Here is a 114,088-nt window from a genome sequence, read left to right on the forward strand (position 1 = left end):
CGCGTCGGGATCGATGATTCCTTCTTCGACCTCGGCGGCGACTCACTCTCGGCGATGCGTGCGATCGCGGCGATCAACAGCGCCCTGGACGCCGGCGTCGCGGTGCGTTCCCTGTTCGAGGCGCCCACGGTGGCCCAGTTGGCGCCCCGCATCGGTGGCACGTCGGGCGGACTGGAGCCACTGGTAGCGACACAGCGGCCCCCGGTGGTTCCGCTGTCGTTCGCGCAATCCAGGCTGTGGTTCCTCGATCAGTTGCAGGGGCCCTCGCCCGTCTACAACATTGCGGTGGCGCTGCGGCTGGACGGCAGGCTGGATACCGAGGCCTTGGGCCAGGCGCTGGCCGACGTGGTCGCCCGCCACGAAAGCCTGCGCACGTTGTTTCCCGCGGCCGACGGGATCCCCCGGCAGCTGGTGATACCGGCCGAAGAAGCCGGCTCCGGTTGGCAGGTCATCGATGCCGGTGGCTGGCCGGAGAGCCGGCTGGGTGAGGCTGTCGGCGCGGCAGCCCGCTGCAGTTTCGATCTTGCCTCCGAAATCCCGTTGCGCGCAAGGCTTTTCCGCGTCTCCGACGACGAGCATGTGCTGGTGGCCGCGGTGCATCACATCGCGGCGGATGGATCGTCGATCACCCCGCTGGCGCGGGATCTGAGCGTGGCTTATGCGAGCCGGTGCGTGGGGCAAGCCCCCGGCTGGGTGCCGCTGGCGGTGCAGTATGTGGATTACACGCTGTGGCAGCGCACGCAGCTGGGCGATCTCGCCGACCCCGACAGTCGCATCGCCGCGCAGCTGGCCTACTGGCAGCAGGCCCTGGCCGGCATGCCCGAACGCCTCGCCCTGCCCACCGATCGGCCCTACCCACAAATCGCGGATCAGCGCGGTGCCAGTGTGGTCGTGGACTGGCCGGCGCAGTTGCAGCAGCGGGTGCGCCGGGTGGCCGGCGAGCACAACGCGACCACCTTCATGGTGATCCAGACCGCGATGGCGGTGTTGTTGGCCGAGCTCAGCGCCAGCACGGATGTGGCGGTGGGGTTCCCGATCGCCGGACGCCGCGACCCGGCGCTGGATGAGTTGGTGGGCTTTTTCGTCAACACCTTGGTGCTGCGGGTCGATCTGGCCGGAAATCCCACCGCGGCGCAGTTGCTGGCTCAGGTCCGCGAGCGCAGCCTGGCCGCCTACGAGCATCAAGACGTGCCCTTCGAGGTGCTGGTGGAGCGGCTCAACCCCGCCCGTTCGCTCGCGCACCACCCGCTGGTCCAGGTGGTGATGGCCTGGCAGAACTTTGGCGGGCAGCACACAACGTTGGGTGATCTGCAGGTCACCCCGCTGCCGGCGGACACCCAGAGCGCCCGGATGGACCTGGTTTTCTACCTTGCGGAGCGGTGGACCGAGGCCGGTGAACAGGCGGGGATTTCCGGCGAGGTGGAATTTCGCACCGATGTGTTCGACCCGGACACCATTCAGGCGCTGATCGACCGGTTGGAGCGGGTGTTGGTGGCGATCACCGACGAGCCGACCCGGCTGCTCTCGTCGGTGGACCTGCTCGACGAGCCCGAGCAGGCCCGGCTGGAGGCGTGGGGCCATAAGGCGGTGCTGGCCCGGCCGATCACCCCGCCGGAGTCGATTCCGGAGCTGTTCGCCGTGCAGGCAGCCCGCACTCCGGCAGCCGTGGCGCTGACCTGCCAAGGCCGGTCGATGACCTATCGCGAGCTCGATGATGCCGCCAACCGGTTGGCGAACCTGCTGGTCGGCCAGGGCGCGCGCCCGGGTGCGTGCGTGGCGCTGCTGTTCGAGCGTTCCGCCGAGGCGATCGTCGCGATTGTGGCGGTCCTCAAGACGGGGGCGGCATATCTGCCCATCGACCCGATGTACCCGTCGGCGCGGATCGAGGCCATCCTCGCCGACGCTGCACCGGTGGCGGCGATCACCACCGCTGGGCTGTCCCCGCGACTGGACGGGCGGGATCTTGCGGTCATCGATGTCGCGGATCCGAAAATCGGGGCGTATTCCGGCACCGCACCGCCGGCCCCCGCCGCGGACGACATCGCCTACCTCATCTACACCTCGGGTACCACCGGCGTGCCAAAGGGAGTCGCCATCACCCACCACAACGTCACCCAGCTGATGGCGTCTCTGGATGTGGGCTTGCCGCAGGAGGGAGTGTGGACGCAATGGCATTCCTATGGCTTCGACGTCTCAGGCTGGGAGATCTGGGGCGCGCTGCTAGCTGGCGGACGACTGGTCGTGGTGCCCGAATCGGTCGCGCACTCGCCGCAAGACTTCCATGACCTGCTGGTAACCGAGCAGGTCGATGTGCTCACCCAAACCCCCTCCGCTGCGGGCGTGCTGTCGGCGGAGGGGCTGGGACCAGTGGCGTTGGTGGTCGGCGGTGAAGCCTGCCCGGCCGAGCTGGTGGATCGGTGGGCGCCCGGGCGGGTGATGCTCAACGTCTACGCCCCGACCGAGACACCGATGTGGGCGTCGATGAGTGCGCCGTTAGTGGCGGGTGGGGGCGTGGTGCCGATCGGTTCACCGGTGGCGGGGGCCGCCTTTTTTGTCCTCGACAGGTGGCTGCGTCCCGTGCCCGCGGGTGTGGTCGGTGACCTGTATGTGGCCGGTGTCGGGGTGGCGTGCGGGTATTGGCGACGGGCGGGGTTGACCGGTTCGCGGTTTGTCGCGTGCCCGTTCGGGGCGCGGGGGATGCGGATGTATCGCACCGGGGATCTGGTGTGTTGGGGCCTCGACGGACAACTGCGGTATCTGGGCCGCTCCGATGAGCAGGTCAAGATCCGCGGCTATCGCATCGAACTCGGTGAGGTGCAGGCCGCCCTGGCCGAACTAAACGGGGTCGAGCAGGCAGCGGTGATCGCTCGCGAGGACCGCCCCGGCGATAAGCGCCTCGTCGCCTACATCACCGGCACGGCGGAACCGGCCGCCGCGCGAAGCGCATTGGCCGAGCGACTGCCGGTCTACATGGTGCCCAGCGCGGTAGTGGTGGTGGCGGAACTGCCGTTGACGGTCAACGGCAAACTCGACAAACGGGCACTGCCCGCACCGGACTATCCCGATGCGAATCGTTACCACGCCCCGGCCGACCCAACCGAGGAGATTCTGGCCGACATCTACGCCCAGGTACTCGGGCTCGAACGCGTCGGGGTCGAGGACTCGTTCTTCGATTTGGGTGGGGATTCCCTGTCGGCGATGCGGGTGATCGCCGCGATCAACAAATCGCTAAACGCCCACCTGGTGGTGCGCACCATGTTCACTGCGCCGTCGGTGCGAACCCTGAGCCGGCAGGTGGGTGTGCAGTCCAGCGCGGTGGAGGTCGTCCCCGTCGAGGTCCTGAAGCAGGGTACGGGGGTTGCGCTGTGCTGTATCCATCACGGCCTCGGGCTCAGCTGGCCGTATCGATTACTGGGTAAATATTTGGAGTGCCCAATTGTCGGAATCAACCAAGTCCCGCTTGATAAGGAAGAGGAACCTGAATCGATCCGCATCATGGCGGCACGCTACGCAGACAGGCTCCAAGCCGTTTATCCGGACGGGCCGTATAACCTTCTCGGCTGGTCTTTCGGAGGCGTCGTGGCTCACGAGGTCGCCGTTGAGCTGCAGCGCCGCGGATTCATAGTGCAGCACCTGGTGATGTTGGACGGAAAACTCAACACCGACCGGATCCCCACACCTCAACCGGTGAGCGAAGGCCAGGTCCTGGATTTCATCCTGCGAAGCAATCGCTTAGATATTCCGGTGCAGTCGGAACCTCTTACCCGCCCTCAGGTGGAGGAATTAATACTCCGGCGAGGAGCATTGAAGTCTGATCTTCCGACGCAATGGCTGGTGGATTTCATGGTTACTACCCGTAATCGCAACGGATGGTACCTGGCAGAACACGTGCCCAGTATTTTCCACGGAAATATGACTATTTTCTCTGCCACACAAGATCCGCATCACCGTTCATCGCTGCGCCGGATTTGGCGCCCCTACGTTACCGGCGATGTCACAGAGTATTCGGTCGACTGTACACATTTTGAAATGCTGAGCGCAGAATCGGTTGATCTCTATGGCGGACAGCTCAAGCTGCTATTAGATGATTAGCTTCGATCGCCCTCGCTGTCGTCGAAGAAATGCCAGTCGCCGTCGTCCTCGACCTCCATGCGCCAGCCGAGCTCGCTGTTGTCGGCCTTGTTGTCGACGAACCACGCGTGCGCGTCGTTCGCGCTTTCGATGTCCTTGGTAGCGACGACGTCGCCCTTAGGGTCGAGCACTCGATAGGTAGCCATGAGTGGCCGGGTTCCCATCCCCCGACGGCTCAACCGCTCGGGATCTCGGCGGTGATGGTGTCCATCAGGGCGGTATACCGTCGGGCCTCGGGATCGCGCCCCGGCTTGCCGCTGCTGACCACTCCGGCCGACAATCCGCGGGCGGGGTCGGCCCAGATCGCGATGTTGACCAGGCCCAGGTTGCCGAACGCGTGCGGCGCGTTGCGCCCGAACGGCCCCCACCGGTCGGTGCCGAGGATGTACCCGGTTCCCCAGCGGGCGGGCTGCAGCCCGACCGCGAAATCCGGTCTCAGCCTTCGGCATTCGGCCACCGCGCGGTACATGGTCTCCGGGCTAAACACCCGCACGCCGTCGAGTTCGCCTCCGCGGCGCCAGATTTCGGCGAATCGGGACATCTCGTCAGCGGTCGACACCGTGTTGGACGACGGAATGATGGTGGTCAAGAACATCGGGGAGTTGGTGTACGGGATCATCTCGTGCACCGTTCCGCCGATCGCCTTGCGGAAGATCTGCGCGACCACCGGCGGCAGCGTCCGCCCGGTGGCGTGGCTCGGCGCGACCAGCGGGACATCACTCTTCGCGACGCCGAAGTTGGTCCAGCGGAAGTCGAGCGGGTCGAGGATCTCGGTGGCCAGGATTTCGCGAATCTCCTTGCCGGTGGCCGCGTAGACGATCTCGCGCACCAGCGGACCCCAGGTCAGCGCGTGGTACATGTGGAACAGCCCGGGACGGTAGAGGGGCCGCAACTCACCCAGCTTCTGCTGCGCGTATTCGTGGTCGTCGGCGCGGTTGACGTCCGGTCTGGGTCCGGTGGGGAACGGCAGCCCCGCGCTGTGGGTCATCACGTGCCGGATGGTGATCCGGTGCTTGCCGTGACTGGTGAACGTGGGGATGTATTCGCACACCCGGTCATCGAGGGAGAAGACGCCGCGCTCGACGAGCATGTGCACCACGGTCGCCGCGATCCCTTTGGCCGCCGAGTACACGCAGAACGGTGTATCGGGCGTGACGACGACCTTCTCCGCGTCGGGCGGATCGCTGGGGGCGTTGCCCCAGCCGTGGCCGATCGCGCGGTTGAGCACCACGCGGCCGTTCCGCCGGATGCACAGCTGGATCGCGGGATGGAAGCCGGCCCGGTACCAATGTCGGGCGGCCTGCCAGATCCGGTCGACGGCGGCGCCGTCGATCTCGGAATGGTCTTCGGCGCCAATCGTCGTCACCGAGTCCAGGTCGGCCGGGATGCGGACCGTGCCGTCGGATGTCATAGTCGCCATCCCCGCGAGGGTACCGAGCGTCACGCCAGCGTGGCTGTGGCCATCTAGCGCCACCCTCGCGTGACGCTCGGGGCAGGTGGCGCGTCCGGTCATTCCCCGGTGAACTGCGGCGGGCGCTTGGCGAACGTCGCCGAGATGCCCTCGGTCAGGTCCTTGGACGGCAGGAAGGCCGCGTTCCAGGCGGCGACATAGCGCAGGCTTTCCGAAACCGCCGCGGTGCGCTGCTGGTCGAGCACGTCCTTGATGCCGTGCACGGTCAGCGGTGGGTTGGCGGCGATCTCGGCGGCGGTTGCGTGCGCCGCGGCCAGAGTGGCGTCGGCGTCGTCGTACACGTCGTTGACCAGACCGATCTTCTCGGCGCGGGCAGCGTCGATGTCCTTGCCCGTCAGCGCGAGCTCGCGCAGGTGCCCGTCGTTCAGGATCAGCGGCAGGCGGGCCAGGCTGCCGACGTCGGCGACGATGGCCAGCTTGACCTCCCGCACCGAGAACTTGGCGTCGGCGCTCGCGTAGCGGATGTCCACCGCCGAGATCAGGTCGACGCCACCGCCGATGCACCAGCCGTGCACGGCGGCGATGGTGGGGGTGCGGCAGTCAGCGACCGCGGTGATGGCGCCCTGCATGCGCTTGACTTCGCGGTGGAACACCGCGCGCGGGCCGGCCAGCGCGTCGCCGGACAGCAGCGGTGTGAACGAACCGCCCATCGCCGGCACGTCCAGGCCGTAGCTGAAGTTCCTGCCCGAGCCGGTCAGCACGATGGCCCGAACCTCGGGGTCGGCGTCCAGCGCCGCGAACAGTTCGGGCATTTCGGACCAGAAGGCAGGCCCCATCGCATTGCCCTTGCCGGGTCCGATCAGCGTCACTTGGGCGACGTGGCCTTTCGTCTCGACGGTGACGGATTCGTATGCTTGCGCCATGTCGAGACCGTAGCGTGGCGAACATGCCTCCCGATTTGCGACCCGGACCGGATTCCCCGCCGACCGACGAGTTGCACAGCGCGGAGGACACCCTGGCGGTCCTGCAGCAGGTGCTGCACACCATCGCCTCCGACGACCTGACGCGGCGCACCCCGTGCGCGCAGTTCGACGTGTCGCAGCTGACCGGGCACCTGCTGAACTCGATCTCGGCGCTGGGCGACATGGTGGGCGCGGAACTACCGGAGCCCGATGCGAGCGAGTCGGTGGAGCGTCAGGTCATCGCGGCGGCCCGCCCCGCGTTGGACGCCTGGCATCGGCACGGTCTGGACGGCAGCGTGCCGTTCGGCAAAGCCGAGATGCCCGCCAAGAGCGCGTGCGGGGTCCTGTCGATCGAATTCCTGGTGCACGCCTGGGATTACGCGAAGGCCGTCGGACGCGACGTCGATGCCCCCGAACCGCTGTGCGAGTACGTGCTCGGCCTCGCGCGCAACATCATCAGGCCGGAGTTCCGCGACGGCGGGGGGTTCGACTATCCGGTCGACGTGTCGGGCGAGGCCGAGGCCCTGGACCAGCTCGTCGCGTTCACCGGCCGCAACCCGGCCGGCTAGCACGTGCTGCGGGCGTTACACCCGCTCGAGGTAGAAGTAGTAGTAGCGGCCCACCCCGTCTTGCAGGTCCAGCACGCCCTTGCCGTTCATGATGCCCATCACGGCGTCGTCGTCGATCCTCTTGAAGTGGTCGTGGACGGGCTGGCCGTCGTAGACCATCGTCGCGGTGACCTCGCCGCGGAACTCCTCCAGCCACAGGCTGGCCTCGCCCTTGCCCATCTCCTTGTTGGAGTACTTGTTGCCGTCGGCGTCGAGGCAGACCAGCGGCTGCACGTCGCTGGTCGACGTGAAGGTCTTGCCGAACCAGCCGACCTTCTCCAGTTGGCCGTTCATCTTGTGGCCGGTGACGAATTCGCCGCCCTTCCATTCGCCGATCATCTCGTCGAGGGTCGCGGGCGCCAGCGTCGCCCAGAAGTCGTCGAGCTCGGCGTCGGGGATGCTGTCGCCGCGCTCCTTGAATTCGGTGAAGTGCTTGCGGGCCAGGCTCATTCGTCAGTCCTCCGGGTTGTCCAATCGCGGGCGAATTTCAGCAGCGCGTCGTTTTCGTCGGGTGCCCCGATGCTGACCCGCGCGCCGTCGGTGCCATAGGGGCGAACCACGATTCCGGCAGCTGCGGCCGCGGCCACGAAATCCGGTGTGCGGGGTCCCAGCGGCAGCCAGACGAAGTTGGCCTGCGTCGGTGGCAGTTCGAAACCCACAGCACGCAGCTCGGCGCCCACCCGGTCGCGTTCGGCGACCAGCGCGTCGGTGCGCACCAATAGTTCGTCGGCGGCGGCCAGCGACGCGATCGCGGCGGCCTGCGCCAGGCTCGACACGGTGAAGGGCACGTAGACCTGATCGAGCGCCGTGATCAAATCGGGGTGACCTATCGCGTAGCCGATGCGCAGGCCGGCCAGGCCGTAGGCCTTCGAAAACGTCCGCAGCACAACGACATTGGGGTTCGTTCGGGTAAGGCCCAGGCTGTCGGGGGCCATGCCGTCGCGGATGTACTCGACGTAGGCCTCGTCGATGGCGATCACGATGTCCGACGGAACGGCCTGGATGAAGCGGGATAAGGCGTCCGGGTCGACGACGGTCGAGGTCGGGTTGTTCGGGTTGCAGACGAAGATCAGCCGGGTCCGTTCGGTGACGGCGGCCAGCATCGCAGGCAGGTCGAAAGTGTGGTCGGTCAGCGGCACCTTGATCGCGGTCGCGCCCGAGACCTGCGTCAGGGGCGGATACAACTCGAAGCTGCGCCACCCGAAGATCACCTCGTCGCCCGGCGATGAGGTGATCTGGATGAGCTGCTGGCACAGGCTGACCGACCCGCATCCGACCGCGACGTTCTCGGGGGCGAAGTCCGAACCAAGGTGTTTGGCGAGCGCCGCCTTGAGCTCCACGCAGCCGTTGTCGGGATAGCGGTTGACCACGTCGGTGGCGCGCTCGATGGCCGTGCGAACGCTGGGCAGCGGGCCGAATACCGTTTCGTTGCTGGCCAGTTTGATCGCGCCGGGCACCGTCTTACCGGGGACGTAAACTGGCAGCCCGGCCAGCTCCGGCCGTAGGCGGGCAGTCACTTCGACAGCATATGCCGTCGGTGTGTACGCTATGCCTCCGGCGGTTCCAGGGCGCCCGTCAAGCGTCCGGTACCCTCAGGAAGTCCAAGGGAGGCGTGCCAGAGCGGCCGAATGGGGCTCACTGCTAATGAGTTGTCCCCCTCAAAGGGGACCGGAGGTTCAAATCCTCTCGCCTCCGCAGGATCCTTTGGCGTGAACACCGAACGACAACTGAAGAACAGGCGCCCGTAGCTCAACGGATAGAGCATCTGACTACGGATCAGAAGGTTAGGGGTTCGAATCCCTTCGGGCGCGCTCACGTGACGCGACCCGATTGCCACGAATTCCGGCCGGGGTTATCCCGCCGCACGCACGTCGCTGATCCACACAGACGAGGCCGGCATAACGCGCGGCACCGGTTCACCACCCAGTGCGAGGACTTCGTCGTAAGCCTTCAATAGGCAGTCGGAAAACAATTCCGGATCTTGGACCGCGGCCCTGTTGTAGCGGACCGTGACTGTGCACCACTCGCCCGTGGACAACAGGTTGACCACCATCGCCACTCCAGGCAGCGCACCAAAGCCATACTGCCGCAGCACCTTCGCGCCGGCGACGTGGGCGTCGCCCGGGTAGGACGGCACGTTGCTGGCAATCACATCCCATGGGGCGACCGGTCGGGTCACGGCCTCCAGCAGGGCTGCCGGCAGCACACTCAGCACGGGCCGAACAAAAGCGAGGATGTCCCGGGCGGGCTCTTCGCGGCGCTGCTTCATCTGCGCGCGGATCTTCCGCATGCGGTCGACCGGGTCGGCCTCCCCGACCGGCGCCGACAAGCCGACCACGGTGATGCGATTGCCGGCGGCGGGGTCATCTTCCGTGCGCAAGCTCACCGGGACCACCATCGACAGTGTCTCGATCGGCGCGCCGAGCGCCCGGTGATAGCGCCCCAACGCGCCGCACAGTCCGGCCAGGTAGGCGTCGTTGATGCTGCCCCCGCCGGCTTTAGCTGCCTTGTGCAGATCGGAGAGCCGAATCTCGAGCGCTTCGGTGCGGCTGGCCACGCTGCGCTGGCGCAGCAGCGGCGACGGCTGCGCGGCCCGGCTCAGTGTCCGAGCACCCGAGCGGGCGTAGCCGATGGCGCGCGTCAGCGCCGATGGCAGTTGGAGCACCACTCGGCTGACCATCGACCATGCGCCCCACAGCCCTTCCAGGACGGCGCCGCGCAGCTGTTTGGTGCCCCGTCTCAGCTGGTCGTCGGGGGACATATCCCGCGGAACCGGCCGCTTGGCCAGCGGAACACGCTCCAGGCCGTAGAGCTGGGCGAACAGCTCGACACCTCCGACCCCGTCAACGAGCGAATGGCTCATGTGCAAAAGCATCGCTGCCCGACCCTCGGCCAGGCCTTCGACCAGTGTCACCGTCCACAGCGGCCGCGCCGTGTCGATCGGTGACTGCAGCAAAACCTCGGCCAAATCGAAAACCTCGCGCAGCGTGGCGGGTCCGGGCACGCGCACCCTGCGCACGTGGAAGTCCAGGTCGAAGTCGGGATCGTCCACCCATCGCGGTGCAGCCGTCGGCAGGGCGGGCACCACGACCTTTTGCCGCAGCCGCGGTACCCGTCGCGAGGTCTCTGCCAAGTGGGCGCGGAAGGCGTCCCAGTCCGGGGTGGTGTCGAGAAGGTTCACCCCCATGCCTGCCGAGCGGGTACGGGGATTGCCTTCCCCCCGAAACATCAGGTAGTCGCCCGGTTCCAGCTTGGTGGGCAGTCCGGCGGCATCGACGGGCTCAACCACCGTCGCACCCCCTGTATCCGGGCAGGTGGGCAGCCCTCAGCGGCGTCGCGCGGGTGGTCACGAACGGCATGTCGCTCCTCCTAACGGAACCGGCTCAGTCCGGAGGCGGGCCACGGTCGAGGGCGTTTACACACTGGATGGCGCATACCGGTGACCCAACTGTCAAGGACAATACATGCAGATAGATTAGTTTGCAGGATTTAACAAACTAGCAGTCATTGCGTCGAGGGGGCCAGGCTTTCCGCAGACTGGGAAAAGCCGAAATAGCTGACCATTGGAATCGAAGCAGGCAACGCCGCTGGTGGGCGCGCCGCACAGTTCGCTCGGCCCTATGTCGCGTACGACAAAAGCCGCGGGACGGCGCGTGCTCCGTGGTCACCGGAGGAGCCGCGAGGAGGTCAGCCCTCGGCGGAGATCAGGCCCAGCGCCCGCTCGAACAGGTGCACCGTGGCCGCATGCAACTGGTCGCCGACTTCCTTTTCCGCCTTGCCCGCGCAGGCGCGCGCCAGCGTCCCCTCGATTACGATCCCGAGCTTGAAGCAGGCCAGCACGGTGTACCAGGTGATGTGGGACAGGTCGCGGGTGGTGTTGGCGGCGTAGCGCTCGAGGAGTTCCCCGGTGCTGGCCAGCCCGTCCTGCCCGCCCAGGGCGTGGCTGAACACGCTGGAGCCGTCGGGCTGGCGCCAGGTGGCCAGCAGCCACCCCAGGTCCAGCAGCGGATCGCCGATCGTGCACATCTCCCAGTCCACGATCGCGACCACGTCCGGCCCCGTGTGGGAGAACATCACGTTGGCGGCGTGGTAGTCGCCGTGCATGATGCCCGGCGTCCAGCGGGCCGGCCGGTGCCGGTCCAGCCAGGCGGACACCTCGTCGATGCCGGGGATGTCGGGCCCGGGGTAGCCGTCGTACTCGTTGTAGGACTCCAGCTCCGAAAGCCAGCGCGGCACCTGGCGTTCCAGAAAGCCCTCCGGCCTGCCGAAGTCGGCGAGACCGACGGCGACGTGGTCGACGGCGCCCAGCTTGGCCAGCGCGTCGGCCATCGACAGGCCCATGCCGTGGCGGACCCGGGCGTCGCCGGCATGCAGCGGTGGCAGGCCCTCGCCCGCGTTGAAACCGTCGACGGGGTCCATCAGGTAGAAGACGGCGTCGCCGAGCACCCCCGGGTCTTCGCAGGCGGCGATCAAGTGTGGGTGTGGAACGTCGGAACCGGCAAGTGCAGCAAGGACTTTCGTCTCCCGCAGGATCACGCTGTTGCTGCGCGGGCGCAGGTGTCGTGGACCGCGCCGCAGCACGTAGGGACGACCTGCCCTGGTGAACCGCAGCATGACGTTCTGGGTTCCACCGGTGACGTTGCCGACGTCCTGTAGCGGCCCCTCGCCGAGTCCCTGCCGGTGCATCCAGTCCGCGACGGCGTCAAGATTCACTGACTCCGGTTTCAAGTCCACCCTTCAGCCCTTCGGATGCGGCGTGTATCGGACGGTCTGCGCCCGGATCATGCCGTCGCGGAACACGAAGGTGTCAACGCCGTCGTCAACCCGGTTGACGGCCGAGTCGGCGGACCACTCGAGGAACAGCACATCCTCGTCGAAAAGCTGAGTTCGCAAGTCCCAGTGCGCATCCGGCAGATCGGCGAGCAGTGTCGCGAAGACTCGGCGAATGGCGTCCTTGCCGCGGGCGACGCCGGCGGGGCTGAGCAGCACGGAATCCTCGGCGTAGTCGACGACGATTTCGTCGAGGTCGCCGGCGGCCAACGCGGCGCCGTGGTGGGCGAATACCTCCTGCGGCGTGCGCGACGGGGTGGGTGTCATGGCGCTCCCTCGCAACCTGTGGACCGTCTGGGAAAAAGACTAGGGCAGGCGCGATGGGCGCCCTCGGCGGGCGGCGACTGGAAGAATAGTGTGCATAACTTACTTTCTGGGGAAGGGAACGGGCGATGCCGCGGACAGACAACGACTCCTGGGAGATCACTCAAAGCGTGGGCGCCACCGCGCTGGGTGTCGCGGCGGCTCGTGCGGCCGAAACCGAGAGCGAAAACCCGCTGATCAAAGATCCTTTCGCGCGCGTGTTCGTCGAGGCGGCCGGCGAGGGGATGTGGAGCATTTACGCCGACCCGGCGTTGCTGGCCAAGGCGGGCGACATCGAGCCGGACCTGCGGGATCGGCTACAGCTGATGGTGGACTTCATGGCCACCCGGACGGCGTTCTTCGACGAGTTCTTCCTCCATGCCGCGGACGCCGGCGTTCGGCAGGTGGTGATCCTGGCGGCCGGCCTGGACGCGCGCAGCTGGCGGCTGCCGTGGCCCGAGGGCACCGTCGTCTACGAGCTCGACCAGCCCAAGGTGCTGGAATTCAAGTCGAACACTCTGCGCGAGCACGGGGCCAAGCCCACGGCGCAGCTGGTCAACGTCGCGATCGATCTGCGTCAAGATTGGCCAAAGGCCCTGCAGGAAGCGGGGTTTGACGCGTCCAGGCCCGCCGTCTGGTCGGCCGAGGGCCTGGTTCGTTACCTGCCCGCGCAGGCCCAGGACCTGTTGTTCGAGCGGATCGATTCGCTGAGTGCCGAGGGCAGTCGGCTGGCGTCCAACGTGCCCGCCCCGGGTTTCACCGACCCCGACCGGGTGCGGCGCCAACGCGACGAGATGCGACGGCTGCGGGCCGCGGCCGCCGAAATCGTCAACGCCGAGATCACCGACTTCGACGATCTCTGGTACGCGGAGGAGCGCACGCCCGTCGACGACTGGCTGCGTGACCGTGGCTGGGACGTCACCACCGCATCGTTCGCAGAGTTGATGGCGCGGTACGGCCGGGGCGTTCCGCGGGGCGCCGAGGACTCCATGCCGCCCACCCTCTATGTGTCCGCCCGGCGGACAGCGGGCTCCTAGGGGGTGAGCACCACACGCCGGCGGCCGGCGGTGTCGGCCCAGGCGTTCTCGACGTCGGTGAGCGGTACGGCCCGAACGTCGATATCGAAAGTGCCGCTGCTGATTTCGTGAATCAGTGCGGGCATTTCGGCCAGGATGTCACCGGCGCGGACGGACCCCTGACCGCTCCCCACGAGGTTCAGGCGGATGGCGCGCAGCGCCGCTGACGGGATGTCGGCCGAGGCGCCGGCGACCGAGCCGATCTCGATCCAGTTCAGCGGCTTGCCCGGGTCGGAGCGCGCGCCGGCGATGCCGGCCATCAGCCGGGCCGTAATGGGACCCCACAGGTAGTCGAGCACCACGTCGACGTCGCGGGCGGCGTGCGCGAGATCGCTTGTCGCGGAGGCGCCGTCGAGCGTGATCGTGGAGTCCGCTCCCAGAGCGGCCAAGGCCGCGAGTCGCGTGGTGTCGCGGCCGGCTCCGATGACATGTCCGGCACCGAAGTGTTTGGCGACCTGGACCGCCAGCTGGCCCGCGCTGCCCGTGGCGCCGAGGACGAGAACCGTCTGACCGGCCTCGAACTGGATGCGCTGCCGAAGCGCGACCCACGACGACATCACCGGATTCGCCGCTGCGGCAACCAGAATGGGATCGGTACCGTCGGGCAGGACCACGCTGCGCCGCCGGTCGATCACGGTCTGCTGGGCCATCGCCCCCATGGTGGTGTCCGGCAGTACGAAGTAGCGCACGGTGCCGTCGGAGGCGCGTCCCACCCCGTCGATGCCCGGCACCAGCGGTAGTTCACCGGAGCTGGTGTAGTGCGATCCGGCGGCCTGCGACCGGACCCGCGGGTGCAGACCGGAGGCGATCACGTCAACCAGGATCTCGTCGGGTGCCTGCGGAGCCGGGCGGGGGAACTCGCGGTAGGCCGGGGGCGTATCGAAGGCGGTGACGACGGCTGCGTACACGAGCGGTCTCCTCTAGAAATATAGATGGTAATACGAACTAAAATAGATGGCATCACGAACCAATGCAAGCTATCGTTGGCGCATGAGCGACGACCTCAGGGACGGCTTGGTTCGCATGTCATTCGCGGTGATCGCGGCGTTGAGCCGAGTCGCCGCCCAGCACGATTTGTCCCTCACTCAACTTCGGGTGCTGGGGATCCTGCGCGACCGGGAACCGACCATGGCCGAGCTCGCGACGTTCCTGGGACTCGAACGGTCGACGATCAGTGGCCTGATCGATCGCGCGGACCGGCGCGGCCTGGTCAGCAAGACCACCGACGCCGACGACGGCCGATCCGTTCGGGTCGGCCTCACCGCGCAGGCGCGACGGTTGGCGACCGGGATCATCGCCGAGATCGGTGAACTCATGGCGCCGCTGACCGATCGTCTGACCCCCGGCGAGCAGAGACGCCTCGCCGACTTGCTGGAAAAGGCCCTGGACCATTCCTGACGACCTGCCGCACCGCCACTCTCGAACGTGGGCGTGCGGCAGCGCGTGTCGCCGCCGCACCCTCAGTGGGTAGCAGGGCCGCGCGGGACCGATCGGCCCGCGAAACAGGCAGGCCGAATTAGCTGAGCCGATCGAGGACGCCTGGCTTGTCCCGGGCGTCCAGGGGCGCTGCGCCCCCTGGCTCGCCGGGCACCTCTGGCATCGCGAGCTGCACCGACAAGCCCTGCCGCATAACCAATTGCATGTTTAGACACGAGTTGAATGGGTAACATCACGTCCACGAGAAAACTTCTTCTCGACCATATTGGAGGTCACGATGCGTGGCAGCGGGATCATCGGAACGGTTGCTTTGGTGTGGTTGCTGATCGGAGTCATCGCGGCGTGGCAGCGCGACTACTTCAAAAACGACAACTCATCATGCTCCTCGGCGGGCACGGTGGCTGTCACCGTGATCGCGGGACCTTTGAATTACTTCGGTGTCAATCCAAAAGTAACGGATTGCCATCTGCCGCAACCAAGTTCAATGCAATCGATCAACCTCTAACCGCTCACTCAAAGGAAGTCGACATGGTTATCTTAGGGATTGTCCTGCTTGTTCTCGGCTATTTCTTCCACGTGCCCATCCTGACCACGCTCGGCATCGTGCTGTTGGTCATCGGCGCGATCCTGTGGATTCTGGGGTCGGTCGGCCGCCCGGTCGCCGGCCGCCGCTACTGGTATTAACGGCTTCGACGGGTGACGAATCGCGCGGCTGCTCAGCAGTCGCGCGATTCGTTTCACAGGACACGCATAGGCCGGGCATAGCTTCGGCTCAGTCCGCGGCGGATACTGGAACTTGTGTCACAGCCCCGAGCCGCAGTAGAGCGGGTTGTCATGTGTCGTGCAGACGGCAACCCCATCAACGTTTTGGTCGTAGACGACGAGTCTGTCCTGGCCGACATGGTGTCGATGGCACTGCGGTACGAGGGCTGGAATATCTCCACCGCCGGTGACGGTGCATCGGCGATCGCGGCCGCCCGCTCCCAGCGGCCCGACGTGGTGGTGCTGGACGTGATGCTGCCCGACATGAGCGGCCTTGATGTCCTGCACAAACTTCGGGAGGAGAACCCGCAACTGCCGGTGCTGCTGCTGACGGCCAAGGACGCCATTGAAGACCGCATCGCGGGCCTGACGGCCGGCGGCGACGACTATGTCACCAAACCGTTCAGCATCGAAGAGGTCGTGCTGCGCCTGCGAGCGTTGTTGCGCCGCACCGGCGTGACGACGATGGACAGCGGCGCGCAATTGGTGGTCGGGGATTTGGTGCTCGACGAGGACAGCCATGAGGTCACCCGCGCGGGTGAGCCAATCTCGTTGACTTCCACTGAGTTTGAGCTGTTGCGGTTCATGATGCGCAACGCCAAGCGGGTGCTGAGCAAAGCTCAGATCCTAGACAGGGTATGGAGCTACGACTTCGGTGGCCGGTCCAACATCGTCGAGCTCTACATTTCCTACCTGCGCAAGAAGATCGACAACGGCCGGGAGCCGATGATCCACACGCTGCGCGGCGCGGGTTATGTCCTCAAGCCGGCCCACTGACACGCGGAGGGTCTGGTCCCTTCGGCTGCGGCTACTGGTCGGGCAGATCGTCGTGTTGGCGATCGTCTGCGTCGGCATCACCGCGGCGACCGAACTGGCGCTGCTTCACCACCTGGTGGCACAGCTCGACGGGCAGCTCGCCGGCACCTCATACCGCTCGGCGCAGATGTATCCCGAGCCGCCGCATCCGGGGTGGCACCATCAGCACGTCTACCCGCGGCCGGGTCCCGGCCCGCGATTCTTGGATGCCCCGGGCCAGCCTGCGGGCATGGTGGCGGCGGTGGTCAGCCACGGGAACACGGTGGACGCCGGCTACACGACGAGCAGCGGTGATCGGGCCGAGCTGACCCCGGCCGCCCAGCTGCAGCTGTCCGCGATCGCCGACAGCCGCAAGCCGGTGACTCTCGACCTTGACGGGCTGGGGCGCTACCGGGTGGTCGCGGCGCCGAGCCGAAGCGGCGGCGACGCCATCGTCACCGGGCTGTCGATGGCCAACATCGACGCCACCATGATGCGGATGCTGGTGATCTTCGGGATCGTCACGATCATCGCGCTGGTCGCGGCGACCACGGCCGGCGTGATCATCATCAGGCGAGCGCTGGCGCCGCTGCGTCGCGTCGCGCAAACCGCGAGCGAGGTGGCCGGCTTACCGCTGGCGCGCGGCGAGGTCGAACTCCCGGTGCGCGTGCGCGAGTCCGACGCGAACCCCGCCACCGAAGTGGGGCAGCTCGGCGCTGCCCTGAACCAGATGCTCGACCACATCGCCGCCGCACTGTCGGCGCGGCAGGCCAGCGAAACGCGGGTTCGCCAGTTCGTCGCCGACGCCAGCCACGAACTGCGCACGCCGCTGGCGGCGATCCGTGGCTACACCGAACTGACCCAGCGGATGGGTGACGACCGCGAGGCGGTGGCGCAGGCGATGAGCCGGGTGGCATCCGAGACCGAGCGGATGACGCGCCTTGTCGAGGACCTGCTGCTGCTGGCCCGGCTGGACTCCGGCCGGCCGCTGGAGCGCGAGCCGGTGGATCTGTCGCGGTTGGCGGTGGACGCGGTCAACGACGCTCACGTCGCCGGACCCGACCATCAATGGGAACTCGACCTCCCCGAAGAACCGGTGGTCGTCGCCGGGGACGCGGCGCGGCTGCATCAGGTGCTGACGAACCTGCTTGCCAACGCCCGCGTCCACACCGGCCCGGGCACCGTCGTGACGACGCGGTTGTGCACCGAGCCGTCGCACACCGTGCTGCAGGTCGTCGACAACGGTCCGGGAATTCCGGCGGCGCTGCAATCCGAGGTTTTCGAACGGTTCGCCCGCGGCGACTCGTCGCGCTCTCGCAAGGGCGGCAGCACCGGGCTCGGTTTGGCGATCGTCTCCGCGGTTGTCAAGGCGCACAACGGAACTATCACGGTGGACAGCGCGCCCGGCCGTACCGAGTTCACGGTGCGGTTGCCCCTCAACGGATGGCAACCGCCCGCGTCCAATTCACAAGGCGCACAAGGCGCCTGGCCCGGCTAGCCCGTGCAGGTCACGTTGATTTCGAATGCCTTGTTGACGGGCTGCGCCGGGTTGGCCATGTCCACCCCGGTGGCGGTGCCGCTGATCTTGTAGGTGTTGCCGTCCTTGGTGGCGGAGGCATTGCCCTGGCCGGTACCGGCGGTGTAGCTCAGGCTCACGCCGTTTTGGTTGCCCAACCCCACCGACTTCACCTCCGGCGGGTTACCGTCGCTGAGCACGGCGGCGATCCCGGACGCCGCGCCGCCGATCGCGATGTCGATGGTGCCGCCCGCGCTCGTGCACACGACCGAGCCGGTGACGTTCTGGTCCTTGCCGTCGATGGTGACTTTCGTGCCGGCGGCCGCACCGGAACTTGCCGACGCGCTGCTGCTCGAGCTGCTCGCGGAACTGCCCGTGGTCGACTTGTTACTCGAACAGCCGGAAATGCCCGCGGCCAGAATTGCCGCACCGGCCACCGCGACCGTCAGTTGACGCTTCACCTGTTCTCCTTTGCCCGATCGTTGCGGTCCTCGGCGTTGAGGGCCGTTCGGGCAGTATGCGGGTTAACTGGGTCGCGATCCAGAACCCGAAGAAATTGTTGCTGTGTTCACCGGTCGGTCCGCGAAAAGCGGCCAGAACCGCCCTGTCGACGGCGCATTGGTGGCACGGTAGGACCGTGGACCACAAGCCTCCCAGCGCTGTCATCGAATCGGCCAATCGCGACGTCGCCCTGCCATTTCACGATGAGACGGATTTCGCCGACGCCGACCGCGGATTCATCGCCGCGGAATCGCCGTGCGTGATCAAGGCGGCCGACGGGCGGGTGGTGTGGGACAACGACGCCTACTCGTTCCTCGGCGGTCGCGCTCCCACGTCGGTTCACCCCAGCCTCTGGCGACAGTCGACGCTGGCGGCCAGGCAAGGCCTCTACGAGGTGGTGCCCGGCATCTATCAGGTTCGCGGCTTTGACATCTCGAACGTCACCTTCGTGGAATCCGACAACGGCATCATCGTCATCGACCCGCTGGTATGCACCGAGACCGCAGCCGCCGCGCTGCGGCTGTACCGCGCCCACCGGGGCGGCGAGCGGCCCGTCGTCGCGGTGATCTACACCCACAGCCATGTCGACCACTTCGGCGGCGTACTCGGCGTCACCTCGCAGGCCGACGTCGACGCAGGCACGGTGACCATCCTGGCGCCGGAAGGCTTCACCGCGCACGCCGTTCAGGAGAACGTCTACGCCGGGCCGGCGATGACGCGCCGCGCCACCTACATGTACGGGCCGCTGCTGGACCGCGGCCCGCAGGGGCAGGTGGGCTGTGGGCTCGGTCAGGTCGCGTCGACCGGCGAGGTGGCCCTGATCGTCCCGACGGTCGATATCCGGACGACGGGGGAAACGCACACCATCGACGGAGTGCGCATCGAGTTCCAGATGGCCCCGGGCACCGAGGCGCCAGCCGAAATGCATTTCTATTTCCCGCAATTCCGCGCGTTGTGCATGGCCGAGAACGCCACCCACAACCTGCACAACCTGCTGACGCTGCGCGGTGCGCTGGTGCGCGACCCCCATGCCTGGGCGGGTTATCTCACCGAGGCGATAGACACCTTCGCCGACCGCGCCGACGTGGTGTTCGCCTCCCACCACTGGCCGACGTGGGGCCGCGACCGCATCGTCGAATACCTCTCGCTGCAGCGCGACCTCTACGCATACTTGCACGACCAGACACTGCGGCTGCTGAACCAGGGCTACACGGGTGTCGAGATCGCCGAGATGTTCCAGATGCCACCGGCTTTGGAGCAGGCGTGGCACACCCGCGGCTATTACGGTTCGGTCAGCCACAACGTCAAGGCCGTCTACCAGCGCTACATGGGCTGGTTCGACGGCAATCCGGGTCGGCTGTGGCCGCATCCGCCCGAGGCGCTCGGTCCCCGGTACGTCGAGGCCATCGGCGGCATCGACAGGGTGGTCGAGATCGCCCGGGCTGCGTTTGACGGGGGCGATTATCGTTGGGCGGCAACACTACTCGACCACGCGATCTTTACCGACGAGCATCATTCCGGGGTGCGCGAGCTGTACGCCGACACGCTGGAACAGCTGGGCTATGGCGCCGAGAACGCGACCTGGCGCAACTTCTTCCTCAGCGGGGCCGCCGAATTGCGGTCGGGAAGCCTCGGGACGGCCACACAGGTCACGTCGCCGACGTTACTGTCGCAGTTGACACCCGAGCAGGTTTTCGACGGCCTGGCCCTCCGGGTGAACGGACCGCGCAGCTGGGATCTGGACCTCACCATCGACGTCACGTTCGCCGATGCGGACGCCAACTACCGCCTGGCCCTGCGCAACGGCGTGCTGGTACACCGCCGCGTCCCCGCCGACCCGGCTACGGCCACAGTTACGGTGAAGCTGGCCAACAAGTCTCGGTTGCTGCTCGTCGCGGCCGGCGACTTCGCCTCACCGGGGCTGGAGCTGTCGGGCGACCAGGCGGCGCTGAAGTCGCTGATCGCGGTGCTCGATGCGCCGGACCCGGGCTTCAGCATCGTCACGCCGTGACGTCGATGATGACCTTGCCCAGCACCTTACGGTCGGCAACATAGCGCAACCCGGCAGCCGTCTCGGCCAACGGGAACCGGGCGCCGATGTAGGGGCGAATCTTGCCTTCGGCGAACAGCTTTGACAGCTCTGCCAGGTCGCGGGCGCATTCCTCGGGGTAGTCACCGAGGAAGGTGCGGATCTCCATGCCGCGGACCGTGACGTCCTTGAGCATCACCAGATTCAGCGGGATGGAGGGGATGGATCCCGCGGCGTAGCCGAGCGTGACGAACATGCCCCCGCGGGCCAGCCCGCGCAGCGCCGGCTCGGCGTACGCGCCGCCGACGGGGTCGAGGACCACCCGCGCGCTGTCGCCGGTGAGTTCCCGGATGCGCAGTTTGAGGTCTTCGCGGTCGTAGTCCACGGTGGCCCGCGCGCCGCGCTCCCGGCACAGCCGCAGCTTCTCCGGGCTGGACGCCGCGGCCAACACGTTCGCGCCCATCGCGACGGCCAGGTCCACCGCGGCCAGGCCCACTCCGCCTGCCGCGCCGAGCACCACCACCCAGTCGCCGGCTCTGACCCCGGCCACCGAGCGCAGCGCGTGATAGGCGGTGCGGTAGGTCACGCCGAACGCTGCCGCAGAACCGAAGTCGACGCCTTCGGGCACCACGTCCCCGACGGAGGCGTCGAGCAGCGCGAGTTCGGCGAACGCGCCGAACGTGGTGCCGAACACCCGTTGGCCCACCCCGAACGGCGTCCCCTCGCCGACGGCGACCACCTCGCCGGCGATCTCGTTGCCGGGGATGAACGGCGGGGGGATCTTGACCTGGTACTTGCCGGCGACGAACAGCACGTCGGGAAAGTTGACGGCCGCGGCGTGCACCCGCACCAGCGCCTGCCCCGGCGCCGGCACCGGGTCGGCCACCTCGCTGAGTGTCAGATCCTCCGGCGGGCCGTAGGCATTGCAGACGATCGCGCGCATCAGTCGACCCCCAGGCCGAGGAGGCAGAACCGCACCAGATGCCCGATGTCCTTCCGGCCGGGCCGGTCACCCGAGCCCACGTAACGCCGCATCATCGCCACCGTGCAACCGTAGACGGCCTCGACGTCGCGCTCGACGTCGGCGCTGCCCAGTTCGCTCACCGGTCCGACCAGCAGTGCCCGCAGCGAGCGCATCATTTCCTGGTCGGCGACATGCCAATTCGACAGCTGCCCGGCGGCGGCGCGACTCATGCTGATCAGGTGCGGGTCGGCCACCTGAGCCAGCGCGCCCTCGATCCAGCGGGCGATCTGGTCCCGCGGCCGGGTTTCCTTGGCCATCTGGTGCTCCAAGTAGGACACCACAATTCCGACCCCGCGTTCCATCACGGCCAGGATCAGATCGTCCTTGCCGGCGAAGTACCGGTAGAACGCCTTGTTCGACGAACCGGCCTCGGCCACGATGTCGCTGACCCGCGGCGGCTCCGGGGCGACCCGCTCCATCACCCGCACCGCGGCGGCCAGGATGCGCTCCACCTCCTCGGTGGCGCCGCGCTGCCGGTCGTCGAGGGCCCGTTCGACGGCCGCGGCGACCCTGCTGGTCACGGCGAATCGGGCAGCGCCGGAACACGATCGACCAGTCCGGCGTACTTCTTGCGGGCAGCTTCGCGGCGGACGTCCAGCATCTCGCTGGGCCACTCGCCTTCCTCGGCCTGGTAACCCTTGAGCAGCATCCGGGCCAGGTTCACCTTGTGCGCCTCCGTCGGTCCGTCGGCCAGGCCCAGCGCGATGCCGCCCAACAGCGCGTTGACCAGCGGCAGCTGGTCGCTGAGCCCGAGCGCGCCGTGTACCTGGATAGCGCGCATGCCAATCGATTTCAGCACCTGGGACGCCAGGATCTTGCAGGTGGCGATCTCGGCGCGGGCGGCGCGTTCGTCGCCGCTGTCGATCAGCCACGCGGCGTGCAGCACGGTCAGCCGGAACGGCGTCAACTCGGTGTAGGAGTCGGCGATGAACTCCTGCACCAGCTGCTTCTCGGCCAGCAAACCGCCTTGGGTGAAGCGGCTTTTCGCGCGTCGCGACATCATCTCCACCGCGCGTTGCGCCACCCCGAGCGAGCGCATCGCGTGGTGCAGCCGCCCGCCTGCCAGTCGGGTCTGCAGGATCAGGAACCCCTGGCCCGCCTCGCCCAGCAGCGCGTCCGGGCCCACCCGGACGTCGTCGTAGCGGACCAGCGAGTGGCCCGGCTCGTGGGGATCCGCCCCGACCAGGTGGTGGTTGGCCTCGATCGTCAAACCGGGCGTCCCGGCCGGGATCAGGAACGTCGAGGCACCGTGGTGCACCGGCACGTCGGGATCGGTGATCGCCACCACGATGAAGAACGACGCGACGGAGGCGTTGGAGGAGAAGAACTTTCGACCACTGATCACCCAGTCGTCACCGTCGCGGACGGCCCGCGTGGTGAAGACCCGCGGGTCGGCCCCGCCCTGCGGCTCGGTCATCGAGAAGCAGGAGAAGATCTCACCGGACAGCAGACCGTCCAGGTAGCGGTCCTTCTGTTGTTGGGTGCCGAAGCGGGCGATGATCTCGGCGTTGCCGGTGTCGGGCGCCTGGGTACCGAATACGATCGGCGCCCAGGGGCTGCGGCCCAGGATCTCGTTGATCAGCGTCAGCCTCACCGCGCCGAAGCCCTGCCCGCCGAGTTCGGGCCCCAGATGCGGTGCCCACAAACCCTGTTCGCGCACCTGCTGTTTGAGAGGGTCGACGATGCGACGGCGTTCGTCGTTCAGCGGCAGGAACTCGCAGCCGGGGAACAGCACCTCCAGCGGCTCGACCTCGTCGCGGACGAACTGGCGCACCCACTCCAGCTTCTTCTCGAACTCCGGTTCGGTGGAAAAGTCCCACGCCATTGATCGTTCCTCTCGTCAGGGGATGCCGCCGTCGGCCCGCAGGATGGAGCCGGTGGTGAAGCTGGATGCGTCGGACGCTAAAAACAGTGCGGCGCCGATGATTTCGGAGGGATCGCCGGCGCGCTTGAGTGACAGGTGTTCGAACGGATTGCGGGTGGCCGCATCGAGGTTCCAGGCCTTGCTCACGTCGGTGAGAAACGGCCCGGCCATCAACGTGTTGACCCGCACCGCCGGCCCGAACGCCTTCGCCAGCGCCTCGGTCATCGCGTTTAGTCCGGCCTTGGCGCAGGCATACGGAATGATGTCGGGAGTCGGGCGCAGTGATCCTGCGGTGCTCACGTTGATGATCGAACCGCGCCCCGCGGCTACCATTCGCTCGCCCACCAGCGCCGAAAGCCGAAATGGCCCTTTGAGATTGAGGTTGACCACCGAGTCGAACAGCTTCTCGGTGACGTCGGTGAGCTTGTCGTACAGCGGCGACATGCCGGCATTGTTGATCAAGGTGTCGACCTTGCCGAACCGCGTGTAGGTCGCCTCGACCAGGCCGTCGAGCTGATCCCACCGGCCCACGTGCACCTGGTAGGGCATTGCGCTGCGGCCGGTTTCGGCCTCGATCTCTTTGGCGACCGCCACGCAGTTGTCCAGGTTGCGGCTGGCGATCACCACGTCGGCGCCGTGGCGGGCGGCGCCGAACGCCATCTCTCGGCCCAGACCGCGGCTGCCACCGGTGATCAGTACCACCCGGTCGGTGAGATCGAAAAGCTGTTCGGCATAACCCATTTCAACGCGCCTTGGCCGGCAGCGAGCGGGCGAGCTCGGCCGCCGTCGCGATGAGCTGCAGAATCATCGGGCCGAACGCGTCTTTGATCTTCGGATCGACCTTTCCGGTGCGTTCCCCATGCGCATAGGTTTTCTCCAGCACGATGCCCAGCTTCCAGTTGGCCAGCACCAGGTAATAGTCGATGTTCTCGGTCGACAAGCCGCTGACGGTTTCGTAGTGCTCCAGCAGCTCGCTGCGCGTGGGCATGCCGCGCATGTCGAGATAGAACCCGTCCTCGCGCGGTTTTTCACCGTCGTAGCCCAGCAGGCACCACGCCAGGTCGAGCAGCGGATCGCCGACGGTGGTCATCTCCCAGTCCACGATCGCGGCCAGCCGCGCCGGCCCACCGTGCGCGAACATCACGTTGGCGAACTGGTAGTCGCCGTGCATGATGCCCGCCCGGTAATGCGCCGGGCGGTTGCGGCGCAGCCAGTCGGACGCCTCGTCCAGACCCGGCAGCTCGCGGAGCTTGTAGGCGTCGAGAAACGACAGCCAGCGATCGACCTGCCGCTCGTGGAATCCGTCGGGGCGGCCGAAGCCCTCGAGGCCTTGCTCGCGCCAGTTCACTCGGCCCAGCCTGGCCGCGCCGTCGATCAGTTGGAAGGCCAGGCCGCGCCGGGCCTCGAAGTCCGTGTCGAACGGCGGCTGCCATCCGCCGTCCATCGGGCTCCACCCGTCGATCGCCTGCATGACGTAGAACGGCATCCCCAGCACGGCGCCGGTGTCGTCGGCCGCGATGAGCGCCGCGTGCGGGACGTCGGTGCCGGACAGTGCGCGAACCAGGCGGATCTCCCGCAGCAGCCCGTCGATGCGGGCGGCGTCGGCCCGGGCGCCGGGCATGCGCAACACCATCTTCGCCGGCGCCTCCGAGGGGCCGCGCTCGATGAGATACAGGGTGTTCTGCGAGCCGCCCTTCAGCTGGGTCAGCCGTGGCACTTCGCCGCCACCCGGCGCGTCGTGGGCATCCAGCCACCGGGCGAGTACGCCCGCGTCGAGTCCCGTTTCACCCACGTGAGTCACCGTCCGGCAGCATCGCACACCCCAATCTCCGCATGGAGAATAGCATTCTCCATGCGGAGAGGGAATCGATTCAGCCCTCTTTGTGCGCGCTCAGCAGGAATCCGGGCGCCATGAAGTGGCCCTGGTCGTCGTGCTCCAAGTGGGCAAGCGGGCTGTCCGGCGACGCGGCCGCGTCGTCGGTGCCGTACACCTTCGCCGCGCGTATGTCGTCCACCCGCCACCGCGCGGCGACGGCGTCGTGCAGCTCGGTCTCGGTGAATCCGGTCGGGCCGGGCCGGGCTGAGTGGGCATCGTCCAGTGCGCCGGCGGCGAAGGCGAGGATATACAGCGCCGCGCCCGGCGCCGCGGCGCGGAAGATGGACCGGATGTAGCCCTGGCGCCGGTCCGGGGGCACCGCGTGAAACAGCCCGCTGTCGAAGATGGTGGAGAATCGGCCGTCATAGCCACCGAAGCTGGTCATGTCGGCCTGCGCGAACGTGGCCGTGGTCAGGCTCCGCTCGGCGGCCGCGGCGGTGGCCGCCTCGATCGCGGTCGCGCTGACGTCCAGTCCGACGACGGTGTGGCCGAGCGCGGCGACGGTCAGCGCGAGCGCGGCGTGGCCACAGCCGGAGTCCAGCACTTCGCCGCGGACCTTGCCTTCCTCGATGATCCGCGCCAGCTCCGGTTGGGGCCGGCCGATGCTCCACGGGGGCGGGGCGGGCTGCCGGTAGGCGGCGTCCCAGTCGCGGTCGGGTTCGGTCATCCGTTCTCCTCGGTATCAAGCGCTGTTGGGCCAGGCACGGCGATGCCATTGTGCACGCCCTGAACGACGCGCACGAGGCGATGAGAGACTTCGAATCCGGCACAACCTTTCGACGAGACGGGATACCTATGCAAGTGCTTCTGGTCAGGCACGCGCTGCCGCTGCGCAGTGAGCACGGCCAAGGTTCGGACCCGGACCTGTCGGAGGAGGGGTTCGCCCAGATCGAGCGACTACCCAAGGCGCTCGCCAGGTTTCCGATCGCGCGGGTGGTGAGCAGCCCGCAGCGCCGGGCCATCCAGACCGCCGAACCGGTCGCGGCGGACCGTGGGCTGGCCGTCGAGATCGACGATCGCTTCGCCGAGTACGACCGCGACCTCACGGTGTACATCCCCGTCGAGCAGATCCGCGCGGAGATGCCCGAGGAATGGGCCCGGCTGGCGCAGGGGCACCTGCCCAGCGCGGTCGACGAGGACGCTTTTCGCGCCCGGGTGCGCGCCGCGGTCGACGACCTCGTGGCCGCCGCCGCGCCCGAGGACACCGTCGCGGTGTTCAGCCATGGCGGGGTCATCAACGTCCTCCTGCACGAAATTCTCGGCACCGCCCGGTTGCTGTCCTTTCCCGTCGACTACGCGTCGGTCACCCGGCTGTTGTTCTCCCGGTCCGGCCAGGCGACGGTCGCTGCGGTCAACACCACCGAACACGTCTGGGACCTGTTGCCGCGAAACCAGCGGCTGCTCGACGACGACGCGGGCTGAGCGAAAAGCAGATCGCGGTTGCCGCGTCGGAGCGAGGTGGGCGATGGTAGACAAGTTCGGTGACTTCAGCTGACCAACTCGAGGGGCTCGACCTGGCCTCGCTGGACCGGTACCTGCGTTCACTCGGAATCGGGCGCGATGGCGAGTTGCGTGCGGACTTCATCTCCGGTGGCCGCTCCAATCTGACGTTCCGTGTCTACGACGACAGCACCAGTTGGCTGGTGCGGCGGCCCCCGCTGCACGGGTTGACCCCGTCGGCGCACGACATGGCCCGCGAGTACCGCGTCGTCGCGGCGCTGCAGGACACTCCGGTTCCGGTGGCGCGCACGATCGGGCTCTGCGAGGACGATTCGGTGCTGGGCGCCCCCTTCCAGATCGTCGAGTTCGTCGCCGGCCAGGTGGTACGCCGTCGCGCGCAACTCGAATCGTTCAGCCACACAGTCATCGGGGGCTGCGTCGACTCGTTGATCCGGGTACTCGTCGACCTGCACAACGTCGACCCGGGCGCGGTCGGTCTGGCCGATTTCGGCAAGCCCAGCGGCTATCTGGAGCGTCAGGTGCGGCGCTGGGGCTCGCAATGGTCGCTGGTGCGATTGCCGCAGGATCGGCGCGATGCGGACGTAGAGCGACTGCATTCCGGTCTGGGCGAGGCGATTCCGCAGCAGAGCCGGACGTCGATCGTGCACGGCGATTACCGGATCGACAACACAATCCTGGACGCCGACGACCCGACCAAGGTTCGTGCGGTCGTCGACTGGGAGCTGTCCACCCTGGGGGATCCGCTGTCCGACGCGGCACTGATGTGCGTGTACCGCGACCCCGCCCTGGATTTGATCGTCAACGCGCAAGCCGCGTGGACGTCACCTTTGCTGCCGACGGCCGACGAGCTGGCCGACCGGTATTCGCTGGTGGCCGGGATACCGCTGGCGCATTGGGAGTTCTACATGGCGCTGGCGTATTTCAAGCTCGCGATCATCGCCGCGGGCATCGACTTCCGCCGGCGGATGTCGGATCAGGCCCGCGGCGCGGGCGACGCATCGGAGCACGCCCCCGAGGTGGTGGCGCCGTTGATCTCCCGCGGTCTGGCCGAACTGGCCAAGCTGCCCGGCTAGCGCCCGGCGGCCGCGTGGTGCTTCTTCGCCGCGCGGCGAAGCTGCAAAATCCGTGCGGTGCCGACGGCCACGGTGATCAGTCCGCCCACTACGGCAGCCAGCAGGATCGCCACCCCCTTGGGCAGGCTCCAGTGCCACCCCAGGAACTGAAAGTCCGCGGGTGTCGTGTTCTGGGTGATGAAAATCAGCAACACGATGAGGATTACGAATCCGGCGAACAGCGAGGACCAGAGCGCGCCGGCGCGGGTGAACCCGATCGCCGGTTCCGTGGCGGGGGGGCCGGCCTTGGACGCGGGAGTGGGCTTGGGGGGCTGCTGCCCGGGCGAGGCAGGGGTTTGGCTGCTCATAGTGCCATCTTTGCCCTATCCGGAGCAGAATGAAACCGATTCGGCGGAACCGTTGCTGGCAGGCCCGCATGCGCGCCGTCCGGGGGTTAGGGTCGGCGATATGACGGCAACGTCGCGGCTGCGGGGGCTGACGATGCGCCCGGCGGCGCTGATCATCGCGATGTCCGTCGTTGCGGCGTGCAGCAATTCCGATCCGTTGGGGGTACAGGTCCGCAGCCCCAACTCGATCGTCATCGGCTCGGGCAACTTCCCGGAATCACAAATCATCGCCGAGATCTACGCACAAGCATTGCGGGCCAATGGTTTCGAAGTCGGCAAGCGAATGGGGATCGGCAGCCGCGAAACGTATATCCCTGCGCTCAAAGACCATTCCATCGACCTGGTGCCCGAGTACATCGGCAATCTGCTGCTCTATCTCGCACCGCAGTCCGATGCCACCACGTTGCCCGATGTCGAGCGGGAGCTCTCCCGACGGCTGCCCGCCGACCTGTCCATCCTGACGCCCGCGCCGGCCGCCGACACCGACACGGTCAGCGTGACCGGCCAAACGGCGAACTCCTGGAACCTCAAGGCGATCGCCGACCTGGCCGCCCATTCGGCCGATGTGCGATTCGGGGCGCCCTCGGCCTTCGCGACTCGGCCGAGCGGGCTGCCGGGGCTGCGGCAGAAGTACGGACTCGACATCAGGCCGGGCAACTTCGTGGCCATCGACGACGGTGGCGGTGCGGTCACCGCGCGCGCCCTGGTCGGGGGGAGGGTCAATGCCGCCAACATCTTCGCCACGTCACCGGCCATACCGCAGGACCACCTGGTGGTACTCGACGACCCAGAACACAACTTCGTGGTCGGAAACATTGTGCCGCTGCTTAATTCGCAGAAGAAGTCCGACCGCCTCAAAGACGTGCTCGATGCCGTGTCCGCGAAGCTGACCACGTCCGGTGTCGCCGGCCTCAACGCCGCGGTGTCGGGGAACGCCGGTGTCGATCCCGACGTGGCCGCGCGAAACTGGGTACGCGACAACGGCTTTAGTCATCCGATCGGAGGATGACGTGATCGTCTTCGACAACGTCAGCAAGGCCTTCGCCGACGGGAACACCGTCGTCGACCGGCTCAGCCTGAGCATCCCCGACGGCAAGCTCACCGTGTTCGTCGGGTCCTCCGGCAGCGGCAAGACCACCGCGCTGCGGATGATCAACCGGATGATCGAGCCCACCTCGGGCAACATCACCATCGACGGCGTCGACATTTCCACCCAGGACCCGGTCAAGCTGCGGCTCGGGATGGGATACGTCATACAGCAAGCGGGCTTAATGCCCCACCAGCGCGTAATCGACAACGTTGCAACGGTTCCCGTCCTGCGTGGCCAGTCCCGCCGTGCCGCGCGCAAGGCCGCGTACGCGGTGCTGGAACGGGTGGGCCTGGACGCCGGGCTCGCGACCCGCTACCCCGCGCAGCTCTCCGGGGGCGAGCAGCAGCGCGTCGGCGTGGCGCGAGCGCTGGCCGCCGACCCGCCGATCCTGTTGATGGATGAGCCGTTCTCCGCCGTCGATCCGGTGGTTCGCCACGACCTGCAGAACGAAATACTGCGCCTGCAAAGCGAATTGCACAAAACGATCGTTTTCGTCACCCACGACATAGATGAAGCGCTGCGGCTCGGTGAACGGGTGGCGGTGTTCAAGGGCGGTTCGCTGCAGCAGTACGACGACCCGGGCCGGCTGTTGTCACGACCGGCCAATGACTTCGTATCGCGGTTCATCGGGCTGGGCCGCGGCTATCGATGGCTGCAACTGATCGACGCGACCGGGCTGACACTGTGCGATCTCGAACAAGTAACGGCCGCAACGCTATCCGGGGAAAGCCTGTCCGGCGGCTGGGCGTTGGTCATCGACGATTCCGGTGCGCCGCTCGGCTGGATCGACGGCGCGGGAATGCGTCGGCACCGCGACGGTGCCGCGTTGGCGGACACCATCAGTGGCGTCGGATCCCTGTTTCGGCCCGGGGGCAATCTGAGTCACGCGCTGGACGCGGCGCTGTCGTCGCCGTCGGGCATCGGCGTCGCCGTCGACGACGGCGGCGAGGTGATCGGCGGTGTGCTGGCTGCCGACGTGTTGGCCGCGGTCCAGGCCCGGCGGCTGGGCTCGACGGAACCTTGGGGGAGCTAGCCGATGCGCTATCTGCTCACCCATCTCCACGAGGCCTGGGGACTGACCGTCATACATCTGCGGCTGTCGTTGGTGCCCGTGCTGATCGGGCTGGCGATCGCGCTGCCGCTGGGCATGCTGGTGCAGCGCAGGCGGATCGCCCGCCGCTTGACGACGGCGGCCGCCGGCGTCGTGTTCACCGTTCCGTCGCTGGCGCTGTTCGTGGCGTTGCCGATGCTGATCGGGACCCGCATCCTCGACGAGGCCAACGTGGTGGTGGCATTGACCGCCTACTCCGCCGCGCTGCTGGTGCGGGGGGTGCTCGAGGCGCTGGACGCGGTCCCCACCCAGGTGCGTGACGCCGCCACCGCGGTCGGCTACCCGCCCATCACGCGGATGATGAAGGTGGAACTGCCGCTTGCGGTTCCGGTGCTCGTCGCCGGGCTCAGGGTGGTCGTGGTCACCAATATCGCGATGGTTTCGGTCGGCTCGGTGATCGGCATCGGCGGGCTGGGAAGCTGGTTCACCCAGGGATACCAGACCGACAAGAGCGATCAGATCCTGGCCGGCATCATCGCGCTGTTCGGGCTGGCGGTGGTCATCGACGTGCTCATCATGTTGGCCGGGCGGCTGGCCACACCGTGGGCACACGCCACCCGCGGCAGCGGCCGCCGCTCGGTCGTGGCCCCCGTGGTGGGCGGTGCGCGGTGAACTTCGTCGGGCGGGCGATCTCCTATGTGCTGACCGCCGACAACTGGACCGGCCCGGTCGGGCTTGCGGCCCGCATCCTCGAGCACCTCGAGTACACCGCTTTGGCGGTGGGCGCCTCGGCGCTCGTCGCGATACCCGTCGGGATGATCATCGGTCACACCGGCCGCGGCACCCTGCTGGTGGTGGGCGCCGTCAACAGCCTGCGCTCCCTGCCCACGCTGGGCGTGCTGCTGTTCGGGACGCTGCTGTTCGGGTTGGGCCTGGGTCCGTCGTTGGTGGCGCTGATGCTGCTGGGTGTGCCGGCATTGCTGGCCGGCACCTATGCCGGGATCGCCAACGTCGAGCCGACGGTGGTCGATGCCGCCCGGGCCGTGGGCATGACGGAGGCCCAGGTGTTGTTGCGCGTCGAGATGCCCAATGCGCTGCCGTTGATCCTGGGCGGGCTGCGGAATGCGACGCTGCAGGTGGTCGCCACCGCGACCGTGGCCGCCTACGCCAGCCTCGGTGGTCTGGGCCGGTACCTGATCGACGGGATCGAGGAACGTGAGTTTCATCTCGCCCTGGTAGGGGCGCTGATGGTGGCCGCGTTGGCGCTGGCGCTAGACGGGCTGCTGGCGCTGGCGGTGTGGTTTTCGGTGCCGGGCACCGGGCGGCTGCGGCGGACATACCGGGCACTTCCGCACCGGTTGGCGGGCACGCCTTACGGTAGGTGAGTGAACGCAGCCCCCTCCGAACCGTCTCGCCGCGTATGGCAGGCGATGCTCACTTGGCGCGCACAGGATTCCCTGCGGATGGAATCGGTACGAATCCAGGTGTCCGGCAACAGGATCAAGGCCAATGGCCGCATCGTTTCCGCCGCCACCGCCACGAACCCGGCATTCGGCGCCTATTACGACCTGCAGACCGATGAGGCCGGGGCCACCAAACGACTCGGGATGACGGTGACCCTGGCCGAGCGGGAGCGCGTCTTCTCCTTCGCCCGCGACGAAGAGAACATGTGGCTGGTCACCGACCATCAGGGCGAGCACCGCGCGGCCTACAACGGTGCGCTCGACGTCGATGTCGTGTTCAGCCCGTTTTTCAATGCGCTGCCCGTCCGACGGCTCGGGTTGCACGAGCAGGCGGCGTCGGTCACGCTGCCCGTGGTCTACGTGCACCTGCCGGAGATGTCCATCACCGCGGACACGGTGAGCTACAGCAGCATCGGCAGCCTGGACCAGATCAAGCTGCGATCCCCGATCTCCGACACCACGCTGAGCGTCGACGAAGACGGATTCATCGTCGACTATCCAGGCTTGGCAGAGCGGATCTGATCACCCCGCCGGCCCGGCCCGCGGCGGCCAGTTCTTGTCGCCAGTCCTCCGCGCCGACGACGACGTGGAAGATTTCGGTGCGCGGGAAGCTGTCGTAACGCGTTCGTGCGGCATGCCCGGCCTCGATGAGGTCGGCGACGGAGTGATGGGAAGCCAGCGATTCGCGGGTACGAGTCAACAGCTCGATGGCGCGATCGGCGACGGGCACCAGCTGATCGGAATTGCCTTCGCACATCGCCCGGACCAGGTCCGGGGCGGTGGCCGCCACCCGGGTCCCGTCGCGAAACGAGCCGGCGGCCAAGGCGAAGGCCAGCGGGACGTCTCCGGCCACGACGGCCAGCGCCTCGGCGAGCACGTGGGGCAGGTGCGAGATGGCCGCCGCGGCGGCGTCGTGTTCGTCGGACCTGGCCGGCACGACCACCGCGCCGCAGTCCAGCGCCAGCGTCATCACCATCGACCAGACCGCCGGATCGACGTGATCGTCGACACTGACCACCCACGGGGCTCGGGTGAACAATCCGGCGTAGCCGGCGGCCCATCCCGAATGCGCCGTGCCCGCCATCGGGTGGCCCCCGACGAACCGTTCCTGCAGGCCGGCCGCGACGACCTGCTCGAGCACCGCTTGCTTGACGCTGGTCACGTCGGTCAACGGACACCGCGGAGCCGTCGCTTTGATGTGGGCGAGCATGCCCGGCATCGCCGGCATAGGCACGGCCAGCACGATCAGCGCCCGGGCGTCGGCGGCGCGAGACAAAGTGGCCGTCAGGTCGGTGGCCGCGTCGAAGCCGTCGGCGGTCGCGGCCTGCGCGCCCTCCACCGAGCGGTTGTAGCCGAACACTTCACGGCCGGCTGCCGTGGCGGCCCGCATAATCGATCCGCCGACCAGCCCCAGCCCGAGTACGCATACCGGTGTTTTAGAAGGAGGGCTTGCCACATTTAAAGGTTGGCACATCCGGTCGGGAACGGCGCCGTCAGATGTCGCGGCTGCCGTGAGCCATCTGGCCAGGGACCTGGTCAGGGACTACCGTAAGCGGCCATGGGAGCACAACGGGCCTCTGCCCAGGGCCTGTCCGCGGACACGCCGGACGGGTTCGGCGTCGCGGTGGTGCGCGAAGAGGGGCAGTGGCGCTGTGCTCCGATGGCGCGCAAGTCGCTGGCGAGCTTGTCGGCAGCGGAGACCGAGTTGCGCGAATTGCGCAGTTCCGGGGCGGTCTTCGGGCTGCTGGACGTGGATGACGAATTCTTCGTCATCGTGCGCCCGGCCCCGTCCGGGACGCGGTTGTTGCTTTCCGACGCCACCGCCGCGCTGGACTACGACATCGCCGCCGAAGTGCTCGACAAGTTGGACGCCGACATCGATCCCGAGGACCTCGAGGACTCGGATCCCTTCGAGGAGGGCGACTTAGGGCTGTTGTCCGACGTCGGATTGCCCGAGGCGGTGCTGGGGGTCATCCTCGACGAGACCGACCTGTACGCCGACGAGCAGTTGGGGCGTATCGCCCGCGAGATGGGGTTCGCCGATCAGCTTTCGGCGGTGATCGACCGCCTCGGTCGGTGATCGCTGACGCGCGGCGGAGCCGGGCGCAGCGGGTCGCCACCATCAGGGTCGGTCGGTGATCGCTGACGAAGATCTGATCCGTTCCGCGCTGGCGGTCGCCGCGACGGCCGGCCCCCGCGACGTGCCCATCGGTGCGGTGGTGATCGGCACCGACGGAACGGAACTGGCGCGGGCGGTCAACGCCCGCGAGGCGCGGGCAGACCCGACCGCCCACGCCGAGATCCTGGCACTGCGAGCGGCGGCCGAAGTCCTTGGAGACGGGTGGCGGCTGGAAGGCGCCACGCTGGCGGTCACCGTCGAACCGTGCACCATGTGCGCGGGCGCGCTGGTGCTGGCCCGCGTCGCCCGGCTGGTGTTCGGCGCGTGGGAGCCCAAGACCGGCGCGGTCGGATCGCTATGGGACGTGGTCCGCGACCGTCGCCTCAATCACCGGCCGGAAGTGCGCGGTGGCGTGTTGGCGCAGGAGTGCGCCGCGCCCCTGGAGGCCTTCTTCGCCCGCCAGCGATTGGGGTGACGGGCCTTCGGTTGGGTAAGCTGCTCGGCGGTGGCGTGTCCGAGCGGCCTAAGGAGCACGCCTCGAAAGCGTGTGACGGCTAAAACCGTCCGAGGGTTCAAATCCCTCCGCCACCGCCAAAGCCCAGGTCCCTGCGCTGCCGTGGTTTCCCGCCCGGTGAACCCGGGTAGAAGTCACACCGTGACCACCGCCGAACAGCCCCCGCCGGAAGGCGACGAACAACCCCCTCAGGCCACCGAGGGTGAAAACGGCCCCGACGCGCAGCCCCCTGGCGCCGACGACTCGGAAAGCTGACCCGGGACTAACTGGCCGAAGCGCCATCGCCGATCGTCGGCGATTGGCGTTCGACGCGTGCGAACCACTAATTTCCCTGGGGTGAAGTTCTCAGCCGCCGGTGCAGCCGCGCGATGGATCGTTCCGCTGCTCACGATCGCGGCCGTGGCCGCCATGGCTCCGAATACCGGCCCGCCGCAGGCCCGTTCCGCCCAGCAGGTGCGCCTGGTCGCCGACGGCGACCCGTTGGCCGGCGCGCCGTTCTACGTCAACCCGATGTCGGCCGCCATGCGCGCCGCGCAGAGCGCCGATCCGCCGAGCCCCGAGTTGACCGCGATCGCCAACACCCCGCAGGCGTACTGGATCGTCCCGGGCGGCTCGGCGGGAACGGTCGGCAAGTATGTCGGCGACGCGAACGCGGCGGGCGCCATCCCGGTGCTGGCGGTGTACGGAATCCCGCACCGTGACTGTGGCAGCTTCGCTGCGGGTGGCATGGGATCGGCCGACGACTACCGTGGGTGGATCGACGGCATCGCAAACGGCGTGGGCGCCTCCCGGGTGGCGATCGTCGTCGAACCCGACGCGCTGGCCATGGCCGACTGCCTGTCGGGTGATGCGCGCCAGGAGCGCTTCGACCTGATTCGCTACGCCGTCGACACGTTGACCCGCGATCCGAACGCGGCGGTCTACGTGGACGCGGGTCACCTGCGCTGGCACAGCGCCGACGACATGGCCGCCCGGCTCAATCAGGCGGGCGTCGGGCACGCGCGTGGCTTCAGCATCAACACCGCGAACTTTTTCACCACCGAGGACGAAATCGGTTACGGCGAAGCGATTTCCGGGCTCACGAATGGTTCGCACTACGTGATCGACACATCGCGCAATGGCGCCGGTCCCGCACCCGACTCCAACCTCAACTGGTGCAACCCCGCCGGCCGGGCTTTGGGCACACCGCCCACCGCGGCCACCGCGGGAGCGCACGCCGACGCGTACCTGTGGATCAAACGTCCCGGTGAATCCGACGGAACGTGCGGCAAAGGTGATCCTCCGGCCGGCCACTTCGTCAGCCAGTACGCGATCGACTTGGCGCGCAATGCCGGCCACTAGCAGCGGTGCGCCACAAATTTGCGATTCGCGACCACCGTTGGTTGAAAATCGATAACATTTGGGTACCAAAAGCAGCAACGCGAGCGCGCGGCAAGAGGCACCATGGCCAAAAAGGTCGAGATCATCGCCGTTTTCGCGATCTGCACTGCCTTCATCACGACGGCTCCCGGCGCGGTGTCCGGTTTCATCGCGCGCGCAGACGATTCGGGCGTAGCGCTGTACAACGGAATCAACCAGCTTCGCCCAGGATGCGGGCCGATCAGCGACGACCCGCGCCTGACCGAAGCGGCCCAGCGCCATGCCGACGACATGCTGCGCAGCGGGATAAGCGGACACGTCGGCTCGGACGGCTCGTCGCCGCAGGCGCGGATCACCGCTGCGGGCTATCGGAGCAGGTATTCGGGTGAGATCGTCTTCTGGGGCACCGGATCCGCTGCGACTGCCAAGGAAGCCCTCGACATGTGGATGCAGAGTCCGCCTCACCGCGACATCATTTTGAACTGTGCATATAACGCAGGCGGCTTCGCCACAGCCTGGGACGGCACCAAGATGACCGCCGTCGGTGACTTCGCCGCGTCGTAAAACCCTTTGGGCAAAGCTCTTTCGGATTGTGCGTGTGGCTTACCCCGCCGGCATTCACACGTGAGGCAGCCAGCCGGAGCCGTGCGGCGACAGCACGAAGCCACGACCTTGCGGATCTTTGCACGCGGTCGTGCCGGCGTTGTCGACGCCGCAGATGATCCCGTTGACGGTGATGGAGTGCGACGGCGGAAGTGTTCTGATGGGTTGTCCGTCGATCACACGTGATTGCTCGCCCTCATTCGTCTGCTTTATCCCCGTCGTTGTTCCTATCCAGTTAACCCCGGTGATTCCGGCATTGGGATTTGACGGCGCGGGAGGTATCGCGGGCAGGTTGTTTCCCCTGCACTCGGCTTCGCCGGAAATGAAACTGCAGATTACGCCATCCGGGGTGAGGAAATAGACCGTCTGGTCAGGCGGCTGTCCGGGGTTGGGAACCGAAATATCGTAATCTTTGACATTCACAGGTGCATAGCCGCTCAAGTCGGGGAATTTGAGTGGGTCGGCATGCGCGGCGCACGCCCCTGAAAGGGCAGCGCCGGCAAGCACGGTGATGCTGGCGAACACCTTGACCAACATTGCTTTCCAATCGGTTCAGGCGGGCGATGAGGTTGTGCAATCAATGATAGGGGCTGACTTGAAGCTCTCGAGTGTTGTACGGCGTACCGAACGGGACACCGTTGGGATCGTTAGCCGTATTCCATTGACTGGCAAATATTTTCAAATCGTCCAATGTCGAGCCGGGCAAGATGTATCCTCCGTACGGTTGCGGTATGAACTTCGGCGCGCCTGGGTCGCCGTTCTGTACGACGACGGTGGTGCGTGCGTCTGAGCCGAACATATCGGTGGGGCTGGCTCCGACCCGTACTTCGACCCGCCCCCCATCTGCATCTCGGTTGAAGCCAGAGAGGACGGGCTTGCCACCGATTTCCCGGAAGCTGAGCTCGCCGTAGCGATCATTACTCACCGTCGTGGGGTGTTCCCATGGCTGCCCCCAATCCTTTCCGGTCCAGGGCTGCCACTTGGCACGATTGAACACGTCGGCAGGATCCGCCCGGTACATGGTGACCCTGCCGTTGCGGTCGAAGGAATCGGCGGCGATATAGACCTTGCCGTCTGAGCCTCTGTAGCCGCTGACCTGGGTGGGTGCTTCGGCGGCGGTCCGATACGAACCCGGCACCATCGCCCACCCCTTGCCCGGATCACCGTTCACTTCGACCAGCCACGAAGCCGCTGGCTTGAGGTTTCCCGTGGTGCCGGTCACCATCATGTAGGTTTTGTCTCCCAGCGCGATCGTCCCAGAGGGCAGCGTGTCGCTGATCCCTGCCTTGATCGCCTCAGCCGGCATGGGGAACAGCTCGGTCCCGCTGTCTTTTGGCCCCGTCAACGGCGCCCCGAAATGTGGGTGTCCTTCGGCGTCGAAGGTCACCGGCACGGCCACGGATCGATAGTGGTCGCCCTCGCCAACCTTATTGCCAGAGAACGAATCTCCGAAAATGGCGAGGTACTTCCCGGGCTGTCCGGGTATCTCGACAACTTCCCCTAAGTCCGCCGCCCCGATCCCCGGGATGCCCGGAATGCCACCGGTGCCGGCGATCGGCCCGAGGTCCCTTACCTCACCGAGTCTCAACGGACTTTCCATCCAGGTGTCCACGGTGGTCGGGGGGTCGTATCCGTCGGCATGCAGAGAGTCCATTGATTTACGCAAAGTCTCCGAGTAGGCGTTGCGAATAGAAGTCATTTGCTTGACCGCATCGCGGACGTCGTCCACCGCGTCCGCGTGCGCAGCCTTCTTCAGTGCCTCTAGTTTCTCGCGTTCCTTCGCGGAAAGGTCGAGCTTCAGATCGTCATTTATCGCACCGATGAGTCTGTCGAGCCCTCGCAGCTCACTATCCAGGGTGGCGATCTCGCGAGCCCCTTGTTTTTGGGCGTCGGCCAGCGCGGCGGCGATGTTTTCCAGGTCGGCACCGATCTTGGGCAACTTCTCGGACTGCGCACCAAGCGATTTGGTCACCCGCTGCACTTCATCGGAGTCGTTGATCGGGTGGTCACCGTTCTGGTGGTTCCAGGCGGACTCGAAGCGTTTGCGTGCCTGCGCGAACTCCTCGCTGGCCGCAGCGGTGCACCGGCCGGCGTTGTGAAAGGCCTCCGCCAAGCGGTCGATCTGAAACGGGCTGCCGGCCTGCAAGCTCTGGTTGATCGCCCACGGATCGCCGCCGGCCGACGCAATCAGTTCTGGCTCGCTCAGGTTTTGTAGCGTCATGGTGCCGTCAGCGGTCGACCAACACCGACAAGCATCGCCGCCCCCTTCTGAACTGGCACAACCCTACTACCGGGAGGGCTACGGCGTGTTCACGTCGTTAGACGACCGAATCAGGTTTGGCTACCGGCCAGCTTTCGAACCGTCAGAGCTTCGAGGTCTTGGAACGGTCGTCCCTCGGGCCGAATCAGGTCGTGGAACCACACTTTGGGGACCGAGGTGTACGGGTGATCCCATGAATCCCAGGGGAAGTAGGTCTGCGTCTTGCCGGCGACCAGGCCCCAGTTGATGGCGCCGACGTTGTGACGCTTCGCAATCGGCAGAATCGATTCGACGGTACTGCCCTGGGGCCGCGCCATGTATTCCGTACACAGGATCGGTCGGCCCAGCGGCGTGAGCTCGTTGATCCGGTTCTCGAACGCGCCCGGGCCCGCGTAGGAGTGGAAGGTGATCACGTCGGCGTTGGCGAGCTGTATGTCGCTGATCGCGCTGCGGCCCCGCGGCTGTCCCCAATTCCCCTGCCACACACCACTTGTCAGCGGCTGGCTGGCGTCCACCGCGCGGGCCCAGCGGAAGACCTGCGGGAGCAGGTTGGCCACCAGTTGCTCCTTGTCGCTTCGCTCGGCGTTGCGGTACTGGCGTGCGGGGTTGTCGGGCTCGTTCCACAGGTCCCAGCCCAAAACCCGGTTGTCGTTGCGGAATTGGGTCATCACCGCCGTGACGTAGTCATGCATGACCGGCACGTACTTCGGATCACCGAGTCGTTCGGCTCCCGGGCTCTGCGCCCAGCCCGAGTTGTGCACGCCGGGCCTCGGCGCGTGCTGGCGCCCCGCGCGGGGCTGGGGATCCCAACAGGAGTCGAAGAAAACGAACAGTGGCTTGATGCGGTGGCGCGCCGCGATGTCGACGAATTGCCCGAGGCGCGTTTGAAAGCCGCGCTGATCGGCCGCCCACAACTGATCATGAAGGAACACGCGTGCGGTGTTGTGGCCGTAGAACTGCGCCCAGCCGAGCTCGGTGTCGATGCGCCGCGGATCGAAGGTGTCGGGCTGGAACATCTCGAGCTGGTTGATGGCGTTCGCCGGAATGTAGTTCGCCCCGACGAGCCAGCCCTGCGCCTGATACCAACGGTTGGCCCGCTCGGGTGACCACCGGCCCGCTTCCTCCGCGGAAGCCCGGGGCATCCGGGCTACCGCGGCGCCCGCCGCCAGCAGCAGGGGAAGTTTGAGGGCCGTACGTCGTTCCACGATGTGACGATAAGTTTTCGGGACGATTTCCCCGGGATTTACTCAGCGCGTCGCGACGACTTCAGGTAACGATTGCCACGCCGTCAGCGGGCGTCGGTGAGGGACACCGCCGCCCGTCATCGTGACCAATCCGTGACCGTCGGCCATCGGCGAGCCCACACCGTCATGCATGCCGGTCAGGTAGAATGAGCCCCGCTTCGCGCCAAAAGCGTTGTCGGACAACCGGTAAGGGCCGTTCTGCGAATGCAGACCCTGGGAACGCCTACCGCAGCTTGCGACCGTGGTCGTCTTTGACGCTGCCGGTGAACATCAAGATCGCGTCGACGATGGCCCACACGACGCTGCCGAGCAGGACTGGGACACCGAAAAAACAGAACAGGCTGAAGAGAACTCCGAACAGACCGACGCACAGCTGCGCCACCGCAATTTGAGTCGAGTCGATGTAGAAGCGGCCGATTCCGAACACGCCGAGGAACAGCTGAAGCAAACCGGCGGTCGTGGCGGACTTGTCCGATAGCGGCAGACCGGTGGTGTGATCGCGGCCGAAGGGCGCCTGCGGATCAACGTGACCCGGGTACCCGGCGTAGCCCGGATAGCCGGAGTAGCCGGGGTAGGCCGGCGGGGGCGGATACCCGGGCGGCTGCGACCACCAGGGCGGCTCACCGGACGGATCTCCGGGTTGGTTGGGCGGTGTCGACACCGGTTCGAGTTAACACGCCCGATCTCGGCGCGTCCACTTCGGCGGGCGCGGCCTCCGCGCGCGAAAACCGAAGGGCGGAATCGCTCAAACTTCACCGCCGGGGGCGCAATACTGAACGGGTGCCTGATCGAAATGTGCTCGGCGGTCCGCTGGAACCGTGCGGCGCTGACCCGGTGACCGGTTTCTACCGCGACGGCTGTTGCTCGACCGGTCCTCAGGACCAAGGACGGCACACGATCTGCGCGGTGATGACCGCCGAATTCCTGGAGCACCAGCGTTCCATCGGCAATGACCTGGTGACGCCGGTCCCGGAGTACCGCTTCCCCGGCCTGCTGCCGGGCGACCGCTGGTGCGTGACCGCGCTCAACTGGCTGCGTGCACACCACGACGGTCGTGCCGCGCCGGTGGTATTGGCGGCAACCCACCAGAGCACCCTCGAGGTGGTCCCCCTGGAGGCGCTGCAAGCACACCAGGTCGACGTTCCCGACGATCTGGCCAACCTGTAGGGCCGGGCAGACCGTCAGTGGGTTCGGCGGTGGACGACATCGACTTCGATGACCTGACCGCGCCCCGGCTGACCGACGTGCAGCGTCAGATCCTCGAGTTCACCGAAGCCAAGCCCGTCGACCTCGGCATCGACCGGATGCTCGCGGAGGCCATCGAGCAGGCCGGCCCAGGGGCCGCGGCCGCCGATCTCGAGGGCACCGACGGCCTCGCCGATCGCCTGCGGGCGCACGTCGCCGCGATCGAAGCTGACGAAGGCCTGCGCCAACTGACCCGCGGTTCGTTGCGCCAACGCATCGTGCGCCTGCTGCGCAACCGGTTGTCGCTCACCGAGCTCGTCCGACGGTACCCCGAGATAGAATCCATCCCGATCGACAAGCCCCTCATCGTGGTTGGGATGCCCCGCTCGGGCACCACGCATCTGGTGAATCTCATTGCCGCCGACCCACGCCGGCGCGCCCTGCCGTATTGGGAAAGCCAGGATCCCATCCCCGCTCGTGGGCAGGGCCCCGACATCTACGGTGTCGATCCGCGCTACGCCCGCGCCAAGTCTGAACACGATGCGCTGATGGCGAGCGCGCCGGTGGTGGCCGCCATGCACGACCGGTATCCCGAGGCGATCGAGGAAGAGGTGGAGCTTCTCGACCTCGATCTGGCCTCATACGTACTGGAATGGCATGCGCGCGTGCCCGACTGGCGCGACTATTACCTGGGTCTCGACCAGATTCGGCACTACGCCTACATGAAGAAAGTGTTGCAGGCGCTGACCTTCCTGCGTGGGCCGCGCACCTGGGTGCTCAAGAGTCCGCAGCACTGCGAGCAACTCGGCCCGCTGATGGCGACGTTTCCCGATGCGACTGTGGCCTTCACCCACCGCGATCCCGTCGCGGTGATCCAGTCGGCGATAACCATGATGGCGTACTCGGACCGGTTGCGCCGCAACAGCATCGATCCGCAGTGGCTGCTGGACTATTGGAGCGATCGCGTGCAGCGGCTGCTGGGTGCGTGCGTACGTGACCGCGGCCTGGTGGCACCGGAGCGCAGCATCGACGTCAACTTCCATCAACTGGGCGGCAACGAAATGCGAGTGCTCGAAAGCCTTTACCGGCGCGCAGACGTCGACCTGCCGCCCAAGGTGCGGCAACGCTTCCAGCGATACCTGGACGGCAATCCGCGGGGCAAGCACGGCCGGATCCGCTATGAACTGCAGCGGCATTTTGGCGTCTCCGCCGACGAACTGCGCTCTCGATTCGGCTTCTACTTCGACAAGTTCGACGTCCGTCCCGAGTGAAGGAGTCACCAGCGATGTTCGAACCTGTGTACCGCGATAGGCCGGGTGCCGACGCGATGCGTCCGGCATCCGCCGAGCGGGCCGAGCAGATAGCCCCGGGATTGTGGTGCTCGCCGGGCTTGTCCAACTCGTATCTGCTTACCACCACCGAGGGACGGGTGATCGTCAACACCGGCATGGGCTTCGAGGGGCCGGTGCATCGCGCCAACTTCGACGCCGTGGACTCGTCACCGGTGCGCTACATCATCTTCACGCAGGGGCACGTGGATCATGTCGGCGGCCTGGACAGCGTGCGTGATCCCGAGACGATCGTTGTCGCACAGGCGAATTGGACGGCCTGGCGAGACGACAACGATCGGCTGATCCCCTACCGGGCCAACCGTAGCGCGTTCGCCTTCAAGGACACCCTCGCCGACGGTATTCGCGCCATCCAGCGGCGCCTGGGTACCACGCGGCTGCCCGGCCAGAGCGTGCCCGTCGTCGACCTCGACTTCGAGGACACCCTCTGCCTCCAGGTCGGTGGCCGGCGCCTGGAGCTGATCTCCGTGCCCGGCGGCGAGACCACCGACTCCCTGGTGATCTGGCTGCCGGACGAACGAATATGTCTGTGCGGAAACACCTTCGGACCGCTGTTCGGCCACATTCCCAATCTTGTCACCATGCGCGGCGACCGCTATCGGGACGCGTTGACGGCCATCGCGTCGGTGGACAGGGTCCGCGATCTGCGGGCCGACCTGATGGTGACCGGCCACTTCGAGCCGATCAAGGGCGCCGAACGCATCGATGCGGAGTTGGCTCGGTTGCGCGAGGCGATTGCGCACATCCACGATCAGACCGTCGCCGGGATGAACGCCGGCAAAGACGTCCGCACCTTGATGCGGGAGATCGCCCTGCCCGCGGAATGCGAAGTGGGCCAGGGTTACGGCAAGGTGGCCTGGGATGTGCGGGCCGTCTGGGAGAACTATTCGGGGTGGTTCCGTCACGAATCGACCACCGAGCTGTACTCGGTCGGATTCGATTCCGTCGCCGCTGATGTGGTCGAGCTCGCCGGTGCCGAGGCGCTGGTGGAGCGGGCCCGGGCACATCTGGCCGCCGACCGCGCACTGCACGCCATCCACCTTGCCGAGCTTGTTCCCGCGGACCACCCGGGGGTCCGTGACGTGCTGCGGGAAGCCCATGAAAAGCTTCTCGCCGGCAGCACGAACTTCTGGGAAAGTGCTTGGCTCCGCAGCCAGATAGCGAGGAACACATGACGTCGTTCGCACTACGGCCCGAGGACTTCTACCACACCGGCATCATCGTGCCGGACCTCGACGCGGCGATGGCCCGGCTGAGCGCGCTGGCCGGGTACCGCTGGATCACCCCGGTGAGCTACACCCTGCCGTTTCGCACGACGAGCGGAACCCAAGAGGTGACTTCGACTTTCGTCTACTCGCTGCAGGCACCGCACGTTGAACTGATCAAGGAGGTACCGGGGACGGCCTGGACGGCGGCACCCGGCAACGCGATCCATCACCTCGGCTACTGGACCGATAACCTGGCCGAGACCGCGAAGATGTTGGAAGACAACGGCTTCGCCTTCGAGGCGACCGCCGACACCGCCCCGCCGGATCTGGCGCTCTTCGCCTACTACGTCGACTCGGCGGGCACCCGCATCGAGATCGTCGACCGCGCGCTGTTCCCGGACTTTCCAGCCTTCCTGCAGGCGGCGGCCGGGCCGGAAGCGTAGTGGGGCCGGGCCGCAAATGCTCTTGACGGTGCTGCGCTTCAACTTCGCCTCCCCGCACGGTGATCCATGCACCCAGGCCACGCTCTTGTCCGCGGCGCTGGAACTCGCGCAATGGGGTGAGTCCCACGGCATCACCTCCATCAGCGTCGACGAACATCACGCGACCGGACACGGGTGGAGCTGCAATCCGATCATGGCCGCGGCGATGTTCTTGGCGCGGACGTCGACGCTGATCGCCAGCGTCGACTGCGCGCTGGGCCCGCTGTGGAACCCGGTGCGGCTCGCCGAAGACATCGCGCTCGTCGACAACATGAGCCGCGGCCGCCTGCACACCACCGTGGGACTCGGCTATCGCACAGTCGAATATGATGCTCTGCAAGCTGATTTCGGCCGGCGCGGTGAGCTGATGGACAGCCTGCTCACAAGGATGCTGGAGGTCTGGTCCGGCGGCGAACAGGAGAACGAAATCTGCACCGGCACCTGGACGCGGCCCCACCCACCGCTGTACGTCGGCGGCGGCGCTCGTGCCACGGCGCGCCGCGCGGTACGGTTCCGGCTGCCGCTCAGCCTGGCCGATCACCTGCCCGGCATCGCCTCGTACTACAGTGACCTGTGCGCCGAGGCAGGGATGTCGCCGTTCATCCTCATGCCGGGGCCGATCAACCGCGGCATGATCTACCTGCACGAGGATCCGGACCGGGCATGGGCGGAGCTCGGGAAACATATCCTTTGGGAGGCAGTCACTTACGGCCAATGGTCGACCGATCAGCGTTCGCTCATGCACTTGCCGGGAGTTCAGACGCTCGACGAGGTCAAAGCATCGGGACGATACCGTTTCCTGACTCCCGAGCAGCTGATCGCCGAAGTGCGTGACGCCGAGAACTACGGTCCGCTCGTGCTGCACCCCCTGGTGGGCGGCATGCCCGTCGACGCAGCATGGAAGTCGGTGCAATTGCTCACCGAGCGCGTGCTGCCCGCATTGACCTGACCGCTAAGCATCGAAAGCGATCGGCAGCGAGGCCGGGCCGCTGATTCCCGCGGGAGGCTTCCACGGCGCCGGGCCGATACGCCGGACATTCGCCATCCGTTGCGTGACCACCCGCAACGCTTCGGCGAGTTCGATGCGCGCGAGGTGCACACCGAGGCAGTAATGCGCGCCACCGCCGAATGTGAGGATCGGCGTGGCGCCTTCCCGCGTGATGTCGAGACGATCGGGATCCGCGTAGACCGACGGATCACGGTTGGCCGCCGCGGTGTTGACCATGACGTATGTCCCTGCGGGCACCTGAACACCACCCAGGTCGACGTCGCAGGTGGCGACACGCAGCGTGGCGAAGACGATCGGTGAATGACGAATGAGCTCCTCGACCGCATTCGGTGCCAGTTCGGGATGGCCGGCCAGCAACGTCCATTGGTCCGGATGGTCGCAGAGCGCCTGCACCGCCGCGGCCAACTGGTTTCGCGTGGTGTCGGTGCCCGCGTTGAGCAGGATCGCAACCAGATTGACCAGCTCGTCGTGGCTGAGGCGGTCGCCGTCCTCTTCGACACGCAGCAGGTCGGAGATCAGATCGTCGCCGAGCGACTGGCGGCGGCGTGAGATCAGGTCCACGAGGTAGACGTCGAGTTCCCGCCAGGCCCGCAGAATGGCGGACTCCTCGGCCGCAACGTTGCCCCCGAACGCCTTACTGAGGTCGTCGGCCCAGCGGGCGAACAGTTGCCAATCCTCGGCCGGTGCGCCCACCAACGCGCAGATGATTGGAACCGGGTACTGCCTGGCAATGTCGCGGACCATGTCGCAACGGCCTGCGGCGCGGTGCCGGTCGACCAACTCGCCGATCACCTCGGTACACGCCGCGCGCATCCGCTCGGCCGCCCGGGGAGTGAAAGCCCCTGCCACCAAACGGCGTAGCCGGCGATGCTGAGTCGGGTCGACCGACATGATGGTCTGGCAAACCCTGTCCCAAACCGGACCCGAACTGATGCCCTGCACCATCAGGCTGATGCCGCGCGGCATGGCGAAGCGCGAATCACGTAGCACGGTGCGGGCCATTCGGTAGTCGAGAATTTCGGGACCGAACTTGCCGAGCGCGACCGGCGCCTGCCGGTGCGCTTGCCGGATGATGCGGTGTGCCTCGTCGGGGTCGGTCGCGTCGTGATACGCGAAGGTGGGCCAACTGATGTCGAAGATGGTCGGCGCGTGAGCGGTGGTTGTCATGATGTCGACTATCGGTCGGCGCCGCCGCGACACCATCGGGCGAAATACCTAACTGTCCGGTGGTCCGACGCCCTAGCCAGGTACGGCCGGCGGTGAACTATCAGCAATTTTGCTGATGTTCTGTGATCTGAGTCGCCGCATGCTGGCTAGCATGAGCGAAACTGACTGGAGCGACCTGGCCGTGAGCGAACTGCCGACCGGAACCGTGACGTTGCTGCTGGCCGACGTCGAGGGCTCCACGCGCCTGTGGGAGACCCAGCCCGACGAGATGTCCGTTGCTGTGGCACGGCTGGACCAGACGCTGGCGGAGGTGGTCGCCGCCCACGGCGGGGTCCGGCCCGTCGAGCAGGGTGAGGGCGACAGCTTCGTCATCGCGTTTGCCCGCGCGACTGAGGCGGTGGCCTGCGCCCTCGATCTGCAGCGGGCGCCGCTGGCGCCGATCCGGTTGCGGATCGGGATCAACACCGGCGAGGTGCGGCTGCGCGATGAGGGCAACTACATCGGCCCGGCGATCAATCGCACCGCCCGGCTGCGCGATCTGGCTCATGGTGGGCAGACCGTGCTGTCGGGCGCGACCGAACTCTTGATTGTCGATCAACTTCCGCCTCATGTCTCGCTGACCGACCTGGGCACGCATCCGCTGCGGGACCTGCCGCGGCCCGAGCGGGTGATACAGCTCTGCCACCCTGACCTGCCCCACGATTTCCCACCGCTGCGTACAACCAAAGACGTTGTCACCCATAACCTTCCGGTGGAACTCACGAATTTCATCGGGCGCCGATCCGAAATCACCAGCCTGCGCGAGGCACTGGCGGGCAACCGGTTGGTCACCCTGACCGGCGCCGGTGGCGCGGGCAAGACACGCCTGGCCGTGCACGTCGCGGCCGAACTGGGGGACGACTTCAGCGACGGCGTCGGCTATATAGATCTGGCGCCGATCGCTCATCCGGACGTGGTGCCGGTTACCGCGGCCCGCGCGCTGGGACTGTACGACCAACCGGATCGCTCGACGATCGATACGCTGCTGCGGTTCCTTCGCGACCGCCAGATGCTGCTGGTACTCGACAACTGCGAGCATCTGCTCGATGCGAGCGCAGGATTGGTCGCCGCCCTGCTGGCCGCCGCGCCAAAGCTGACGGTGCTCGCGACGAGCCGGGAGCCGCTCGGGGTGTCCGGTGAAGCGATCTGGCAGGTGCCTTCGCTCTCGCTGGCCGACGATGCGATGGAGCTGTTCGCCGACCGCGCTCGGCTGGCGAAGGCCGAGTTCAGCATCGCCGACGACAACGCGCCCGCGGTGGCCGAGATCTGCAGGCGCCTCGACGGCATGCCGTTGGCTATTGAGCTGGCCGCGGCGCGGGTGCGCTCGCTGTCGCTGGACGAGATCGTCGACAGCCTGCACGATCGCTTCCGGCTGTTGACCGGTGGTTCACGCACGGCGGTGCGCCGCCAGCAGACGCTACGCGCCTCGGTGGATTGGTCGCATGCCCTGCTGACCGACACCGAACGAATCCTGTTCCGCCGGCTTGCGGTGTTCCTCGGTGGCTTCGACCTCGACGCGGCGCAGGCGGTCACCGGTGCCGACGGGGTGCAGCGCCACCAGGTGCTGGACCAGCTGAGCCTGTTGGTCGACAAGTCTCTGGTGATCGCCGAAAATACCAGCGGCACAACGCGATATCGGCTCTTGGAAACCGTGCGCCAGTACGCGCTGGAGAAGCTGGGCGAGTCCGGCGAAGCCGATGCGGTGCGGTGTCGACATTGCGACTACTACGCGTCGATGGCAGCCCTGCTCGACGTGCATTCCGCCAACGATCATGAACGGCGACTCCAACAGGCCGAAACCGAAATGGACAATCTGCGCGGCGCATTCGGTTGGAGCCTGGACAACTCCGACATCGACCGGGCGCTGGCCTTCGCCTCGTCCCTGCAGCCGGTGTGGCTCGCGCGGGGGCGTATTCGCGAAGGATGGGCGTGGTTCGAGGCCGCCCTCGGCTGCCTCGGTCCGAACAATGAAGACGTACCGGTTGGAGTCCAGGCGCGAGCGTTCGCCGACAAAGCCTTGTTATCCATCTGGATGGGCACACCTGACATCAAAGATGAGGCCGATCGTGCGTTGGCGCTGACCCGCCAAACCGGTGATCCGGCGCTGCTGGCTCGAGCGTTGACTGCCTGCGGCTTCGCCGCCGCGCAAAATGGTGAGCCGGCCGCGTCATACTTCGCGGAGGCGGGCGATCTCGCGAGGGAAATCGGCGATCAGTGGCTGCTCTGCCAGATCTTGGCCTGGCACGCATATGCGGCCACAAGCGTAGGTGAGCCCAACGCTGCGCGTCCGATCGCCGAAGAAGGGCGCGATCTCGCCGACGCAATTGGTGATCGGCTCGATGCGCGCCAGTGCCGGTATTGGCTCGCAATGACGCAGTTATACCAGGGCGATTCGGCGGGGGCTGCCCCGCACTTCCGGGCGATTGCCGAAGAGGCCGCCGAGGCTTGCGACCTGATCTACAAGGTCTACGGCCTGGCGGGCCAAAGCTACGCGCTGGCCTGGCACGGTGAGGTGCAAGCAGCCCGGTCCGTAATCGATGGGGCCATCGTTCCCGCGTCGGAGCTGCGCGGGTTCATTGAGGGCCTCGCATATTCAGCGTCGGGCCTCACGGCGCTGGCGGCGGGGGATGTCGAGACCGCTCAAGACGCCTGCGCGGCTGCCTGGAAGCAATTGAGCACGACAACTGGGAACGCCGTGGTGCAGCGTGCTTACAACGCGCAGGCCGCGTTCGCGGCAGGGGAACTGGTTGCCGCTCGCCGCTGGGCCGATGAGGCCGTTTCGACGACCGCGGGTTGGCACCGGATGGTGGCTCTCACGGCGCGCGCCCGGATCGTGATGGCACAAGGGGACACAGAGCAGGCTGAACGGGATGCCCAAGATGCCTTGGCGCACAGCGCCGAAGTGCAGGCCTATCTGGGAATCTCGGACACCCTGGAGTGCCTTGCGGTGCTTGCCGCCGGCGCCGACCGGCAACGGGCGGCGCGGCTCTTCGGTGCGGCAGCCGCCATCCGCCGGCGCATGGGTATGGCGCGATTCAAGATCTACGAGTCCGACTACGAGTCGTGGGTGAACACGCTCCGAGAATCCTTGGACGAGACGGACTTTGACGCCGCCTGGGCCGAGGGCGCGGCGTTGTCCGTCGAAGAAGCGATCGCCTACGCCAGGCGCGGCCGTGGCGAGCGCAAACGGCCGGCCAGCGGGTGGGAGTCCCTGACGCCCGCGGAGCTCGATGTCGTGCGCCTGGTCTGTGAAGGGTTGGGCAACAAGGACATCGCCGCGCGACTGTTCGTCTCACCCAAGACGGTGCAAGCCCACCTGACGCACGTCTATACGAAGCTCGGGCTTACGTCGCGCGTTCAGCTGGTTCAGGAGGCGGCTCGTCGGACGTGACCGAGCGCCGCTCGAGCCAGTCGGCCAGCGAACGCCCGGCGTCCAGGACGTGGCGTTCGGCGATGGTGCGCGCCCGCTCAACGTCTTTGTCGCCGAGCGCATCAAGTAGCTCCTGATGTTCGTCGAGTGAACTTCTCGTGCCCGGGGGACAGGGTCGTGAACCACCGGTCAACAGCCGGAGGCGATCGTGCGGGCTGTCGACGGCGAGTCCGGCGAAGCCGATGCGATGCGGTCCCGATATTGCGACTACTACGCGTCGATGGCAGCCCTGCTTGACGTGCATTCCGCCAACGATCATGAACGGCGACTCCAACAGGCCGAAATCGAAATGGACAATCTGCGCGGCGCATTCGGTTGGAGCCTGGACAACTCTGACATCGAAGCCACCATCGAGCCCGCCAACCGTGAACCCGCCGCCTCGGCGGTCAGAGCCGACGCGCGACATTCGCAGCACTATGTCCAGTCGATGCCCCCGCGGTGTCTGGCGTTCGCTCGGACAGGCGCGGCGCGAATCGGGTTCCCCACAGAGGACACATCGCCGAATCACACCGTTGACGAGGGCACACAGCCCGGCCCTATGACTAGACGTATATGACAAAACGTATAGTGAATTCATTGACAGGTGTGCGCGGCGAAGGTTTCATAGTCATATGTCCTATGGCACGATCCTGCGTAATGGCCGGTGGTTCGATGGCACCGGTGCGCCGTCGGCGATACGAAACATCGGTATCCGCGACGGGCACGTCGCCGCTATCTCGGCCGACGAACTCGATGCCACCGGCTGCTCGAACGTGATCGACGCCACGGGTAAATGGGTTCAGCCCGGCATGATCGATATTCACACCCACTACGACGTCGAGGTGCTTGACGCCCGGCGCTCTCGGAGTCGTTGCGACACGGCGTGACCACGGTGCTCATCGGTTCGTGTTCGATCTCGACGGTGCATGTCGGCGGTGTTGACGCCGGCGACCTGTTCGGACGCGTCGAGGCCATTCCGCGCAAGTACGTGATCGAGGCGGTCGACCGCAACAAGAGCTGGTCGAGCGCCCAGGAGTACATCGATGCGTTGGAGGCCCGGCCGTTAGGAGCCAACCTCGCCGCGTTCATCGGCCATTCAGACATGCGCACCGCAGTCATGGGTCTGGATCGCGCGACGCGCGACGACGTTCGCCCCACTGCCGCCGAACTCCGGCAGATCGACACGTGGCTGAATGACGCCCTCGACGCCGGCTTCATCGGGCTGTCCTCACAACAGTTGAAGTTCGACAAGCTCGACGGGGAGCCTTGTCGCTCACGCACCTTGCCGTCGACCTACGCACCCGTGCGCGAACTGCGCCGCCTCAAGGGCATCGTGCGCCGCCGCGGTCGGGTACTGCAATCCGGCCCCGACTTCGAGAACCCGTTCAATGTGGTGTCGCAGATGCTGCAGTCGTTGGGGATTTTCCGTAAGCGCCTCAAGACCACTCTGCTGTCCGCCGCCGACGTCAAGTCGAATCCTTTGTCGCCGTACATCATGGGCCCGCCGGCGCGGATGGTGAATCGCCTCGGCGCTGACTTCCGCTGGCAACATCTTCCGGTGCCGTTCGAGGTGTACGCGGACGGGATCGACTCCGTCATCTTCGAGGAGTTCGGCAGTGGTTGCCTGGCTCAGCATGTCGCGGACAGTCCCGAGCGCGACGAGATGATGCGTGACGAAGAGTACCGCGCACGGTTCCGTAAAGACTACGAAGACAAGTGGGGGATCCGCGTTTGGCAACGAGACTTCTTTGATGCCGAAATCGTCTCCTGCCCAGATGAATCCGTGATCGGTAAGTCGTTCGGTCAGATCGGGATTGAGCGTGGAGGGCTGCATCCGGTCGACGCCTTCCTTGACTTGATTCTCGAGCACGGCAAGGCGGTGCGTTGGCGTACGGTGATCTCCAACCACAGGCCAGAAGTGCTCAAGAAGTTCGCGCAACACCCGTCGATTCAGATGGGCTTCTCGGACGCCGGCGCGCACTTGCGCAATATGGCGTACTACAACAGTGGGCTGCGCCTGTTCCGCCACGTGCGCGATTGCGAGTTGGCAGGTAAGCCGTTCATGAGCATCGAGCAGGCAGTGCACAAGATGACCGGTGACCTCGGAGACTGGTATGACATCGACGCTGGACATCTGCGCCTCGGTGATCGTGCCGACCTGCTGGTAGTTGATCCGGAAAAGCTCGATGCACGGCTTGACGCCTACGCCGAGGACACGATCGAGCACTTTGGTGGCATGTCGCGCATGGTCAACCGCAACGACGAGACCGTGACCGCCGTAATGGTCAGTGGCCGCTTGGTATTCGCCGAGGGGAAGCCCACCGACATTGTCGGCAACGAACGCACGGGAAGCGTGTTGCGTGCGGGCCAGAAGATGCCGGCGGTCGCGCCGGCGCGGCCCACCCTCGTCGACGCCAAGTAGACAGATGACACGGGATGCGACGGGCCGAGGCATAAGTGATGGCCCCGACCGGGAGCCGGCTACCGGGCTAAGTTGATCAGCGCGAGAGCCGGATCAGGCGTCTAAGCGGCGATCATTCGCTGGCTGGGATGACTCAACGAGTGCGGCACGCAAGTGAGCGCACTGGCTGGCGAAGAACGCGACGGAGATCGGCGCGTTCGCTGCCAGTTGATCAAACGCGTGAAAGGCTCCCGAGGCCACCTCTTCGTGCACCGAGACACCTGCGTCACGATCTGCGATGTTAGCCCCGCGTCGCACGGGTGTCGCCCCAGGCGAGAACGAGAGCGCGCGTGCCGCACAGATACGGAGGGCACGCACCAGAGTGCGAGATGTAGTGCGGCCGGCGGAAACGGCGAATGGCTTGGCGGAGTGGGCCTCTGTTGTGTCCGTGGCCCGTCGGCCGACCTCCGAGCCATCACGAACCGGACAGCGTGCCCTCCAGTGCGGCCAGCATCCCGTCGACAGCGGCCGTACCACTCGATTCGTTGCAGGCCGCCACACCTTCACTAGACGAACTCAACATTGCGGATGCTGCGGGACTTACTCCGGGACGGACGCGCGAGCCTCGGCGGCACTGCCTGCGCCGACTGTTCTGGCGCAACCGCATCCGTACCGCCGAAGACGGGTCAGCGCACTCTTGCGCGGCGGCGCGGTGTTGGCCGGGGCGACAGAAGGCGAAGCGCCTCCAGCGCGGCGGCTTGCTGGGGATAGGCGATCGCCGGGCCTACCCAACGCGTCAGGAAGCGGCGCAATTCTGCTCCCTTGCGCACGGGTCGACCGGGATCTACCAGAAACGAGTTCAGGGTCCGCAAACAGAACTCGTTCAGCTCATCGAGCTCGGGATCGGTGAAACCATGCTGCTGCCAATCGACATCGAGGGTATGCAGCATCGAGCGGCCAAAGGTGATCGCCGCCTCAGTCATGATCGACCCGGTGTTTGCTTGATGGCGCTCATTGAGCACCAACCCGACCTGGCGGTCATCGGCCAGGCTCTCGATGGCGAACGCCATCCCCTCGACGAGCGCGGTGACGGGGTCGGTCTCGGGTTGCATCCGCGAGGACAATTGACCGAGGAAGCCGTTGGCCGATCGCATCGCAGTGGCGACCATCAGCGCGGCGGTGCCGGGAAAATACCGGTAGACGGTCTGCCGGGTGACACCGATGTCGCGGGCCACGTCGGCCAGGCGCATGGAGGATCCGCGTTCCTCGATGATCCGCTCCGCCGAATCGAGGATGCGGTCGATGGCCTCTTCATCGGACGCCGGGGCGTTACCGGACCAGCCATGACTGCGCACCACTAGCGTCGCCCCTGGCTGTCCAGCATCGTCATAGCCCGACAGTATCGCCCGCCACTCGGGCCACCAGCGATAACCCAGTCGCGTCGGCGCACAGGATGAGATCATCAAGCGCTCGCGGGAACAAGTCGGCGAGACTCCACAGATCCGGCAGCAGATCCGGGCAGGAGACCAAGCCCACACCAGCTCGCCGTCGAGGGACATGACCGTGACGGTCAGACCCGCCGCGGTCAAGATGGGTCCCATGGGATATAGGGCCCTGATGCGGCCGTACCAAGTCCGGGTCCTCCACCCACACGGGTGGTCGAGGTTCAGGCGAGAATCGGCCAGTTTCAGACGGAACTCGGCGACGTGTCGACGCGCGCCGACAGCATCGCACGAAGCGTGTCGAACTGGTGGCCGCCCGGCATCGTCGCTGTGTCCAGAACGACGATGAAACACACATTGAGCGGCCGCGTCGGGGTCTCGAGATGAAGAAAGAACGCATCCGGCCCACTGAGCCGCTCCATACCCAGGACTGTGGCGATCGATCGACTAATAGTCATATTTGATTCAAGGCGCTTCGCGCGGCTACTGACGACCGGCGTCACCAATCGACGCCTGATCGTAGTCACTCCGCGGGTCGCGCCGAAGGCGCTAAATATGCCGGTGAAATGGCCGTATTCATTACTGAGCATGCGCGGTCCACTCAGCCGCCAGGGCATACATCGGCATCGGCCGGTGACCGAAACCGCGTTGACAGCGTGATCTACATCATTGTCTAATAGACATATACCTGCTCGGTTATGGGCAGGAGCTCTGCATTGGGCGAAACCGACGCGGTCCCGTCAGTGGCGGGCGCGGGAGGAGGCACGGTGAACAAGGACGATCTGATCTTGATCAGCGTCGACGATCACATCGCCGAGCCGGCGGACATGTTCGACGCGCACGTCCCAGACAGGTACAAACAGTACGCACCTCGGGTCGTGATCGAGCCCGATGGAATCCATCAGTGGTACTACGGCAAGGTTCGCGGCCGGAACATGGGATTGAACGCGGTCGCGGGCAAGCCCCGGGAGATGTACAACGTCGATGCCTCGCGCTACGACGAGATGCGGCCAGGCTGCTTCAACGTCGACGAACGCGTGAGAGACATGAACGCCGGAGGCCAACTCGCCGGCCTGAACTTTCCTAACTTCACCGGCTTCTCGGGCCAGGTGCTCAACCAGGGGCCTGACCGCGACGTCAACCTGGTGATGATCAAGGCGTACAACGATTGGCACGTCGACGAGTGGTGTGGGGCCTATCCCGGTCGATTCATTCCATGCGGCATCCTGCCGTTGTTCGACGTCGAGGAGGCCGCAAAAGAGGTGAAGCGCCTGGCGGACAAGGGCTGTCACGCGGTGACGTTCTCGGAGAATCCCGAGGCACTGCAGATGCCCAGCATCCACACCAAGTACTGGTATCCGCTGTTCGAGGCGGTTTGCGAGAGCAAGACCGTGCTGTGCACCCATGTCGGGTCGTCGTCGAGATCGCCGATGGTGTCTCTGGACGCGCCCGCCAGCGTGATGATGACCGCGTCATCGATGATGAGCATGTTCACCTTCGTCGAACTCATCTGGGCCGAGTTCTGGGCCGACTTCCCAGAACTCAAGTTCTCGCTGACCGAAGGTGATGTCGGTTGGATTCCCTACTTCCTCTGGCGCTCTGAGCATGTCTTCAACCGGCACTCCGGCTGGACGCTTGCCGAGTTCCCAAAGGGATACGACGGACCCGCCGACGTCTTCAAGCGTCACTTCTACACGTGCTTTATCAGTGACAAGGTCGGCGTGAAGAACATGGACTGGTTCAACGAGGACATGTTGTGTTGGGAGTCGGATTTCCCGCATTCGGACAGCAATTGGCCGTTTGCGCCCGAGGACGTCGTGGAGACGATGGGCCACCTCGATGACGAGGTGATTAACAAGATCACACACGAGAACGCGATGGCCGCCTACTCATTCGAGCCGTTCAAATTCGTCCCCAGGGACCATGCCCGCGCCGGGTATCTGCGGTCACAAGCCACCGACGTGGACGTGGTAACCCATGTCGGGCACAAAGCCAGCCAGCGTGACCGGGATGCGTGGGCTCGGATGGCTGAGTTCGCCCTTCAGGCACAGCTGACCGCCGAGACACCCGGAATCGCTGGGCGCGCTACGCGTCTCGGCGACTGAGCGCGCCCGGCAACGTGGCTACGGATATGCTCGGTGAACCGCCGTTAGCCGACTGGCGGGTGCTGGAATTCTCCACTGGCATCGCCGTCTCGTACTGCGGAAAACTCTTCGCCGATGCCGGAGCCGAGGTCGTCAAGGTCGAAAAGCCGGATGGCGATCCGATGCGATATTGGCAGAGCCACGACACCGACGGAAACATCGGGTCGCCGGGCGTGCTTTTTGGCTACCTCGCCGAGTCGAAGAAATCCGTTGTCGCAGAACGAGGTTCGCTAGCAAATGACCTCATCGGCGGTGCGGACCTCGTGCTGAGCGACCTGACCACGGGGCCGACGCTGGACGAACTCGCCCGCGCCGCCCCCCATGCCGTCGTCGTGGTGGTGACGCCATTCGGCACCCACGGGCCGTACGTCGACGAGGGCATCGAGGTAAACGAATTCATCCTGCAGGCGATGTGCGGATCGACATGGGGCCGTGGCTGGCCGGGCAGCGAGCCGTTGCAAGCCGGCGGCCGCATCGGTGAGTGGCTGGCCGGCGCGTTCGCAGCGACTATCGCGGCGGCCACAGTCCGCCAGAAGCGAGCCACCGCGTCGGGGGCGGTCATCGACTTCTCGGTGTACGAGGCGATGGTGATCGGATTCGGCGGGCTGGCCGCGATGTCGACCAGTGTCCTCGCCGGAGATTCGCCGTTGCCTCCGCGAACACTGGAGCTACCGTCGATCGTGCCGACAGCCGATGGCTTGGTCGGCTTCTGTACCATCACTGCACAGCAGTTCCAGGACTTCCTGGTCTTGATCGAGCGCCCCGACCTCCTCGACGACGACGATCTCGCCTCTCTGGGTGGCCGGGTCCGTCGCCGCGATGAATTCCTCGAGATGGTGCATAACTGGGCGCAGTCCAAGACAACCGACGAGATTATCGACACCGCCGTCGCGCTGCGAATTCCCGTTGCACCCATCGCTACTCCGGGCAGCGTGACGTCGATTGACCATTTCGTGCAACGGGGTGTGTTCGTCAAATCTGTGCGCGGAGCTCTGCAACCTCGGGTGCCGTATCGCAGCAGCGCATTCGGCGCACGAACGGGTGTCGTCCCACCCGACGTCGGAGCTGATACCGGCGCGGTGCACTGGCCGGCGCGAACGGCCAGTGCTGTCGTCGATGACGTCAACGACCTTCCGCTGCAGGGAATCCGGGTGGCCGACTTCACCGCGTTCTGGGCGGGGCCGCTCGCTACGCAGGTGTTGGCAGGTTTGGGTGCAGACGTCATCAAGGTGGAAGGGGTGCGCCGCCCCGATGGCATGCGTTTCTCCGGTACGCGCCCGCCGAACTGGGACCAATGGTGGGAATGGGGCCCCACATACCAATGCACGAATACCAACAAGCGAAGTCTGACACTTGAGCTGAGCGACCCTAGGGGACATGCAGCGGCGTTGGAGCTGATCAAGCACAGCGATCTGGTGATCGAGAACTTCTCGCCGCGGGTGATGACGAATCTCGGACTCGAATGGGCCGCGGTGCAGTCGGCCAATCCGCGCGCGGTCATGGTCCGGATGCCGGCGTTCGGTTTGGATGGACCGTGGCGTGATCGGGTCGGTTTCGCTCAAACGATGGAACAGGCCACCGGCATGGCCTGGATGACCGGCGAAGCCGACGGACCACCTGTGTTGCCCCGTGGTGTGTGCGACCCGATCGCCGGATTGCACGCAGCTTTCGCGGCTATCGCTGCGATCGTAGTTCGCGACAGAACCGATGCCGGGATGCAGGTCGAGGCGACGATGGTGGAATCCGCCTTGAACATTGCCGCCGAGATGGTGCTCGAATACTCCGAAGACGGAATTGAGCTGCGACGGGATGGCAATCGTGGACCCGACGCGAGCCCGCAGGGCGTCTACCGGTGTGCGGGCGATGATGCGTGGGTAGCGATCTCGGTCTCCGACGAACTGTGGCCGTCGTTCACCCAAGCTATCGGCGCGCCCGAGCTGTCAGCCGACACCACGCTTAATCGACAGCAAGAGCGGCGCCGCCGCGCCGACTACCTGGACAAGGTCATCTCGGACTGGACGATGCAACGCACCCCAGCCGACGTCGTCGCACGGCTTCGCGCTCGTGGGGTCGCCGCCGCGCAGGTGACCGTGCAATCAGCCCTGCTCGACGATGAGCAGTTGCTGGCGCGTGGGTTCTGGGAGACGGTCGACCACCCAGTCGCCGGAACGTTCAAGTGCCTGGGGCTGCCTTTCACTGTCGACAACAAACCCCGCAATTGGGTGCGAACGCCCGCGCCGCTGTTCGGCCAACACAACGAAGAAGTCCTCTCGCGCTTGCTCGGCATCGCCGACGCTGAGCTCAAAGCCTTGGCGGAGTCCGGTGTGATCAGCGACCGGCCCGCAGGGTTGTGAGGCGGACATGGCGGTCTCGTTGTGCGTTCCCCCCCGGGCCGGCGAACTGTGCGCCCCCATCCGGTTCCTTCTGCGCCGAGAGTCGACGGTGATGGAGCTGACCTCGCGACACCGCATCACCGATGTCGAATGGGACGGCGACGAGCGTGCAGTGGTGCTGCGGATCGAGATCACCGATCCGCAGACCGCGCGGCCCGTCGACGTCCGATTCGACATCGTGGCCGCTGACACCGAGCGCCTCGACGACCGGAGCAAGAAGGTCGGCACCATCGTGCGCGACGGTCAAGCCTTCGATGTCCTGGGCACCTACCTGGGTGTGGTCGCCGACGAGAACTGAACGCCCGCAAGATATTCAGCACCGAAAGGACACCGTGGTCAGCGCCAAACCCACCGCAGCCATTGTCGGGGTGTACAACACCCGGCAAGGTCGCAGGCTGGACGGTGCGACGTCGCGGGCGCTGATGATCGAGGCGGTGCAGGGTGCGCTGAAGGACGGCGGTCTGCACGTCAGCGACGTCGACGGGATCAGCGCGGGTGCCGAGTCGTCTGCGCTGATCTACGATCTGCGCATCGGGCCGGCCTGGCAGGGATTCAGCTTCGGGTTGGGCATGGTCACCGAGGCTGCGGCCGCAATCGAGAACGGCCTCGCCGAGGTCGTCGTCCTCGTGTCTGCGCAAGCCGGCGACTATCGCGACCACGCGGCCACCGCGCCGTGGACTCGCCCGGAAAACGAGTTCGTCGTGCCCTGGGGGATGTTCACCGCCGCCGAGTTCGCGCTTATCGCGCGTCGCCACATGGAGGTGTACGGCACGACGCGCGAGCAGATGTCGATGGTTGCGGCGACCATTCGCAACAACGGCTCGGCCAATCCCGAAGCCGTGTACTACCGACGCGGTCCCTTCACCCCTGCTGACATCACCGCCTCGCGTATGATCGCTGACCCGTTCCATCTGCTGGACTGCGCGATGACCTCCGAAGGAGGCTGCGCGCTGGTGCTAGCCAACGTCGAACGATTCGACGGGGCACGGGGACCCATCTACATATTGGGCAGCGGAGCAGACTTTTACGGTCCGTCCTACAAGCATCCGCCGGCGTGGGACCTGACAGGTCACCGGGCGTCGCACCTCAATGGCTACGTCGGTCGACGCGCGGCCGACCTCGCCTTCGAGCAAGCGGGCCTTGATCGTGACGACGTCGACGTACTTGAGCTCTACGATCCGTTCTCCTTCGAGATCATCCGTCAGCTCGAGGCGTTTCGGTTCTGTCCGGATGGCGAAGGCGGCCCGTTTGTTGCCGACGGCCATATTGCCATCGACGGCAGCCATCCGGTCACGACCGACGGCGGGACGATGTCGTTCAGTCACGCCGGGGAGAACCCTCAAATGATGCAGCGCGCCATCCGTGCGGTCGAGCAGCTGCGCGGCCAAGCCGGGCCGCTGCAAGTTCCCGACGCGCGGGTTGCCTTGTGCAGCAACGGCGGAGCAGGGGCCTTGTTCATGACCGTTTTGCTGTTGGGAGCCCAACCGCGATGACCGCCAACGACGTGTTGTCACCGCAGACCGGGCCGGTACCACACAGCAGCACTCCGACGAGCAGGCCGTTCTGGGATGGATGCCGCGAAGCCAAGCTGCGTTACCAGCGGTGCGCGGAATGTGGCGAGGCCAATTTCCCCCCGGTGGACAATTGCCGGAACTGCATGTCGGACAAGCTGGGGTGGCGCACCAGCCGCGGGCGCGGCGAGGTCTACAGCTGGACGGTTGTGTATCGGCCGGTCACCGCAGAGTTCGCGGCGCCGTATGCGCCCGCGATCGTCACCCTGCGTGAGGGATACCAGATGCTGACCAACATCGTTGGCCTCAAGCCCGAGGCGCTGCGTGTCGGGCTGCGGGTGCGAGTCGAATTCTTTCCGCTGCAAGACGATCTGGTCTTGCCGTATTTCACCGCGGCCCACCGCGAACCAACCCGACGCACATCAACCAAGGAGACACGATGACCGACCGCACCACACCACCGGTCGCATTGAGGATCGGCGAGGCGAAACTGACCGAGGGCACTGGCGGTACCCATGGTCATGTCAGCCCGGTGAGCGGCAAAGTGGACGCCACGATTCCTCTCGCCGGTGCTCACGAGGTCGACCTCGCGGTGACCGCGGCGCGCGAGGCCTTCGCCGGCTGGCGGCGGACGCCGGCTCCCCAACGTGCTCGCGTCCTCTCGCGCCTGGCCGATCTGGTCGAGGAGAACACTGCGGAGTTCTGCCGGTTGGGCGCCCTGGACAACGGCACCCCGGTGTCTTTGGTCCCTGTCGCGTTGGCCGCGGACTGGATCCGGTATTACGCGGGCTACGCCGACAAGCCGCATTCGGAGATGACCGGATCGTTCACCGACGGTGGCGAACTCAGCTACAGCCTCGCCCAGCCGTACGGCGTGGTTGGGGCGATCATCACATGGAACGCACCGCTGATGTCGTTGAGCATGAAGCTTCCCGCAGCGCTCGCCGCTGGAAACACCGTGGTGGTCAAGCCATCTGAGCTGACACCTTTCAGCAGCCAACTGTTCGCCGACCTGGCGCTGCAGGCGGGATTGCCTCCCGGCGTCCTCAACGTGCTGCCTGGATGTGCGGACGCCGGAGTGGCGCTGATCGATCATCCGGGCGTGGACAAGATCTCGTTCACCGGCGGGGGTAAGACGGCCACCGCGATCCTGCAACGGTGCGCCGAGACGTTCAAACCCGTCGTACTCGAACTCGGCGGAAAATCGGCGAACATCTTTCTCGAGGATGCGAGCCTGGACATGGCGTGCATGATGGGAACCTTCTCAGCGGTCGGCATTCTCAGTGGGCAGGGATGCGCGCTCCCGACCAGGATGCTTGTCCACGAAGCGATCTATGACGACGTGCTTGCCCGCGTCGTCGGAACAGCAGAAGGCCTCGTGGTGGGGGATCCGTTCGCCGCCGAAACCGTATCTGGTCCCGTTGTCAGCGCTGAAGCGATGGAGCGCATCATCGCAGTGATCCGCCGCGCCGAAGCCGACGGTGCCAAGCTGCTCACCGGCGGCCATCAGCTGCGCGGCGAATTCCCCGACGGGTTCTTCCTTGCCCCAACGGTCTTCGCTGACGTCGATCCGCAATCTGATCTCGCGCAGAACGAGGTGTTCGGACCCGTGCTGGCGGTCACCAAGTTCAGCAGTGACGACGAGGCCATCGCCATCGCGAACGGCACAAGGTACGGGCTCTCCGGATATGTGCAATCGGCGAATCTCAAGCGGGCGTTGATGATCGCCGAGGAGTTGGTCACCGGTGAGGTGCTCATCAACGGGGCGCTCAATGCCAACGTGCGTCGGCCGTTCGGAGGTATCGGCGCCAGCGGCTACGGGAAGGAAGGCGGCCGCCAGGGCATCGAGGAATTCCTTCGTATCAAGAACATCGCGGTCGCGTAGTCATCAAAAAGGAGTACAGATGATCAAGAACGGCGCCCGGCTCAAAAGCCAGGTTTGCGATACCCAGGTGATCGTGGTGCGCGCCGCGGACTCCCTTGACGATCTGCGCGCCGGGGGAGCCGCAATGGTCAGTATCGACATCGCCGCGGGCCCAGGCCTAGCCATTGATCCCGCGTTCGCCGGAGGCAACACGCTGGGCAAGCGCTATATCAGTGATGACGGTGCCGAGGTGCTGGTGACGAAAGCGGGCGATGGCACACTCAGCGTGGCCAAGAAAGTCCTCACGCTCAAAGAGGCAAAACCGTTGCCGGCCAGCGATTAACACACACCGGACATAGAAGATGACATCGACGATGGATGCTCAGCACCCGATGCGGGGTGCTCGTCAGTTAGGTGACCACCACGGTTGAGTTCGACCGCGCCACTGGGGTAAGCGGCATCGGTGTGTGCGCGGCCGTACCATATCGCGGGCGTCGGTGCCGTGCTGTCGAACATGTATGCCGGCCGAAAAATCGTGTGTCTCAAGCAGTTCGAGCCGGCGTCCTGGCTGAGGCTTGTCACCGATTAGAGAATCAGCTCGGCGATGGTCCTCGCCGCGATGCTCGACCGGACCATCTGCGCACGTTGATTTCGTCAACGCCTACCGCTTGACCGGGGTTGCGCCATGAGTGCTGATCATACAGGTCAACTCAGCTGTATGATCTACTTATTACGGCCTCTTACGGCTTCAGTGGCACCGTGCAGTTCAACACCACGGCTTCGGAGCGACCCTTGATCCTGATTGTGTAGCCCTCGTCGACCATCACGTAAATCGCGTCACCGCGCTTGAGCACACAAGTCTCGTCCGGAAATTCGAACTCCACCATACCGGCCAACACGTACATGAACTGCTCGGCCTGCGTTCCGGCGACATACTCTTCGAATCCAGGCCGCATGACGGTCCGAATCGGCCGAATCGCCAAATGGCCGTCAGGTGCCAGCAACGACATCGCGGCCTGGTTGCCTGACTCGCGCAGCGCCGGAAGACGGTCGCCTCGTACAACACGGCTGCGCCCGGCCGGCGACGGCGGATTCTGCGGGATGAGGTCGTGGATCGAGCCGCCGTAGACCTCGACCAGGCGCGCGAGCTTGAGGAACGTGATGTCGCCCTTGCCGTTCTCGACATGGGACAGAAAAGAGGGCGATATACCGGCGGCTTCACTGGCTGTGGCCAGCGAAAAGCCGCACTGCTGACGCATGGCCTGCAGCTTGCGGCCGAGGCTGATGAGCTCCTGCGGCGAGGGATCGGCCGGCGCGTTGGGCGCCTGCTCGGCCCGGCGCCCGCCGCGACGGCCGCCAACGATATCTCGCACATTGGCATCTTGCATATCGAATGCGGCCTCCGTCATACTGTAACTGTATTCGAAATATCGAAGGCCGTGCAGCCCACACCCGTGCGCCGCGACCGCTTCTGGCCCATCGTAGAGGGAGCCACAACCATGACTCAGGCACAATTGGTGTCCCGCCCCCTGCCGGGTACCCGAGCCGGGCTACCTGTGATCGATGTCGACACGCATGCGGGCGTCTCCTATCTGCACCTGTTCAAGTACCTGTCTCAACGGTGGCGGGAATGGCTCAGTCAAGTCGGCATGCGCGCCGGGACGTCGGTCGCGGGCCAGTTGCCCAGGCAGCGGGCTTTCGCGCACCGGCTGGACACGGTACCGCCCAACGGTATGCCGCCGGGAAGCGACGAGGAATTCGCTCGCGAGCAGCACCTGGATTTCTACGACCTGACCGCGGCGATGCTCAATCCGTTGTCGGTCGACCTGGGCGGCTGGGAACCTGCCGAGCTGGGCCGCGAGTACCAGCGTGCGGTCAACGAGCAGATGCGCGATCACTGGCTCGCCGTCGACAAACGCTGGCACGGCGCAGTCTCGGTCCCCGTCGAACAGCCAGAGCACGCCGCCGCCGAGATTGCGCGGTGCGCTGGAGAGAAGGCCGACGGCGTGCAGTGGGCCCACATCGGACTCCCGTCCCGCACGGATCGACCGATCGGCAACCCTCGTTACTGGCCGATCTTCGAGGCCGCTGAGCACTTCGACATCCCGGTGGCGTTTCACGTCGGCGCCACGCGCAGTAGCCAGGTGACCGCATGCGGGTGGCCCAGCTACTACTTCGAGGATCATGTGGGATTCGCCCAACAGAACTTCAGCCTCGTGCCCAGCATGATCTTCGAGGGTGTCTTCGAGCGGTTCCCGAAGCTCAAGGTGGTGCTCATCGAACTCGGATGGTCATGGGTGCCTGCATTCGCGTGGCGGTTGGACGCCTCCTACCGGGTGATGCACAAAGAGGTGCCGCATCTGACGAAGCTGCCCTCGGAGTATCTGCAAGAGCATTTCTGGTACTCCACCCAGCCGATGGAGGAACCGGAGGATCCGCGCTGGTTCGACGACGTCTTGGCGTACTGCGATCGTTTCGGCATCGGCGACCGGCTGATGTTCTCCTCGGACTATCCGCACTGGGATTTCGATTCGCCTCAAGAAGCCGTGCCCGCCAGCGTGCCGCACGAGACGAAAGCCAAGATTCTCGCCGGAATCGCCAGTGAGCTCTACAACATCCCGCTGCCCAGCGCAGTGGGCTCGTCACCGGTCGCCGAGTCCGCCCGATGACCAGCGCGCTACTGGAAGGCATGACCCGGAACGAGATCTGGCCCGGGCGAATCATCGACGCCGACGTGCACGCCAACGTCGGCTCTGTCGACACCTTGATGCCCTATCTGTCACCGATCTGGCGGCAGTACATCCGTGACCGCGGCTGGTCACAACCCGCCGTACAGCAGACGGTGTACGCCCCCGGATTGCCCATTTCGGCGCGGCCGCAGTGGAAACCCGACGACGGGCGCAAACCCGCCTCGGATCTAAGTCTGGTGCGGGAGCACATCCTGGAACCGTGGGACGTCACGGCAGCGGTTCTGACGTGCTATTACGGTGTCGACTCGATCCGACATCCCGATTTCGCCGCGGCGCTGGCATCGGCGGTCAACGACTGGCTCATCGCCGAGTGGCTGGAGAAGGATTCGCGGCTGCGTGCCTCCATCGTCGTACCGGCCCGCTACCCCGATGACATGGCCCGCGAGATCGACCGCGTCGGCGACCATCCCGGCTTCGTTCAGGTGAACATGCCGGTGCGCAGCGATCGCCTCTACGGCCAGCGGGTCTTCCATCCCGTATTCGACGCGATGGTGCGACACGACCTTGTGATGGGCCTGCACTGGGGCGGCATCACCAACGGCGCGCCCTCGCCGACTGGCTGGCCGTCGTATTACGTCGAAGAGCACGCTGCCGAGATGCAGGTGTACACCGCGCAGATCACCAGCCTGATCGGCGAGGGCGTATTCCAGTCCTTCCCCGACCTCCGGGTAGCGGTCATGGAAGCGGGATTTGCTTTCGTGCCGATCTGGTCCTGGCGGATGGACAAGGAGTGGAAGGGTTTGCGCCGCGAAATCCCCTGGCTGACAAAGTCACCAACGTCTCTGGTGCGTGAGCACATGCGGTTCTCCATCGCACCGTTGGATCTGGGTCCGCTCGAAGAACTGCCGTTCCTGCTGCAGTGGCTGGGCTCAGAGGACCTTCTGATGTTCGGCACCGACTATCCGCACACGCACGACGGGGACCTCGGCGCATTCATCACGGCACTTCCGGAGTCGATGCGCGCCAAGGTCATGTACGACTCGGCGCGCGAATGGTATCGGATCTGAGCACGCGTGTGGATCTCACTCTCGAGTCGGTGCCACGAATTCAATCGCGCCTGTTGCGACCCGGAGCGGAACGTGAGTCCCTGGACCAATACGTTGCGGCGGAAGGTTTGTCGGACGGCCTGAGGGGCGCTGACCTGCTTGCTGCCATCGACAGTGCGGGGTTGGTCGGGCGTGGGGGCGCGGCATTTCCGTTGGCGCGCAAGATCAATGCCGTGAGCGGGTCGGGCAACCCTTGTGTGGTCGTCGCCAACGGTGAGGAGGGGGAGCCGGCGTCGGTGAAGGATCGCTGGCTGCTGCGCCGTCGCCCCCATCTGGTGCTTGACGGATTGTTACGTGTAGCGGATGCGATGTCCGCCGAACGTAGCGTGGTCTACGTCTCCGACGGCGAGGCGGCCCAAAGCATCCGCACAGCGCTGGCTGAGCTGGGCGATAAAGCTTGTAGCACAGAGCTATTCATTGTGGATGCCAGCTATGTCGCCGGCGAGGAGACCTCGGCGGTCCGCGCCATCAACGGTGGCCCCGCGCTGCCCGTCGACAAACCACCGAGGCCGTTCGAATCCGGCGTCGACGATCGGCCGACGTTGGTGTCCAACGTCGAGACGCTGGCGCACGTGTCCTGGATCGCACGCCACGGCGCCGATATGTTCCGCGCGGTGGGGACCCCCAGTTCACCGGGGACCTTCCTGATGACGGTGTCGGGGGCGTGTCGAAGACCGGGTCTTTACGAAGTCCCGCTGGGCATTTCGCTGGGTGAAGCGCTCGATCAGGCCGGCGGCGCCGACGGTGAGCCGCGCGCGTTTCTGATGGGCGGATTCTTCGCCGGAGCCCTCGGCCCGCACGCACTGGACACGCAACTGTGCTACGACGAGCTGCGCGCGCTTGGCAGCGGCTTGGGTTGCGGGGCCGTGGTGGTCATCGGCCCCGATGATTGTGTCGTCGCCGCGATCGCCGATGTCATGGCCTACCTCGCCGGCTCGAGCGCCCAACAATGCGGCGCCTGCATCAGGGGAACGGCGGCGATGAGCGACGTGGCCGCGGCCCTGGGCCGCGGCGAGGCCACCGATGAGCAGCTGGACAAGCTGAGCAACTGGTCGACTCGTCTGCTGCGCCGTGGAGCATGCGGACTGCTGGACGGCGCAGCCTACGTCGCCGCCAGTCTTCTTCGCGAATTTCCTGACACTGTCGATGAGCATCGCCGCGGACCGTGCGCACGCTGCGCGGTCTTGATGCCCGACGTAAAGGCGGGGTTCACCCGCTTCCGGGTGGACGCCAATGAGATGACGAAGGAAGCACTGTGATGAAACTTCACGTCGATGCCACTAAATGCGACGGATACGGAACCTGTGCCGGGATAGCGCCCAAGCTGTTCGAGCTCGACGAATGGGGATTCGCCGTTGTGGTGCCCGACGATATTCCCGAAGACCAAGTCGATCTGGCACGCGAATCTGTGGCGGCATGTCCACGCGTCGCCATCACCATTACCGGCGGAACGGAGTGAATACCATGGCAGAGAACCGCTTCAAGAAACTTCTCGATGAACGCCAATTCCCGACCCAGGTGTGGATGGGGTCGAACAGCGCACTGTTCGCCGAACTTTTCGGCTCGGTCGGGTTTGATTCGGTGGTCATCGACCTTCAGCACGGCGTGTCGGATTACCAGACGATGTACGGCCAGTTCACGGCGTTGTCGGGCACCGGCGCGACTCCGATGGTGCGGGTTCCCTCCGCTGATCCCGCCGGCGTGATGAAGGCGCTGGACGCCGGCTGCTACGGCGTGGTCTGCCCGATGATCGACACCGCCGAGGACACTGCGGACTTCGTTGCTGCGTGCCGCTATCCGCCCGCCGGCATCCGCAGCATGGGACCCGTGCGCGCGGGTCTCACGTCGGGCTATATCGGCGCTGCGAACAACGTCGCCATGACCATCGTCCAGATTGAAACAGTCGCCGGCTACGAAAACGTCGAGGAGATCGCCGCGGTACCGGGTCTCGACGCCATCTACCCGGGACCGGCGGACCTTGCGTTCGCGTTCGGCGAGATTCCGTCGATGGACTTCTCGGATCCAGTCGCCGAAAAACGCCACCGCCGCATCATCGAAGTTGCCCACGACCATGGCGTCAAGGTGGGCTATCCGGCGCAGGTCGGTTTGCCCGGTGGTGAGGCGTCCGCCGAGCGTCTACTGGATTGGGGTGTCGACTGGTTCAGCGTGGGACCGGAGTGGGTGTGGATGAGCGCCGCCGCGCACAAAGCCCGCCAGAGTTGCGTCGATCTGGCCAAATCTCGCCGGGCAGTAGGAGATGGATGATGAGCACTCCCAAGGCGCAGCAGCCGGCCCCGGTCGCCAAGCCGTTGGAGCGCGCCGTGGTGGCGCGGGTGTCCGACGTGCCGCCCGGCAGCCGCATCCTCGTCGAGGTGAACGGCCGCGAGATCGGAATCTTCAATGAAAATGGTCGGTTTCACGCCCTTCTGAACCACTGTCCACACTTGGGCGGTGATCTCTGTCGGGGCGAGATTCTGTCGCTGCTAGAGTCCGACCGCCCCGGTGAGTATCGGCTCGATGAGAGCCGCAAGTTCATAGCCTGCCCGTGGCATGGCTGGGAATTCGACTTGGCGACAGGCCAGTCCTATCTCGACCCGCAGCGCACGCGTACCCGCGTTATTCCGACCGAAGTCGAGCGCGGCACCCAGGTACAAGAGGAACTCGACGCCGGAGTCTCCGCGACGATCCAGGGAAGCTACGGCGGCCCGGGACTGGTGAAGGGCCCCTTCATCGCCGAGGTGGTCAAGGTCGAAATCGACGACGAGTACTTGGTCGTCGTAATGCGCCGGCGCTGAGAAATCTTACCTCTCAACCTAAACAGGAGAAGAAAATGACCGACGACAACATGGGGGTCCGATGACCGTCGCGAGCCTAACGCTGGTCGAGCCCGACAAGCTCAGAGATTTCGCGGTGTCTGTGCTCACCGATCTCGGCTGTCCACCCGAGCACGCGCAGATCGCCGCGGAGGCGATGGTGCGCACCGACCTCCGTGGCACACATACACACGGGATCTACTATCTGCCGACGTACGCCAAGATGCTGCAGGCCGGGGGCATCAACCCGACACCGAATCTTCAGGTGGTGCAAGAGACCACGGCGAGCGCGGTGCTTGATGCTGACGCGGCGCTCGGATCGGTGGCGACGGTGCGCGCATGTGACATCGCTGCGGAAAAGGCCCGCGCCAACGGCGTGGCGTTGGTGCTGATCCGCAACACCAACCACTTCGGAGCTGCGGGGTATTACACGCTCCGGCTGGCCGAGCAGGGCTTCGTCGCCCTTGCCGCGGCAAACGGCGGACCGATCATGGCGCCACCGGGTGCCGGGGCTCGGCTCATCTCCAACCAGCCGACGTCGTGGGCGGCCCCGGATCCCGACGGCAGGGGTCCCGTCGTGCTTGATATGGCGCTCAGCCGCGGAGCGGGCACCAAGATCATGCAGCTGGCGACCCGCGGCGAGCCGATCCCGGGCAACTGGATGGTCGGTCCGGACGGGAATCCGACCAGTGACCCCAGCGTGCTGGCCACCGGTGGCGCGCTGCTGCCGATCGGCGACCATAAGGGCTGGGGGCTGGCGGTCCTCGTCGAGGTCCTGGCGGGGGTTCTCGCAGGCGCGGGCATCACACAGGAATGCCGGATCCACAACTTCGATCCAGACAAGCCAAGTGGCGCAGGAGCCTGGGTGCTGGCGATCGACATCGCTTCGTTCCTTTCGGTGGAGACGTTCCGCGAACGGCTGAGTCAGCTGCGCCGCGAGGTCGACGACGCACCCACTGCGCCTGGGGCGAGTGTGATGTTGCCGGGCGACATCGAGGCACGACGGGAACGGGAAGCCGCCGAGAACGGGTTGGCGTTGGATCCCAGCATCTGGGAGCCGCTGGCGACGTTCGCTGAAAGTGTGGGCCGGCGAGACGATTTGGAGAGGGCGGTGCGCTCATGACCCGCGCTGACGTGGGGACGACGCCCGCATGGGCGGAACTTCCGAACGGGAATGCGGCCGGGGTGTTCGGTGACGACGACCTGCTCGGCAGGCTGAACACGCTCACCCCGGAACGGGTCTTGGCCGCCGCCCGGCTGGTGCAGACCGGTCGCGTGATCAACCTCAACGGCTCGATCCTGGACTGGCCGAATCCAAGTCCGTTCGGCCTGGAGGCGCGGAAACCGCCACAGCATCATGTGACGAAGTACGCCGAGGTGATTCGCGACGAGTACTACGACGGGTTCTACCCGCAAGGCGGATCGCAATGGGACGGCTTCCTGCACGGTGGTGACCCAATGACCAATAAGTTCTACAACAACATCGGCGACGACGTCGGCATCGCCGCCTGGGCCGAGCGCGGGATCGTCGGACGCGGTGTGTTGCTCGACGTGGCGCGGTATCGCGAGAAGGTCGGCGCGCCGAACGTGTGGTGCGAGACCAACGAGATTTCGGTCGACGAGCTGGAGCGGTGCGCTGCCGATCAGGGCGTCACTCCCGATGAGGGCACCATCCTGGCTGTGCGCACCGGCTGGCAAACCGGCTACAAGGCGCTCGACAAGCAGGGCCGCATCGAGCTGGCAAAGGTGGAGAAGGGCCCGCACTGCGTCGGGCTGGAGGCGTCGGCGGAGATGGCGGCACGCATCTGGGACTGGGGTGTGGCCGCCGTCGGAAGCGACAATCCGACGGTGGAGGCCTGGCCGCCGAAGACGATGGATATGCTGCATTTCCATCTGCTGGGCCGTCTCGGGATCCCCTTGGGTGAGTATTGGCTCGTCGATGAACTCGCCGAGGCGTGCGCGGCAGAGCAGCGCTACGAATTCCTTTTCGTCGCAGCGCCGTTGAATGCGCCGGGCGCCGTCGGCTCCACCGCGAACGCGTTGGCGATCTTGTGAGGAGCCGGCGTGGCTGAGGCGGTCGTTGTCGAGGCCGTGCGGTCGCCGATCGGTTAGCGCAATAGTGGGCTCGCGGGTATGCATCCGGGCTCGTTGTCCGCGCAGGTGCGCAACGGATTGGTCCAGCGCACGGGCATCGACCCCGGGATCGTCGACGATGTGATCTGGGGTTGCGTCACTCAGGCCAACGATCAGTCGATGGACATCGCGCGCACCGCTGTGTTGGCTGCGGGCTGGCCGGAAAGCGTCGCCGGTGTGACCGTCGACCGGCGGTGCGGGTCGAGTCAGCAGTCGATTCATTTCGCGGTGGCCGGCGTGGTGGCCGGGCACTACGACGTGGTCGTGGCAGGCGGCGTCGAGTCGATTGACCACGATGCTCTACCCCATGCGCGACAAGGGAATTCAGTACGGTCTGCAGACGATGCGGGAGGGTGGCGGCCAGGCCAACGCCACGATCATTGAGCTGCTGTAGCACTCTTCGGGATGACGAATACGCCGTCGGCTTGCACCGTAGTGGCGTTGTCGCGGTCCGAGATGAGTCCGACGACGAACATCTTCGCCCCGTCGATGCGGTCGACGTGAGCCTCGGCGTGCAACATCCCAAGCCGGGTCGGGCGCACGTAACGCACGGTCAGGGTGCCGGTGACGGCGGGCTGTCCGGACTGCCGCGCCGCCGAGCCGAGAAGGTGGTCGAGGATCAGAGCGCAAACGCCGCCGTGTACCAGACCGGTGGAACCTTCGTACGCCGCGCCCAGTTCGACATCAGCCCAGACTCGGCTGTCAGCGCCACTGCGGATGACAATGGGTGGGGCGATCGGGTTGCGTTCACCGATCACAGCGTTGGTCCACGCCACCAGTTCGCCGTCTAGCGTGCGACGAAGTCCGAAGGTCTGGGGCATCGTGTGCGCACGCAGGCGTGCTGTGGCTGAGTCGAGCGCATCCGTGACTGTCGCGGCGGTGGCGGCGTCGACTTCCGTCCACACGATCGCATCGATCAGCCGCCGCGCCGCATCGGCCATTGATGCGTAGGCCGGCTCGACAGCCTCCCAATCGGGCTGGAGACAGTCGTTATCCGGCACGTGATTCCGCGTTCGTCTCGGGGGCGAGGGCACCACACTCGGTCATACGGGAGAATTTGACCGTATGATCGGCTCGGACCGGTTGTCAAGGCATGCTCGCCGCTACCGACGCGTTGCCCTGCTTGTGTCCGGGCGGTTGCCGAGCCGTCGGAAGAGAAAGTGTCATCGTGAGCAACGGTCGGGCCGTGAATGGTCTACCCATCACCGCGTATCTGGTGCTCGGGGTGCTTGCGACCAACGACGAACAGCTCACCGCCGGCGAAATCAAACTCCGTGCGGAGTTGTCCGTCGGGCATTTTTACTGGTCGCCGTCGGTCAGCCATGTCCGGCGTGAACTGACACGGCTCTTGGCCCGCGATATGGTCACCGAAACGACCGCGCAGTCTGGCAAGCGCACAATGACGCTCTACGAGGCCACCGAGGCTGGCCTTGAAGCGCTCAAGCGTTGGGTGCAGCAGTTGCCCGGATCCGATCAGGTCGTCATCAAGCATCCCGTGATTCTGCGCACCTTCTTGGCCCAGGGGGGCGAGCCCGACCGCATCCTCGAGGCCCTCGATGCCCACCTCGAGGCAACTCGCGCACGTCTCGACGAAGCGTTGTGGACACGTCAACGATCGCGTGACGTGGGTATCGCATCGAACACGAACCTCCGGTTCTCGTTTGCAGTGCTGGACTATTCGATACGCGGCCTCTACGCCGAGATCTCCAACATCGAGCAGCTACGCGACGAGATCGCCAGCGGCACAGGCCAAGATCCCGTGCGGCGGGTGCGGCGACCAAAGGGGCAGCTCCGGCGGCGACGAAGCACGGGATCGGAGGAGTCCGCCCAGCGCGACACCTAGCTCAGGGCACAGGTGCGAACCACCTGTTGTGCGGCGATCTCGTTGCGCCCGATGCGCAACGGTGGTGGTGGCGTGCGGTGAGCGTCTTGTCGACCCCGCCTACGAGCGCCACCTGCTGCGGATCCGCCGTCATCACCCACTCAGCCAGCGGACATACACGTTGGACAACGTGTATGTCCAATTGGCGCGTCGCGTGCTATAAAGAATCAGACAAGTGTGTTGATTAATGCCCGCGTTATCTGATTCGCATCCGGGGAGGGGATCGTGACCGTGAACCGCGGAGCAGCCGGGGCGAGACGAGCCGTCGTCATCGGCGCCAGCATCGGTGGCCTGTGCGCCGCGCGAGCGTTGCAGGGGCGATACGCCAAAGTCACTATTCTCGAAGCGGATTCGTTACCTCAGGTGCCTGCGGGCCGGCGCGGCACCCCGCAGGCCTGGCATAACCACTTCTTGCTGGCGGCGGGCCGAGAAGCGATCGAGAGCCTTTTCCCGGGTTTCACCGACCGCCTCGTGGAAAACGGGGGCTGCGAAATCGACCCCGGTATGCAGGCCGCCAACTGCCTGATCAACGGCTGGGGGGCCCGCTCGCAGACGCCCATGCGCATGTACTTCGCCTCCCGGCCGATGGTCGAGCTGACCATTCGAGCGTTCGTCGACGCCGACCCCGCTATCACCCTCGTCGAAGGCGCCCGGGTGGATGGCCTGCTGGCCCAACATGATTCGGACGGGCACGTGGTGACCGGTGTGACCTATCGCGACGCCGAGGGTCAGACACGCGTTTTGGCCGCCGATTTCGTCATTGATGCCGCGGGCAGAGGCAGTCGGGCCGCCTCCTGGATGAAGGAGCTCGGCGCCGAACCCGAGGAACTGACCCTCGACGCCAAGGTGAGCTACTCGTCGCGCTGGTACAAGTGGCCAGCCCAGGATCTTCCCTGGTATCGCTTCTTGACCACGTTTCCGGACCCCAATCCCGACGCTCCCGAACCCCACCAGTACCTGTGCTCAGTGTTTCCCATCGAGAACGACTCGTTCATCGCGGTGATGGGCTCCTGGGGGTTGAGCATGCCCACCGACGTCGAGTCCTACGAGAGCGCGGCGGCCAAGACTCGCACTCGTGAATTCTCGCGACTCCTCACCGCATCGGAGCCGATCAGCGGGGTGCACCACACGCGATCGACTCGCAACATCTGGAGGAGATTCGACCGCCTGGACAACCCGCCACGTGGGTTCATCGCGCTCGGTGACGCCGTATGCGCATTCAATCCGATCTATGGGCAAGGGATGTCATGTGCCGCGACTGCTGCGGTCATGGCCCGCAAGCTGTTTGACAGGATCGATCCGACTTCACCCCAGTTCGCGAAGACGTTCTACGCGGAGCAGGCCGGTTTCCTGAAGGGAGCGTGGGCTCTGGCGCTTAGTCGCGACGGCGGATATCCCCAGGCATCGGGAAGCGAGGCACTCCCCGACGGATTCCGGAAGAGGCTGATGCGCAAGACCACGTGGCCGATATTTCATTTCGTCTCGCAAGCCTGTTGGGAGGACGAGGTGATTCACACGCATTTCGACCGAGTCTATAACCTGCAGGAGTCGGTGTTCGATTTGATCAAGAATCCACGCGTGTTGGGCGGACTCGCCCGCTATGGCATCCGAAATGCGTTGGGGTTGAGCAAGATCCCACCGCCGGTTGCGCCCGAATTGCCCCCACCCGATACCGACTACACCGAGATGCGCGCCAAGGCGATGGGTAAAGCGTCTGTTCTGCAATGACCTTCGCTGTCCGCGTCCATCGGCGACACCAGGAGAGTCGAGTAATCAATGAACACATGTACCGCCGACTTCGCCCGCCTCACAGCACCACTTGAGGGCATTCGCTGTGACGGCAATCCCTTCATCAGCTTTCACAACCCCTTCGGACTTCAGAACTGGACGTTCCCGGTCATCGAGCTGCTCTTGGTGACCGGGGCGCTCGCATGCCTTGTTCACGCCCTGCGATGGCAACGACGCCAGGGGGATTCGTCGAATGTTGTTGTCTGGTGTTCGCTTGTCCTGGCATTGCTGTTGGTCGAGCCGATCACGTACTTTCCCCACTGGTTCGGGCTGGACAAGCAGATGGGCCTGGTATTCGTCCATGGGCAGTTCTCCGTGCAGTTCCTCTACAACCGTCTGCCGCTGTACATCGTGGCGATGTATCCGGTGTTCGGATACATCGCCTACGTAATCGTGCAGCGCACCGGCATCTTCAAAAAGTTCAACGCATTCGTGAGTGGCACGTGTGTGGCGTTTGTGTTCTTGGCCCTGTTCGAAGTCATCGACACGGTCGGCCCGCAATGGCGCTGGTGGGTGTGGAACACTGAACTGCCTTCCTCGCAGCCATCTTTGGGTGTGGTCCCGTATGCCAGCTTGCAAGGCTTTTCGTTGCTCATGCCGTTCGCGATCGCGTTCATAGCACGTCTGCTCGCCAAACCGGCGCGCCGACGTGGGTGGCAATTGGCGCGCGACATCGTTGTCGTCAGCTTGGGTGTGTGGCCGCTGATGCTGCTCAACAACATGCTGTCGCTGGTCTTCGGGATCGGCACGTCCCCACAAACCGGACGATTCATCGCGACGTGGCTCCTGGTCGTCGGGGCTGCGTCGGTCAGCGCCTACGCCTTCGTCGGTACCTATCGAGCACGCAAACAGGACCCATCGTTGGTCCCCGACTCAGCACACGGCGACTACTTCGCGGCCGTGTGCGTCGGCATCTACCTCGTGTTCGGAGTCATGTTCTGGGTGGCCGCCCTGCCCGACTACCTTGCCGCAGTAGACGGTGTCACCCCGCACGGGGATCCGACGGGCTCGCTGACCTTTGGTGTGGTCAATCTTGCGGCGTCAGCGCTGCTCACCTGCGGCGCTTACGTAGGCACGCTGGGCAACGACACTCCGGCGACCAGATCGCCTGCGTCACGGGCGACCGCGGGGAAAAGCGGTCGGCCGGCTGCCAAATCGGGCAGCCATCAGGATCGACGGCGGGCAGGCGCGGACTCGGTGTAGGCGTCCGAGCGTGGCACCTGCGAGAAAACGACTGGCATCGATTCATCCTCGGAGTCCAAACCCCCGAACATACATATTTCTATCGCTGTATGATCTAAAGCGCTCGGATAGGCCCGGCCGACGGGCGTCGACGATGACATGGAGGCGTGCACTGTGACGGATACGTCAATGAAAACCGGTTCCGATCACGCACTGGTCGAGCAGCGCGGCTCGACTCTGATCGTGACGATGAATCGACCCGAGGCGCGAAATGCGCTGACGGCGGAGATGTTGGAGATCATGGTGGCCGCGTGGGACCGCGTCGACAACGACCCTGACATCCGCAGCTGCGTTCTGACCGGGGCCGGTGGCTACTTCTGCGCAGGGGCAGACCTGAAGAACCTCATCAAGCAGGATCCGGGAAGCCAATTCTCCAGCGGCGCGTTCGACCCTACGCGAATCGACGGCCTTCTGAAAGGGCGTCGGCTCACCAAGCCGTTGATCGCCGCGGTTGAGGGCCCGGCGGTGGCTGGCGGGACCGAGATCTTGCAGGGTACCGATATCAGGGTTGCCGGCGAGAGCGCGATATTCGGTGTCTCCGAGGCGAAGTGGAGTCTCTACCCGATGGGTGGCTCCGCGGTGCGGCTCGTCCGTCAGATCCCCTACACGATCGCCTGTGAGATATTGCTGACGGGTCGCCATATCTCGGCTGCGGAGGCCAAGGAGTTCGGCCTGATCGGACATGTCGTTCCCGACGGTCACGCCTTGACCAAGGCTCTGGAAATCGCTGAGGTCATTGGTAATAACGGGCCGATCGCTGTGAAGCAGATTCTCAAGACGATTCGCGAAACCGAATGCATGCATGAAAACGAAGCGTTCACACCCGACACGATGAACGGCATCGAGGTCTTCGTCAGCGAGGACGCCAAGGAGGGTCCCCGGGCGTTCAAGGAGAGGCGGACGCCGCAGTTCCAGAACCGATGAATCACGTTATGTCACACGACCACAGCTCTATGTCGTTGCCGCCCTTGGAGCTGGGAGCCTGAGAATTTTCAGCACAGCTCGACTGCCGCGAGGTGGAGGCGACTTGTACGACTGACAGCAAGCTTCGGCCATCTGCGTGTTGGTCGGTAGCGCCGGTGACTCCGACGGCTCCCGGGATGCGAGAGGTCCAGCGAGAGCAAACCTTCCCGTGACCGGGCGCTTCGTGATATACGTATGGCCATCCCCCCATGCTCCCACTAATAGATGCGCGGTCGGGGGCAGCGGTTTTGGCCGCTCGTCGCGGAGTGGCTGTGGAGAAAGGATTTGGAATGCCTGAGTTAGGCAACAGGATGGCGAAGCGAGTAGGGCTAGCTCTCGCAGCGGTGGGCGCGGCGCACTTTGCGATACCTGGGCGGCTCGAGCCCGCCGTTGCGCCGGCGTTTCCTGTCAACACGCGGAACGTGTGTTGGTGAACGGGGGTATCGAGACGGTCCTAAGGGCTAGGTGTCGTGACAGCTAGGACTCACCGTTCAGAGGATGCGACGTCTGGTGGTGGCCGGTCCAGCCGGCTACGTGGCTTACATGGCTGCAACGCAATTCGTCATCGTTGGCGAAGGTGAGACCGGACTGGCCAGCCCTCCGCGCAGGCCGCGCGCAGATTACGTCGCGAACGCATCTGGGCCCCAACCGTTGCAACTAGCTCCTTTGTCGTTCGCTGTCCAGGTGGACAGGTACATCATCATCCCAGGGTTGACGCGACACCGTATCGGCAATCCTGATGTAACCGCTCTCGAATTCGCCTGTAGCAGCATCGAATAGACGATATCGCTGACGCTGTTGATGGATCGGCTGGGCGTCGAGCAGGATCACCCGCACCTCGCCGGGATCGAATGCACAACGCTGTTGCAGGGCGTTGATGAGCTGTTCGCCATGCATGTGGCCGTCGCCGAAATTCCATCCGATGACGGTGCTGCAGAGTCGTTCACCGTCGACGATCTCGTAGTCGTTCTCGTCCTTGTCGAACAGCACCCGGTGGACAAGGGTGAACAGCGCCCGTCCGTGAGTGTTCATCGCACGGAAGGCGAATCCTTGGTATGTGGCGACCTCAGCTTGGTCCTCTCCGAAGAGCCTCTCAAGTTGTTCTGGTGGCATGCTGGGCACCGACCACACGCCAGCGTCGAGTTTGGCCTGCGCGGAGGGCGTTAGACACCACATGGTGGTGTCCCAGTTGCCGGCGTAATAGCGCATTCCGGGCAGGAACGCGATTTTGCGCGGGTACAGGTTGCCCAGCACCACCGTACCGGCGCTGACGGCGAACAACAGCGCGACGGGGAAGGGGTTGGTGATGGCTCGCAGACCCCAAGTGGGATGCGCGACAAACAGTGTGATGACACCAAAGATCATGAACACATTCCACTCCAGGGGAACCCCCATCGGGATGGACGAGAGGATCCCAAGGTGGAAGATGACCATCACGGTGGCCGCGATGGTGGTGACCCAGTTTCCGGTGCTGAAGAACAAGGCCAGCGGAACGAGCATCTCGACGGCGGTGCTGATGTGCGCGAAAACACGGGCCAGCCGACCAGGTCGCATGTCGTCGGGGAACTTCTCGAAGAACATGCGTTTGAGCGCTTTGGGGCGAACCACCGGGCTGTTGGACATCATCGTCGACATCACGAAAGGAAAGTGGTGATTGAGCTTTGAGGTGGCGGCACCCAGCCAGATCACCAAGAAGATGAGTTTGGCGGCCACGATCATGTCGACACCGCCGAACAAGAAGGTCACCGTCAAGGGGGCATAGACCTCGCCGCGAGCGGCAAGGAAGATCACCTTGTCGCGGAGACCGGCGACCGCCAGCAGGCCAAGGATCGTGGCGATCTGCCATACCGGTAGCAGGCCCACCCCGGTATTCAGCGATGCGACCGGCCCGGCGCCGTCACTGAAAATCGTCCAGCCCAACATGGCCATTAACGCAATGTAGAGCGCGACGTCGAATGGGGTGCGATCCGTGCCTCTGGTCAACGGGATCCACCGCGGCCACGGGGGAAGCCGGATCGTTCCGGGCCGCACCCAGTAGATGATGGATCCCATGGGCGGCATGATGCGGTTGTTCAGTGGGCCGAATCCGCAACCGAGCCCGATCACTTCGAAGAGCATGGTGTACAGCACGACCTTCTGAAAAACAATGGGCTCGGTCCACCAGGTCCCCACGTCCGTGAAGCCGTCGATGCCCTTGGTCGTCAGGACCACTAGCCATCCGCCCAGGATGTAGAGGCAGATCTTGAGGACATAGAACAAGTGAAGTGCCACCGGGGTGCCGAACCCCACCTCAGCCCAATGGCGAGTGATGGGACGAATTCGTTGTGCGCGGGAACCCTTGCGCCACTCGACAAGATCCAGCTCGGGCACGACTTGCTTGAAAAAACTCATTACCGCACCTCCACGCGGACGACCTAGTTCGCCGAACTTCCGTTCGACGGGCAACACTCGCTAGACATAATAGAGCCAGCGTCTACCCATAGGGTAGTCTCCCGCCACAGCCAATCGCTGTGAGCTATCGCTTGCCGACTGAATGCCCTTGGGCCGTCATGGCGCATTTCATGCCGCTTGTTGACGAGACCAGTACCTCGCCATACGCTGATCGATCAGGCGTATGGTCTGTGCCCGTTCGCACTGCACAACCGGCGGCTGGCATCACAATCGCGGCGTAGGCGCCGAGAAGGTGCCGAGAAGGGTGTGGATCACTATGCGGAGCGTTGTTATCGATACACCCGGACAAGTCCGTGTCGAATCGCGGCCTGATCCAGAACTGTCAGGGTCTGACGGCGCCATTGTCCAGGTCAGCGCCGCGGCGATATGCGGGTCGGACTTGCATTTCTACGACGGCGAGCGCCTTTGGTCTTCATGTGTCGACCTGCTTTCGGTCGTGGCTGTGCGATGGTGTCAGGGCCTGTCCGACGAGACGACCCACATCGAGTAGTACTGCGAGCCACCGCCGTAGGCGTGGCCCAGCGCGGTTCGGGCGCCCTCGACCTGGTGCTCGCCGGCCTTGCCCATGACTTGGATTGCCGATTCGGCGAACCGGATGAGACCCGAGGCGCCAATGGGATTGGAGCAGAGCACTCCCCCGGAGGGGTTGACGGGCAGTCTGCCGCCGATCGACGTCTCGCCGGCCTCGGTGAGTTTCCAGCCCTCGCCGTGGGCAGTGAAACCGAGGTTTTCGAGGTGGATGGGTTCGAACCAGGAGAACGGCACGTAGATCTCGGCGACATCGATCTCATCGATGGGGCTGGTGATTCCGGCGGCTTTCCACAATGCGGCAGCCGCTTCGCGGCCTGAGTGTGTGTTGACCTGGTCGCGACCGGCGAAGATCACCGGCTCCGTACGCAACGAGGTGGCACGGATCCAGGCGATGGGGTGTCCTTCGGCGATGCGCTTGTCGGCGAGCTGCTCGTCGCCGATAACGAGCGCGCAGGCGCCATCGGAGGAGGGACAGGTTTCATCGAATCGGATCGGGTCCCACAACATCATCGATGACATCACCTTGTCCAGCGTGATGTCGGGCTGGTGCAGATGAGCCAGCGGATTGCGCGACCCGTTGAGCCGGTCCTTGACCGCCACCATCGCGCCGATGTTGTCGGGTGCACCGGATCGCCGGATGTATGCGCGCACGTGCGGCGCGAAATAACCGCCCGCACCCGCGCCCACCGGCTTCATGAATGGCACAGGTATCGAAAGTGCCCACATCGCGTCGGATTCGGATTGCTTCTCCCACGCCATCGCCAACACCCGGCGGTATTTGCCGGACTGCACGAGGCTTGCCGCGACCACACCGGTGGACCCACCCACCGAACCCGCGGTGTGCACCCGGATCAGGGGCTTGCCCACGGCGCCGACTGCGTCGGCCATGAACAGCTCGGGCATCATCGAGCCCTCGAACAGGTCGGGCGCCTTGCCGACGACGACAGCGTCGATGTCGGACATCGTCGCGCCAGAGTCGGCCAATGCCTTATCGATTGCTTCGCGCACCAGTCCGTTCATCGATACGTCTTTGCGCTTGGCTACGTACTTGGTCTGCCCGGTACCCAGCACCGCGGCGAGGCGCTTGCTCATCGCCTTCTTCCCTTCAGGCAAATGCTCATCAGCGTCCCTCCATTACCGCGATCAAATTCTGTTGCAGCGCAGGGCCACTCGTTGCGTGCGCGAGCACACGTTGTGCTGACCCGTCGAGGATCTGGCGCGCGGCGAAGCCGATGCGCTCCAGACCCGCCGAGAACATCGGGTTGGCGGCCAGCGTGCCTCCGGACGGGTTCACCTTGGTCGAGGACGAAAGACCGATCGCCTCGTTCAAAATCAGGTGCTGATGAGTGAAAGGGGCGTAGATCTCTGCCACCTCAATGGATTTCACATCGCCGTCGGTGGCAGCTTTGGCTGATGCCGCGGTCGACGGGGACAGCGTGAGGTCACGAGCACCCAGCGCTGCAGTCTCGATCTGGTGCTCAAAGCCGGTGATCCATGCGGGGTTTGCTTGCATCTCGCGCGCTCTGTCGCCGGCGGCGAGCACGATAGCCGACGCGCCGTCGGTGACCGGTGCGATGTCGTGGCGGCGCAACGGTTGTGCGAAGTAGGGTCGCGCCAACAGCTCCTCGACGGTTTTCGCGGGCTTCTCAGAGTCGGTGCGCCCGGCTGCGTTCATCGAGTCCAGGGCCACCTGCGCCATCTCAGCCGCGCTCCACATCCCGGCGTTGAGGCCCAGTTGTGCCTGCACACCGGCAATCGATACCGCATCAGGCCACAGCGGTGCCACGGTGTACGGATCGGTTTGCAGGGCCAGTACCCGCCGCAGGATGCCAGCGCTCGACTTGCCGAACCCGTAGACCAGTGCGGTGTCGACCTCTCCGGTCAAGAGCTTGATATAAGCCTCGTAGAGCGCCCACGCTGCGTCCATCTCGACGTGTGATTCGTTGATCGGTGGCACCGCTCCGATAGAATCGATTGCCGATACGAACGAAAATGCCCGGCCGGCAAGGTAGTCCGATGATCCCGAGCACCAGAAGCCAATGTCGGCCTTGGTGATACCGAGATCGTCATAGAGCTGGCTGAAGCACGGGATCAGCATCTCGACCCCGTTGGTCGTGCCATCCGTGCGGCGAACGTGCGGTGCGTGGGCGAAACCGACGACAGCGACGTCCCTTTCGGCAGGGTCGGTCATGGCGGTGTGCTCTCCTTTTGGCCTGGGTGCCTTTCGGGCCCGTTACAGGTGATGTTTGTAGGTGTCGTACTCGGCGTCTGGCTCACCTGTCGGCCGGAAGTGGTCGATGTTGTCGATGCCTAAGTCCCATTCCTCGCGCGGCTTCCACACGGCTTTCACCCGCATTCCCATGCGGACCTCGGCGGCTTCGATCTCGGTCACGAGATGCAGGAACGGAATGTCAGCGCCGTCCAAGAGGATGTAGGCCGCAACATAGGGCGGTTTGATCTTCTGGCCGGCGAACGGGATATTAATGATCGCGAAGGTGGTCACAGTGCCGGTGTCGGGCAGTTCGACCATTTCACCGTAGGGCTGGCCGGTCGCGGGGTCGGCGCCGCCGTGCGGCGGAAAATACACCTTCCCCTGTTGACCATCGGCACCCACCGTACGTGCGCCCAGTAACCTGCCCTCCTGCAGCGCTCTCAGGTAGGTGCTCTCCTCGCAGGAGGCGCTGTGCTGTATTTCGACTGACACTGGGGTGACGATCATCGTCACCGGGTCTCGATCGGCATTGGCACCCGTCTCCAGAAACTCGGGTTCGTCGCCGAATTCGAAGTACGCGATGTCGGTGATCGCGCCGATGGGCTCGTCCACCCAGTGCACACGCACCCGTGCACCTATATCGATTTTGGTGGGATCACCCGCGTCGATGACGTGCAGCATCGGTGTGTCGGCACCGTCGAGTTTGATCAAGGCGAATGCGAAGGGCCGGTCCAGGGGCTGGCCTTCGAGCGGCGCGGGTTGCCATCCCCACGACACCACCGTGCCCACACTGTCCACCGGCACCAGTTCAGTCAGCGGCTCACAGGTCACGGGGTCGAACTCGGCGGGCGGCACGTGCACCCGCCCATCGGCTCCACGCACGCCCAGGATTCGTCGGTCCCGCAGCGCGGTGAAGAACTGACCCAGCACCGGGCCAACCGAGCGCGTGTAGTCGTACGACAGCCTCAGGGGCGCCGACAACGGCGGCACACTTCGGTCGATCTCGGGCGTACTTCTGTGTGTGGCGGTCACGGCATCGATCATACAGTTTCGACAAAAAGTATGATCAGGTGCCCCTGACGCGAACTCGCGACGGTCATCGGTCGACGGGATCGGCGTGCTTGGGGTGGACTTCGTCTGCCGGACGCGTCTGCGTATGCTCTTGCGCCCAGCGGTAATCCGGCTTGCCGGCGGGGGTGCGTTTGACCTCATCGACGATCCACAGGCTGCGCGGCACCTTGAAGCCCGCGATCTCCGATCGGACGAACGCATCGAGGTCAAGCAGCGTCGGGCTAGCCCCTTGTCGTGGTTGCACCAGCGCCGCCACGTGCTGACCGAACCGGGCGTCGGGGACTCCGACGACCAGGGCGTCGAAAACGTCTGCGTGCCCCTTGAGCGCGGCCTCGACCTCTTCGGGGTAGATCTTTTCCCCGCCGCTGTTGATAGACACCGAGCCGCGGCCCAGCATGGTTACGCTGCCGTCGGCCTCCACCCGCGCATAGTCGCCGGGCATCGCGTAGCGAACGCCGTTGATCACTTTGAAGGTGGCAGCGGTCTTAGCGTCATCCTTGTAATAGCCCAGCGGGATGCGTCCACTCTTGGCGATCATCCCGACAACTCCGGAGCCGGCGGTGACCTCATCGCCGTTTTCGTCGAGCACGACGGTGGACTTCGCGGCGCTCACGCGCGCACCTCCGGTGTTGTGCTGCCCTTTCGTCAAGATCGCGGTGCCACCGTGCCCGGTCTCCGATGACCCGATGTTGTCGATGAAGATTCGGTTCGGCAAGTGCTCCACCAATTGATCACGAACTGTGGGGGAGAACAGCGCCGCGGCGCTAGCGAGGATCTGCAGGCTGGACAGGTTATACGTCTCGCGTCGCCGTTGGGTGGTTACCAGCGCGTCCAATAGTGGGCGAGCCATCGCGTCCCCGGTGAAAAAGATCATGTTCACCTTGTGCTTCTCGATGGTGCGCCATACCGTGTCGGCGTCGAAATCCGGCTCGAGGATGATCGTGTGACCGCCGAACAGTGACAGCCAGGTCGCCGACTGTGACGCACCATGGATCATCGGCGGTATCGGAAAGCGCACCATGGGTGACGCTTTGGCCGCCTCGTCGGCCAGGTCGAACTCGCCGAGCTCGTTGCCGGTGACGTAGTCGACACCGCCGAAGAGTGCGCGGAAAATGTCCTCATGGCGCCACATGACGCCTTTGGGGAAACCGGTGGTGCCGCCGGTGTAGAGCAGGTAGATATCGTCGTCGCTGCGCAATCGTCCAAAGTCACGACTGGCCGGCGACGCTGCCAGCGCCGCCTTGAAGTCGACGCCGCCGTAGCCCGAGATGTCTTTTCCGCTGCCATCATCGATCACGATCGCCGTCTTCACGGCCGGTGTTTCGGCGAGCACGTTGGCGACCCGGTCGGCGTACTGACGCTCGTGTACGACGGCAACCATGTCGGAGTCGTTGAACATGTAGCGTAGTTCGGCTTCCACGTATCGGAAGTTGATGTTGACCAGGATGGCGCCGGCCTTCACGATGCCCACCATCGCCACGACCATCTCGATGCGATTGCGGCAATACAGGCCAACCTTGTCGCCCTTACCCACGCCGCGGGCGATCAAATAGTGAGCGAATCGATTGGCTCGGTCTTCCAAATCAGCGTAGGTCAGTCTGTCATCCCCGCAGATCAACGCTGTCCGTTCGGGAACCGCGTCGATGGCGTGCTCAGCCAGATCAGCAAGGTTCAAAGCCACGTAGATAAATTAGAACGGAGTTTCTGATTTGACAAGTCAGTGCTTGTGTCTAGTCAAGGGCGTTCGGGCGCCCGCTTTCGGCCTAACAGCCCTTCACATTGTGCTATGCGGGCGATCGGTGGCCCGACGGACGCCCGCCGACCTCAGCAAGACTGGCCCAGCAAGTTAGAATGCGATTATTGTTTTGGCGACCGTCATAGGAAGAGGTGAGCATGACGCAGCCCGGTACATCAGCCGAGGGAAAGCTGGCCGATGTGCCCGGCTACAAGCTCGCACGACGCGCACAGATCGTGCGGGCTGCCCTAGATGGGCTCAGGGACAACGAATACGACCAGATCCAGATGCGTGACGTGGCCGAGAGCGCCGATGTCGCACTCGGGACGTTGTACCGCTATTTCACGTCCAAAGAACACATCTACGCGGCGGTGTTGTTGCAGTGGGCCCAGCCGGTCGTCGGGTCAGCCGAAAACGATACGCGTCCAGCAGAATTGCGCATTCGGACCAAGATGCGCGGGATCATCGCGAGCTTTGAACGACGCCCGCAATTCTTCAAGGTCGTCATCGCGCTGCAAAACGCCAACGATGTCAACGCCCAGGAGATCATGGCGCAATTCGCTCGTGTGGCCGTGCAGTCGCTGGCCGAGGACTTCGCCGCCATGGGCCAGACGGGTGCGTCAGACGCGGCGCTCATGCTGTGGGGGATCGTCAACACGATGCTCACGGAGGCGACGCTGAGGCGACATCCGATCGCCGAGGTCTACCGGATCGCCGATGCGTTCATCGACATGGTCGCCACACGTCTTCCTGCCGATCAACGTCACTAGTCAGTTATCCGACGCGATAGCTCGTCTTGGCGCGATGTCGCTGCTTGTCTGTTCGCGCGGCCCGCGAGGAACCGGAAGGAGCGAGCGGGTCTTGTTCGCGGAGCGTCGCAATGTCGATCGACGCGGCTTGTGGTAATGCGTCCATGTCGATGTCTGTGCCATGTCATGCCGCCCAGGTGATTTCGTTGAGACTTCGTCGGGCTATTCGCTGGGCGTTGCTGTCGCGAGCGCGGTCAAGAAGGAATTCAATGACAGCGAGGACGCATCCGGTAGCAGAGCGACGGCCGTAGCGCCGCGGGCGATGTCGGTCGTCACCGCCGTGGCTGCGGATCCGCGCGCGGCGGTGAGGACGATCGCACCGGCGATCACGGTCGGCAACAGCGGGCCTGGCAGCAACGCGTATCCGGCAGTGTCCATGACACACGCCGCATCGGCGAGTTCCCCGCCCTGGCCCCCGATCTCGGCGGATAGGTAGATGGCATGCCAGCCCTGCGCCACCCGGGCTTCCCAGAAGTCGGGTCGCTCACCCGCGGACATCGCCTCGAGCGTTGCGCGCGTCTGATCCATCGATGTGTGGCGGGCGGCGAAGCCGGCCATCGCCCCGGCGAGATGATGTTGTTCGTCGGTTAGAGCAAGAGCCACAGTGGTGAGTTCCTCACGGAGTCTTGGGATTACCGTTTCGCCGTGTAACGCAACAGAGTCACGCCGTCGTCCGGGTAGTCAGTGAAGACCGGCGCCACCGGCATGCCGACTCGCAGTGCTGATTCGTCGATGTCGACGAGTTCGGTGGCAAACCGCGGACCCTCATCCCATTCGACAACACCGAGAATCTGCGGGACATCGGCTGCGAACTGGGGCGCCACCGGTCGTCGGGCCACAGCGAAGCTCACCAGCGTGCCGGCCCCGGAAATCTGCCGCCATTCCAGATCGTCGGCCAGTGTGCCGGGGGCCAATATCCGCGGATAGTAGACATACTCGCCGAGCGAGGGCGAGTACTGGATCCAGACTTCGTGGCGGCTCAGGCCATCCCAGTACGGTTGGGAGACCGGCGTCGGCAGGGGCATGGGTCTGCTCATCGGAATTGTCATCGCTAACCTTCTGGTTGACTAGTCGCCCACTAAGACGAGAGCTTCCTGTTCGGAGAGCACTCCGCCGTTACCCGAGACGAAGGCCCGGTTGCACTCAGGTAACTGGGTTTCGCCCGCGCGGCCCATCAATTGCCTGCTGGCGTCGCAGATGTGGTGCATACCACCGGAATTGCCGGGCTGGCCGTAGCCGAGCTGGCCGCCCGCGGTGTTCATCGGAAAGTCGCCGCGGAACGTCAGGTCATGATCGGTGACAAATTGCATTCCCTTGCCCTTGTCGCAGAATCCGGCGTCCTCCAAGGTCAACAGGGCGGTAATGGTGTAGCAGTCGTAGATCGACACCATGTCGACGTCGGTCGGCGTGATACCGGCCATCCCGAACGCCGAGGCGGCCACCTTCGTCATCGGAGTCTGCAGCGGGTCCTTGGCATAGGCCGGCGACTTGTAGGGGACGCGTTCGCCGAATCCCTCGATCCACACCGGACGGTGGCGACTCTTGCGGGCCAACTCGGCGTTGGTCACCAACACCGCGGAACCTCCCATGCATGGCATGACGATCTCGAGCATGTGCAGGGGCGAGGCGATGATCGGGCTGTTGAGTACGTCGTCAACGGTGATGGGTTTGTCCCTAAAGACCGCACCTGGGGTGTGATTGGCGTTGGTGCGCTGGTCGACGACGATTTTTGCCATGGCGCGCTCGTCGTAACCGTATGCGGCGGCGTACATCTGGGCGACTTGTGCGTATGGTCCGTTCTGCCCGAGATAGCCGTAGGGAATTTCGAACTCGGCCTGCGGTGATCCGTATCTGAAGCTCGAGGCGCCGAAGTACAGCGCATCGCCCATGTCAGGTAGCCGTTTTTCTGACATCGGGGTCAGGTAGGTGGCCGGTATCGCACACAGCACCGCCTTGCAGATCCCGAGTTCGATCGCCGCGGCGGCGCGCCACACCATGGCCGCCGCCGACGCGCCACCGAGGTCCACGATCTCGGCGAAATTCACCTGTAGGCCTAAGTACTCGGCGACCGTGGACGGGACAAAGAGCTGCGACTCCATCACCCCGCAGGTGACCAGGCCGTCTACCTGGTCGACGGTCAGGCCGGAGTCGGCGACCGCTGCGGCGGCCAGCCGTGCCCACTGTTCGATGATGAACTCCGGCGGACCCGCCAACTTGCGCGTCGCGGGCAGCTCGTGGAAACCGACGATGGCGGCCTCGCCCTTCAGACCCATGTTGGACTTGTCCTTTCTCAGTACGGTCAGGCCGCCAACGAAACCGTTGCGGATCCCGGCAGGATGACCTCGCCGTCGCGCATACCGTGCAATGCCAGCTCCACGACGGTGCGCCCACCCTCAGACATCACTGATTCGACTCGGCCGCCGAACACCAGGGTGTCACCCGCGAAGGCGGCGCCCCGGTTCTGCACGTTGAACTTCTCCACGCGCCCCCCTGGACCTGCCCAATCCGTCACCACCCGCGCGAGCAGCCCGGACTGTAGATGGCCCTGCACTATGAGGTTTGGATAGCCCTCCTGCTGGGTGGTCCATGTGTGGTCGTAGTGAATGCGATGGCCGTTGTAGACCGCGGCGGCGAAAAAGAACATCCGTCGGTTGTCGATCTGCACGGTCAGTTCTGGCAGCACATCGCCACGCTGCACAGGGGAGGACTGCGGGTCGCCGGGCATTGCGCTCCTCAGGGACGGGCGAGCATTGTCTCGTCGCTGACGGCGACGAGTTGCTCATGTTGGTTGGTGTAGGTGGTACGCCAGGTGATCAGCAGAAAGGGGCCCGAACGGCCCTGCTTCTGCTGGATGTCGAGCAACCTGATGCCGGAAGTGATTCGGTCACCGGGATAGGCGACGGCGTGGAATTCCCAGCTGTCACCACCGGCCATCAGTCGCGGCGTGTGCGGCAAGGGGATGGAGTCGGCGCCGCGTGGGGTGCCATCGGCGGCGAGGTCTTCGAGGAACCTCACGGTGTCCAAGCAGTGTTGGAGGTACAGCGGCGGCGCAATGATGTCGCGATAGCCGTGGTCGCGGGCGACTGCGGCATCGAAATACAACGGGTTGTGGTCACCGACTGCGGCACACCACCTTTGAAACTCTCGTGCTGCGATTGTGCCGCTACCACCGCCGATCGAGGTGCCGATCATTGCGGCGGCCTCCTCGGGAATGAGTGAATCTGTTGTGTCGGTCAGGTCGACTGCCCTCCGTTCACCGTTTGTGTCCCCGCGGCCGCGAACTTCTCGCAGTGCACGATGAGCGCCCGGTTGGTGCTGGCCGCGGCGTCGACCGCGGATCCTCAATCACGATCACGTTTGATGTCGCGAAGTCCACCGCTGAGCTTCCGGCGAACGAAAGCATGCGCGGTAGGTCCACCGCCTTCATGTGTGCGCTGGTGATGGGACCACGGCTAACGACATTAATAGAATGAGAACCTAATTTCAATTTTTGCCGGACTGGCAGGGGTCAGTCTTCGGCCTGTCCTTGGAGTCGGGCTCTGAGCGCTGCCACTCCGGCGTGGAACGCGGGTTGCTGCATCGACCATCCCTGAGCGACAGCCTCGAGATCGACCGCATCGCGGCGATTGGTCAGGGGCGCACTGGCACCCAACGATGCTTTCGTCCGCCGCAGCAAGTCGACCGGCCGGCGCGCAACCGTTGCCGCCATCTGCTCACCGACTTCGTTGAGCTCGCCGTCGGGCACTACTTGCCACACCAGGCCGAGCCGATGGGCGTCGTGCGACGCCAACCGTTCGCCGAAAAGCGCCATCGCCGCAGCCATTTGGCGCCCTCCGCGCTGTGTGAGTGCCCAGAGCACACCGCCGCCGGGGTGGATGCCGATGTCGAGGAAACGGGATTCGAAGTAGGCCGACTCCGCGGCGACGATCACGTCACACGCCAACGCGAAATTGAGCCCTGCCCCGATCACAGGTCCGTTCACCATCGCCAAGGTCGGCACAGTCAGTGTCGCGAGCGCGGTGAACCCTCGATACAGCTGTTCTAGCGGAACATCGCGTCGTTCCAGGCTGTCGATGTCCCCACCTGCAGAAAACACCGGCCCGTGCGCCTGCAGCACGACGACGCGGACGTCCCTCGTGTCGTCGATCGCTTGGCATGCCTCCTCGACGTCACCGCTCATCTGCGCGGACACGCAATTGCGATGTTCGGGATCGGCCAGCGTGAGGGTCGCAACACCGTCGGCGATCGCGAGGGAGACTCGGCGACCGTCGGTCGATCCAGCTGGGTCTGTCATGCACTCTCCTCGACTGACCGGGGCTCAATTACAAGTATCTTTATACTAATGCCATGACGGTGAGCTACCAGGGCGTGCCAGGTCTCGATGTCGGTCTTCGGAATGGGATCCTGACCTTGACGATGGACGACGCTTCGCGGCGCAACGCGCTCAACGACAACACGGTGGCCCATCTCATCGCGGCGTTGCGCACCGCCAGTACCGACGATGAAGTGCGCGCGGTCCTTCTTGCGGGCGCGAACGGCGACTTCTGCAGCGGTTTCGACATCGTCGACCGCAACGCCGGCGCGACCACACGGCCGCGGGTGGGATCCATCCAGCGTCGCCTGCCGCATCAGGCGCACGCCTTGATCCCGCTGCTGGCCGAATTGCAGCTGCCCATCATCGCGGCGGTACACGGATACGCCGTCGGCATCGGCCTCCAGATTCTGCTTGCTTGTGATTTCGTCGTGGCGAGCAGCACCGCAACGTTGTGGGAGCCCTTTTCCTCGCGCGGGATGACGCCGGACAGCGGATGTACCTGGCTGTTGCCGCGTGTGGTCGGCCCCGTATGGGCGCGCCGCATGTTGCTCCTCGGCGAACGATTGACGGGTGCGCAGGCCGTGGAGTGCGGCATCGTCTACCAGGCGCTCGATGATGAAGCCGTCGACGAGGCCGCGCATCAATTGGCGTCGAGGCTGGCCGCGGGCCCGACCGTAGCGCTGGGGTTGACCCGGCATCTGCTGAATGCCAGCGCTGAGCATACGCTGGGCGAGCAACTCGAATCGGAGGCATTGGCACTCGAATTAAGTTCGCGTAGCCCGGATTTCAAGGAAGGGCTTCGCGCTTTTATCGCCAAGCGTCCGCCGGAGTTCACCGGTCAATGAGCACCGGTACATCGGCGCCGCTGTCCGGAATCACGGTGGTGACGCTCGAGCAGGCGGTGTCTGCGCCGATGTGCACCCGCACCCTCGCCGGCTTTGGCGCAGGGTGACCTCGAGCAGGTACAGCAGGCCGCCGACGACGTGAGGATCGGGCAACGCCGCTTCAACCTGCCGACCGAGGTGGCCCGGCATCGGCAGTTGTCCGACCGCGACCGGGGGCGTCGAATCAACTCACCCACCGGAGCGATTTCAGCGTTGCTGCCGCCACCGGTCATCTCCGGCTACGAATTTCCGGTGGGCGCGGTGCCTCAACTCGGTGAGTACACCGACTCCGTCCTTGCCGGACTCGACTATTGCAGCGATGAGATCGACGATCTGCACAGCGCCGCGCTGATCGGACCGACGACCGACAGCAGTGCGACCCGTTGACACGCATGCAATCTTTTATATCTTAGAGGGTGATCCGCGCTGCTGCGCTCACTGCGTCGGCGCCAGGTGAATCGAGGAGGGTTCTGTTGGCCGGCATCCTGGCGGGCATAACCGTCATCGAGCTCGCGTCCTGGGTGTTCGTTCCGTCGGCGACCGCGATACTGGCCGACCTGGGCGCCGACGTGATCAAGATCGAACACCCCACGTACGGGGACCCCGTGCGCGGCCTCGACGCCAGCGCACTGCCCGACGATGTCCCCAACATCTTGTTCGAACAGGGAAACCGCGGAAAACGCAGCGTCGGTCTCGACGTCACCTCGGCCGACGGCAAAGACGTCCTGCGGCGACTGGTGCAAACCGCAGACGTGTTCGCCACCAATTGGCTGGGCAAGACACGTAGACGCGAGCACCTCGACGTCGACGATGTCCGCGCGTGGAACCCCGACATCATTTATGCCCGCGGAACAGGCCTCGGTCCCGACGGCGACGAGGCCGACCGTGCCTCCTTCGACGCGACGGCGTATTGGTACCGCGCCGGTTTCGCCCACATACTCACCCCACCCAATCAGGAATGGCCGATCGCGCAGCGACTGGGCATCGGAGATCTTCCCAGCGGCGCGATGCTCGCCGCGGGAATCATGGGCGCCCTGTTCGCACGCGAACGCACGGGTGAAGCGTCGTTGGTGGACGTTTCGCTGCTGTCAACGGCGTCATGGGTTTTGGCGCCCGACATCGTCGCAGGCAAGATGAGCCCGGAGGTGTCTCAGCCGGTGATCGGGCGTGGGGATCCGAAGAATCCACTGGCCAACCTGTACCGCACCAAGGACGACCGCATCATCAGCCTGGTGATGATGGAATCCGACCGCTACTGGGCCGATTTCTGCACCGCGGTCGGGCGTCCCGAACTTGTTCCCGACGAACGGTTCTCGGATTCATCACGCCGATCCGCTAACGCCTCCGATCTCATCAAGATTTTCGACGAAGTCTTCACGAGCCGAACACTCGCCGAATGGCGGCCCATTCTCTCGGCGATGAAAGGAGCGTGGGGCGTGGTACAGAACGCCACCGAAGTCGCCGTCGATCCGCAGGTCGAAGCGAACGACTATCTGACGCGGGTGGATCGCGAGGGCGCCGAATTATGGCTTACCCGAGCGCCATTCAGCTTCGACCGCGACCGTCCCGCCCTGCGGCCGACTCCTCAGCACGGTGAACACACCGACACCGTCTTGCAGACACTGGGATTCTCATGGGACGAGATCGTCAAGCTGAAGGTCGCCGGCGTTGTCCTCTGATGCTCGCCCCGCGCCGCCGAAGGCCGCGCCCAAGCCCACTCCGCAGACTCAGCCGTTCTGGGAGTCATGTTCCAACGGGCAGCTCAGTCTGCAGCGCTGTCAATCCTGTGACCGCCATTACTTTCCACCTCAGGATGCGTGCCCGAACTGCCTGGCAGCCGATGTGGTCTGGGAACCGTTGTCCGGCAAGGCCACTCTGTACAGCTATGTCATCAACCACATGCCCGCACCGGGGTTCGCCGATGACGTTCCGTACGTCATCGCGGTGGTCGAACTCGCTGAGGGTCCCCGAATGTTCAGCAACATCATAGACATCGACCCGATGCCGGAGAATCTGACAGTGGACATGCCATTGGAAGTGGACTTCATTGAACGCGGCGACCTGATGTTGCCCGTATTTCGACCTGCCGAGGTGCGATGAGCGCCGCTAAGGCGATCGTCATCGTCGGTGCCGCGGAGACCGAACGGCTGGGGAAGATCCCTGACCAGTCGGTACCGGCACTGCATATCGATGCGGCGCGACGCGCCCTGACCGACGCCGGGGTGTCCGCGGGTGAGATCGACGGGATCGCGTCGACCGGTTATGACCCGCTCAGTGTCGCGCACGGCCTGGGAATCAGGGCCACCTGGCTGGACTCGACGGCGGTGGGCGGTTGCAGCCCGCTCACCCACGTGCGCCACGCAGCGGCCGCGATCCGCGGCGGCTTGTGCCACACGGTCCTCATCACCCACGGCGAGTCGGGCCGCTCGCGCGTGGACACCGCCTACCCGCAGCCGACGTCGTCGTCGGTTCGGGGCCAGTTCGAGTATCCGTTCGGCGCCTTTCTGCCGCCGACCACGTTCACCCTGGCCGTGATACGAATGATGAAGGAGACCGGGCTCACTCGCGAGCAGCTGTCTGAAGTCGCTGTGGTGCAGCGCCGTTGGGCATCGATGAATCCCCGCGCTCAGCTTCGCGACCCCATTTCCGCAGACGACGTCGTTGCCTCCAAACTGATCGCCTACCCGGTGCATCTGCTGGACTGCTGCCTCGTCAGTGACGGGGGAGGAGCGCTGGTTGTGACCACCGAGGAACGTGCCCGCGACCTTGACCTGGCCCACCCCATCGTGCGTGTCCTGGGCACCGGCGAGGCCGCCGAAGTGCCGATGTTTGCCTTGGCCGAGGATCTGACATCCTCACGCGCGTTTCGTACATCGGGCCGGCTGGCGTTCCAGGAGGCCGGTATCGAGCATGCCGACGTCGATCATCTGATGCTCTACGACGCCTTCTCGTTCGTGCCGATCATGGCGATGGAGGACCTGGGTTTCGTCGGCCGCGGTGAGGCTGCGACGTTCATCGCCGAAGGTAACACCGCGCCCGGCGGCGCATTGCCCACCAACACCAACGGTGGCGGACTGTGCTACGCCCACACAGGTATGTACGGCATGTTCGCCATCCAGGAGAGCGTGCGGCAGCTGCGAGGCACGGCACCGGCCCAGGTTCCCGACGTCGAGCTGGCCGTCGCTCACGGCGTCGGCGGGTTCTTCCAGGCGGCCGCCACGCTGGTGTTGTCGCGCTGAAATCCGTGCGGCGGCTGGTGGTTTCAGGCCACGCGCGCGCCGATAGCTCGATGCAGGCCCGTTGCGATCAGACCAAGCAGGTCCTCGTAGCCCGCCGATGTCGAAACCCCGAGCCACATGAAGCTGTGGATCTCCTTCTCGAATATCTCGTGCTGGACGTCGCCGCCGTCTCGCCGGATCCGCGCGACCAGCTCGGTGTTCTCGTCGATCAACCGGTCCCATCGGCACGACACCACCAATGTCGGCGGCAACCCGCCCAGCGAAGCGGCGGCCAGTGGTACCGCGTAGGGATCGAGGAGGTCAGCGTCTGTGCGCAAATACCGGTCGCGGTACCAGTCCATCTGGTCGCTGCCGCGGACGGGCACTATCGCGGTCCCTGGCCCGTCTTGTGCACCCAGGCTCGGCGAAATGCCCGTCGAGCAGGTCGGGTACACGAGCGCTAGGTAGGCGATCGCCGGTGCCCCCTCGTCGCGCGCTTTCAGACCCACGCAGGCAGCGAGGTTGCCACCCGCGCTGTCGCCGCTCAGCGCGATGGCCTGCGGATTGATTCCGTATCTCTCGGCATTGTCGGACAACCACATTGCCGCGGTGTAGCAGTCCATGAGTGGGCCGGGGAACTTGGTTTCCGGCGCGAGGCGGTAGTCGACCGACACCACGACGCACCCCGCGATTGCCGCAAGGTCGCGACACATTCGATCGGCGACTTCGATGTTGCCGATCACCCAACCACCGCCGTGAAAATACAAGATCGCCGGCGCTGACGGCGGCGCGGTCTCGGGGATGTACATCCGGATCGGAATCGATCCGCCGTGGCCGGGGATCAGCAGATCGTGCAGTTCGCGCATCTGCCGCGGTGGGTCCTGTATCTCACGGAAGCCGGCCAGTTCGGCCCGGGCTGCGCTGATGCCCAAGCCCGCGGCGTTGGGCATGCCCAATTCGAGCAAGCGGTTGACCTCTGCGAGAAACTCCGGGTCCAGCGGCATCAAGCGCCTCCAATTTACGGTGCGTCAACTACGTCAAACTTATATATCGCACGAAAGGGCGCTCGACAACCGTCGATTGCAGCTTGACGAGCACCTATCCGCTTGATCGCGACGTCGGACGCGTTCAGGGCCGACGTATCCTTCCGGAACTGCGCCGCGAGTTGTAGCATCAATTACATATAAGATAAGCTCGAAAGGCTTCCAACCAGGTCCGGGGGTTTGGGGCGAGGGAGGGGCGCGTGAACGACATGGCTGAGCGGGCCGGTCGGGGATGCCCATGAGCGGGGAGTCTTTGGCTCAGCTGCTGTTCGAGCATCCCGCGCCGCACGATGAGGTTCTGGCCTACGACAACTGCACTCAGCTAACCGGCGCCCAGATGCGGCGAGCCGCTGACGATTTGGCGTCTGAACTTCAGGCAGCGGGTGTGCGCCCGGGCGACCCGGTGGTTCTGCAGGTGCCCAACAGCGTCGACGCCGTCGTCGCGATGATCGCCATCTGGCGCGCCCAGGCCGTGTTCGTTCCACTCAACCACCGGTCGCCGGCCGCCGAACGCGAACACGTGCTCAAGAGCGTCCCTGCCGTCGCCATCGTCGATGGCAACGGCGTCGCACCGCTGGGCGGAACACCGCAACATTTTGATCCCGAGATCGCGTTTGTCACCTGGACGTCGGGAACGACCGGGCCACCCAAGGCCATCCTGCACACCCACGACGGCTACTTCGAACTGCTCGATCGCGTGCTGAAGAACCTCAAACCGACAAACGGCAACCCGGCGCAAGCCGGTCCGCCCAACTTGGTACCAGTGCCGTTGGCCCTCAACAGCGGCATATACAACGTGCTATTCGGGTTGCGCGCGGGGCGTGCACTCGTCATCATGGACCGTTTCTCGACGGCTGAGTTCGCCGACGTGGTGTACCGATTCGGCATCACATCTACCGTTCTTCCCCCAGCCGCAATCGCGATGCTCACCGAGGACGCAGCTATCAGCAACCTGAAGCCGTTGAAGTTCGTCCGCAGCATCACCGCGCCGCTGCCGCCGCCGGTGGCCCGTTCCTTCTACGAGCGCTTCGGGGTGTTCGTGCTCAACGGATATGGTCAGGCCGAAATCGGGGAGGTCATCGGCTGGACGGGCGCCGACGCCAGAAACCATCCCGAGAAAGTAGGAGCAGCCGGCCGGCCGCACCCCGGCGTGCACATCAAGATCGTCGATGCCGGCCGTGGTGAGGTGCCTGCCGGTGAGGTTGGCCAGCTGATCGTGCGGCCGCCGAAGTTGGCGGCGGGCTTCGCGTCCGGCGAGGGTCTCGGCGAGCGGATCGACTCCGAAGGTTTCGTCGCGACCGGCGACCTCGCGCGCATCGACGAGGACGGGTTCGTGTGGATCACCGGCCGCATGGGGGAGGTGATCGTCCGAGGCGGCAACAAGGTTTATCCCGGCGAGGTGGAAGACATTCTGTGTCTGTCACCGGCGGTGGCCGAAGCCGCGGTGATCGCAGCCCCCGATGACCGGTTGGGTGAGGTCCCCGTGGCTTTCATCGTCAATGCCGCGGATGCCTCGCCTGCCTCGGACGCAGATCTCACTGCCCTATGCCGCGACAGCCTGGTCTCCTACAAAGTGCCTACGGCGTTCCACCGGGTCACGGAGCTCCCGCGCAATGACATCGGCAAAATTCGACGCGCAGAGCTGACGAAGAGGTTGGCTGGGTTGCAGTGAGCGCTGAATCCGCTTTCCCTACGACGGTTCCGGCGCTGGTGCGGGCAAGCGCCGCGCAATACCGCGATCTGGATGCCGTCGTCGATGGTGAGGTAAGTCTGAGTTTCGGTGATCTTGCGGTCGCCGTTCAGCGCAGCGCGGGCGCCGCCATTGCACAGGGCATTCGGCCGGGCGACCGAGTGGCGCTGTGGGCGCCCAACACCTACAGGTGGGTGCTCGCCGCGCTTGGCCTGTTGAGTTTGGGCGCGGTGTTGGTCCCACTCAACACCCGTTACCGCGGGCGTGAGGCGGCCGAACTGATCAGACGGACGGGCGCTCGGGCGTTGATGGTGCACCACGGGTTCCTCGACTACGACTACATCGGCAGCGTGCTCGCCGCGACGAGCGGGTCGACGTCGTTGGAAGTCGTGGTGGACATGGCTGAGCAGCCTGCCGAGTCCGACCTTGCGGTTCGAATCCTCGGCTGGCAGCGGTATCTCGATGCCGGCGTGGCGGCGGGCGTGGACGATATCTGTGCAGCGGGCGACGCGGTGTCACCCGATGACCTTTCCGAAATCATCTTCACCTCCGGAACGACCGGACCGGCCAAGGGCGTGATGCTCACCCACGGCCCCAGCCTGCGGCTGTACCGCGATTACGGCAGCATTTGGGGGTTCCGCGCCGGTGACCGGAATCTCGTGAGCTTGCCCTTTTTCCACACCGGTGGTCTGAAGGCAGGGCTTATCGCCTGCCTCATTCACGGGGTCACCATAGTGCCGCTCGCCGCGTTCGACACCGATGCCGCACTCGATATGATTGCCCGCCAGAGGATTTCGGTGATGACCGGGCCCCCGACAGTGTTCGCCTCGATCCTGGATCATCCCCGCCGCGACACCTACGATTTGTCGTCGCTGCGATTGGCGGCCACGGGTGCCGCCGTGGTACCCACCACCCTTGTCGAGCGGATGCGCTCAGAGTTGCCGTTCGAAAACGTCATCACCGCCTACGGCCTGTCGGAATCCTGTGGCACGGTGACGATGTGCCGCCACACCGACAGCGCTCAGGTCGTCGCCCAGACCAACGGAGCCGCATTGCCCGGCGTGGATGTCAAGATCGTGCGCGCGGACGGAACCTGCGCCGACCCGGACGAGTCAGGGGAGGTCGTGGTCCGGGGATACAACATCACGCAGGGATACTGGGACGATCCCGCGGCCACCGCCGCGGCGATCGATCCCGACGGTTGGCTGCACACCGGCGACATCGGCGCGCTCGATTCCGCGGGCAACCTCAAAATCACCGACCGACTGAAGGATCTGTATATCGTCGGCGGATTCAACGTGTCGCCCGCCGAGGTCGAGCAGGTGCTGGCGACCCACCCTGATCTCTCCGAGGTGGCGGTCATCGGCGTTCCCGACGATCGTCTCGGCGAAGTCGGTAAAGCGTTCGTGGTACCCAAACCCGGGCGCACGGTTGACGAGGCTGTGCTGATCAAGTGGTGTCGCGGCCTGATCGCCAATTTCAAGGCTCCACGCAGTATTTCCGTGCTCGATGCGTTGCCGCGCAACGCGAGCGGGAAGGTGCTGCGCCGCGAACTGCGCGACGCCGATCATGCGGCCACGGGAAGGTCTTCCTGATGGATGTGGCGATCACCGACGAACAGGCGATGCTGGTCGATCTGGCCGCCGGGGTGGCTGCTGAGGCAGCGGGGCGATGGGCGCTGGGTCGGGCGCCGTCGGACGCCGCAGGCGCCACCGACGGCCGCGATGTCAAGCTCGTGGCGGAAGCGGGGCTCTACGGGTTGCGGCACGGCGACGTCGACCTGCAGGCACGATGGACCGATGTCTGTCTCGTCGCTGAGCAATTCGGTCGCCATCTCGCTCCGGTGCCGTTCCTCGGGCCGGTGCTGGCGCTGGAGGCGTTGCAGTACGCGGGTGCCGACGACGAGCTGATCGCCGAGGTGGCTTCGGGACAACGGCTGATGACGATGGCCGTCACCGCCGACCTCACCGCGTTCGCCGGACCCGCGGACGACGCGTTGGCGTGGGACGCGGCCGGGGTGTCATCGGCGTTGGTTCTCGCGCCTCGCATGCTGGCGCATCATGGCGTCGAACGCAGCGTGCCCACTGTCGATTTCACCCGGAGCACGGCAACGCTGAGCACGACGTCACAGGACTGTGCGGCGACGTCCGGCATCACCGATGAGGCACGTGATCGCTTGACGGCGATGGCGATGACCGCTGTTGCCGCCGATCTGCTCGGCATCATGGGGGCGGCTCTGGACAGCGCAGTCGAACACGCGAAGATCCGCCGGCAGTTCGGGGTGGCGATCGGAAGTTTCCAGGCGGTGCAGCACCTACTGGCCGATGCTCTGGTGTCGGTCGAAGCCACCCGCAGCGCGGTGTGGTACGCCGGCTGGGCCGTGGAGACGCTGGCGGTCGGCGATGCCCTGCAGGCGGCGCGCACCGCCAAAGCGTTCGCTTCCAGTGTCGGCGTGGAGGTAGTCGAAGCGGCCATGCAGGTGTTCGGCGGCATGTCGCAGACCTGGGAGTCGCCTTGTCATCTGTGGCTACGCCGAGTGCGTCTGGACCGCCAGCTGTTTGGCGATGAGCAGGTGCAGTTCGATGCACTGGCTTCAGCTGAGACCGGAAATGGGGTGCGGTAGTGGATTTCGCGGATGCGCCCGACGTCGCCGAATTCCGGGCCGCGCTGCGTCGGTGGTTGGCATCCGTCACGATTCCAGACGCCGGTGCGGTGGGCTACGCCGAGTCCAACCGGCCGTGGTATCGAACCCTGGCAGAGGCCGGTTACGTGGGGGTCTCCCTTCCCACCGAGTTCGGCGGACGTGGACTGCCGGCTAGCTACGAGGCGGTGGTCAACGAGGAACTGGCCGCTGCTGGAGCACCTGCACCGCCCCCGGTCGGCCACATCGCCCATGCCATAGCCGATTTCGCCAACGACGAGCTACGGGCGCGGTTTCTGCCAGGGCTGCTCGATTGCAGCCAGTGGTGGTGCCAGGGTTTCAGCGAGCCGGGCGCCGGTTCGGATCTGGCGGCGATTCGAACCTCTGCTCGCGCCAGCGACGACGGAATGCATTTCATCGTCGATGGTCACAAGATCTGGACCAGCGGCGCCCAATGGTCACGGTGGTGTCTGCTGTTGGCGCGGACCGAAGCCGACCAGCCACGACACGGCGGTCTTTCGATGCTGGTGGTCGATATGGAGAGCCCAGGTATACAAGCACTTCCGATCACCATGGCCACCGGCGGCAACGAATTCGCCGAGGTGTACTTCGACGGTGTGCGTGTCGATGCCGCCAATCTCATCGGCGAGCGCGGTCAAGGATGGGCGATCGCCATGCAGATGCTGGTCTACGAACGCGGGCCAGCCGACATGGGGTGGGTGGCCAGGTTCGAACGCGATGTCACCGGCGTGGAAGACGACATCCGAACCGGGCGGCTGGTCGCTGACGACGTCGCTCGTCGCGCGCTGGCCGCCGGCCGCGTCGGACTGCGGGTGCTGCACTGGCACGTGTTGCGCTCGTTGGCCGCCCGTGAACGGGACACGCCGAGTGAGGAGTCATCGATCGGCAAATTGCTGGCCACCCGAGTCGAACAGAGTCTCTATCACACCATCGCCGATATCCGCGGTGCTGATCTCGTGCGGAACGCCGCCGATGACGTCAACGACTTCGGTGCCTTCAACGACTACGTGTATTCGCGCGCGCAGTCGGTGTACGGCGGCACCCAGCAAGTACAACGCAATATCGTCGCGCAGCGCCTACTGGGACTGCCGCGCGGTTAAGGAGAAACGATGACCGACACAGACGTAGCCGCGTCGAGATCACGCTCACGGCGAGCCGACGACTCGACCTATGGTGTCATCACCGACGACGGAATCGCCAGGCTGCGCAGTCGGATCGGACTCCCGGTGCGCAATCCCGCACCACCGCATTACCGCGAACCGGGCGTGGACGCCTTCCGCAATGTCGCCAACTGCTACGGCGACGACAACCCGTTGTGGGGCGATCGTGATTACGCGTCCGGCACCCGCTGGGGCCGGCCGATCGCACCGCCGCCCCTGGTCGGTGGTGATTCACTGATCGGTGAGAACGACGACATCGAGGTGACACCGCAACAACGGGATCTGCTTAAGGGCGACCCGTTGCGCGGCGTGCACGCGTTCTACTCCAGCAGCCGCCGAGAATGGTGGGCCCCGCTGCACCCGGGCGTGCAGTGCCGGCGTCGCGACACCCTAGTCGGCGTACTCGAAAAGAGCAGCGACTTCGCCGGGCGCGCCGTGCACGAGTGGACCGGGCAGGTGTTCGCGACCGCGGACGGCGCTCCGCTGTCGGCGCAGTACAAACTCATGATCCGCACCGAGCGACGCAAGGCGCGAGAAAAGAAGAAGCACGCCGAGATCGAGCCCTACGTGTATACCGACGAGGAAATCACCGCGATCGAGGACGCCGCGCTGGCCCACCGGCCCCGCGGTGCCGACCCGAGATACTGGGAAGACGTCGGCGTTGGCGACTCCCTGGGTCCGGTGGTGAAGGGACCACTCCGTGTCACCGACATCGTCTGCTGGCACGTCGGCATGGGGATGGGTTTGTACAACGTGCGCGCACTGGAATTGGGGGTGGCCAACCACCGCCGTGTGCCGGGGTTCTATCACCGCGACGAATTGAACATCCCCGACGTGATGCAGCGTGTGCATTGGGATCCCGAGTTCGCCCGCCGCTCAGGCAATCCGACCACATTCGACTACGGCCGGATGCGCGAAACGTGGCTAATCCACGCCCTGACGAACTGGATGGGCGACGACGCATGGCTGTGGAAGTTCGAGTGCAGCTTCCGCTCGTTCAATTACGTTGGTGACACGCAGTGGATCTCGGGAACGATCGTTCGGTCATTTCTGGCCGATGGTGACCGACCCGCAGTAGACATGGGACTGCGCGCAGTCAACCAGCGCGGCGTCGAGACCACCCGCGCATCGGCGACCATCCTGCTGCCGAGTCGGGAACGAGGCCCGGTGCGGCTACCCGACCCGCCTGCCAATGCTTTACCCGCCGCAGTGGACGCCATCATCGCGTCGTTCAGCGCCTGACGTAGGAGGGGGGTTTCAATGACCGCCGGCATGGATGCTGCGCAAGCACCGGTCGCGCTGCGGCATGTCGACTGGGAGGCCCTGTTTGCGCCCAAACGGGCGGTCTTCATCGGCGCCACCGATCGGGAGGGCAGCCAGCAGCGCGCGCAGTGGCTGTTTTTCAAGGAAAGATTGGAACCCCTGGACTGCCAGGTGATTCCAGTCCATCCCACCAAGGCCGAGATCTTGGGCACGCCGGCGGTGACGTCGGTCGTCGATGTCGACGGTGACGTTGATGTGGCCTGCGTCCTGGTGCGCGACGTTTTACCGGCGGTGCGCGACTGCGTGGCCAAGGGGGTACGGTTCGTGATCGTCTTCTCGGCCGGGTTCGCCGAATTAGGCACCGAGGAGGGGATCCGCGCCGAATGCGAACTGGCGGCTCTCGCCAACGATCGCACCCGCATCATCGGCCCGAACACGAACCTCAACATCTTCGAGCCGTGGCGCAGCGATCTGCCGGGAAAGAAGCTGGCCATCGTCACCCAGTCCGGGTTCCAGGGTCGGCCCATCTCGCAGGGGCAACAGTACGGTATCGGCATTCAGTCATGGGCCACCCTCGGCAATGAGGCGGACCTGGAATGGGCCGACTTCGTCAAGCATTACGCCACGCTGCCTGATACCGGCGCGATCGTCACCTATGTGGAGGGTTTCAAGAGCGGGCGCACGATGATGCTCGCTGCGGAATCTGCTGCACAACATCATGTTCCGATCGTCGCGATCAAGGTCGGCCGCTCACAGGAGGGCCAGGCGATGGCGCAGGCCCACACCGGGCACCTGACCGGATCCGATGTCGTACACGACGCCGCGTTCGAACAAAGCGGCGTCATCCGTGTCGACGATTTCGATGAAGCCATCGAGATATCGGGTTTGTTCTGTCATGCGCCGCGGCCCACGGGCACCGACGGAGTCGCGATCTACACCCTCTCTGGCGGCACCGCTGCACACCTTGTCGACCTGTGCGCCGCAGCCGGCCTTCCGGTGCCGCGCTTCTCTGAAGCGACGGTGTCGGCATTGGCCCAACACATCCCGGCGATCCTGCGGATGGACAATCCCGTGGACACCGGTGGCACATTGACGGCGACGCCGGCGGGCAAGGCGACCCTGGAGATCGTGCTGGCCGACCCCAAAGTCAATGTTGTGATGATTCCGATCACCGGGGTGTTTCCGGGCATGATCGAGCCGCTGGCCCGCGACATCGTCCATCTGCACGCAACATCAACCAAACCGATTGTCGTGGTGTGGATGTCGCCGATCCGAGACAACGATGGCTATCGCACGCTATGCGCACACGGTATTCCCTTGTTCCACTCTCTTACCGCTGCGGTGCTTGGGGTGAAGTCCCTGCTCAACCATCGCACATTCGTCACCTCATTCGAGAGCACGCAGTGGATGCTTTCCGCGCCCCCGCTGCAGTTCGCCGACCGGGGACGGCGAATGCTCGCGGCCGCACCGACCTTGGACGAGGTGGCAGCCAAGGAACTGCTGCGCGGCTACGGCATCCCGTGCGTGGAGGAGTACGTTGCCGCCTCGGCCGGCGAGGCCACCCGCGCGGTCGACCGTCTCGGCGGCTTGGCCGTTCTCAAAGTGCTCTCTCCCGACATCGCCCACAAATCCGACCTCGGCCTTGTTCGGGTCGGCGTCACGACCGCACAGGCCGCCGATGCCTACCAGCATCTTATGAATCGTGCCGCTGAGGTAGCCCCGGCCGCGACGCTGCGCGGGGTCGTAGTGCAGGCGATGGTGACCGATCCGGTGGCCGAGGCGATCGTCGGCATCAGTCGCCAAGAACCGTTCGGCCCAGTGGTCATGTTCGGGCTCGGCGGCATCTTTGTGGAAGTTTTTGCCGATGTGGCGTTCGGTGTGCCGCCGTTCACTCGCGCATGGGCCGAGCGGATGGTGATGGGGGTGCGGTCAGCCAAACTCCTCTCCGGTGCGCGAGGCCGACCGCGGGGCGATGTCGGCTCGGTCGTCAACGTGTTATTGAACATCCAGCGACTGGCACTTGACCTCGGTGACGACATCGCCGAACTGGATGTCAACCCGCTGATGGTCCTGCCCGAAGGCGGGGGAGTGGTCGCCGTCGACGGCTTGGTTGTGTCTCGGCGGCACTGAGGGAGCCCGCACGGAATGGCATGGCAGCTTTTCCGCGTTCGCCACACGATCATCGCGAAGTGTATGTCGGTGGTTGAAACGTCGACGTTTCACGTCAACCACACTGGACAACCAATAGCGTGGCTAGTGGGTGGTTCTGGCCGACCTTGCTCTCACACCTCGGCGCCGCTTACGATTCATCCGATATTACAGAGCATAAGAGGTGTATGGTCTGTGGGTGTATCGAGGGCAGCCCGATGAGCGAGCCGCTGCGGTGAGCGGCCGAACTGTGGCGGCGGTGACCTAGCCACGAGCAACCGACGTGTCGGCATGTACCCGTTGATACCGCGGACAATTCGGACCTTTGCGGTGAGATAGTTCATGACCCCGTCATCGCCGCGCTGTTCGGTCGCTGGTTCTGGTGGCCGCGGCGCGTGCGCACCCGTCCGCTGCCGCAGCGCTGGCCGGCCGTCCGGCGGCCCGCCGAACCGGCGACAACACCGGCGGCCGATGACAACGGGTCAGCGGCGAAGGGCCTCGACTTCGGACATGAGCAGGGCAGCCACCAGGTCTGGGCGCGAGATCATCGGAGAGTGCCCGGTCGGGATGCGAACCCCGCGACCGACGTGGGCGATCGCGGCGTCCGTGTACTCCTGGGTGAGGACGTTATCCACTCCGCAACGGACGTAAAGGCTGGGAACCTCCCGCCAGGCGGGCTGAGGTATCACTGCGCTGGCGCCGTCCATGGTGTGACTGCACATGTTCGGAATCGCCCATGCCGCATCGTCGTTGGTGCAGTCGTTGTAGAACAGCTCGCGGGCGCGTTCGGGCCGGGTGGTCATCACACCGTCCTCGCCGACGGTGACCATCTCGAAGAAATGGGGGAACATCGGCAAGTCGTGGAACCACTCCCGGTCGTCTGGGACGAACGCGCATAGATACACCAACCGCGCGACCGTCGCCGGATCGAGCTTCGTGATCGGGTAGCCGCCGAAGGAATGACCGCACACCAGCACCGGGCCGTTCTGGGCCAGTCGGTCCACTTCGGCCTGCACCGACCCCGGATCCGCCGGGGTAGCGCTCCGATACAGGTCAGGCACCGCGATGGTCACATCGTCAGCGCGAAGCAGCGGCACGACCTTTTCCCAACACCACGGGCCGTGAAAGGCTCCGTGCACCAGAACGATTCCGATTGTTGGGTTATCAGTCATAGTCTCAGCTGCGGGGCAGCTCGCGCCATGGTTTACCCCGCCACGGGTCGGTCTCTTTAGGGAGCCCGAGCACACGCTCGGCGAGGACGTTCTTGTTCACTTCGGTCGTGCCGCCTTCGATTGTGTTGGCGCGGCTTCGCAGCATGCCACGAACCTGCGGCGGCATAGTGGCAGCGAATGTGTCCGGATCGTCGGAGTCGCCGGACCAGGCAATCCCCGCCGGGCCCAGCAGTTCTGCGGCGGCGGCCTGGATACGCTGGTTGAGGTCGGCGCCGTGGACCTTGCCGATCGAGCTCTCCGGCCCTGGAGCCAGGTTATTGGCCAAGCGTTCCCGAATTCGAAGGTTGGTCCACCCGCGCACCTGCTCCTCACACCACAGTCGCACCAAGCGATCCCGCACGGCGGCATCCAGCCAGGAGTTGGGCAATGCAGCGTCTGCGCGCGCACACGCGTCCTCAATGAGACGTGAAACGCCGGTGCCGCCGATGCGATCGACCCCGCCGGACCCACTGCCCGACACCATTTGCCGCTCGCCAGAGAGTGTCGCCTGAGCGACTTTCCAGCCTGCACCGACGTCGCCGACCCGGTGGGCGTCAGGCACGCGCGCCCCGTCGATGGTGGTTTCAAAGAATTCGACCTCACCGCCGATGTGACGCAGCGGATGCACCTGAACACCTGGCTGGTGCATGTCAACCAGAAAATAGGTGATGCCTTGGTGCTTGGGCAGATCAGGGTTGGTGCGGGCTAGGCAGACCGCGAAATGTGCGCGGTCGGCCCATGTCGTCCAGATCTTGCGACCGTTAAGAACCCAGTCTTCGCCGTCACGGTCGGCACGCGTGGACAGCGATGCCAGATCACTGCCGGATCCCGGCTCACTGAACAGCTGGCACCAGATCTCCTCGGCGGTGACGATTTTCGGGAGGAACCGGCGCCGCTGCGCCTCGGATCCGTGCGCGAAGAGCGCGGGTGCGGCCAGGTTCAGTCCCAGCGGATTCAAGCGTGGCAGATGATATGGCGCCAGTACTTGTTCGACTGCGCGCGCGGTCTTCCGACCCCACCCCAGCCCGCCATGCTCGGTCGCCCACATCGGTGCCGCCAGCCCCGAGCGCCCGAATTCTGGATACCAGCTGCGATATTCGGTGGGCGTGCGTACGCCGCGAACAGCTGCCGGGCCGCCGTGGAGGGCCGCCACACGCCAGCTTTCCGGCACGTGCTGTTCGACCCATGCCAGGGCGGCGGCGGATGCGTCTTGGGGTGAGGTGTCGGTGCCGGCGAGCACGCGCAGGTCGATCACCGGAGCGACCCGTTGGCGGCCGCGGCCAACTCTGCGGCGAGCTCTTCGATGCAGACATGCGTGTCACCCAGTAGTTGGGCGCTGCTGCGTGCCCTCTTGAAGTACAGATGCGCATCGTGTTCCCAGGTGAAACCGATTCCTCCGTGCAATTGGATCATCTGTGCGGTCACGAAGGTATAGGCATCGTTGCAGACAATGCGGGCGGCCAGGGTGGTGCGCAGCACGTCGGCGTCGTCGTCGAGTGCCCGTGCGGCAGCGTAGGCCGCCGAGCGAGCAGATTCGGTTTGGATGAGCATGTCAGCCAACCGTTCTTTCACCATTTGAAAGCTGCCCACCGGGCGCGCGAACTGGTATCGGGTCTGAACGTATTCCTTTGTGACGTCCAGGCATCGGCGAGTTCCCCCCGCTTGCTCGGCGGCCATCATGGCGCGCGCGACGGCGATGGCGCGATGCACGGCAACTGCGGGAGCGGCGCACTTTAGGCGCCGTGCCGGTGTGCCATCGAAGACAAGGCGCGCCAACTTGCGGGTCTGGTCGAGGCTGACGAGACGCTGCCGCTGCAGCCCGAGTGCCTGGGCGACCACAGCGAAGATCTGGGGCCCGTCGTCGGTGATGGCCACCGTCAGGACCAGCCCGGCAGTTGTCCCGTCGATCACGTAGTTCTTGGTGCCGTCCAACAGCCACTGATCGTCGTGTCGGCGAGCGGTCATCGCGCCGCCGGTCGGCGCCCACAGACCGTCGTCTTCAAGCAATGCCGCGGTCGCGGTCAGCTCGCCGGCCACCAAATCAGGGGCGAATGTGGTCAGCACATCCTCATCCCCGGCCGCCAGCAACAGCGGCAGCGCGAGTGCAGCGGTACCGAAGAACGGCGCACACAGCAGGCTGGCGCCGGTTTCTTCGAAAGCGTAGGCGAGTTCGACGAATCCGGCTCCTGCGCCGCCATAGGTGGCGGGTGTCGCCAGTCCGGCCAGCCCCAACTCACCTGATAGCCGCCTCCACAGCGGCGCCTCCCAGCCACCGGTCGTCGCCATCGCCCGGCGCACGGCTTCGGACGAACTGAGCTGACGCATCGCCGCCCGGACGGTTTCGCCGAGCAGCTCGGCGTCTGCGTGGTCGACGGTCACTGTGGCTTGCGTCCTCTCCGTCCCAACCGGCTCACTTAGATCACTTGGAGCCGAAGCGATTTCCCGCGTCGAGGCGAATGCATTGACCGTTCAGCATCTGGTTGGTGACAATCGCCTCGACGAGCTGGGCGTACTCCTCGGGTTCGCCCGGTCGTTTGGGGAAGGCGGCGTTGCCCAGCAGGCTGGCCTGCCACTCCGGGGTGAGATTCGCCCGGGCCGCTGGACTCATGAACAGACTTGGCGCAATGGCCAGCACCCGGATTCCCAGTGAGCCGAGGTCGCGGGCCATCGTCAAGCTCATGGCCGCGATGGCCGCTTTGGCTGCAGCGTAACCGATTTGGCCGATCTGTCCTTCGTAGGCGGCGATTGAGGACGTGTTGATGATGACGCCTCGTTCGTCGTTCACGGGTTCGTTGCTGCTCATCCAGAACGCGGCCAGACGACTGACGTTGAAGGTTCCCACGGTGTTCAGGTCTTGCAGATACCGGAAGGCATCAAGGTCGTGTGGTCCGTCTTTGGACAGCGTTCGGCGTGCGAGCACACCGTCGGGTGTGCGCTGCCCGCCGGCGGTGGTGACGGCCACATGCAAACCACCGAGGCTATCCACCGCGTCGGCGAAAATCTGCTCGAAGCCGTCGAAGTCGGTGACGTCTACCTGGTGAAAGGTGCCACCCACCTCGGTCGCCACCGCCTTACCCGGTTCAGGGTCGCGGTCGAGGATCGCCACGGATGCCCCGCAGGTGGCCAACCGCACGGCCGATGCGCGGCCCATACCCGATCCGCCACCGACGACGACGACCTTGCTGCCAGCGATGTCCACGAACCCTCCAGACGGTCGTGAGCCAGATGGCCCTACTACATCTATCTTAATATAGTTATAGTCTGTAGCCTGCTGTCAACGGCACTGGTTGGACATATTGTGCAGAACGTATGATCGATGGGAATTGGACCTGCCTGCGTGGGCGAACTGATGAGATGGCGATGACGTCACTGGGCGCCGACCTGATCCAGGCGATGCAGGCGGCCGACATCGACGTGGCCGGACTGCGGCAGAAATACCGGCAGGAGCGCGACAAACGCTTCAACGCGCGCGGTCTGACGCAGTTCGTACAGGTCTCTGCGGAGTTTTCCGGCGGAGTCGACGATCCGTACACCGATCCCGATTTCACTCGGCCGTCGATGCACGACGAGGTCGACGCCGTCATCGTCGGTGCGGGGTTCTCCGGATTACTCATCGGCACCCGACTACGCGCGTTGGGCCTTGCGCGGATCCGCCTGATCGAACACGCCGGCGATGTCGGCGGCGTGTGGTACTGGAACCGCTATCCAGGTGCCATGTGCGACGTGGAGTCCTACACCTACATCCCGATGCTCGAAGAGCTCGGCTATATCCCCAAGCACAAGTACTCATCGGCGGTGGAGATCTTCGAGCACGCACAGCGCATCGCGCGTGCGTACCGGTTGTATGACGACGCGCTGTTCTCCACCGAGGTTCGCAGCGCGTCCTGGCACGACGAGTCCAAGCGGTGGACGGTGCGCACCGACCGCGGCGACAGCATCACCACGCAATTCCTCGTGCTCGCCAGCGGCCCGTTGACCGTGCCGAAATTACCTGCCTTGCCGGGGATTAACGAGTTCAGCGGGCACACGTTTCACACCAGCCGATGGGACTACGGATACACCGGTGGCGACATCACCGGAAATCTCACCGGCCTCTCCGACAAACGCGTCGGCGTCGTCGGCACCGGCGCCACGGCTATTCAGTGCGTGCCGAAGCTGGCCGAGTCAGCCAAACACCTCTACGTCTTCCAGCGCACACCTGCCATCGTCGGGGTGCGCGGCAACCGCGAAACCGACCCGTCGTGGGCGGCGACGCTGACCCCGGGTTGGCAGCGCCGACGACTGGAGAACTTCACCACTTTGGTCAGCGGCGGCTATCAAGACGTCGACCTGGTCGACGATGCCTGGACCGACCTCTTCCCGTCGGTGACCCCACTGGCGGCCCGGCGGATGTCCGAGCGGCTGGGGCGTCCGCTGGAGCGCGCCGAAATGGCTGAATTCCTCGAGCTCTGTGACTACCAGAAGGCCGACGAGCTGCGCGCGCGTGTCGCCTCCATCGTCCGGGATCCCGTAACCGCCGAGGCGCTGAAGTTTTGGTACCGGATCTTCTGCAAACGCCCATGTTTTCACGACGAATATTTGCAGTCGTTCAACCGTCCCAACGTCACGTTGGTCGACACCGACGGCCGGGGCATCGACAGGTTCACCGCGCACGGCGTGCTGGCCGGCGATCACCAGATCGATCTGGACTGCCTGATCTTTGCCACGGGCTTCGAGATCGGCACCGCGTTTTGGGAGCGCGCGCACTTCGACCTCGCCGGCCGCGGCGGCGTACGACTTTCCGAGCGGTGGGCCAAAGGTCCGCGGACGTTCTTCGGGATGCAGTCCCACGGCTTCCCGAACTGCTTCTTCATGGGCGCGATGCAGGCCGGTGCGACGGTCTGCGTGACTCACGTCGCCACCGAGCAGGCCGATCACGTCGCTGCGGTCATCGCGCTGACGCTGGATCACGGCGGTGTGGTCGATGTGACGCGAGCCGGTGAGGACAGCTGGCAGGACGAGATGCGCGAAAAAGCACCCAGCAACGCGTTCGAGGCCGAGTGCACACCGAGCTACTTCAATAGCGAGGGAGATGCGAATAACCCCAACGGGATTCCAGCCAACCGTTATGGCGGTGGCGCACTGAAGTATTTCGAGATCCTGCGCCAGTGGCGCGCCTCCGGTGAGGCGGAAGGCCTGGCATTCGAGAGCGCGGCGAGATGACGGTCCGGGTCGGCATGGTGGCACCTCAGGACGGTGCGCAGGTTGCGCTGGCCGAGAAGCTAGGCGCCGATTCGTTGTGGGTGGGTGGGCATGTGGTGTTTCCGGCACCGACTCCCGAAACCATGGTGTGGCTCGCACGACTGGTCGAGCAGACCGTCTCGGTCACGGTGGGGACCGCGGTATTGGTGCTGCCGCTGTATCAGCCTGCGGTGATCGCCAAACAGATCGCCGACCTAGACCGCGTCTGTGGTGGCAGGCTTGTGCTCGGGGTGGGTGTCGGCGGTGAGCATCCCCCGGAGTTCGAGGCCTGCCAGGTGCCGTTGGCCGGTCGCGGCCGGCGTACCGACGAGGCCATCAATGTCATGCGCCATCTGTGGAGCGGCCAGCCGGTCAACCATCGCGGTGAGTTCTTCTCGATGGCAGACATCCGGCTCAACCCGCCGCCGCACACACCGAACGGCCCGCCGGTCGTCGTCGCCGGGCGCCAGCCCGCGGCGATGCGACGCGCAGCGATTATCGGTGATGGCTGGATGCCGTATATGTACTCACCCCGCAAGTACGCCCAGTCTGCGGCCTACATCAAGGAGCTTGCCGGCGAAAACGACCGTGAACTCACCGATTTCACCTGGGCAGTTTACGTGCCCGTGTGCGTCGATGACGACGCTGGGGCGGCCCGCCGGTCGGCGGCCGCGGCGCTCGGCGGCGCCTACAACCAGGATTTCACCGACCTGGTCGCGCGGGTTGGCGCCGCGGGAACCGTCGAAGACGTGGTGTCCCGGTTGCTTGAGTATGTCGACGCCGGGGTACAACACATCGTCTTGATGCCCAGCCGATTCGATGAGAAGCACACCGAATGTCTGCTGACCGATGTCGCGCCGCGAGTGCGCGGGTAGACACTCTTTCGCATGTGTCGTTCGATATATAGAATGCGGACATCAGAATATAAGATGGAAGGTATCGATGACGGCGTCTGACGTAAAACCCGACGTAACCGATGAGCAGCTCGCGCGGATCCCTCGGATAGTCGACCTCGACGCCCATCTGGTGGAGCCACCCGATCTGTGGTCGAGCAGACTGCCCGCCAAGTACAAGGAGATCGGGCCCCGTGTCGAGTACCTGCCGATGGGCAAGCCTCGTTTGGACGGCGGGAACTATATCGAAGAGCCCGGCACTGAGGGAAAGCCGATCGCGTGGTGGTTCTACGAAGATCACAAGTACTCGGTAAAGCGTCTGATCGCAGCGGCAGGATTCTCGGCTGACGAGATCTCGTTGGACGGCGTCACGATGGATGAGATGCGCCCCGGCTGCTGGAAGCCACAAGACCGCATCGCCGACATGGATCTCAACGGCGTCGAAGCTCAAATGTGCTTTCCGAATTATCCGCGCTTCTGCGGCCAGCTGTTCATGCGTGGCAAGGACAAGGAGCTGTCGCTGCTGTGTGTGAAGGCCTACAACGACTTTCAGGTCGAGGAGTGGGCGGGGGAGAGCGATGGCAGGTTGATTCCGCTATGTCTGATACCGCTGTGGGACGTCGGCCTGGCGGCCGAGGAGGTGCGCAGAAATGCCGCGCGCGGCGTCAAAGCCGTCGCGTTCAGTGAAATTCCCCCCTATCTCGGGTTGCCGTCGATCTACAGCGGTTACTGGGATCCGTTCTTCCAGGCGTGCGACGAGACGGGCACCGTCGTGTGCTGCCACATCGGATCGGGCACCAAGACACCGCAGACCTCCCCCGACGCCCCCGAAGCCGTGGCAGGCACCATCATCTTCGGCAACAGCGTTGGAGCGATGGCCGACTACCTGTACTCGGGGATCTTCGCGCGTTACCCCAACTTGAAGGTGCTTTTCGCAGAGGCCCAAATCGGCTGGATTCCCTACCTTCTCGAGCGCATCGATGACGTCTGGGAGACACACCGCGGCTGGAGCCGCAGTCATGAGTTCACCGCCGAACGGCCGTCGTCGTATTACTACGAGCACATCTTCAGCACGTTTTTCAAAGACGCGATCGGCATCAAGATGCTCGCCGAGGTCGGCGAAAGCAACGCGATCTTCGAAACCGACTATCCGCACCAGGACGGCACCTGGCCGTACTCCCGCGAGCAGGCCGCTGAGCAGTTCGGCCATCTTCGGCAAGATCAGATCGACAAGCTGGCGCGCGGCAACGCGATCCGCCTGCTCGAGCTCAAACTCTGACCGATTCGGTCGATCGAAAGGCAACCAGATGACGACCAGTCAAACCACCGTGCGGCCACGCTACGAGGTCGATCTGGACCACCACGGTCAGCGGTTCCGCGACGAGCGCCCCGAGGTGTTCAAAGAGCTATTCGCGACGGGCCGAGAGATGGTGTGGTCCAGGGTAAACGGCGGATATTGGATGGCCTTCGGCTACGACGCCGTCTATGAGATCGCCCACGACACCGACCTGTTCAGCTCGGCGTGGGGCCCTCGCAAGGGGGTGCCTCAGGTGGCGACCGTGGCACCGCTGATCCCGCTGGACTACGACCCGCCGCAGGTCGGCGAATACCGCAAACTTACGCTGCCCGCCCTCTCGCCTGGGCAGGCCAAGAAGAGCACCGATTCGCTGGAGGCCACCGCGCACGAGTTGGTCGACAAGTTCATCGAAAGCGGGAAAGCCGACCTGATCGAGGATTTGGCGACGCCGCTGCCCGCCATCATGATCCTGCGCAAGCTCGGGTGGGACGAAAGCCGGTGGCCGGAGTGGATCGAGTGGACCCACACCACGATGCACGACAGAATGGCCGACCCGGACAAGACGTACCGGGCGTTCATGAAGATGAACGAGCAGATCGGCGTCGAGCTGGCCAAACGCCGGGAGAAGCGCACAGACGACCTGACAAGCCACATGATGTACACCGAAACGGAAACCGGCAGGCTGCTCACCGACGATGAACTCGGCAATTACGCAACCCTGTTGCTTCTGGGCGGTATGGACACCACCAGCGGGCTGACCGGCAGTGCGTTCGTTCACCTCGCGCAGAATCCGCAGCTGCGCCAGCAGCTGATCGACCATCCCGAGCGGCTGCCCGACGCGGTCGAAGAGTTCTTGCGGCACGACAGCCCGCTGATGGGTCTGTTCCGCCACGTAACGCGTGACACGGTGTTTCGCGGCGAGCAACTGCGTGAGGGTGATCGCATCGTGCTGTTCTTCCCCGCGGCGGGATGGGATCCGAATAGGTTCCCAGAGCCCGAAGACGTGCGGCTGGATCGAGGAGCCAACCGGCACTTCGCATTCGGGGTCGGCACCCATCGCTGCCTGGGGTCGAACTACGCACGCGTGCTCAACGAGATCATGTTGAAGGTGGTCTTGGAACGGCTTCCGGACTACCGGATGCTGGGACCGGTCGACCGCTTCGAGGATGGCGGCGATATATACGCGGTTCGAAGTCTGCCGGTGGAATTCACATCCGGCCCGAAGATCGCGGCCGGACCGTGAAATTACACGTCGATCCGGGATTGTGTCAGGGGCATGCGCGTTGCCTGATGTTAGTTCCCGAAGCCTTCGATTTCGATGACGAAAACGACTTGGCGGTCGTCAAGTCCGAGAACATCGACTCGGTGCCGAAAGATCGGCTCGAGCACGCCGTTGAGTCCTGCCCCGAACGCGCCATCATTTGGGCGACATCAGATTAGAGAGGACGCAGCATGACCCAGACTCCGACCGCTGTCAGCGAGAGCAGAATGCTCATTGGCGGCGAACTCGTCGATGCGGCAAGCGGAAAGACCTTCGACAATGTCAATCCAGCGACCGAGGAGACGATCGGGCAGGTAGCCGACGCCGATGCGACCGACATGCAGCGAGCGATCGACGCTGCGCGCACCGCCTTCGACAGCACGGACTGGTCGACCAACCGACCGTTTCGCATCAGGTGCCTACAGCAGCTGCAGGCTGCCCTGGAGTCTGAACGCGAGGAGTTGCGTACCGAGCTTGTCGCCGAGTCCGGGTCGCCGGTGATGCTCACCTACGGCGGTCAGATTGACGGCCCGATCGACGACAACATCCAGTGGCCGATCAAAATGATCGGCGAATTCGCCTGGGAGCGTGAGCTTCCGCCCGCCACCCTGTACGGCGTCAACAGTGGCCGTCGAGTGTGGAAGGAGGCGATGGGCGTCGTCGGCGCGATTGTTCCGTGGAATTTCCCGTTTGATCTCGCCACCTTGAAGATCGGCCAGATCCTGGCCACGGGTAACGCGATGATTCTCAAACCAGCGCCGGATACCCCGTTCAATGCGACGCGAATCGGACGGCTGATCGCTGCGAAGACCGACATTCCCCCGGGGGTCTTCAATGTGGTGACCTCATCGGACCATCTCGTCGGCGAGGAACTCACTCTTTCGCCGAAAGTGGACATGATCTCGTTCACCGGGTCCAGTGCAACGGGAAAGCGGATTGTCGAAAAGGGTGCGCCTACGATGAAACGCGTGGTGCTCGAACTCGGCGGTAAGTCCGCGGGCGTGTTCCTCGATGACGCCGACCTGGCAGCGGCGCTACCCCAAGCC

General features: G+C 65.2%; 106 protein-coding genes, 3 tRNA genes and 7 pseudogenes (1 of these 116 cut by a window edge). 70 read left to right on the forward strand and 46 right to left on the reverse strand.

All coding sequences use genetic code 11. From position 1 onward, the window contains the following. A partial coding sequence (locus OQ789_RS11355; protein ID WP_324685799.1) for an amino acid adenylation domain-containing protein occupies positions 1 to 4,092 on the forward strand: 4,092 nt, incomplete at its 5' end. Here OQ789_RS11355 and OQ789_RS11360 read toward each other — a convergent pair. From OQ789_RS11360 to OQ789_RS11370, 3 genes are all read right to left on the reverse strand, one after another. Beyond that, positions 4,089 to 4,277: a hypothetical protein gene (locus tag OQ789_RS11360; RefSeq protein ID WP_324685801.1), complete on the reverse strand. Its 189-nt coding sequence runs from the start codon at positions 4,275 to 4,277 to the stop codon at positions 4,089 to 4,091. The two genes, OQ789_RS11355 and OQ789_RS11360, sit on opposite strands and share 4 nt — an antisense overlap. A 29-nt stretch (positions 4,278 to 4,306) precedes the next feature. Next, a complete protein-coding gene (gene lipE / locus OQ789_RS11365) occupies positions 4,307 to 5,551 on the reverse strand; it encodes a lipase LipE (protein ID WP_324685803.1) in 1,245 nt (414 codons plus the stop codon). An 89-nt stretch (positions 5,552 to 5,640) separates the two neighbouring features. Then, positions 5,641 to 6,465 (reverse strand): crotonase/enoyl-CoA hydratase family protein, encoded by an 825-nt coding sequence (locus OQ789_RS11370; RefSeq protein ID WP_324685804.1) that lies wholly within the window; start codon positions 6,463 to 6,465, stop codon positions 5,641 to 5,643. A gap of 23 nt (positions 6,466 to 6,488) precedes the next feature. Between OQ789_RS11370 and OQ789_RS11375 the strand changes: the two genes are divergently transcribed. Continuing rightward, the gene (locus tag OQ789_RS11375; RefSeq protein WP_324685806.1) at positions 6,489 to 7,073 is read left to right on the forward strand and encodes a TIGR03086 family metal-binding protein; all 585 of its coding nucleotides are present in this window, start codon (positions 6,489 to 6,491) and stop codon (positions 7,071 to 7,073) included. A gap of 15 nt (positions 7,074 to 7,088) precedes the next feature. On the opposite strand, the gene OQ789_RS11380 is transcribed toward OQ789_RS11375, so the two are convergent. Both OQ789_RS11380 and OQ789_RS11385 read right to left on the reverse strand, forming a co-directional pair. Then, positions 7,089 to 7,562, reverse strand: a complete 474-nt coding sequence (locus OQ789_RS11380) for a DUF4334 domain-containing protein (RefSeq protein WP_324685808.1) — start codon at positions 7,560 to 7,562, stop codon at positions 7,089 to 7,091. After that, positions 7,559 to 8,629: a pyridoxal phosphate-dependent aminotransferase gene (locus tag OQ789_RS11385; RefSeq protein ID WP_324685810.1), complete on the reverse strand. Its 1,071-nt coding sequence runs from the start codon at positions 8,627 to 8,629 to the stop codon at positions 7,559 to 7,561. Before OQ789_RS11385 ends, OQ789_RS11380 begins: the two co-directional genes overlap by 4 nt. Positions 8,630 to 8,718: 89 nt before the next feature. Between OQ789_RS11385 and OQ789_RS11390 the strand changes: the two genes are divergently transcribed. Next, a tRNA-Ser gene (locus tag OQ789_RS11390) sits at positions 8,719 to 8,807 on the forward strand. A gap of 43 nt (positions 8,808 to 8,850) precedes the next feature. After that, a tRNA-Arg gene (locus tag OQ789_RS11395) sits at positions 8,851 to 8,923 on the forward strand. Between the two features lie 41 nt (positions 8,924 to 8,964). On the opposite strand, the gene OQ789_RS11400 is transcribed toward OQ789_RS11395, so the two are convergent. The 3 genes from OQ789_RS11400 to OQ789_RS11410 form a co-directional block, all read right to left on the reverse strand. Further along, on the reverse strand, positions 8,965 to 10,401 hold the full coding sequence (locus OQ789_RS11400; protein ID WP_324685811.1) for a wax ester/triacylglycerol synthase family O-acyltransferase: 1,437 nt from the start codon (positions 10,399 to 10,401) through the stop codon (positions 8,965 to 8,967). Positions 10,402 to 10,799: 398 nt separating this feature from the next. Further along, positions 10,800 to 11,798 (reverse strand): phosphotransferase family protein, encoded by a 999-nt coding sequence (locus tag OQ789_RS11405; protein ID WP_324686055.1) that lies wholly within the window; start codon positions 11,796 to 11,798, stop codon positions 10,800 to 10,802. Between the two features lie 51 nt (positions 11,799 to 11,849). Then, positions 11,850 to 12,209: a nuclear transport factor 2 family protein gene (locus OQ789_RS11410; protein ID WP_324685812.1), complete on the reverse strand. Its 360-nt coding sequence runs from the start codon at positions 12,207 to 12,209 to the stop codon at positions 11,850 to 11,852. 125 nt (positions 12,210 to 12,334) lie between these two features. On the opposite strand from OQ789_RS11410, the gene OQ789_RS11415 reads away from it, so the two are divergent. After that, positions 12,335 to 13,282, forward strand: a complete 948-nt coding sequence (locus OQ789_RS11415) for a class I SAM-dependent methyltransferase (protein ID WP_324685814.1) — start codon at positions 12,335 to 12,337, stop codon at positions 13,280 to 13,282. Here the strand turns inward: OQ789_RS11415 and OQ789_RS11420 are convergent. Then, positions 13,279 to 14,229 (reverse strand): zinc-binding alcohol dehydrogenase family protein, encoded by a 951-nt coding sequence (locus tag OQ789_RS11420; RefSeq protein WP_324685816.1) that lies wholly within the window; start codon positions 14,227 to 14,229, stop codon positions 13,279 to 13,281. The genes OQ789_RS11415 and OQ789_RS11420 overlap by 4 nt on opposite strands. Positions 14,230 to 14,311: 82 nt before the next feature. Here OQ789_RS11420 and OQ789_RS11425 point away from each other — a divergent pair, with 82 nt between their 5' ends. The 5 genes from OQ789_RS11425 (at position 14,312) to OQ789_RS11445 (ending at position 17,813) form a co-directional block, all read left to right on the forward strand. Beyond that, a complete protein-coding gene (locus OQ789_RS11425; RefSeq protein WP_324685818.1) occupies positions 14,312 to 14,719 on the forward strand; it encodes a MarR family winged helix-turn-helix transcriptional regulator in 408 nt (135 codons plus the stop codon). Positions 14,720 to 15,023: 304 nt separating this feature from the next. Beyond that, positions 15,024 to 15,263, forward strand: a complete 240-nt coding sequence (locus OQ789_RS11430; RefSeq protein ID WP_324685820.1) for a hypothetical protein — start codon at positions 15,024 to 15,026, stop codon at positions 15,261 to 15,263. Positions 15,264 to 15,286: 23 nt separating this feature from the next. Further along, positions 15,287 to 15,442, forward strand: coding sequence for a hypothetical protein (locus OQ789_RS11435; protein ID WP_324685822.1), 156 nt, complete (start codon positions 15,287 to 15,289; stop codon positions 15,440 to 15,442). Between the two features lie 150 nt (positions 15,443 to 15,592). Beyond that, a complete protein-coding gene (locus OQ789_RS11440) occupies positions 15,593 to 16,297 on the forward strand; it encodes a response regulator transcription factor (protein ID WP_324685824.1) in 705 nt (234 codons plus the stop codon). Next, positions 16,275 to 17,813, forward strand: coding sequence for a HAMP domain-containing sensor histidine kinase (locus tag OQ789_RS11445; RefSeq protein WP_324685826.1), 1,539 nt, complete (start codon positions 16,275 to 16,277; stop codon positions 17,811 to 17,813). Before OQ789_RS11440 ends, OQ789_RS11445 begins: the two co-directional genes overlap by 23 nt. On the opposite strand, the gene OQ789_RS11450 is transcribed toward OQ789_RS11445, so the two are convergent. After that, positions 17,810 to 18,292 (reverse strand): lipoprotein LpqH, encoded by a 483-nt coding sequence (locus OQ789_RS11450; RefSeq protein WP_324685827.1) that lies wholly within the window; start codon positions 18,290 to 18,292, stop codon positions 17,810 to 17,812. The two genes, OQ789_RS11445 and OQ789_RS11450, sit on opposite strands and share 4 nt — an antisense overlap. 176 nt (positions 18,293 to 18,468) lie before the next feature. On the opposite strand from OQ789_RS11450, the gene OQ789_RS11455 reads away from it, so the two are divergent. Then, entirely contained in the window at positions 18,469 to 20,343 is a 1,875-nt protein-coding gene (locus OQ789_RS11455; protein ID WP_324685829.1) for an alkyl/aryl-sulfatase, read from the forward strand. Here OQ789_RS11455 and OQ789_RS11460 read toward each other — a convergent pair. From OQ789_RS11460 to OQ789_RS11485, 6 genes are all read right to left on the reverse strand, one after another. Further along, a complete protein-coding gene (locus OQ789_RS11460; protein ID WP_324685830.1) occupies positions 20,333 to 21,304 on the reverse strand; it encodes an NADPH:quinone oxidoreductase family protein in 972 nt (323 codons plus the stop codon). The two genes, OQ789_RS11455 and OQ789_RS11460, sit on opposite strands and share 11 nt — an antisense overlap. Further along, positions 21,304 to 21,906, reverse strand: coding sequence for a TetR/AcrR family transcriptional regulator (locus OQ789_RS11465; RefSeq protein ID WP_324685831.1), 603 nt, complete (start codon positions 21,904 to 21,906; stop codon positions 21,304 to 21,306). Before OQ789_RS11465 ends, OQ789_RS11460 begins: the two co-directional genes overlap by 1 nt. Continuing rightward, complete coding sequence (locus OQ789_RS11470) at positions 21,903 to 23,210, reverse strand: acyl-CoA dehydrogenase family protein (RefSeq protein ID WP_324685833.1); 1,308 nt, start codon at positions 23,208 to 23,210, stop codon at positions 21,903 to 21,905. Before OQ789_RS11470 ends, OQ789_RS11465 begins: the two co-directional genes overlap by 4 nt. 15 nt (positions 23,211 to 23,225) lie before the next feature. Next, complete coding sequence (locus OQ789_RS11475) at positions 23,226 to 23,990, reverse strand: SDR family NAD(P)-dependent oxidoreductase (RefSeq protein ID WP_324685834.1); 765 nt, start codon at positions 23,988 to 23,990, stop codon at positions 23,226 to 23,228. Between the two features lies 1 nt (position 23,991). Next, positions 23,992 to 25,050: a phosphotransferase family protein gene (locus OQ789_RS11480; protein ID WP_324685836.1), complete on the reverse strand. Its 1,059-nt coding sequence runs from the start codon at positions 25,048 to 25,050 to the stop codon at positions 23,992 to 23,994. A 70-nt stretch (positions 25,051 to 25,120) separates the two neighbouring features. Further along, a complete protein-coding gene (locus tag OQ789_RS11485; RefSeq protein ID WP_324685837.1) occupies positions 25,121 to 25,792 on the reverse strand; it encodes a class I SAM-dependent methyltransferase in 672 nt (223 codons plus the stop codon). Positions 25,793 to 25,920: 128 nt separating this feature from the next. Here OQ789_RS11485 and OQ789_RS11490 point away from each other — a divergent pair, with 128 nt between their 5' ends. Both OQ789_RS11490 and OQ789_RS11495 read left to right on the forward strand, forming a co-directional pair. Next, positions 25,921 to 26,547, forward strand: coding sequence for a histidine phosphatase family protein (locus tag OQ789_RS11490; RefSeq protein ID WP_324685839.1), 627 nt, complete (start codon positions 25,921 to 25,923; stop codon positions 26,545 to 26,547). A 59-nt stretch (positions 26,548 to 26,606) separates the two neighbouring features. Next, on the forward strand, positions 26,607 to 27,659 hold the full coding sequence (locus tag OQ789_RS11495) for a phosphotransferase family protein (protein ID WP_324685840.1): 1,053 nt from the start codon (positions 26,607 to 26,609) through the stop codon (positions 27,657 to 27,659). Here OQ789_RS11495 and OQ789_RS11500 read toward each other — a convergent pair. After that, positions 27,656 to 28,006 (reverse strand): lipopolysaccharide assembly LapA domain-containing protein, encoded by a 351-nt coding sequence (locus OQ789_RS11500; protein ID WP_324685842.1) that lies wholly within the window; start codon positions 28,004 to 28,006, stop codon positions 27,656 to 27,658. The two genes, OQ789_RS11495 and OQ789_RS11500, sit on opposite strands and share 4 nt — an antisense overlap. 100 nt (positions 28,007 to 28,106) lie before the next feature. On the opposite strand from OQ789_RS11500, the gene OQ789_RS11505 reads away from it, so the two are divergent. From OQ789_RS11505 to OQ789_RS11525, 5 genes and pseudogenes are all read left to right on the forward strand, one after another. After that, positions 28,107 to 29,054, forward strand: coding sequence for an ABC transporter substrate-binding protein (locus tag OQ789_RS11505; protein WP_420716099.1), 948 nt, complete (start codon positions 28,107 to 28,109; stop codon positions 29,052 to 29,054). Position 29,055: 1 nt separating this feature from the next. Further along, on the forward strand, positions 29,056 to 30,168 hold the full coding sequence (locus tag OQ789_RS11510) for an ABC transporter ATP-binding protein (RefSeq protein WP_324685844.1): 1,113 nt from the start codon (positions 29,056 to 29,058) through the stop codon (positions 30,166 to 30,168). 3 nt (positions 30,169 to 30,171) lie between these two features. Continuing rightward, entirely contained in the window at positions 30,172 to 30,858 is a 687-nt protein-coding gene (locus OQ789_RS11515; protein WP_324685845.1) for an ABC transporter permease, read from the forward strand. Continuing rightward, positions 30,855 to 31,567: pseudogene (locus tag OQ789_RS11520) on the forward strand (ABC transporter permease). The gene OQ789_RS11515 and the pseudogene OQ789_RS11520 overlap by 4 nt, the downstream one beginning before the upstream one ends. A 4-nt stretch (positions 31,568 to 31,571) precedes the next feature. Next, entirely contained in the window at positions 31,572 to 32,171 is a 600-nt protein-coding gene (locus OQ789_RS11525) for a putative glycolipid-binding domain-containing protein (RefSeq protein ID WP_324685848.1), read from the forward strand. Here the strand turns inward: OQ789_RS11525 and OQ789_RS11530 are convergent. Next, complete coding sequence (locus OQ789_RS11530; protein ID WP_324685850.1) at positions 32,134 to 33,123, reverse strand: prephenate dehydrogenase; 990 nt, start codon at positions 33,121 to 33,123, stop codon at positions 32,134 to 32,136. The two genes, OQ789_RS11525 and OQ789_RS11530, sit on opposite strands and share 38 nt — an antisense overlap. 84 nt (positions 33,124 to 33,207) lie before the next feature. Here OQ789_RS11530 and OQ789_RS11535 point away from each other — a divergent pair, with 84 nt between their 5' ends. From OQ789_RS11535 to OQ789_RS11555, 5 genes are all read left to right on the forward strand, one after another. Beyond that, entirely contained in the window at positions 33,208 to 33,729 is a 522-nt protein-coding gene (locus OQ789_RS11535; RefSeq protein ID WP_324685851.1) for a tRNA adenosine deaminase-associated protein, read from the forward strand. 55 nt (positions 33,730 to 33,784) lie between these two features. Further along, the gene (locus OQ789_RS11540; RefSeq protein ID WP_324685852.1) at positions 33,785 to 34,243 is read left to right on the forward strand and encodes a nucleoside deaminase; all 459 of its coding nucleotides are present in this window, start codon (positions 33,785 to 33,787) and stop codon (positions 34,241 to 34,243) included. Between the two features lie 29 nt (positions 34,244 to 34,272). After that, positions 34,273 to 34,362, forward strand: a tRNA-Ser gene (locus OQ789_RS11545). 256 nt (positions 34,363 to 34,618) lie between these two features. After that, positions 34,619 to 35,623 (forward strand): glycoside hydrolase family 6 protein, encoded by a 1,005-nt coding sequence (locus OQ789_RS11550; protein ID WP_324685854.1) that lies wholly within the window; start codon positions 34,619 to 34,621, stop codon positions 35,621 to 35,623. 102 nt (positions 35,624 to 35,725) lie between these two features. Further along, on the forward strand, positions 35,726 to 36,205 hold the full coding sequence (locus tag OQ789_RS11555; RefSeq protein ID WP_324685856.1) for a CAP domain-containing protein: 480 nt from the start codon (positions 35,726 to 35,728) through the stop codon (positions 36,203 to 36,205). Between the two features lie 54 nt (positions 36,206 to 36,259). Here OQ789_RS11555 and OQ789_RS11560 read toward each other — a convergent pair whose 3' ends face one another. From OQ789_RS11560 to OQ789_RS11575, 4 genes are all read right to left on the reverse strand, one after another. Further along, positions 36,260 to 36,781, reverse strand: coding sequence for a hypothetical protein (locus OQ789_RS11560; RefSeq protein ID WP_324685858.1), 522 nt, complete (start codon positions 36,779 to 36,781; stop codon positions 36,260 to 36,262). A 40-nt stretch (positions 36,782 to 36,821) separates the two neighbouring features. Then, positions 36,822 to 38,465: a DUF4185 domain-containing protein gene (locus OQ789_RS11565; protein WP_324685859.1), complete on the reverse strand. Its 1,644-nt coding sequence runs from the start codon at positions 38,463 to 38,465 to the stop codon at positions 36,822 to 36,824. A 110-nt stretch (positions 38,466 to 38,575) separates the two neighbouring features. Then, on the reverse strand, positions 38,576 to 39,709 hold the full coding sequence (locus OQ789_RS11570; RefSeq protein ID WP_324685860.1) for a cellulase family glycosylhydrolase: 1,134 nt from the start codon (positions 39,707 to 39,709) through the stop codon (positions 38,576 to 38,578). A 262-nt stretch (positions 39,710 to 39,971) separates the two neighbouring features. After that, entirely contained in the window at positions 39,972 to 40,409 is a 438-nt protein-coding gene (locus OQ789_RS11575; protein WP_324685861.1) for a TM2 domain-containing protein, read from the reverse strand. A 119-nt stretch (positions 40,410 to 40,528) separates the two neighbouring features. On the opposite strand from OQ789_RS11575, the gene OQ789_RS11580 reads away from it, so the two are divergent. The 5 genes from OQ789_RS11580 to OQ789_RS11600 are packed head-to-tail and all read left to right on the forward strand — an operon-like array spanning position 40,529 to position 44,921. Continuing rightward, positions 40,529 to 40,915: a DUF2237 domain-containing protein gene (locus OQ789_RS11580; RefSeq protein WP_324685862.1), complete on the forward strand. Its 387-nt coding sequence runs from the start codon at positions 40,529 to 40,531 to the stop codon at positions 40,913 to 40,915. A gap of 17 nt (positions 40,916 to 40,932) precedes the next feature. Then, positions 40,933 to 42,204, forward strand: coding sequence for a sulfotransferase (locus OQ789_RS11585; RefSeq protein WP_324685863.1), 1,272 nt, complete (start codon positions 40,933 to 40,935; stop codon positions 42,202 to 42,204). A gap of 14 nt (positions 42,205 to 42,218) precedes the next feature. Next, positions 42,219 to 43,457, forward strand: a complete 1,239-nt coding sequence (locus OQ789_RS11590) for an MBL fold metallo-hydrolase (RefSeq protein ID WP_324685864.1) — start codon at positions 42,219 to 42,221, stop codon at positions 43,455 to 43,457. Next, a complete protein-coding gene (locus OQ789_RS11595) occupies positions 43,454 to 43,933 on the forward strand; it encodes a VOC family protein (protein WP_324685865.1) in 480 nt (159 codons plus the stop codon). Before OQ789_RS11590 ends, OQ789_RS11595 begins: the two co-directional genes overlap by 4 nt. A 16-nt stretch (positions 43,934 to 43,949) precedes the next feature. Continuing rightward, positions 43,950 to 44,921 (forward strand): LLM class flavin-dependent oxidoreductase, encoded by a 972-nt coding sequence (locus tag OQ789_RS11600; protein ID WP_324685866.1) that lies wholly within the window; start codon positions 43,950 to 43,952, stop codon positions 44,919 to 44,921. A gap of 3 nt (positions 44,922 to 44,924) precedes the next feature. On the opposite strand, the gene OQ789_RS11605 is transcribed toward OQ789_RS11600, so the two are convergent. After that, positions 44,925 to 46,148: a cytochrome P450 gene (locus tag OQ789_RS11605; protein WP_324685867.1), complete on the reverse strand. Its 1,224-nt coding sequence runs from the start codon at positions 46,146 to 46,148 to the stop codon at positions 44,925 to 44,927. A gap of 100 nt (positions 46,149 to 46,248) precedes the next feature. Then, positions 46,249 to 46,695 (reverse strand): hypothetical protein, encoded by a 447-nt coding sequence (locus OQ789_RS25995; protein WP_420716100.1) that lies wholly within the window; start codon positions 46,693 to 46,695, stop codon positions 46,249 to 46,251. A 12-nt stretch (positions 46,696 to 46,707) separates the two neighbouring features. Between OQ789_RS25995 and OQ789_RS11610 the strand changes: the two genes are divergently transcribed. Next, entirely contained in the window at positions 46,708 to 49,578 is a 2,871-nt protein-coding gene (locus OQ789_RS11610) for a LuxR C-terminal-related transcriptional regulator (RefSeq protein WP_420716101.1), read from the forward strand. Here OQ789_RS11610 and OQ789_RS11615 read toward each other — a convergent pair. Further along, on the reverse strand, positions 49,532 to 49,876 hold the full coding sequence (locus tag OQ789_RS11615) for an FCD domain-containing protein (protein WP_324685868.1): 345 nt from the start codon (positions 49,874 to 49,876) through the stop codon (positions 49,532 to 49,534). The genes OQ789_RS11610 and OQ789_RS11615 overlap by 47 nt on opposite strands. Before the next feature lie 352 nt (positions 49,877 to 50,228). Here OQ789_RS11615 and OQ789_RS11620 point away from each other — a divergent pair. After that, a pseudogene (locus OQ789_RS11620) lies at positions 50,229 to 52,018 on the forward strand (N-acyl-D-amino-acid deacylase family protein). Between the two features lie 665 nt (positions 52,019 to 52,683). Here the strand turns inward: OQ789_RS11620 and OQ789_RS11625 are convergent. From OQ789_RS11625 to OQ789_RS11630, 3 genes and pseudogenes are all read right to left on the reverse strand, one after another. After that, complete coding sequence (locus OQ789_RS11625) at positions 52,684 to 53,352, reverse strand: helix-turn-helix domain-containing protein (RefSeq protein WP_324686060.1); 669 nt, start codon at positions 53,350 to 53,352, stop codon at positions 52,684 to 52,686. Positions 53,353 to 53,383: 31 nt separating this feature from the next. Continuing rightward, positions 53,384 to 53,604, reverse strand: a pseudogene (locus OQ789_RS26000) (WS/DGAT domain-containing protein); the annotation flags it as partial. A gap of 45 nt (positions 53,605 to 53,649) precedes the next feature. Beyond that, positions 53,650 to 53,861 (reverse strand): annotated as a pseudogene (locus tag OQ789_RS11630) (wax ester/triacylglycerol synthase domain-containing protein); the annotation flags it as partial. A gap of 345 nt (positions 53,862 to 54,206) precedes the next feature. On the opposite strand from OQ789_RS11630, the gene OQ789_RS11635 reads away from it, so the two are divergent. The 7 genes from OQ789_RS11635 to OQ789_RS11665 all read left to right on the forward strand — a co-directional run bounded on the left by OQ789_RS11635 (position 54,207) and on the right by OQ789_RS11665 (position 61,694). Then, complete coding sequence (locus OQ789_RS11635) at positions 54,207 to 55,544, forward strand: amidohydrolase family protein (RefSeq protein ID WP_324685870.1); 1,338 nt, start codon at positions 54,207 to 54,209, stop codon at positions 55,542 to 55,544. 26 nt (positions 55,545 to 55,570) lie between these two features. Further along, entirely contained in the window at positions 55,571 to 57,937 is a 2,367-nt protein-coding gene (locus tag OQ789_RS11640) for a CoA transferase (RefSeq protein WP_324685871.1), read from the forward strand. 7 nt (positions 57,938 to 57,944) lie between these two features. Continuing rightward, positions 57,945 to 58,274, forward strand: coding sequence for a hypothetical protein (locus OQ789_RS11645; RefSeq protein ID WP_324685872.1), 330 nt, complete (start codon positions 57,945 to 57,947; stop codon positions 58,272 to 58,274). Between the two features lie 70 nt (positions 58,275 to 58,344). Beyond that, on the forward strand, positions 58,345 to 59,469 hold the full coding sequence (locus tag OQ789_RS11650; protein ID WP_420716104.1) for a thiolase family protein: 1,125 nt from the start codon (positions 58,345 to 58,347) through the stop codon (positions 59,467 to 59,469). Then, positions 59,466 to 59,930 (forward strand): Zn-ribbon domain-containing OB-fold protein, encoded by a 465-nt coding sequence (locus OQ789_RS11655; RefSeq protein ID WP_324685874.1) that lies wholly within the window; start codon positions 59,466 to 59,468, stop codon positions 59,928 to 59,930. Before OQ789_RS11650 ends, OQ789_RS11655 begins: the two co-directional genes overlap by 4 nt. Next, positions 59,927 to 61,372 (forward strand): aldehyde dehydrogenase family protein, encoded by a 1,446-nt coding sequence (locus tag OQ789_RS11660; protein ID WP_324685876.1) that lies wholly within the window; start codon positions 59,927 to 59,929, stop codon positions 61,370 to 61,372. Before OQ789_RS11655 ends, OQ789_RS11660 begins: the two co-directional genes overlap by 4 nt. Before the next feature lie 19 nt (positions 61,373 to 61,391). Beyond that, entirely contained in the window at positions 61,392 to 61,694 is a 303-nt protein-coding gene (locus OQ789_RS11665) for a hypothetical protein (protein ID WP_324685877.1), read from the forward strand. Positions 61,695 to 62,091: 397 nt separating this feature from the next. On the opposite strand, the gene OQ789_RS11670 is transcribed toward OQ789_RS11665, so the two are convergent. After that, entirely contained in the window at positions 62,092 to 62,865 is a 774-nt protein-coding gene (locus OQ789_RS11670) for a helix-turn-helix domain-containing protein (protein ID WP_324685879.1), read from the reverse strand. Here OQ789_RS11670 and OQ789_RS11675 point away from each other — a divergent pair. The 9 genes and pseudogenes from OQ789_RS11675 to OQ789_RS11715 all read left to right on the forward strand — a co-directional run. Further along, positions 62,851 to 64,020: an amidohydrolase family protein gene (locus OQ789_RS11675; RefSeq protein WP_324685880.1), complete on the forward strand. Its 1,170-nt coding sequence runs from the start codon at positions 62,851 to 62,853 to the stop codon at positions 64,018 to 64,020. The two genes, OQ789_RS11670 and OQ789_RS11675, sit on opposite strands and share 15 nt — an antisense overlap. After that, on the forward strand, positions 64,017 to 65,108 hold the full coding sequence (locus tag OQ789_RS11680; protein WP_324685882.1) for an amidohydrolase family protein: 1,092 nt from the start codon (positions 64,017 to 64,019) through the stop codon (positions 65,106 to 65,108). Before OQ789_RS11675 ends, OQ789_RS11680 begins: the two co-directional genes overlap by 4 nt. Next, positions 65,105 to 66,406 (forward strand): NADH-ubiquinone oxidoreductase-F iron-sulfur binding region domain-containing protein, encoded by a 1,302-nt coding sequence (locus tag OQ789_RS11685; RefSeq protein ID WP_420716105.1) that lies wholly within the window; start codon positions 65,105 to 65,107, stop codon positions 66,404 to 66,406. Before OQ789_RS11680 ends, OQ789_RS11685 begins: the two co-directional genes overlap by 4 nt. Further along, positions 66,406 to 66,606, forward strand: coding sequence for a ferredoxin (locus tag OQ789_RS11690; protein WP_324685884.1), 201 nt, complete (start codon positions 66,406 to 66,408; stop codon positions 66,604 to 66,606). Before OQ789_RS11685 ends, OQ789_RS11690 begins: the two co-directional genes overlap by 1 nt. 5 nt (positions 66,607 to 66,611) lie before the next feature. Next, positions 66,612 to 67,412 carry an HpcH/HpaI aldolase family protein gene (locus OQ789_RS11695; protein ID WP_324685885.1) on the forward strand — a complete coding sequence of 267 codons (801 nt, stop codon included), beginning with the start codon at positions 66,612 to 66,614 and terminating at the stop codon, positions 67,410 to 67,412. Continuing rightward, the gene (locus OQ789_RS11700) at positions 67,412 to 67,942 is read left to right on the forward strand and encodes a Rieske (2Fe-2S) protein (protein WP_324685886.1); all 531 of its coding nucleotides are present in this window, start codon (positions 67,412 to 67,414) and stop codon (positions 67,940 to 67,942) included. Before OQ789_RS11695 ends, OQ789_RS11700 begins: the two co-directional genes overlap by 1 nt. Before the next feature lie 61 nt (positions 67,943 to 68,003). Then, positions 68,004 to 69,083 carry an Ldh family oxidoreductase gene (locus OQ789_RS11705; protein WP_324685887.1) on the forward strand — a complete coding sequence of 360 codons (1,080 nt, stop codon included), beginning with the start codon at positions 68,004 to 68,006 and terminating at the stop codon, positions 69,081 to 69,083. Then, a complete protein-coding gene (locus OQ789_RS11710) occupies positions 69,080 to 70,015 on the forward strand; it encodes a cyclase family protein (protein ID WP_324685888.1) in 936 nt (311 codons plus the stop codon). Before OQ789_RS11705 ends, OQ789_RS11710 begins: the two co-directional genes overlap by 4 nt. A 78-nt stretch (positions 70,016 to 70,093) precedes the next feature. Next, a pseudogene (locus OQ789_RS11715) lies at positions 70,094 to 70,381 on the forward strand (acetyl-CoA C-acetyltransferase); the annotation flags it as partial. Positions 70,382 to 70,470: 89 nt separating this feature from the next. On the opposite strand, the gene OQ789_RS11720 reads toward OQ789_RS11715, so the two are convergent. Continuing rightward, positions 70,471 to 71,094 carry a PaaI family thioesterase gene (locus OQ789_RS11720; protein ID WP_324685890.1) on the reverse strand — a complete coding sequence of 208 codons (624 nt, stop codon included), beginning with the start codon at positions 71,092 to 71,094 and terminating at the stop codon, positions 70,471 to 70,473. Positions 71,095 to 71,186: 92 nt separating this feature from the next. On the opposite strand from OQ789_RS11720, the gene OQ789_RS11725 reads away from it, so the two are divergent. The 4 genes from OQ789_RS11725 to OQ789_RS11740 all read left to right on the forward strand — a co-directional run bounded on the left by OQ789_RS11725 (position 71,187) and on the right by OQ789_RS11740 (position 75,929). After that, entirely contained in the window at positions 71,187 to 71,936 is a 750-nt protein-coding gene (locus OQ789_RS11725; RefSeq protein ID WP_324685893.1) for a MarR family transcriptional regulator, read from the forward strand. 264 nt (positions 71,937 to 72,200) lie between these two features. Further along, entirely contained in the window at positions 72,201 to 73,703 is a 1,503-nt protein-coding gene (locus OQ789_RS11730) for an FAD-dependent oxidoreductase (protein ID WP_324685895.1), read from the forward strand. Positions 73,704 to 73,751: 48 nt separating this feature from the next. Continuing rightward, positions 73,752 to 74,966, forward strand: a complete 1,215-nt coding sequence (locus OQ789_RS11735) for a hypothetical protein (RefSeq protein ID WP_324685897.1) — start codon at positions 73,752 to 73,754, stop codon at positions 74,964 to 74,966. A 168-nt stretch (positions 74,967 to 75,134) separates the two neighbouring features. Further along, positions 75,135 to 75,929, forward strand: a complete 795-nt coding sequence (locus OQ789_RS11740; protein WP_324685899.1) for a crotonase/enoyl-CoA hydratase family protein — start codon at positions 75,135 to 75,137, stop codon at positions 75,927 to 75,929. A gap of 696 nt (positions 75,930 to 76,625) precedes the next feature. Here the strand turns inward: OQ789_RS11740 and OQ789_RS11745 are convergent. Further along, positions 76,626 to 78,359: a DUF3556 domain-containing protein gene (locus OQ789_RS11745; RefSeq protein ID WP_324685900.1), complete on the reverse strand. Its 1,734-nt coding sequence runs from the start codon at positions 78,357 to 78,359 to the stop codon at positions 76,626 to 76,628. A 316-nt stretch (positions 78,360 to 78,675) separates the two neighbouring features. Between OQ789_RS11745 and OQ789_RS11750 the strand changes: the two are divergent. Next, a pseudogene (locus tag OQ789_RS11750) lies at positions 78,676 to 78,819 on the forward strand (dehydrogenase); the annotation flags it as partial. 53 nt (positions 78,820 to 78,872) lie between these two features. Here the strand turns inward: OQ789_RS11750 and OQ789_RS11755 are convergent. From OQ789_RS11755 to OQ789_RS11770, 4 genes are all read right to left on the reverse strand, one after another. After that, the gene (locus OQ789_RS11755) at positions 78,873 to 80,042 is read right to left on the reverse strand and encodes a thiolase domain-containing protein (protein ID WP_324685901.1); all 1,170 of its coding nucleotides are present in this window, start codon (positions 80,040 to 80,042) and stop codon (positions 78,873 to 78,875) included. Positions 80,043 to 80,070: 28 nt separating this feature from the next. Next, on the reverse strand, positions 80,071 to 81,141 hold the full coding sequence (locus tag OQ789_RS11760; RefSeq protein ID WP_324685903.1) for a thiolase domain-containing protein: 1,071 nt from the start codon (positions 81,139 to 81,141) through the stop codon (positions 80,071 to 80,073). A 42-nt stretch (positions 81,142 to 81,183) separates the two neighbouring features. Further along, positions 81,184 to 82,194, reverse strand: coding sequence for a Zn-ribbon domain-containing OB-fold protein (locus tag OQ789_RS11765; RefSeq protein ID WP_420716102.1), 1,011 nt, complete (start codon positions 82,192 to 82,194; stop codon positions 81,184 to 81,186). Positions 82,195 to 82,258: 64 nt separating this feature from the next. Next, complete coding sequence (locus OQ789_RS11770; protein WP_324685905.1) at positions 82,259 to 83,914, reverse strand: acyl-CoA synthetase; 1,656 nt, start codon at positions 83,912 to 83,914, stop codon at positions 82,259 to 82,261. Positions 83,915 to 84,126: 212 nt separating this feature from the next. On the opposite strand from OQ789_RS11770, the gene OQ789_RS11775 reads away from it, so the two are divergent. Beyond that, complete coding sequence (locus OQ789_RS11775; RefSeq protein ID WP_324685907.1) at positions 84,127 to 84,738, forward strand: TetR/AcrR family transcriptional regulator; 612 nt, start codon at positions 84,127 to 84,129, stop codon at positions 84,736 to 84,738. 201 nt (positions 84,739 to 84,939) lie between these two features. On the opposite strand, the gene OQ789_RS11780 is transcribed toward OQ789_RS11775, so the two are convergent. The 6 genes from OQ789_RS11780 to OQ789_RS11805 all read right to left on the reverse strand — a co-directional run bounded on the left by OQ789_RS11780 (position 84,940) and on the right by OQ789_RS11805 (position 89,071). After that, positions 84,940 to 85,380 carry an acyl-CoA dehydrogenase family protein gene (locus OQ789_RS11780; protein WP_324685909.1) on the reverse strand — a complete coding sequence of 147 codons (441 nt, stop codon included), beginning with the start codon at positions 85,378 to 85,380 and terminating at the stop codon, positions 84,940 to 84,942. A 29-nt stretch (positions 85,381 to 85,409) separates the two neighbouring features. After that, the gene (locus OQ789_RS11785) at positions 85,410 to 85,814 is read right to left on the reverse strand and encodes a Zn-ribbon domain-containing OB-fold protein (RefSeq protein ID WP_324685910.1); all 405 of its coding nucleotides are present in this window, start codon (positions 85,812 to 85,814) and stop codon (positions 85,410 to 85,412) included. A gap of 30 nt (positions 85,815 to 85,844) precedes the next feature. Beyond that, on the reverse strand, positions 85,845 to 87,050 hold the full coding sequence (locus tag OQ789_RS11790) for a thiolase family protein (protein WP_324685912.1): 1,206 nt from the start codon (positions 87,048 to 87,050) through the stop codon (positions 85,845 to 85,847). Between the two features lie 26 nt (positions 87,051 to 87,076). Beyond that, entirely contained in the window at positions 87,077 to 87,502 is a 426-nt protein-coding gene (locus OQ789_RS11795; protein ID WP_324685914.1) for an acyl dehydratase, read from the reverse strand. Positions 87,503 to 87,510: 8 nt separating this feature from the next. Next, positions 87,511 to 87,969, reverse strand: coding sequence for an FAS1-like dehydratase domain-containing protein (locus tag OQ789_RS11800; protein WP_324685916.1), 459 nt, complete (start codon positions 87,967 to 87,969; stop codon positions 87,511 to 87,513). Between the two features lie 316 nt (positions 87,970 to 88,285). Continuing rightward, complete coding sequence (locus OQ789_RS11805; RefSeq protein WP_324685918.1) at positions 88,286 to 89,071, reverse strand: enoyl-CoA hydratase-related protein; 786 nt, start codon at positions 89,069 to 89,071, stop codon at positions 88,286 to 88,288. Positions 89,072 to 89,124: 53 nt separating this feature from the next. On the opposite strand from OQ789_RS11805, the gene OQ789_RS11810 reads away from it, so the two are divergent. The 6 genes and pseudogenes from OQ789_RS11810 to OQ789_RS11835 all read left to right on the forward strand — a co-directional run bounded on the left by OQ789_RS11810 (position 89,125) and on the right by OQ789_RS11835 (position 93,215). After that, positions 89,125 to 89,937: an enoyl-CoA hydratase/isomerase family protein gene (locus OQ789_RS11810; RefSeq protein ID WP_324685919.1), complete on the forward strand. Its 813-nt coding sequence runs from the start codon at positions 89,125 to 89,127 to the stop codon at positions 89,935 to 89,937. 93 nt (positions 89,938 to 90,030) lie between these two features. Beyond that, positions 90,031 to 90,363, forward strand: a complete 333-nt coding sequence (locus tag OQ789_RS11815) for a hypothetical protein (RefSeq protein WP_324685920.1) — start codon at positions 90,031 to 90,033, stop codon at positions 90,361 to 90,363. Between the two features lie 86 nt (positions 90,364 to 90,449). Further along, complete coding sequence (locus tag OQ789_RS11820; RefSeq protein ID WP_324685921.1) at positions 90,450 to 91,655, forward strand: CoA transferase; 1,206 nt, start codon at positions 90,450 to 90,452, stop codon at positions 91,653 to 91,655. Continuing rightward, a pseudogene (locus OQ789_RS11825) lies at positions 91,645 to 91,809 on the forward strand (Zn-ribbon domain-containing OB-fold protein); the annotation flags it as partial. The gene OQ789_RS11820 and the pseudogene OQ789_RS11825, both read left to right, overlap by 11 nt. A gap of 24 nt (positions 91,810 to 91,833) precedes the next feature. Further along, entirely contained in the window at positions 91,834 to 92,076 is a 243-nt protein-coding gene (locus tag OQ789_RS11830) for an OB-fold domain-containing protein (protein ID WP_324686064.1), read from the forward strand. Then, positions 92,073 to 93,215 carry a thiolase C-terminal domain-containing protein gene (locus OQ789_RS11835; RefSeq protein WP_324685922.1) on the forward strand — a complete coding sequence of 381 codons (1,143 nt, stop codon included), beginning with the start codon at positions 92,073 to 92,075 and terminating at the stop codon, positions 93,213 to 93,215. Before OQ789_RS11830 ends, OQ789_RS11835 begins: the two co-directional genes overlap by 4 nt. A 23-nt stretch (positions 93,216 to 93,238) precedes the next feature. Here OQ789_RS11835 and OQ789_RS11840 read toward each other — a convergent pair whose 3' ends face one another. After that, positions 93,239 to 94,198 (reverse strand): alpha/beta hydrolase, encoded by a 960-nt coding sequence (locus OQ789_RS11840; protein WP_324685924.1) that lies wholly within the window; start codon positions 94,196 to 94,198, stop codon positions 93,239 to 93,241. Positions 94,199 to 94,475: 277 nt separating this feature from the next. Between OQ789_RS11840 and OQ789_RS11845 the strand changes: the two genes are divergently transcribed. The 6 genes from OQ789_RS11845 to OQ789_RS11870 are packed head-to-tail and all read left to right on the forward strand — an operon-like array spanning position 94,476 to position 103,142. Beyond that, complete coding sequence (locus tag OQ789_RS11845; RefSeq protein WP_324685926.1) at positions 94,476 to 95,909, forward strand: class I adenylate-forming enzyme family protein; 1,434 nt, start codon at positions 94,476 to 94,478, stop codon at positions 95,907 to 95,909. After that, on the forward strand, positions 95,906 to 97,522 hold the full coding sequence (locus OQ789_RS11850; protein WP_324685928.1) for a FadD3 family acyl-CoA ligase: 1,617 nt from the start codon (positions 95,906 to 95,908) through the stop codon (positions 97,520 to 97,522). Before OQ789_RS11845 ends, OQ789_RS11850 begins: the two co-directional genes overlap by 4 nt. Then, a complete protein-coding gene (locus tag OQ789_RS11855; RefSeq protein ID WP_324685929.1) occupies positions 97,522 to 98,550 on the forward strand; it encodes an acyl-CoA dehydrogenase family protein in 1,029 nt (342 codons plus the stop codon). Before OQ789_RS11850 ends, OQ789_RS11855 begins: the two co-directional genes overlap by 1 nt. Next, positions 98,550 to 99,689 (forward strand): acyl-CoA dehydrogenase family protein, encoded by a 1,140-nt coding sequence (locus tag OQ789_RS11860; RefSeq protein WP_324685930.1) that lies wholly within the window; start codon positions 98,550 to 98,552, stop codon positions 99,687 to 99,689. Before OQ789_RS11855 ends, OQ789_RS11860 begins: the two co-directional genes overlap by 1 nt. Positions 99,690 to 99,698: 9 nt before the next feature. After that, complete coding sequence (locus OQ789_RS11865; protein WP_324685932.1) at positions 99,699 to 100,991, forward strand: hypothetical protein; 1,293 nt, start codon at positions 99,699 to 99,701, stop codon at positions 100,989 to 100,991. Positions 100,992 to 101,009: 18 nt separating this feature from the next. Further along, entirely contained in the window at positions 101,010 to 103,142 is a 2,133-nt protein-coding gene (locus OQ789_RS11870; protein WP_324685934.1) for an acetate--CoA ligase family protein, read from the forward strand. Positions 103,143 to 103,642: 500 nt separating this feature from the next. Here the strand turns inward: OQ789_RS11870 and OQ789_RS11875 are convergent, their stop codons facing one another. The 4 genes from OQ789_RS11875 to OQ789_RS11890 are packed head-to-tail and all read right to left on the reverse strand — an operon-like array spanning position 103,643 to position 107,570. Beyond that, positions 103,643 to 104,332, reverse strand: coding sequence for an alpha/beta hydrolase (locus OQ789_RS11875; protein ID WP_324685935.1), 690 nt, complete (start codon positions 104,330 to 104,332; stop codon positions 103,643 to 103,645). A gap of 4 nt (positions 104,333 to 104,336) precedes the next feature. After that, positions 104,337 to 105,617, reverse strand: a complete 1,281-nt coding sequence (locus OQ789_RS11880; RefSeq protein WP_324686066.1) for an acyl-CoA dehydrogenase family protein — start codon at positions 105,615 to 105,617, stop codon at positions 104,337 to 104,339. Between the two features lie 5 nt (positions 105,618 to 105,622). Beyond that, a complete protein-coding gene (locus OQ789_RS11885) occupies positions 105,623 to 106,750 on the reverse strand; it encodes an acyl-CoA dehydrogenase family protein (RefSeq protein ID WP_324685936.1) in 1,128 nt (375 codons plus the stop codon). A 40-nt stretch (positions 106,751 to 106,790) separates the two neighbouring features. After that, a complete protein-coding gene (locus OQ789_RS11890; RefSeq protein WP_324685938.1) occupies positions 106,791 to 107,570 on the reverse strand; it encodes an SDR family NAD(P)-dependent oxidoreductase in 780 nt (259 codons plus the stop codon). 161 nt (positions 107,571 to 107,731) lie between these two features. Between OQ789_RS11890 and OQ789_RS11895 the strand changes: the two genes are divergently transcribed. The 6 genes from OQ789_RS11895 to OQ789_RS11920 all read left to right on the forward strand — a co-directional run. Continuing rightward, positions 107,732 to 109,573 carry an NAD(P)/FAD-dependent oxidoreductase gene (locus tag OQ789_RS11895; protein WP_324685940.1) on the forward strand — a complete coding sequence of 614 codons (1,842 nt, stop codon included), beginning with the start codon at positions 107,732 to 107,734 and terminating at the stop codon, positions 109,571 to 109,573. Further along, positions 109,570 to 110,466, forward strand: a complete 897-nt coding sequence (locus OQ789_RS11900) for an LLM class flavin-dependent oxidoreductase (RefSeq protein WP_324685942.1) — start codon at positions 109,570 to 109,572, stop codon at positions 110,464 to 110,466. The genes OQ789_RS11895 and OQ789_RS11900 overlap by 4 nt, the downstream gene beginning before the upstream one ends. A 67-nt stretch (positions 110,467 to 110,533) precedes the next feature. Beyond that, positions 110,534 to 111,763 (forward strand): amidohydrolase family protein, encoded by a 1,230-nt coding sequence (locus tag OQ789_RS11905; protein ID WP_324685944.1) that lies wholly within the window; start codon positions 110,534 to 110,536, stop codon positions 111,761 to 111,763. 28 nt (positions 111,764 to 111,791) lie between these two features. Further along, entirely contained in the window at positions 111,792 to 113,024 is a 1,233-nt protein-coding gene (locus OQ789_RS11910) for a cytochrome P450 (RefSeq protein ID WP_324685946.1), read from the forward strand. Continuing rightward, positions 113,021 to 113,221: a ferredoxin gene (locus OQ789_RS11915; RefSeq protein ID WP_324685948.1), complete on the forward strand. Its 201-nt coding sequence runs from the start codon at positions 113,021 to 113,023 to the stop codon at positions 113,219 to 113,221. The genes OQ789_RS11910 and OQ789_RS11915 overlap by 4 nt, the downstream gene beginning before the upstream one ends. A 12-nt stretch (positions 113,222 to 113,233) precedes the next feature. Continuing rightward, a protein-coding gene (locus tag OQ789_RS11920; RefSeq protein WP_324685949.1) for an aldehyde dehydrogenase family protein crosses the window boundary here: on the forward strand, positions 113,234 to 114,088 show its 5' portion. The gene runs 627 nt beyond the window's last position; 855 of the gene's 1,482 nt are visible here — the first part of the coding sequence; its start codon is at positions 113,234 to 113,236; its stop codon lies beyond the right edge, outside the window.

It is taken from the genome of Mycobacterium sp. 94-17 (assembly GCF_035617725.1).
GTDB lineage: Bacteria > Actinomycetota > Actinomycetes > Mycobacteriales > Mycobacteriaceae > Mycobacterium.

What these genes read in the sequence shown, in the direction of transcription:
- OQ789_RS11360 (WP_324685801.1), bottom strand. Translation starts at nt 4,277, where the DNA reads ATGGCTACCTATCGAGTGCTCGACCCTAAGGGCGACGTCGTCGCTACC.
- lipE (WP_324685803.1), bottom strand. Translation starts at nt 5,551, where the DNA reads ATGGCGACTATGACATCCGACGGCACGGTCCGCATCCCGGCCGACCTG.
- OQ789_RS11370 (WP_324685804.1), bottom strand. Translation starts at nt 6,465, where the DNA reads ATGGCGCAAGCATACGAATCCGTCACCGTCGAGACGAAAGGCCACGTC.
- OQ789_RS11375 (WP_324685806.1), top strand. Translation starts at nt 6,489, where the DNA reads ATGCCTCCCGATTTGCGACCCGGACCGGATTCCCCGCCGACCGACGAG.
- OQ789_RS11380 (WP_324685808.1), bottom strand. Translation starts at nt 7,562, where the DNA reads ATGAGCCTGGCCCGCAAGCACTTCACCGAATTCAAGGAGCGCGGCGAC.
- OQ789_RS11405 (WP_324686055.1), bottom strand. Translation starts at nt 11,798, where the DNA reads ATGCACCGGCAGGGACTCGGCGAGGGGCCGCTACAGGACGTCGGCAAC.
- OQ789_RS11410 (WP_324685812.1), bottom strand. Translation starts at nt 12,209, where the DNA reads ATGACACCCACCCCGTCGCGCACGCCGCAGGAGGTATTCGCCCACCAC.
- OQ789_RS11415 (WP_324685814.1), top strand. Translation starts at nt 12,335, where the DNA reads ATGCCGCGGACAGACAACGACTCCTGGGAGATCACTCAAAGCGTGGGC.
- OQ789_RS11425 (WP_324685818.1), top strand. Translation starts at nt 14,312, where the DNA reads ATGAGCGACGACCTCAGGGACGGCTTGGTTCGCATGTCATTCGCGGTG.
- OQ789_RS11435 (WP_324685822.1), top strand. Translation starts at nt 15,287, where the DNA reads ATGGTTATCTTAGGGATTGTCCTGCTTGTTCTCGGCTATTTCTTCCAC.
- OQ789_RS11440 (WP_324685824.1), top strand. Translation starts at nt 15,593, where the DNA reads ATGTGTCGTGCAGACGGCAACCCCATCAACGTTTTGGTCGTAGACGAC.
- OQ789_RS11445 (WP_324685826.1), top strand. Translation starts at nt 16,275, where the DNA reads ATGTCCTCAAGCCGGCCCACTGACACGCGGAGGGTCTGGTCCCTTCGG.
- OQ789_RS11460 (WP_324685830.1), bottom strand. Translation starts at nt 21,304, where the DNA reads ATGCGCGCGATCGTCTGCAATGCCTACGGCCCGCCGGAGGATCTGACA.
- OQ789_RS11470 (WP_324685833.1), bottom strand. Translation starts at nt 23,210, where the DNA reads ATGGCGTGGGACTTTTCCACCGAACCGGAGTTCGAGAAGAAGCTGGAG.
- OQ789_RS11475 (WP_324685834.1), bottom strand. Translation starts at nt 23,990, where the DNA reads ATGGGTTATGCCGAACAGCTTTTCGATCTCACCGACCGGGTGGTACTG.
- OQ789_RS11485 (WP_324685837.1), bottom strand. Translation starts at nt 25,792, where the DNA reads ATGACCGAACCCGACCGCGACTGGGACGCCGCCTACCGGCAGCCCGCC.
- OQ789_RS11490 (WP_324685839.1), top strand. Translation starts at nt 25,921, where the DNA reads ATGCAAGTGCTTCTGGTCAGGCACGCGCTGCCGCTGCGCAGTGAGCAC.
- OQ789_RS11500 (WP_324685842.1), bottom strand. Translation starts at nt 28,006, where the DNA reads ATGAGCAGCCAAACCCCTGCCTCGCCCGGGCAGCAGCCCCCCAAGCCC.
- OQ789_RS11505 (WP_420716099.1), top strand. Translation starts at nt 28,107, where the DNA reads ATGACGGCAACGTCGCGGCTGCGGGGGCTGACGATGCGCCCGGCGGCG.
- OQ789_RS11515 (WP_324685845.1), top strand. Translation starts at nt 30,172, where the DNA reads ATGCGCTATCTGCTCACCCATCTCCACGAGGCCTGGGGACTGACCGTC.
- OQ789_RS11530 (WP_324685850.1), bottom strand. Translation starts at nt 33,123, where the DNA reads ATGTGCCAACCTTTAAATGTGGCAAGCCCTCCTTCTAAAACACCGGTA.
- OQ789_RS11535 (WP_324685851.1), top strand. Translation starts at nt 33,208, where the DNA reads ATGGGAGCACAACGGGCCTCTGCCCAGGGCCTGTCCGCGGACACGCCG.
- OQ789_RS11555 (WP_324685856.1), top strand. Translation starts at nt 35,726, where the DNA reads ATGGCCAAAAAGGTCGAGATCATCGCCGTTTTCGCGATCTGCACTGCC.
- OQ789_RS11560 (WP_324685858.1), bottom strand. Translation starts at nt 36,781, where the DNA reads ATGTTGGTCAAGGTGTTCGCCAGCATCACCGTGCTTGCCGGCGCTGCC.
- OQ789_RS11565 (WP_324685859.1), bottom strand. Translation starts at nt 38,465, where the DNA reads ATGACGCTACAAAACCTGAGCGAGCCAGAACTGATTGCGTCGGCCGGC.
- OQ789_RS11590 (WP_324685864.1), top strand. Translation starts at nt 42,219, where the DNA reads ATGTTCGAACCTGTGTACCGCGATAGGCCGGGTGCCGACGCGATGCGT.
- OQ789_RS11595 (WP_324685865.1), top strand. Translation starts at nt 43,454, where the DNA reads ATGACGTCGTTCGCACTACGGCCCGAGGACTTCTACCACACCGGCATC.
- OQ789_RS11600 (WP_324685866.1), top strand. Translation starts at nt 43,950, where the DNA reads ATGCTCTTGACGGTGCTGCGCTTCAACTTCGCCTCCCCGCACGGTGAT.
- OQ789_RS11605 (WP_324685867.1), bottom strand. Translation starts at nt 46,148, where the DNA reads ATGACAACCACCGCTCACGCGCCGACCATCTTCGACATCAGTTGGCCC.
- OQ789_RS25995 (WP_420716100.1), bottom strand. Translation starts at nt 46,695, where the DNA reads ATGAGCCAGATCGCGCAGCCGGGCGGTGCGATTGATCGCCGGGCCGAT.
- OQ789_RS11615 (WP_324685868.1), bottom strand. Translation starts at nt 49,876, where the DNA reads ATGATCGTTGGCGGAATGCACGTCAAGCAGGGCTGCCATCGACGCGTA.
- OQ789_RS11640 (WP_324685871.1), top strand. Translation starts at nt 55,571, where the DNA reads ATGCTCGGTGAACCGCCGTTAGCCGACTGGCGGGTGCTGGAATTCTCC.
- OQ789_RS11645 (WP_324685872.1), top strand. Translation starts at nt 57,945, where the DNA reads ATGGCGGTCTCGTTGTGCGTTCCCCCCCGGGCCGGCGAACTGTGCGCC.
- OQ789_RS11655 (WP_324685874.1), top strand. Translation starts at nt 59,466, where the DNA reads ATGACCGCCAACGACGTGTTGTCACCGCAGACCGGGCCGGTACCACAC.
- OQ789_RS11660 (WP_324685876.1), top strand. Translation starts at nt 59,927, where the DNA reads ATGACCGACCGCACCACACCACCGGTCGCATTGAGGATCGGCGAGGCG.
- OQ789_RS11665 (WP_324685877.1), top strand. Translation starts at nt 61,392, where the DNA reads ATGATCAAGAACGGCGCCCGGCTCAAAAGCCAGGTTTGCGATACCCAG.
- OQ789_RS11675 (WP_324685880.1), top strand. Translation starts at nt 62,851, where the DNA reads ATGACTCAGGCACAATTGGTGTCCCGCCCCCTGCCGGGTACCCGAGCC.
- OQ789_RS11680 (WP_324685882.1), top strand. Translation starts at nt 64,017, where the DNA reads ATGACCAGCGCGCTACTGGAAGGCATGACCCGGAACGAGATCTGGCCC.
- OQ789_RS11690 (WP_324685884.1), top strand. Translation starts at nt 66,406, where the DNA reads ATGAAACTTCACGTCGATGCCACTAAATGCGACGGATACGGAACCTGT.
- OQ789_RS11695 (WP_324685885.1), top strand. Translation starts at nt 66,612, where the DNA reads ATGGCAGAGAACCGCTTCAAGAAACTTCTCGATGAACGCCAATTCCCG.
- OQ789_RS11700 (WP_324685886.1), top strand. Translation starts at nt 67,412, where the DNA reads ATGAGCACTCCCAAGGCGCAGCAGCCGGCCCCGGTCGCCAAGCCGTTG.
- OQ789_RS11705 (WP_324685887.1), top strand. Translation starts at nt 68,004, where the DNA reads ATGACCGTCGCGAGCCTAACGCTGGTCGAGCCCGACAAGCTCAGAGAT.
- OQ789_RS11710 (WP_324685888.1), top strand. Translation starts at nt 69,080, where the DNA reads ATGACCCGCGCTGACGTGGGGACGACGCCCGCATGGGCGGAACTTCCG.
- OQ789_RS11725 (WP_324685893.1), top strand. Translation starts at nt 71,187, where the DNA reads ATGCTCGCCGCTACCGACGCGTTGCCCTGCTTGTGTCCGGGCGGTTGC.
- OQ789_RS11735 (WP_324685897.1), top strand. Translation starts at nt 73,752, where the DNA reads ATGAACACATGTACCGCCGACTTCGCCCGCCTCACAGCACCACTTGAG.
- OQ789_RS11740 (WP_324685899.1), top strand. Translation starts at nt 75,135, where the DNA reads ATGAAAACCGGTTCCGATCACGCACTGGTCGAGCAGCGCGGCTCGACT.
- OQ789_RS11745 (WP_324685900.1), bottom strand. Translation starts at nt 78,359, where the DNA reads ATGAGTTTTTTCAAGCAAGTCGTGCCCGAGCTGGATCTTGTCGAGTGG.
- OQ789_RS11755 (WP_324685901.1), bottom strand. Translation starts at nt 80,042, where the DNA reads ATGAGCAAGCGCCTCGCCGCGGTGCTGGGTACCGGGCAGACCAAGTAC.
- OQ789_RS11760 (WP_324685903.1), bottom strand. Translation starts at nt 81,141, where the DNA reads ATGACCGACCCTGCCGAAAGGGACGTCGCTGTCGTCGGTTTCGCCCAC.
- OQ789_RS11775 (WP_324685907.1), top strand. Translation starts at nt 84,127, where the DNA reads ATGACGCAGCCCGGTACATCAGCCGAGGGAAAGCTGGCCGATGTGCCC.
- OQ789_RS11785 (WP_324685910.1), bottom strand. Translation starts at nt 85,814, where the DNA reads ATGAGCAGACCCATGCCCCTGCCGACGCCGGTCTCCCAACCGTACTGG.
- OQ789_RS11790 (WP_324685912.1), bottom strand. Translation starts at nt 87,050, where the DNA reads ATGGGTCTGAAGGGCGAGGCCGCCATCGTCGGTTTCCACGAGCTGCCC.
- OQ789_RS11795 (WP_324685914.1), bottom strand. Translation starts at nt 87,502, where the DNA reads ATGCCCGGCGACCCGCAGTCCTCCCCTGTGCAGCGTGGCGATGTGCTG.
- OQ789_RS11800 (WP_324685916.1), bottom strand. Translation starts at nt 87,969, where the DNA reads ATGATCGGCACCTCGATCGGCGGTGGTAGCGGCACAATCGCAGCACGA.
- OQ789_RS11805 (WP_324685918.1), bottom strand. Translation starts at nt 89,071, where the DNA reads ATGACAGACCCAGCTGGATCGACCGACGGTCGCCGAGTCTCCCTCGCG.
- OQ789_RS11810 (WP_324685919.1), top strand. Translation starts at nt 89,125, where the DNA reads ATGACGGTGAGCTACCAGGGCGTGCCAGGTCTCGATGTCGGTCTTCGG.
- OQ789_RS11835 (WP_324685922.1), top strand. Translation starts at nt 92,073, where the DNA reads ATGAGCGCCGCTAAGGCGATCGTCATCGTCGGTGCCGCGGAGACCGAA.
- OQ789_RS11840 (WP_324685924.1), bottom strand. Translation starts at nt 94,198, where the DNA reads ATGCCGCTGGACCCGGAGTTTCTCGCAGAGGTCAACCGCTTGCTCGAA.
- OQ789_RS11845 (WP_324685926.1), top strand. Translation starts at nt 94,476, where the DNA reads ATGAGCGGGGAGTCTTTGGCTCAGCTGCTGTTCGAGCATCCCGCGCCG.
- OQ789_RS11855 (WP_324685929.1), top strand. Translation starts at nt 97,522, where the DNA reads ATGGATGTGGCGATCACCGACGAACAGGCGATGCTGGTCGATCTGGCC.
- OQ789_RS11865 (WP_324685932.1), top strand. Translation starts at nt 99,699, where the DNA reads ATGACCGACACAGACGTAGCCGCGTCGAGATCACGCTCACGGCGAGCC.
- OQ789_RS11870 (WP_324685934.1), top strand. Translation starts at nt 101,010, where the DNA reads ATGACCGCCGGCATGGATGCTGCGCAAGCACCGGTCGCGCTGCGGCAT.
- OQ789_RS11875 (WP_324685935.1), bottom strand. Translation starts at nt 104,332, where the DNA reads ATGACTGATAACCCAACAATCGGAATCGTTCTGGTGCACGGAGCCTTT.
- OQ789_RS11895 (WP_324685940.1), top strand. Translation starts at nt 107,732, where the DNA reads ATGACGTCACTGGGCGCCGACCTGATCCAGGCGATGCAGGCGGCCGAC.
- OQ789_RS11900 (WP_324685942.1), top strand. Translation starts at nt 109,570, where the DNA reads ATGACGGTCCGGGTCGGCATGGTGGCACCTCAGGACGGTGCGCAGGTT.
- OQ789_RS11905 (WP_324685944.1), top strand. Translation starts at nt 110,534, where the DNA reads ATGACGGCGTCTGACGTAAAACCCGACGTAACCGATGAGCAGCTCGCG.
- OQ789_RS11910 (WP_324685946.1), top strand. Translation starts at nt 111,792, where the DNA reads ATGACGACCAGTCAAACCACCGTGCGGCCACGCTACGAGGTCGATCTG.